The 113,438-nt window shown below is 70.3% G+C and carries 98 protein-coding genes, 1 other RNA gene and 2 pseudogenes (1 of these 101 running past the window's edge); 45 read left to right on the top strand and 56 right to left on the bottom strand.

From position 1 onward, the window contains the following. The 3 genes in view from ACIBVN_RS04420 to ACIBVN_RS04410 are tightly spaced (at most 41 nt apart) and all read right to left on the bottom strand, a layout consistent with a single transcriptional unit that may run on beyond the window. Positions 1-1,886: the 5' portion of a polynucleotide kinase-phosphatase gene (locus tag ACIBVN_RS04420; RefSeq protein WP_397132571.1), read on the bottom strand. It extends 574 nt beyond the left edge of the window; only the first 1,886 of its 2,460 coding nucleotides appear in the window; the start codon lies at positions 1,884-1,886; the stop codon falls past the left edge of the window. Next, on the bottom strand, positions 1,870-3,357 hold the full coding sequence (locus tag ACIBVN_RS04415) for a 3' terminal RNA ribose 2'-O-methyltransferase Hen1 (protein WP_397132569.1): 1,488 nt from the start codon (positions 3,355-3,357) through the stop codon (positions 1,870-1,872). The genes ACIBVN_RS04420 and ACIBVN_RS04415 overlap by 17 nt, the downstream gene beginning before the upstream one ends. A 41-nt stretch (positions 3,358-3,398) precedes the next feature. After that, a complete protein-coding gene (locus ACIBVN_RS04410; RefSeq protein ID WP_397132567.1) occupies positions 3,399-4,316 on the bottom strand; it encodes an LLM class F420-dependent oxidoreductase in 918 nt (305 codons plus the stop codon). A 117-nt stretch (positions 4,317-4,433) separates the two neighbouring features. Between ACIBVN_RS04410 and ACIBVN_RS04405 the strand changes: the two genes are divergently transcribed. Genes ACIBVN_RS04405 through ACIBVN_RS04390 form a run of 4 tightly spaced genes read left to right on the top strand, consistent with a single transcriptional unit; the run spans position 4,434 to position 8,307 of the window. Continuing rightward, positions 4,434-5,450 (top strand): hypothetical protein, encoded by a 1,017-nt coding sequence (locus tag ACIBVN_RS04405; RefSeq protein WP_397132565.1) that lies wholly within the window; start codon positions 4,434-4,436, stop codon positions 5,448-5,450. A gap of 51 nt (positions 5,451-5,501) precedes the next feature. After that, positions 5,502-6,623, top strand: a complete 1,122-nt coding sequence (locus tag ACIBVN_RS04400) for a sensor histidine kinase (RefSeq protein ID WP_397132563.1) — start codon at positions 5,502-5,504, stop codon at positions 6,621-6,623. Next, positions 6,620-7,711 (top strand): sensor histidine kinase, encoded by a 1,092-nt coding sequence (locus ACIBVN_RS04395; protein WP_397132561.1) that lies wholly within the window; start codon positions 6,620-6,622, stop codon positions 7,709-7,711. The genes ACIBVN_RS04400 and ACIBVN_RS04395 overlap by 4 nt, the downstream gene beginning before the upstream one ends. Beyond that, a complete protein-coding gene (locus ACIBVN_RS04390; RefSeq protein ID WP_349451538.1) occupies positions 7,708-8,307 on the top strand; it encodes a response regulator transcription factor in 600 nt (199 codons plus the stop codon). The genes ACIBVN_RS04395 and ACIBVN_RS04390 overlap by 4 nt, the downstream gene beginning before the upstream one ends. 20 nt (positions 8,308-8,327) lie before the next feature. On the opposite strand, the gene ACIBVN_RS04385 is transcribed toward ACIBVN_RS04390, so the two are convergent. Both ACIBVN_RS04385 and ACIBVN_RS04380 read right to left on the bottom strand, forming a co-directional pair. Beyond that, positions 8,328-9,539, bottom strand: coding sequence for an RNA polymerase sigma factor (locus ACIBVN_RS04385; protein ID WP_397132558.1), 1,212 nt, complete (start codon positions 9,537-9,539; stop codon positions 8,328-8,330). After that, a complete protein-coding gene (locus ACIBVN_RS04380) occupies positions 9,536-9,907 on the bottom strand; it encodes a YciI family protein (RefSeq protein WP_397132556.1) in 372 nt (123 codons plus the stop codon). Before ACIBVN_RS04380 ends, ACIBVN_RS04385 begins: the two co-directional genes overlap by 4 nt. A 187-nt stretch (positions 9,908-10,094) precedes the next feature. Here ACIBVN_RS04380 and ACIBVN_RS04375 point away from each other — a divergent pair, with 187 nt between their 5' ends. Continuing rightward, positions 10,095-11,588 (top strand): MFS transporter, encoded by a 1,494-nt coding sequence (locus ACIBVN_RS04375; RefSeq protein ID WP_397132554.1) that lies wholly within the window; start codon positions 10,095-10,097, stop codon positions 11,586-11,588. On the opposite strand, the gene ACIBVN_RS04370 is transcribed toward ACIBVN_RS04375, so the two are convergent. Genes ACIBVN_RS04370 through ACIBVN_RS04360 form a run of 3 tightly spaced genes read right to left on the bottom strand, consistent with a single transcriptional unit; the run spans position 11,583 to position 15,828 of the window. Continuing rightward, on the bottom strand, positions 11,583-12,491 hold the full coding sequence (locus tag ACIBVN_RS04370; protein ID WP_397132552.1) for an LLM class flavin-dependent oxidoreductase: 909 nt from the start codon (positions 12,489-12,491) through the stop codon (positions 11,583-11,585). The two genes, ACIBVN_RS04375 and ACIBVN_RS04370, sit on opposite strands and share 6 nt — an antisense overlap. A gap of 34 nt (positions 12,492-12,525) precedes the next feature. Continuing rightward, a complete protein-coding gene (locus ACIBVN_RS04365; RefSeq protein WP_397132550.1) occupies positions 12,526-13,776 on the bottom strand; it encodes a class I SAM-dependent RNA methyltransferase in 1,251 nt (416 codons plus the stop codon). 9 nt (positions 13,777-13,785) lie between these two features. Then, positions 13,786-15,828: an APC family permease gene (locus ACIBVN_RS04360; protein ID WP_397132548.1), complete on the bottom strand. Its 2,043-nt coding sequence runs from the start codon at positions 15,826-15,828 to the stop codon at positions 13,786-13,788. Between the two features lie 103 nt (positions 15,829-15,931). On the opposite strand from ACIBVN_RS04360, the gene ACIBVN_RS04355 reads away from it, so the two are divergent. Both ACIBVN_RS04355 and ACIBVN_RS04350 read left to right on the top strand, forming a co-directional pair. Further along, positions 15,932-16,597, top strand: a complete 666-nt coding sequence (locus ACIBVN_RS04355) for a potassium channel family protein (protein ID WP_397132546.1) — start codon at positions 15,932-15,934, stop codon at positions 16,595-16,597. Then, on the top strand, positions 16,597-17,256 hold the full coding sequence (locus ACIBVN_RS04350; protein WP_345002424.1) for a TrkA family potassium uptake protein: 660 nt from the start codon (positions 16,597-16,599) through the stop codon (positions 17,254-17,256). Before ACIBVN_RS04355 ends, ACIBVN_RS04350 begins: the two co-directional genes overlap by 1 nt. A gap of 307 nt (positions 17,257-17,563) precedes the next feature. On the opposite strand, the gene ACIBVN_RS04345 is transcribed toward ACIBVN_RS04350, so the two are convergent. The 11 genes from ACIBVN_RS04345 to valS all read right to left on the bottom strand — a co-directional run bounded on the left by ACIBVN_RS04345 (position 17,564) and on the right by valS (position 27,548). Further along, positions 17,564-17,986, bottom strand: coding sequence for a nuclear transport factor 2 family protein (locus tag ACIBVN_RS04345; RefSeq protein ID WP_397132544.1), 423 nt, complete (start codon positions 17,984-17,986; stop codon positions 17,564-17,566). 114 nt (positions 17,987-18,100) lie between these two features. Then, positions 18,101-19,369, bottom strand: coding sequence for an ATP-binding protein (locus tag ACIBVN_RS04340; RefSeq protein ID WP_397132542.1), 1,269 nt, complete (start codon positions 19,367-19,369; stop codon positions 18,101-18,103). Positions 19,370-19,560: 191 nt separating this feature from the next. Then, positions 19,561-19,785: a hypothetical protein gene (locus tag ACIBVN_RS04335; RefSeq protein ID WP_397132540.1), complete on the bottom strand. Its 225-nt coding sequence runs from the start codon at positions 19,783-19,785 to the stop codon at positions 19,561-19,563. Positions 19,786-19,912: 127 nt separating this feature from the next. Further along, on the bottom strand, positions 19,913-21,142 hold the full coding sequence (gene aroA, locus ACIBVN_RS04330) for a 3-phosphoshikimate 1-carboxyvinyltransferase (RefSeq protein ID WP_397133162.1): 1,230 nt from the start codon (positions 21,140-21,142) through the stop codon (positions 19,913-19,915). Positions 21,143-21,190: 48 nt separating this feature from the next. Further along, positions 21,191-21,859 (bottom strand): DUF3159 domain-containing protein, encoded by a 669-nt coding sequence (locus ACIBVN_RS04325; protein ID WP_397132538.1) that lies wholly within the window; start codon positions 21,857-21,859, stop codon positions 21,191-21,193. A 3-nt stretch (positions 21,860-21,862) separates the two neighbouring features. Then, entirely contained in the window at positions 21,863-22,249 is a 387-nt protein-coding gene (locus tag ACIBVN_RS04320; protein ID WP_345002411.1) for an OB-fold nucleic acid binding domain-containing protein, read from the bottom strand. A gap of 39 nt (positions 22,250-22,288) precedes the next feature. Next, the gene (locus tag ACIBVN_RS04315; RefSeq protein ID WP_397132536.1) at positions 22,289-22,927 is read right to left on the bottom strand and encodes a DUF3710 domain-containing protein; all 639 of its coding nucleotides are present in this window, start codon (positions 22,925-22,927) and stop codon (positions 22,289-22,291) included. Between the two features lie 46 nt (positions 22,928-22,973). Further along, positions 22,974-23,414 (bottom strand): dUTP diphosphatase, encoded by a 441-nt coding sequence (dut, locus tag ACIBVN_RS04310; RefSeq protein WP_397132534.1) that lies wholly within the window; start codon positions 23,412-23,414, stop codon positions 22,974-22,976. Then, the gene (locus ACIBVN_RS04305) at positions 23,411-23,605 is read right to left on the bottom strand and encodes a hypothetical protein (RefSeq protein WP_397132532.1); all 195 of its coding nucleotides are present in this window, start codon (positions 23,603-23,605) and stop codon (positions 23,411-23,413) included. The genes dut and ACIBVN_RS04305 overlap by 4 nt, the downstream gene beginning before the upstream one ends. An 11-nt stretch (positions 23,606-23,616) precedes the next feature. Further along, a complete protein-coding gene (locus tag ACIBVN_RS04300) occupies positions 23,617-24,858 on the bottom strand; it encodes an AI-2E family transporter (protein ID WP_397132530.1) in 1,242 nt (413 codons plus the stop codon). Positions 24,859-25,040: 182 nt separating this feature from the next. Further along, complete coding sequence (gene valS / locus ACIBVN_RS04295) at positions 25,041-27,548, bottom strand: valine--tRNA ligase (RefSeq protein ID WP_397132528.1); 2,508 nt, start codon at positions 27,546-27,548, stop codon at positions 25,041-25,043. 78 nt (positions 27,549-27,626) lie between these two features. Here valS and ACIBVN_RS04290 point away from each other — a divergent pair, with 78 nt between their 5' ends. Continuing rightward, positions 27,627-27,911 carry a DUF4235 domain-containing protein gene (locus ACIBVN_RS04290; protein WP_397132526.1) on the top strand — a complete coding sequence of 95 codons (285 nt, stop codon included), beginning with the start codon at positions 27,627-27,629 and terminating at the stop codon, positions 27,909-27,911. Here ACIBVN_RS04290 and ACIBVN_RS04285 read toward each other — a convergent pair. From ACIBVN_RS04285 to paaN, 4 genes are all read right to left on the bottom strand, one after another. Continuing rightward, on the bottom strand, positions 27,844-29,277 hold the full coding sequence (locus ACIBVN_RS04285; protein WP_397132524.1) for a trehalose-6-phosphate synthase: 1,434 nt from the start codon (positions 29,275-29,277) through the stop codon (positions 27,844-27,846). The two genes, ACIBVN_RS04290 and ACIBVN_RS04285, sit on opposite strands and share 68 nt — an antisense overlap. After that, entirely contained in the window at positions 29,274-30,800 is a 1,527-nt protein-coding gene (locus ACIBVN_RS04280) for an FAD-dependent monooxygenase (RefSeq protein ID WP_397132522.1), read from the bottom strand. Before ACIBVN_RS04280 ends, ACIBVN_RS04285 begins: the two co-directional genes overlap by 4 nt. Then, positions 30,797-31,744, bottom strand: coding sequence for an MBL fold metallo-hydrolase (locus ACIBVN_RS04275; RefSeq protein WP_397132520.1), 948 nt, complete (start codon positions 31,742-31,744; stop codon positions 30,797-30,799). Before ACIBVN_RS04275 ends, ACIBVN_RS04280 begins: the two co-directional genes overlap by 4 nt. A gap of 329 nt (positions 31,745-32,073) precedes the next feature. Then, the gene (gene paaN / locus ACIBVN_RS04270; RefSeq protein ID WP_397132518.1) at positions 32,074-33,720 is read right to left on the bottom strand and encodes a phenylacetic acid degradation protein PaaN; all 1,647 of its coding nucleotides are present in this window, start codon (positions 33,718-33,720) and stop codon (positions 32,074-32,076) included. A 142-nt stretch (positions 33,721-33,862) separates the two neighbouring features. Here paaN and paaK point away from each other — a divergent pair, with 142 nt between their 5' ends. Together paaK and ACIBVN_RS04260 are read left to right on the top strand one after the other, a co-directional pair. Continuing rightward, the gene (gene paaK / locus ACIBVN_RS04265) at positions 33,863-35,158 is read left to right on the top strand and encodes a phenylacetate--CoA ligase PaaK (protein ID WP_397132516.1); all 1,296 of its coding nucleotides are present in this window, start codon (positions 33,863-33,865) and stop codon (positions 35,156-35,158) included. Positions 35,159-35,161: 3 nt separating this feature from the next. After that, positions 35,162-35,758 carry a TetR/AcrR family transcriptional regulator gene (locus ACIBVN_RS04260; RefSeq protein ID WP_397132514.1) on the top strand — a complete coding sequence of 199 codons (597 nt, stop codon included), beginning with the start codon at positions 35,162-35,164 and terminating at the stop codon, positions 35,756-35,758. Here ACIBVN_RS04260 and ACIBVN_RS04255 read toward each other — a convergent pair. From ACIBVN_RS04255 to ACIBVN_RS04240, 4 genes are all read right to left on the bottom strand, one after another. Further along, on the bottom strand, positions 35,747-36,559 hold the full coding sequence (locus ACIBVN_RS04255; RefSeq protein WP_397132512.1) for a hypothetical protein: 813 nt from the start codon (positions 36,557-36,559) through the stop codon (positions 35,747-35,749). The two genes, ACIBVN_RS04260 and ACIBVN_RS04255, sit on opposite strands and share 12 nt — an antisense overlap. A gap of 77 nt (positions 36,560-36,636) precedes the next feature. Then, a complete protein-coding gene (locus ACIBVN_RS04250; RefSeq protein WP_020542847.1) occupies positions 36,637-36,936 on the bottom strand; it encodes a DUF4193 domain-containing protein in 300 nt (99 codons plus the stop codon). 309 nt (positions 36,937-37,245) lie between these two features. Next, complete coding sequence (locus ACIBVN_RS04245; RefSeq protein ID WP_397133160.1) at positions 37,246-38,514, bottom strand: sensor histidine kinase; 1,269 nt, start codon at positions 38,512-38,514, stop codon at positions 37,246-37,248. A 38-nt stretch (positions 38,515-38,552) separates the two neighbouring features. Further along, on the bottom strand, positions 38,553-39,206 hold the full coding sequence (locus ACIBVN_RS04240) for a response regulator transcription factor (protein WP_349451511.1): 654 nt from the start codon (positions 39,204-39,206) through the stop codon (positions 38,553-38,555). A gap of 223 nt (positions 39,207-39,429) precedes the next feature. Here ACIBVN_RS04240 and ACIBVN_RS04235 point away from each other — a divergent pair, with 223 nt between their 5' ends. After that, positions 39,430-39,594, top strand: coding sequence for a hypothetical protein (locus tag ACIBVN_RS04235; RefSeq protein WP_397132510.1), 165 nt, complete (start codon positions 39,430-39,432; stop codon positions 39,592-39,594). Between the two features lie 66 nt (positions 39,595-39,660). Here ACIBVN_RS04235 and ACIBVN_RS04230 read toward each other — a convergent pair whose 3' ends face one another. Together ACIBVN_RS04230 and ACIBVN_RS04225 are read right to left on the bottom strand one after the other, a co-directional pair. Next, positions 39,661-40,449 carry an inositol monophosphatase family protein gene (locus ACIBVN_RS04230; RefSeq protein WP_397132508.1) on the bottom strand — a complete coding sequence of 263 codons (789 nt, stop codon included), beginning with the start codon at positions 40,447-40,449 and terminating at the stop codon, positions 39,661-39,663. After that, positions 40,449-42,428: a prolyl oligopeptidase family serine peptidase gene (locus tag ACIBVN_RS04225; protein WP_397132506.1), complete on the bottom strand. Its 1,980-nt coding sequence runs from the start codon at positions 42,426-42,428 to the stop codon at positions 40,449-40,451. Before ACIBVN_RS04225 ends, ACIBVN_RS04230 begins: the two co-directional genes overlap by 1 nt. A gap of 89 nt (positions 42,429-42,517) precedes the next feature. Between ACIBVN_RS04225 and ACIBVN_RS04220 the strand changes: the two genes are divergently transcribed. Next, positions 42,518-43,468 carry a ferrochelatase gene (locus ACIBVN_RS04220; protein ID WP_397132504.1) on the top strand — a complete coding sequence of 317 codons (951 nt, stop codon included), beginning with the start codon at positions 42,518-42,520 and terminating at the stop codon, positions 43,466-43,468. Here the strand turns inward: ACIBVN_RS04220 and ACIBVN_RS04215 are convergent. Then, positions 43,459-44,649 carry a lytic murein transglycosylase gene (locus ACIBVN_RS04215; RefSeq protein ID WP_397132502.1) on the bottom strand — a complete coding sequence of 397 codons (1,191 nt, stop codon included), beginning with the start codon at positions 44,647-44,649 and terminating at the stop codon, positions 43,459-43,461. The genes ACIBVN_RS04220 and ACIBVN_RS04215 overlap by 10 nt on opposite strands. Positions 44,650-44,747: 98 nt before the next feature. On the opposite strand from ACIBVN_RS04215, the gene ACIBVN_RS04210 reads away from it, so the two are divergent. The 5 genes from ACIBVN_RS04210 to sepH all read left to right on the top strand — a co-directional run bounded on the left by ACIBVN_RS04210 (position 44,748) and on the right by sepH (position 51,836). Beyond that, entirely contained in the window at positions 44,748-45,950 is a 1,203-nt protein-coding gene (locus ACIBVN_RS04210; RefSeq protein WP_397132500.1) for an MFS transporter, read from the top strand. Between the two features lie 55 nt (positions 45,951-46,005). After that, positions 46,006-46,728 (top strand): polysaccharide deacetylase family protein, encoded by a 723-nt coding sequence (locus ACIBVN_RS04205; RefSeq protein ID WP_397132498.1) that lies wholly within the window; start codon positions 46,006-46,008, stop codon positions 46,726-46,728. A 43-nt stretch (positions 46,729-46,771) separates the two neighbouring features. Beyond that, complete coding sequence (locus tag ACIBVN_RS04200; RefSeq protein WP_397132496.1) at positions 46,772-48,049, top strand: D-arabinono-1,4-lactone oxidase; 1,278 nt, start codon at positions 46,772-46,774, stop codon at positions 48,047-48,049. A 123-nt stretch (positions 48,050-48,172) separates the two neighbouring features. Further along, positions 48,173-48,955: a S8 family serine peptidase gene (locus tag ACIBVN_RS04195; RefSeq protein WP_397132494.1), complete on the top strand. Its 783-nt coding sequence runs from the start codon at positions 48,173-48,175 to the stop codon at positions 48,953-48,955. 160 nt (positions 48,956-49,115) lie between these two features. Then, positions 49,116-51,836: a septation protein SepH gene (gene sepH / locus ACIBVN_RS04190; protein WP_397132492.1), complete on the top strand. Its 2,721-nt coding sequence runs from the start codon at positions 49,116-49,118 to the stop codon at positions 51,834-51,836. 233 nt (positions 51,837-52,069) lie between these two features. Here sepH and ACIBVN_RS04185 read toward each other — a convergent pair whose 3' ends face one another. Together ACIBVN_RS04185 and ACIBVN_RS04180 are read right to left on the bottom strand one after the other, a co-directional pair. Then, positions 52,070-53,509: a PH domain-containing protein gene (locus tag ACIBVN_RS04185; protein WP_397132490.1), complete on the bottom strand. Its 1,440-nt coding sequence runs from the start codon at positions 53,507-53,509 to the stop codon at positions 52,070-52,072. Between the two features lie 221 nt (positions 53,510-53,730). Further along, positions 53,731-54,252, bottom strand: a complete 522-nt coding sequence (locus ACIBVN_RS04180) for a PH domain-containing protein (RefSeq protein ID WP_397132488.1) — start codon at positions 54,250-54,252, stop codon at positions 53,731-53,733. A gap of 684 nt (positions 54,253-54,936) precedes the next feature. Between ACIBVN_RS04180 and ACIBVN_RS04175 the strand changes: the two genes are divergently transcribed. The 4 genes from ACIBVN_RS04175 (at position 54,937) to ACIBVN_RS04160 (ending at position 60,482) form a co-directional block, all read left to right on the top strand. Then, positions 54,937-55,476, top strand: a complete 540-nt coding sequence (locus ACIBVN_RS04175; protein WP_397132486.1) for a YbhB/YbcL family Raf kinase inhibitor-like protein — start codon at positions 54,937-54,939, stop codon at positions 55,474-55,476. A 183-nt stretch (positions 55,477-55,659) separates the two neighbouring features. Further along, on the top strand, positions 55,660-57,147 hold the full coding sequence (locus ACIBVN_RS04170; protein WP_397132484.1) for a hypothetical protein: 1,488 nt from the start codon (positions 55,660-55,662) through the stop codon (positions 57,145-57,147). A gap of 78 nt (positions 57,148-57,225) precedes the next feature. Next, positions 57,226-59,469: a SulP family inorganic anion transporter gene (locus ACIBVN_RS04165; RefSeq protein WP_397132482.1), complete on the top strand. Its 2,244-nt coding sequence runs from the start codon at positions 57,226-57,228 to the stop codon at positions 59,467-59,469. Next, on the top strand, positions 59,466-60,482 hold the full coding sequence (locus ACIBVN_RS04160; RefSeq protein ID WP_397132480.1) for an NAD-dependent epimerase/dehydratase family protein: 1,017 nt from the start codon (positions 59,466-59,468) through the stop codon (positions 60,480-60,482). Before ACIBVN_RS04165 ends, ACIBVN_RS04160 begins: the two co-directional genes overlap by 4 nt. A 195-nt stretch (positions 60,483-60,677) precedes the next feature. Here ACIBVN_RS04160 and ACIBVN_RS04155 read toward each other — a convergent pair whose 3' ends face one another. Beyond that, positions 60,678-61,250 (bottom strand): TetR/AcrR family transcriptional regulator, encoded by a 573-nt coding sequence (locus ACIBVN_RS04155; RefSeq protein WP_397132478.1) that lies wholly within the window; start codon positions 61,248-61,250, stop codon positions 60,678-60,680. A 111-nt stretch (positions 61,251-61,361) separates the two neighbouring features. On the opposite strand from ACIBVN_RS04155, the gene ACIBVN_RS04150 reads away from it, so the two are divergent. Genes ACIBVN_RS04150 through ACIBVN_RS04140 form a run of 3 tightly spaced genes read left to right on the top strand, consistent with a single transcriptional unit; the run spans position 61,362 to position 64,725 of the window. Continuing rightward, positions 61,362-61,523, top strand: coding sequence for a hypothetical protein (locus ACIBVN_RS04150; RefSeq protein ID WP_397132476.1), 162 nt, complete (start codon positions 61,362-61,364; stop codon positions 61,521-61,523). Between the two features lie 31 nt (positions 61,524-61,554). Further along, the gene (locus ACIBVN_RS04145) at positions 61,555-62,661 is read left to right on the top strand and encodes a serine hydrolase domain-containing protein (protein ID WP_397132474.1); all 1,107 of its coding nucleotides are present in this window, start codon (positions 61,555-61,557) and stop codon (positions 62,659-62,661) included. Between the two features lie 42 nt (positions 62,662-62,703). Beyond that, positions 62,704-64,725 (top strand): protein kinase, encoded by a 2,022-nt coding sequence (locus ACIBVN_RS04140; RefSeq protein WP_397132472.1) that lies wholly within the window; start codon positions 62,704-62,706, stop codon positions 64,723-64,725. Between the two features lie 605 nt (positions 64,726-65,330). Here ACIBVN_RS04140 and ACIBVN_RS04135 read toward each other — a convergent pair. The 6 genes and pseudogenes from ACIBVN_RS04135 to ACIBVN_RS04110 form a co-directional block, all read right to left on the bottom strand. Beyond that, positions 65,331-66,407, bottom strand: a complete 1,077-nt coding sequence (locus ACIBVN_RS04135; protein ID WP_397132470.1) for a hypothetical protein — start codon at positions 66,405-66,407, stop codon at positions 65,331-65,333. 47 nt (positions 66,408-66,454) lie between these two features. Further along, positions 66,455-66,613 (bottom strand): annotated as a pseudogene (locus ACIBVN_RS04130) (DDE-type integrase/transposase/recombinase); the annotation flags it as partial. Between the two features lie 510 nt (positions 66,614-67,123). Further along, an RNA gene (gene rnpB / locus ACIBVN_RS04125) (RNase P RNA component class A) lies at positions 67,124-67,511 on the bottom strand. Between the two features lie 25 nt (positions 67,512-67,536). Further along, on the bottom strand, positions 67,537-68,895 hold the full coding sequence (locus tag ACIBVN_RS04120; RefSeq protein WP_397132467.1) for a bifunctional RNase H/acid phosphatase: 1,359 nt from the start codon (positions 68,893-68,895) through the stop codon (positions 67,537-67,539). Beyond that, positions 68,892-69,632, bottom strand: a complete 741-nt coding sequence (locus tag ACIBVN_RS04115) for a zinc ribbon domain-containing protein (RefSeq protein ID WP_397132465.1) — start codon at positions 69,630-69,632, stop codon at positions 68,892-68,894. The genes ACIBVN_RS04120 and ACIBVN_RS04115 overlap by 4 nt, the downstream gene beginning before the upstream one ends. Before the next feature lie 2 nt (positions 69,633-69,634). Next, positions 69,635-70,435, bottom strand: a complete 801-nt coding sequence (locus ACIBVN_RS04110) for a Nif3-like dinuclear metal center hexameric protein (protein WP_397132463.1) — start codon at positions 70,433-70,435, stop codon at positions 69,635-69,637. 94 nt (positions 70,436-70,529) lie between these two features. Between ACIBVN_RS04110 and ACIBVN_RS04105 the strand changes: the two genes are divergently transcribed. Continuing rightward, positions 70,530-71,960: a flavin-containing monooxygenase gene (locus ACIBVN_RS04105; protein ID WP_397132461.1), complete on the top strand. Its 1,431-nt coding sequence runs from the start codon at positions 70,530-70,532 to the stop codon at positions 71,958-71,960. Positions 71,961-72,039: 79 nt separating this feature from the next. Continuing rightward, entirely contained in the window at positions 72,040-73,068 is a 1,029-nt protein-coding gene (locus ACIBVN_RS04100; protein WP_397132459.1) for a dipeptidase, read from the top strand. A 173-nt stretch (positions 73,069-73,241) separates the two neighbouring features. On the opposite strand, the gene ACIBVN_RS04095 is transcribed toward ACIBVN_RS04100, so the two are convergent. Further along, entirely contained in the window at positions 73,242-73,634 is a 393-nt protein-coding gene (locus ACIBVN_RS04095) for an SSI family serine proteinase inhibitor (protein WP_397132457.1), read from the bottom strand. Positions 73,635-73,757: 123 nt separating this feature from the next. On the opposite strand from ACIBVN_RS04095, the gene ACIBVN_RS04090 reads away from it, so the two are divergent. The 6 genes and pseudogenes from ACIBVN_RS04090 (at position 73,758) to ACIBVN_RS04065 (ending at position 80,000) form a co-directional block, all read left to right on the top strand. Next, positions 73,758-74,501 (top strand): GNAT family N-acetyltransferase, encoded by a 744-nt coding sequence (locus ACIBVN_RS04090; protein ID WP_397132455.1) that lies wholly within the window; start codon positions 73,758-73,760, stop codon positions 74,499-74,501. Positions 74,502-74,572: 71 nt separating this feature from the next. Further along, on the top strand, positions 74,573-76,009 hold the full coding sequence (locus ACIBVN_RS04085; RefSeq protein ID WP_349451481.1) for an Nramp family divalent metal transporter: 1,437 nt from the start codon (positions 74,573-74,575) through the stop codon (positions 76,007-76,009). Between the two features lie 60 nt (positions 76,010-76,069). Beyond that, positions 76,070-76,963, top strand: a pseudogene (locus ACIBVN_RS04080) (zinc-binding dehydrogenase); the annotation flags it as partial. 9 nt (positions 76,964-76,972) lie between these two features. Beyond that, a complete protein-coding gene (locus tag ACIBVN_RS04075; RefSeq protein ID WP_397133158.1) occupies positions 76,973-77,869 on the top strand; it encodes an NADP-dependent oxidoreductase in 897 nt (298 codons plus the stop codon). A gap of 17 nt (positions 77,870-77,886) precedes the next feature. Continuing rightward, positions 77,887-78,843 carry a helix-turn-helix transcriptional regulator gene (locus tag ACIBVN_RS04070; RefSeq protein WP_397132452.1) on the top strand — a complete coding sequence of 319 codons (957 nt, stop codon included), beginning with the start codon at positions 77,887-77,889 and terminating at the stop codon, positions 78,841-78,843. Between the two features lie 35 nt (positions 78,844-78,878). Beyond that, positions 78,879-80,000 carry a C45 family autoproteolytic acyltransferase/hydolase gene (locus ACIBVN_RS04065; RefSeq protein WP_397132450.1) on the top strand — a complete coding sequence of 374 codons (1,122 nt, stop codon included), beginning with the start codon at positions 78,879-78,881 and terminating at the stop codon, positions 79,998-80,000. Here ACIBVN_RS04065 and ACIBVN_RS04060 read toward each other — a convergent pair. From ACIBVN_RS04060 to ACIBVN_RS04050, 3 genes are read right to left on the bottom strand one after another with little or no spacing between them, the layout of a single operon-like run. Beyond that, entirely contained in the window at positions 79,982-81,469 is a 1,488-nt protein-coding gene (locus tag ACIBVN_RS04060; RefSeq protein ID WP_397132448.1) for an AMP-binding protein, read from the bottom strand. The genes ACIBVN_RS04065 and ACIBVN_RS04060 overlap by 19 nt on opposite strands. Then, the gene (locus tag ACIBVN_RS04055) at positions 81,469-82,485 is read right to left on the bottom strand and encodes an acyl-CoA dehydrogenase family protein (RefSeq protein WP_397132446.1); all 1,017 of its coding nucleotides are present in this window, start codon (positions 82,483-82,485) and stop codon (positions 81,469-81,471) included. Before ACIBVN_RS04055 ends, ACIBVN_RS04060 begins: the two co-directional genes overlap by 1 nt. After that, positions 82,482-83,648 carry an acyl-CoA dehydrogenase family protein gene (locus tag ACIBVN_RS04050; protein ID WP_397132444.1) on the bottom strand — a complete coding sequence of 389 codons (1,167 nt, stop codon included), beginning with the start codon at positions 83,646-83,648 and terminating at the stop codon, positions 82,482-82,484. Before ACIBVN_RS04050 ends, ACIBVN_RS04055 begins: the two co-directional genes overlap by 4 nt. Before the next feature lie 159 nt (positions 83,649-83,807). Here ACIBVN_RS04050 and ACIBVN_RS04045 point away from each other — a divergent pair, with 159 nt between their 5' ends. From ACIBVN_RS04045 to ACIBVN_RS04035, 3 genes are all read left to right on the top strand, one after another. Beyond that, positions 83,808-85,145, top strand: coding sequence for a sensor histidine kinase (locus ACIBVN_RS04045; protein WP_397132442.1), 1,338 nt, complete (start codon positions 83,808-83,810; stop codon positions 85,143-85,145). A 57-nt stretch (positions 85,146-85,202) separates the two neighbouring features. After that, the gene (locus ACIBVN_RS04040) at positions 85,203-85,802 is read left to right on the top strand and encodes a TetR/AcrR family transcriptional regulator (protein ID WP_397132440.1); all 600 of its coding nucleotides are present in this window, start codon (positions 85,203-85,205) and stop codon (positions 85,800-85,802) included. Positions 85,803-85,865: 63 nt separating this feature from the next. Further along, positions 85,866-86,825, top strand: coding sequence for a diiron oxygenase (locus ACIBVN_RS04035; RefSeq protein ID WP_397132438.1), 960 nt, complete (start codon positions 85,866-85,868; stop codon positions 86,823-86,825). 10 nt (positions 86,826-86,835) lie between these two features. Here ACIBVN_RS04035 and ACIBVN_RS04030 read toward each other — a convergent pair whose 3' ends face one another. Beyond that, complete coding sequence (locus tag ACIBVN_RS04030) at positions 86,836-87,600, bottom strand: class I SAM-dependent methyltransferase (RefSeq protein WP_397132436.1); 765 nt, start codon at positions 87,598-87,600, stop codon at positions 86,836-86,838. 49 nt (positions 87,601-87,649) lie between these two features. Here ACIBVN_RS04030 and ACIBVN_RS04025 point away from each other — a divergent pair, with 49 nt between their 5' ends. Together ACIBVN_RS04025 and ACIBVN_RS04020 are read left to right on the top strand one after the other, a co-directional pair. Then, positions 87,650-88,261 (top strand): copper resistance protein CopC, encoded by a 612-nt coding sequence (locus tag ACIBVN_RS04025; RefSeq protein WP_397132434.1) that lies wholly within the window; start codon positions 87,650-87,652, stop codon positions 88,259-88,261. After that, the gene (locus ACIBVN_RS04020; RefSeq protein ID WP_397132432.1) at positions 88,258-89,289 is read left to right on the top strand and encodes a copper resistance D family protein; all 1,032 of its coding nucleotides are present in this window, start codon (positions 88,258-88,260) and stop codon (positions 89,287-89,289) included. The genes ACIBVN_RS04025 and ACIBVN_RS04020 overlap by 4 nt, the downstream gene beginning before the upstream one ends. Here the strand turns inward: ACIBVN_RS04020 and ACIBVN_RS04015 are convergent. Together ACIBVN_RS04015 and ACIBVN_RS04010 are read right to left on the bottom strand one after the other, a co-directional pair. Further along, positions 89,247-90,425, bottom strand: a complete 1,179-nt coding sequence (locus ACIBVN_RS04015; protein ID WP_397132430.1) for a hypothetical protein — start codon at positions 90,423-90,425, stop codon at positions 89,247-89,249. The two genes, ACIBVN_RS04020 and ACIBVN_RS04015, sit on opposite strands and share 43 nt — an antisense overlap. A 53-nt stretch (positions 90,426-90,478) precedes the next feature. Then, a complete protein-coding gene (locus ACIBVN_RS04010; RefSeq protein WP_397132428.1) occupies positions 90,479-91,288 on the bottom strand; it encodes a class I SAM-dependent methyltransferase in 810 nt (269 codons plus the stop codon). A 100-nt stretch (positions 91,289-91,388) separates the two neighbouring features. Between ACIBVN_RS04010 and ACIBVN_RS04005 the strand changes: the two genes are divergently transcribed. Together ACIBVN_RS04005 and ACIBVN_RS04000 are read left to right on the top strand one after the other, a co-directional pair. Beyond that, a complete protein-coding gene (locus tag ACIBVN_RS04005; RefSeq protein ID WP_397132426.1) occupies positions 91,389-94,019 on the top strand; it encodes an alpha/beta fold hydrolase in 2,631 nt (876 codons plus the stop codon). After that, on the top strand, positions 94,016-94,864 hold the full coding sequence (locus ACIBVN_RS04000) for an ABC transporter permease subunit (RefSeq protein ID WP_349451465.1): 849 nt from the start codon (positions 94,016-94,018) through the stop codon (positions 94,862-94,864). The genes ACIBVN_RS04005 and ACIBVN_RS04000 overlap by 4 nt, the downstream gene beginning before the upstream one ends. On the opposite strand, the gene glpK is transcribed toward ACIBVN_RS04000, so the two are convergent. From glpK to ACIBVN_RS03980, 4 genes are all read right to left on the bottom strand, one after another. After that, positions 94,861-96,369, bottom strand: a complete 1,509-nt coding sequence (gene glpK / locus ACIBVN_RS03995; protein ID WP_397132424.1) for a glycerol kinase GlpK — start codon at positions 96,367-96,369, stop codon at positions 94,861-94,863. The genes ACIBVN_RS04000 and glpK overlap by 4 nt on opposite strands. 13 nt (positions 96,370-96,382) lie before the next feature. Continuing rightward, on the bottom strand, positions 96,383-97,192 hold the full coding sequence (locus ACIBVN_RS03990; protein ID WP_397132422.1) for an MIP/aquaporin family protein: 810 nt from the start codon (positions 97,190-97,192) through the stop codon (positions 96,383-96,385). Positions 97,193-97,267: 75 nt separating this feature from the next. Then, on the bottom strand, positions 97,268-97,729 hold the full coding sequence (locus ACIBVN_RS03985; protein ID WP_397132420.1) for a GNAT family N-acetyltransferase: 462 nt from the start codon (positions 97,727-97,729) through the stop codon (positions 97,268-97,270). 44 nt (positions 97,730-97,773) lie between these two features. Then, positions 97,774-98,601, bottom strand: a complete 828-nt coding sequence (locus ACIBVN_RS03980; protein WP_397132418.1) for a DUF6597 domain-containing transcriptional factor — start codon at positions 98,599-98,601, stop codon at positions 97,774-97,776. Between ACIBVN_RS03980 and ACIBVN_RS03975 the strand changes: the two genes are divergently transcribed. Together ACIBVN_RS03975 and ACIBVN_RS03970 are read left to right on the top strand one after the other, a co-directional pair. After that, positions 98,600-99,142, top strand: coding sequence for a TIGR03086 family metal-binding protein (locus ACIBVN_RS03975; protein WP_397132416.1), 543 nt, complete (start codon positions 98,600-98,602; stop codon positions 99,140-99,142). The two genes, ACIBVN_RS03980 and ACIBVN_RS03975, sit on opposite strands and share 2 nt — an antisense overlap. A gap of 250 nt (positions 99,143-99,392) precedes the next feature. Then, on the top strand, positions 99,393-101,501 hold the full coding sequence (locus tag ACIBVN_RS03970; protein ID WP_397132414.1) for an ATP-binding protein: 2,109 nt from the start codon (positions 99,393-99,395) through the stop codon (positions 101,499-101,501). 11 nt (positions 101,502-101,512) lie between these two features. On the opposite strand, the gene ACIBVN_RS03965 is transcribed toward ACIBVN_RS03970, so the two are convergent. Together ACIBVN_RS03965 and ACIBVN_RS03960 are read right to left on the bottom strand one after the other, a co-directional pair. Next, positions 101,513-102,394, bottom strand: a complete 882-nt coding sequence (locus ACIBVN_RS03965; RefSeq protein ID WP_349451458.1) for a terpene synthase family protein — start codon at positions 102,392-102,394, stop codon at positions 101,513-101,515. 200 nt (positions 102,395-102,594) lie between these two features. Continuing rightward, entirely contained in the window at positions 102,595-102,990 is a 396-nt protein-coding gene (locus tag ACIBVN_RS03960) for an ankyrin repeat domain-containing protein (RefSeq protein WP_397132411.1), read from the bottom strand. Between the two features lie 111 nt (positions 102,991-103,101). Between ACIBVN_RS03960 and ACIBVN_RS03955 the strand changes: the two genes are divergently transcribed. Beyond that, positions 103,102-104,001, top strand: coding sequence for a proteasome assembly chaperone family protein (locus ACIBVN_RS03955; RefSeq protein WP_397132409.1), 900 nt, complete (start codon positions 103,102-103,104; stop codon positions 103,999-104,001). A 29-nt stretch (positions 104,002-104,030) separates the two neighbouring features. Beyond that, positions 104,031-105,071, top strand: a complete 1,041-nt coding sequence (locus tag ACIBVN_RS03950) for a Gfo/Idh/MocA family oxidoreductase (protein WP_397132407.1) — start codon at positions 104,031-104,033, stop codon at positions 105,069-105,071. A gap of 13 nt (positions 105,072-105,084) precedes the next feature. Here the strand turns inward: ACIBVN_RS03950 and ACIBVN_RS03945 are convergent, their stop codons facing one another. Further along, positions 105,085-105,867, bottom strand: a complete 783-nt coding sequence (locus tag ACIBVN_RS03945; protein ID WP_397132405.1) for a tyrosine-protein phosphatase — start codon at positions 105,865-105,867, stop codon at positions 105,085-105,087. A 73-nt stretch (positions 105,868-105,940) separates the two neighbouring features. Here ACIBVN_RS03945 and ACIBVN_RS03940 point away from each other — a divergent pair, with 73 nt between their 5' ends. Beyond that, positions 105,941-106,813, top strand: a complete 873-nt coding sequence (locus tag ACIBVN_RS03940; protein ID WP_397132403.1) for a hypothetical protein — start codon at positions 105,941-105,943, stop codon at positions 106,811-106,813. 3 nt (positions 106,814-106,816) lie between these two features. On the opposite strand, the gene ACIBVN_RS03935 is transcribed toward ACIBVN_RS03940, so the two are convergent. Further along, positions 106,817-109,297, bottom strand: a complete 2,481-nt coding sequence (locus ACIBVN_RS03935; RefSeq protein ID WP_397132401.1) for an ATP-binding protein — start codon at positions 109,295-109,297, stop codon at positions 106,817-106,819. Positions 109,298-109,414: 117 nt separating this feature from the next. Beyond that, positions 109,415-111,514, bottom strand: a complete 2,100-nt coding sequence (locus tag ACIBVN_RS03930) for a M6 family metalloprotease domain-containing protein (RefSeq protein WP_397132399.1) — start codon at positions 111,512-111,514, stop codon at positions 109,415-109,417. Between the two features lie 162 nt (positions 111,515-111,676). Here ACIBVN_RS03930 and ACIBVN_RS03925 point away from each other — a divergent pair, with 162 nt between their 5' ends. Beyond that, positions 111,677-112,771, top strand: a complete 1,095-nt coding sequence (locus ACIBVN_RS03925) for an amidohydrolase family protein (RefSeq protein WP_397132397.1) — start codon at positions 111,677-111,679, stop codon at positions 112,769-112,771. 99 nt (positions 112,772-112,870) lie between these two features. Here ACIBVN_RS03925 and ACIBVN_RS03920 read toward each other — a convergent pair whose 3' ends face one another. Continuing rightward, positions 112,871-113,290: a MarR family winged helix-turn-helix transcriptional regulator gene (locus ACIBVN_RS03920; RefSeq protein WP_397132395.1), complete on the bottom strand. Its 420-nt coding sequence runs from the start codon at positions 113,288-113,290 to the stop codon at positions 112,871-112,873. Positions 113,291-113,438: the final 148 nt, after the last annotated feature.

Genomic DNA, 113,438 nt, shown 5'->3' with positions numbered 1-113,438 from the left:
CGATGCAGCAGATCGCCCACATCCAGCCCGCGCCCTGCCGCCGCCTCCAAGGCCGAGACCGCCTCGGGCAGCGCGGCGCGGGCGGCCGCCCCGACGGAGGCGTACTGCGACCTGATCAGCTCGCCGGCCTTCGCCGACCAGGGCAGCAGCTCGCAGTCGAGCACCACCCAGTCAGAGCCGAGCTCGGCCCACAGCGGCTCGCACGCCTCGCGCAGCCGCGTGACCAGCGGCGCCATGTCGTTGAAGAACGGCCGCCCGGTGCGCGTGTAGACGGCGCCGGCGCTGCCGTCCGTCACCCCGAACCTGGCCGCCGCCACCTCCGGCGTCCTGGCCAGCACGGCGACCGCCCGGGAGCCCATGTGCTTCTCCTCGCACACGACCTCGCGCACCCCGGCGGCGGCGAACTCCTCGAACGCCTCGTGCGGGTGCTCCAGGTAGCCGTCCAGCTGGGACGTCTCCGGCGGCGCCATGGTGGGCGGCAGGTAGACCAGCCAGCGCGGGTCCACCGCGAACCGGCTCATGACCTCGAGGGCGGCGGCCGCGTTCTCCTCCATGACCTTGACCCGGGTGCCGAACCCGGTCTCGACGTGCCGGGTGCCGATCACGTCGTTGATGTCCAGCATGCCGGGATCGCGGGCCGCGCAGCCGAGTGGCTTGGCCGGCTCGTACCAGACCTTCTCCGCGGGGACCTGGACGATCTGGCGTTCGGGGTAGCGCAGCGCGGTCAGGTGACCGCCGAAGACGCAGCCAGTGTCGAGGCAGATCGTGTTGTTGACCCACTCGGGGCGGAGCGTGGGGGTGTGGCCGTAGACGACCATGGCCCTGCCGCGGTACTCCTCCGCCCACGGGTAGCGGACCGGCAGGCCGTACTCGTCGGTCTCGCCGGTCGTGTCGCCGTACAGGGCGAACGCGCGCACCCGCCCGGAGGCGCGGCCGTGGTAGGCCTCCTTCAGGCCCGCGTGCGCGACGACCAGGCGGCCGCCGTCGAGCCGGTAGTGGCTGAGCAGGCCGTCCATGAACGTCCTGGCCCGCTCCACGAACTCGGGCGGCTGCTCGGCGAGCTGGTCGAGCGACTCCTGCAGGCCGTGCGCGACCTTGACCTTGCGGCCGTTGAGCGCGCGCACCAGCTTCTGCTCGTGGTTGCCGGCCACGCAGATCGCGGTGCCCGCCTCGACCATGTCCATCACCAGGCGCAGCACGCCGGGCATGTCCGGCCCGCGGTCCACCAGGTCGCCGACGAACACGGCGGTGCGGCCCTCAGGATGCGCGAGCCCCTCCCAGCCGAGCCTGCGCAGCAGCGCCTCCAGCTCGGAGCGACAGCCGTGGATGTCGCCGATGATGTCGAAGGGGCCGGTCAGCTCGGTCTTGTCGGACCACGCCTTCTCGTACGTGATCACCGCGTCGTCGATCTCGTCGGGGCCGCGCAGCACGTGCACCCGCCTGAAGCCGTCGTTGGAGATCCTGCTCAGCGAGCGCCGCAGGTCCTTGCGCTGGCGGATCACCACGCCGCGGCCGAAATCGCGGTCGGGGCGGGCGGCGTTGCGCTCGACGGCCACCTCCTCCGGCACGTCGAGCACGATCGCGTCGCACAGCACGTCGTGCTGCCTGGCCAGCTCGATCAGGCTCTTGCGGGCGGCGTACTGGACGTTGGTGGCGTCGACCACGGTGAACAGGCCCCTGGCCAGCCGCACGCCGACGATGTGGTGCAGCAGGTCGAAGGCCGCCGGGGTGGCCGCCTGGTCGTTCTCGTCGTCGGCGACCAGGCCGCGGCAGAAGTCGGAGGAGATGACCTGCGTGGGCTTGAAGTGCTTCCTGGCGAACGTCGACTTGCCGCTGCCCGAGACGCCGACGAGCACCACCAGGGACAGCTCAGGAACGCTGATCATGGGTGAAGACTCCCATCTGGGTGGGCGGGCCGACCTCGGGGTCGTCGTCGCCGACCGGTTCGAACGTGACGTGGTAGCCGTACTCGCCGGCCACGCGGGTGGCCCAGGCGGCGAACTCGGCGCGGGTCCACTCGAAGCGGTGGTCGGGGTGGCGCAGCCCGGTCAGGAACTCGTAACGGACGTTGTGCTCGATGTTGGGGGTGGTGACGAGCACGTGCTGGGGGCGGGCGTGGCCGAACACGACGTGCTCGAGCGCGGCCAGCCGGGGCGGGTCGACGTGCTCGATCACCTCCATGAGCACGGCGGCGTCGTAGCCGGACAGGCGCTTGTCGGTGTATGTGAGCGCGCCCTGGAACAACGTGAGCCTGGCGCGCTTGCTGTCGGGCATGCGGTCGAGGCGCAGCTTGCGGGCGGCGATGGTGAGCGCCATCGACGACACGTCCATGCCGCTCACCCGGGCGAACCTGGGCCTGGCCAGCAGCGCGCCGACCAGCTCGCCCTGGCCGCAGCCGAGGTCGACCACGCTGACCGCGCCCAGCTCCTCCAGCTTGGCCAGCACCGCCTCGCGTCTGCGGACGTTCAGCGGCTTCGCCTTGGGGGCCTCCTCCTGGGCGGCCTCCTCCTGGGGCGCGTCGCCCTGGGCCTCGGCCTCCGCGGCGGCCGCCTCGTCGGCGGCGGTCTCCCCGGCGGGCGCGTCCTCCTCGACCGCGGGCTCCAGCTCCTCCTCGGTCTCGTCGCCCAGCTCCGCCAGCCGTGCCAGCGCGGTGCGGGCCAGCGCCCAGCGCCGCCCCAGGTAGCGCCGGGTGATCAGGCCGCGCTCGGGGTGACCGTGCAGCCATCCCTCACCGGCCCTGATCAGCTTGTCGACCTCGTCGGGCGCGATCCAGTAGTGCTTGCCGTCGTCGAGCACGGGCAGCAGCACGTACAGGTGGTTGAGCGCGTCGGCGAGGCGCGCCGTCCCGCGCAGGGTGAGCCGGACGTAACGCGACTGGCCCCACTCGGGGAAGCCCTCGTCGAGCGGCAAGGCCTGCGCGTCCACCGCCCAGCCGAGCGGCTCGAACAGCCGCGCCGCCAGCTCCGGGCCGCCCCGGCAGGGCAGCGCGGGCAGCCGCAGCTCCAGCGGCAGCGGCGTGCCCGGCAGCTCAGGCCTGGCCTTGCACCGGCCGGACCGCGCGGTGCGGAACACGTCCGCCAGCGCCACGGCCAGCAGCGAGGAGGCCGCGTACGGGCGGTCGTTGACGTACTGCGACAGGCTGAAGTCGGGCGAGCTCTTGCCGCGCGACCTGACCAGCGCGATCGGGTCCACCTCGAGCATGAGCGCCACCGTGCAGCGCTCGTCGCCCGCTTCGGGGTAGAACACCGTGGCCGTGCCGAACGACTGACCGAACTCCTGCACCCGCTCGGGATGCTTGTGCAGGAGGAAGCCCAGATCGGTGGCGGGCCTCGCGGTGGTGGTGATCGTCAGCAGCACGCCCCAAGTCTGCCGTACCCCCGCGAAGCGCCGCCAATCGATTACCGGACGTGCGGGAGCACCTCGGCGGCGATCAGCTCCAGGTGCTCCAGATCCTGCAGATCCAGGATCTGGAGATAGAGGTGCTCGGCGCCCAGGTCCGCGAACTTCCCGATCTTCTCCAGCACCTCGGCCGGGGTGCCGGCCAGGCCGTTCTCCCGCAGGGTGTCGGGGTTCTCCCCGACGGCGGCGGCGCGCCGCTCGATCTCGGCCCGGTCGCGGCCCACGATCGTGGTCTGCGCCACCGAATAGACCAGGCTGCGCCCGGTCGTCTCGCAGGCATCACGCACCCGGCCGAAGCCCTCTGCCGTGTCGGACAGCGTGCGGAACGGCAGGTTGTACTCGTCCGCGTACGCCGCAGCCAGCCGCGGTGTGCGCTTGGCGCCGAAACCGCCGATGATGACCGGCGGCCTCGGGCTCTGCACCGGCTTGGGCAGCGCGGGCGAGTCCACGACCCGGTAGTAGCGGCCCTCGAAGGAGTAGCTCTTCTCCGCGGTCCACAGGCCCGTGATGATCTCCAGCTGCTCCTCGAACCGCCCGAACCGCTCGTTCTGCGGCGGGAACGGGATGCCGTACGCCGAGTGCTCACCATCGAACCAGCCGGTGCCGAAACCCAGCTCGACCCGGCCGCCGCTCATCTGGTCGACCTGCGCCACACTGATGGCCAGCGGTCCGGGCAGCCGGAACGTGGCCGGCGTCACCAAGGTGCCCAGCCGGATCCTCGAGGTCTCCCTGGCCAGGCCGGCAAGGGTGATCCACGCGTCGGTGGAGCCGGGGCCCGGGTCGCCGGGGCCGATGCGCATGTAGTGGTCGGAACGGAAGAAAGCGTCAAAGCCCAGCCGTTCGGTGGCCTGGGCGACGGTGAGCAGGTCGTCATATGTCGCGCCCTGCTGGGGCTCGGTGAAGATCCGCAGCTTCATGACGACATTATGCGTACACAACGGACGCGTGCCGGAAAAGCCCCGCGCGGAGGTCCGCGTGCTTGCTAGCGTTCGCGACAGCGCCCGTACGTAGCCGACTGATCACACGGGGTTGCCATGCCACGGCACAAGAGGGAGCCAGGCACGCTCCCGCGACCGCTAGCGATCCTCGGCGCGCTCGCGCTCACCGGCGCCACCGGCATGGCGGTGCGCATGCTCCCCGCGGGCGCCAGCCCCGCGCCGAAGCCGCCGCCGGCGGTGATGAGGCACACCCCTGCCGTCTCGCCACCGGTGGCGGACGAGCCGCCCTCCGGGTTCGTCGAGTTCGTCGACACCGCCCGCGAGCCCGGCTTCGACCTGTACAAGGAGTCCCGCCGCACCGGGGTGCGCCGCTACGCGCTCGGCCACCTCGTGGCGGGCGACGACGGCTGCGCCCCCAAATGGAATGGCCCGTCCGAGTCCGACCCGCTCGACCCCGGCACGAACCCCGTGGCCAACCGGATCGGCCGCCTCAGGGCCCTGGGCGGCGACGCAGCGCCCGTGTTCGGCGGCCCGGGCGGGCATGAGCTGGCCGGCACGTGCACGAGGCCCGGCGGGCTCGCGGCCGCCTACCGCAGGGTGGTCGGGGCGTTCGACGCCGCCGCCGTCGACTTCGAGGTCCGCGACAGCGACGACCGGGCCGCCGTGCTGCGCAGGGCGCGGGCCATCTACGCCATGCAGCGCGAGCGGCCGCTCCACGTCAGCTTCACGGTGCCGTTGAGACAGGACGGGCTGGACGCGGGCGTCGTCGCGATGCTGCGCGCCACCCGCCAGGCGGGCGCCGAGATCGGCACCGTCAACCTGCTGGCCGAGATCGAGCCGCGCGGCTCCGCCGACGGCCGCCTGCACCGGATGGCGCAGGCCGTGCTGGCGGCCAGGAGCCAGATCGCGCAGGCTCAGGGCCTGACCGACCCCGACGAGGCATGGCGGCGCATCGCGCTGACCCCCGTGCTGACCGGCTCTGGCGATCTCAACGAGATCGACGCACGCACGCTGATCTCGTACGCCACCCGCCACGGGCTGGCCTGGCTGTCGCTCCGCGGAGTCGCCCCGAGACCCGACGTGTCACGGATTCTTTGGGAGGGCTCTGCCTGAATATAGGATTTCCAAGACCGACAAGGGTTCCGGCAGCAGGGGGTGGGCGTGATGGCGGCGCGTCCGGAGACGGCGCGGAAGCTCCTGCTCCACTGGATGGACGCCGTGGTCGGCCTGCTGGGCGTGATGATGGTGACCCTCACCGTGCTGCATGCCACGGCCGGCCGGGTCACCTCGCTCCACGCGACGATCACCGTCGCCTGCATGCTCGGGTTCTTCGGGCTCTTCCCCTTCGTGCTCAGGGACGCCTACGACGCCAGGCCGGACCGCCCCACGGCCAAGCTGGTGCTCGCGACGCTGTTCGCGGCGGTCTCGGTCGCGATGCTGCCGCACCAGCCGCTGGAGGACACGCCCAGCTGGCTGGAGCTCGGCGTCCTGTGGCTGTCGACCGCGGCACTCTACGTCCGGCTGACCGTGACGCTCTGTCTGGGGGTGGCCGTGGTCGGCCTGGTCACCGGCTATGTCGTGCTCATCACCGATCGGCCCTGGCTGGACGTGCTGATCCCCGAGACGCTCAGCGCCATCCTGATGACCGCGTCCATGCTGCTCTGGCGCTGGCTCTGGTGGACGATCAGGGACGCCCACGACAGCAAGGAGGCCAAGGCCCGGCTGGCGGTGTCGGAAGAGCGGCTGCGCTTCGCCCGCGACCTGCACGACCTGCTCGGGCACAGCCTGTCGGTCATCACGTTGAAGAGCGAGCTGGCCGCCAAGCTGGCGACCAAGGACGCCGGGCGGGCGGCCGACGAGATGGCCCAGGTGCGCCGGCTGGCCGGCGACTCGTTGGCCGAGGTGCAGCAGGCGGTGCACGGATACCGGACGCTCGACCTGGACGAGGAGCTGGCCGGCGCCCGTGCCGCGCTGGAGGCGGCGGGCGCCCGCTGCCTGATCGACGCCAGGGCGGACGGCCTGTCGCCGTCCGCCAGGACGCTGCTGGCGTGGGCGGTCCGCGAAGGGGCCACCAACGTGCTGAAGCACAGCACCGCCACGCGCTGCGCGATCACCATCGACGGCGGAGTGCTCGAGATGCTCAACGACGGAGTGCCCGCGCGGCCGCCCGCCCCCGGCAACGGCCTGCGGGGATTATCGGAGCGCCTCGCCACGGCGGGCGGCTCCTTCTCGGCCGCGCCCACCCCGGCGGGGGAGTTCCTGCTGCGGGCGGCGGTGCCGACATGATGTGGCGCGCGACGAAGCTGGACAAGCTCCGCTGGTTGATCGTCTATTCCACCGACGCCATCCTGCTGGTCTCCCTCATCGGCTACTACGACTGGTATGTCCGCTGGGAGGCGGGGGTGCCCCTGCCGGCGGTCGTGACCGGCGCCGTCCTGCTGCTGGTCTTCAACGTGCTGGCGACGCGGCCGTTCCGGGTCGCCATGCGGGGCGGCTCGCGGCCGATGGCGATCCTGGCGGTGACGGGCGCGATCAGCCTGGTCCTGGCCGGTTTCGGGCTCGTGTGGGCCATGCCGGCGTGGCTGGCGACGCTGGCCCCGTTCGTGCGCAGGCGCACCGCCGTGGTCCTGTCGGTGCTGTCCGTCGTGGCCTTCAACCTCTACGTGGGGTTGCTGGGCGCGTCCGTGCTGCCGCTGATCGTGACGCAGGGGCTGCTCACCGCCATCAGCGTCGGCGGCGTGCTGGCCAACCTGTGGCTGTGGGAGGTGGCCAAGGAGGCCTACGAAGGGCAGGAGGCGCGCTCCAGGCTGGCGGTGTCGGAGGAGCGGCTGCGCTTCGCCCGCGACCTGAACGCGCTGCTCGGGCAGAGCCTCACCGACATCGCGGCCCGCACGGAGAACGCCTCCCGCACGCTGCCCGCCGACGCGGGCGCGGCCGCCGAGGAGATGTTCGCGGTACGTGACCTGGCCAGGCAGTCGTTGCGCGAGGTGCGCTCGGTCGTGCAGAGCTACCGGGCCGTCGACCTGGACGAGATGCTGGCCAGCGTGCGCGCGGTGCTGGAGGCGGCGGACGTACGGTGTACCGTGCACGCGGAGACGGGCACCCTGGCGCCGGAGGCCCGCACGCTGCTGGCCGCGGTCGTCCGCGAGGGCGCGACGAACGTGCTCAAGCACAGCAAGGCCGAGCGCTGCACGATCACGATCGAGGACGGAGTGCTGGAGATGTCCAACGACGGGCTGAGCGGGCCGGCGGGTGAGCACATGCCGAACGGCCTGGCAGGGCTGGCCCAGCGCGTGCGAGCGGCGGGCGGCATCCTGGAGGCCTCGCCGACGCACGAGGGCCGCTACCTGCTGCGGGCGGCGGTGCCGGCATGACGACCAGGGTGTTGCTGGCGGACGACGAGCACCTGATCAGGGGCGCCATCGCGGCCCTGCTCGACCTCGAGGAAGGCATCGAGGTCGTCGCCCAGGTGGGCCGGGGCGACGAGGTCGTGGCCGCCGTGGCCGAGCACCACCCTGACGTGGCGGTGCTCGACATCGAGATGCCCGGCATGGACGGCCTCAGCGCGGCCGAGCAGATCAGCTCCCGGTGCAAGATCATCATTCTGACGAGCCTGGGCCGCCCCGGCTACCTGCGCAGGGCCATGGAGGCGGGCGTGAGCGGCTTCCTCGGCAAGGACGCCTCGGCAGAGGAGCTGGCCATGGCGATCCGCAAGGTCCAGGCCGGCGGCCGCTACCTCGACGCCGAGCTGGCCGCGGCGGCGATGGCCGCCGGGGACAGCCCGCTGACCGACCGCGAGCGCGACGCGCTCCGGCTGGCCGGCGACGGGGCCACGATCTCGCGGATCGCGGCCGAGCTGCACCTGACCGAGGGCACCGTACGCAACTACCTGTCGAGCGCGATGACCAAGCTCAACGCCCAGAACCGCCTGGAGGCGATCCGCACGGCCCAGCGCATGGGCTGGCTCTGACTCCGCCCTCAGGGCGGGAGCTACGGTCTCACCCGGCCGGCCCGGGACTCCAGGTAGCGTTGCTCGGCGATGCTGGCGGTGGCCTTCGCTGCGCGCCGGTAGTGCTCGTACGCCCCCGCCGTGTCGCCGGTCTCCTCCAGCAGATGCGCCCGTACGGACAGCAGCCGGTGATGCCCGGCCATCCGCTCGTCGCCGTCCAGCGTGGCCAGCAGGGCCAGCCCGGCCTGCGGGCCCTCGGTCTTGGCGAGCGCGATCGCCCGGTTGAGGGTGACCATCGGGTTGGGCGCGATCCGTTCCAGGATCAGGTAGAGCGCGTGCACCTGTGACCAGTCGGTCTCCTCGGCCGTGGCCGCGTCGGCGTGCGTGGCGGCGATGGCGGCCTGCAACTGGTACGGCCCCAGCGCCGGGCCGGCCAGCGACGCCTTGACCAGCTCCATGCCCTCGTCGATCAGCCTGCGGTCCCACTTCTTGCGGTCCTGCTCGTCCAGCGGCACCAGGTCGCCTGCCGCCGTCGTACGTGCCTCCCGGCGGGCGTCGGTCAGCAGCATCAGCGCGAGCAGCCCGGTCACCTCGCCGTCCTCGGGCAGTTGCGCATGCACCATCCTGGCCAGCCGGATCGCCTCGTGCGCGAGGTCGGCGCGGTGCAACTCGCTGCCCGATGAGGCGGTGTAGCCCTCGTTGAAGATCAAGTAGAGCACGTGCAGGACGACCCGGAGCCGCTCCTCGCGCTCCGCGCCCTCCGGCAGGCTGAACGAGCTGCCGGCGGCCTTGATGCGCTGCTTGGCCCGGCTGATCCTGGCCGCCATCGTGGCCTCCGGCACCAGGAACGCGCGGGCGATCTCAGCGGTGGTCAGGCCGCCGACCGCCCGCAACGTCAGGGCGGTCTGCGAGGCCGCGGTCAGCGTCGGATGGCAGCACAGGAAGAGCAGGACGAGGGTGTCGTCGGTGTCCGGCACGTCCTCGGGCGTCACCTCGGTGGCCACCGCCGACTCCCGCTCGCGGCGCGCGTGGTCGCTGCGCATCTGGTCGATGAGCCGCCGGGACGCGACAGTCACCAGCCAGCCGCGCGGGTTGTCCGGCACTCCCTCGGCCGGCCACTGCACGGTGGCGGCGAGCACGGCCTCCTGCACGGCGTCCTCGCACCCTTCGAACTGGCCGTGCCGGCGTACCAACGTGCCGAGGACCTGCGGCGTGAGCTCACGCAGCAGGTCCCCGATGGGTGGTGCGGTCATGCCTCCAATTGTCCGTCAGAGAACATCACCTGTCGCACCTCGATCCCCAGGCCCTCGATCGCGGCGTCCGGGATCTGCGCCGCCAGCTCGATCGCCCGCTCCTTGTTCTCGCAGTCGATCAGGTAGAAGCCGCCCAGAAACTCCTTCGCCTCCAGGAAAGGGCCGTCGGTCACCACAGGCTGGCCGTTGCGTACGGACACCACAGCGGCCTGCGACGGGTCGACCAGCGCCTGCGTGAGGATCAGCTCTCCGGACCTCTTCAGCTCCTCCATGAACCTGCCGTGGCCCTCGCCGATCGCCGCCTTCTCCTCGTCGGTCAGCGCGTCCAGCACGGCCGGGTTGATATGCATGCTGATCAGGAACTTCATCTCGTACTCCTCGTGCTTCGCGGGGCCCCGGCTGGGCCCTTCGACCCGTTGGTCGGAGCCGCCGCCGTCGTCTTGACATACCCTCGCCAGATTTCTTCGCACGAGTTTTCCTTCCGTGCCGATGTCAAGAAGCCCTCGACCGTTCCGACCAACCGGCGAAACGTCGAGAGAACAGGAAATTTCGGATATGCGAGTCAACCGGGCATGGCTGGGACTGGGCGTCCTCATGCTGCCGACCTTGCTCGTCGCGATAGACACGACGGCTTTGCTCCTCGCGCTCCCCCAGCTGAGCGCCGACCTGGGCGCCACCAACGTCCAGCAGCTGTGGATCAGTGACAGCTACGGGTTCATGGTGGCCGGCCTGGTCATCACGATGGGCACGCTCGGCGACCGGATCGGCCGCCGGCGGCTGCTGATGATCGGCGGGGCGGCGTTCGCGGTGTTGTCGGTCGTGGCCGCCTTCGCGGCCGATCCGCTGACGCTGATCGTCGCGCGTGCGCTGCTGGGCATCGCCGGCGCGACCCTGGCGCCGTCCACGCTTGCCTTGATCACCAACATGTTCCGCGACGACCGGCAGCGCGGGCTGGCCATCGCGATCTGGGCGACCTGCCAGTTCACCGGCGGCGCGCTCGGACCCGTGCTCGCCGGGTTCCTGCTCCAGCACTTCTGGTGGGGATCGGTGTTCCTGGTCGCCGTGCCGGCGATGGCGGTGCTGGTGCTCGCCGGGCCGGTCCTGCTGCCGGAGTTCCGCAGCGACCAGGCCGGCCGGCTCGACCTGGCCAGCGTCGGGCTGTCACTCGCGGCGGTGCTCCTGATGGTCTACGGCATCAAGCAGCTGACCGTCGAGAGCGTGCGGGTCGTGCCGGCGGTGGCCCTCGTCGCCGGCGCGGCCATCGGATTCCTGTTCGTACGCCGGCAACTGCGGCTGGAGACGCCGCTGCTGGACCTGCGGCTGTTCCGCAACCGCCCGTTCACGGCCGTGCTCGTCGGGCTGGTCTTCGCCGGAGTCGCCATGGCCGGCACGGGCCTGCTGGTGACCCAGTACCTGCAGGGCGTGCTGGGCTTCTCGCCGGTCGCCTCGGCGGTGCTGTTCGCACCCATGGGTCTGGGCGTGGCGGTCGGCACCATGGCCGCGCCGGCGCTGGCCCGGCGGGTGAAGCAGACGACCGCGATCGCCGGCGGGCTGGTGGCGTCGGCGCTGGGCAGCCTGCTGCTGGTGGCCGTCGACGGTCCGAGCGCCCTGCCGCTGGTGATGATCGGCATCACCGTGCTCGCGCTGGGCACCGGCCCGCTGTTCGCGCTGGGCACCGGGCTGGTCATGGGTTCCGTACCGCCGGAGCGCGCCGGCTCGGCGGCGTCGATGTCGGAGACCGGCAACTACTTCGGCGGTTCGCTCGGCTTCGCGCTGCTCGGCGTGGTGGCGGCGGTGGTCTACCGCAGCCGGATGGACGGCACGTCCGACTCGCTGGCCGGCGCGATCGCCGCCGGCGAGCGCCTTCCCGCCGGCCAGGGCGCGGAACTGCTGCACGCCGCGCGGGAAGCGTTCACCGCCGGCCTGCACGTCACCGGCGTCGTCGCCGCGGTCATCTTCGCCGGCCTGGCCGTACTGGTGCTGACCATGCGCCAGGCGACCCGGACCGCCCCGGCCCCAACCCCCGGCTACGAGGCGACCCGCTCATAGGCGCAGGTAGCTCCGGGCCTCGGCCAGCAGGTCCACCTGGGTCCGCCAGTCGCCCCCCGAGATGCCGATGATCGCGTGGCTCGCCCCCGCCTCGCGGTAGGCGGCGAGCTGCTCCGCGGCCTCCTTCGGATGGCCGGTGAGCGGGATCGGGACGGCCTCCTCCAGGGGCCGCCCGTAGGCCGCGCTGATGCCCGACGCGATCTCCTCACGGGACGGAAGGCCGGGCCCGGTTCCCAGGGCGCCCGCGCCGCCGATCGCGATGACCGGCGTGGGGCGGCCGTGCTGGGCGGCCAGTTCGGCGAGGCGGACCCGGCCCTCGGCCACCTCCGCGGGCGAGATCAGGGACGGGAACCAGCCGTCGCCCAGCCGCGCGGCCCGCCGGATCGCCACCGCGGAGGCGTTGCCGACCCACACGGGCGGCATCGCCGCGGCAGGGGCCAGCCGGACCGGCGGCTCGCCGGGCGCGTCGGGCAGCCGTACCTCCTCGCCCACCAGCAGGCGGGGCAGCAGTTCCAGGGCCGTGTCGGTACGGCGGCCACGTGAGCCGTAGGGCACCCCGGCCGCCGCCCACTGCCCGGGCCCGCCACCCGAACCCACGCCCAGCACGACGCGGCCGCCGGAAACGTGCTGCAAGGTCGCGATCTGCTTGGCGGCCCAGGCGAGGGGCCGGATCGCGGGGATGAACACGCTCGTGCCGACCGTGATCTCGGCGGTGGCCGCCGCCGCGGTGGCCAGGGCGATCGGGCCGTCCAGCGTCGGCCCTCCGAGGGCCAGGTGGTCGCCGTGCCACACGCCGTCCAGCCCGGCGTCCTCGGCGTGCCGGGCCGCCGTTCGCAGGTCGATGCCGTCCCGGCGCATGACGTCGACCCCGGGCAGGATGACGCCGATCTTGAAGCTCTCCATGCGCCCCACTGTGCAACCTCAAGTGAGGTCGAGGTCAACTTCGGGACAGCAGCGCCACGCACTCCACGTGGTGGGTCATGGGAAATGCATCAAAGGCCCGCATATCAGACAGGGTGTAGCCGCGCTCAGCCAGCCAGGCGAGATCCCGCGCCAGCGTGGCCGGGTCGCACGACACGTACACGATGCGCAGGGCCTCCAGCGCGGCGATCCGCTCCACCACCTCGCGCCCCAGCCCGGAACGTGGCGGGTCCACCACCACGAGGTCCGCGCGCTCGATCTGGAAGCGGTCCAGCGCCTCCTCGACCCGGCCCCGCTCCACCCGGGCCTGCGGCAGGTCGCGGAGGTTGGCCCGGGCGTCGCGTACGGCGGCCGCCTCCGACTCCAGGCCGAACACCGCGCCGGACGGCCCCACGGCCTCGGCCAGCCCGGCCGCGAACAGCCCCACCCCGCAGTAGAGGTCGAGCGCCCACTCCCCCGGCTCCGGCGCCGCGTACGCCAGCACCGCGTCCAGCAGCGTCTCGGCCGCACCCGGGTGCACCTGCCAGAAGCCGCTCCCCGCCACCCGGAACTCCCGCTCGCCCACCTGCTCGCGCAGCACCCCGGAGCCGCGCCGCGGCACCGTACGGCCCTTGCCCTGGTCGAGCAGGATCGAGGCGGGCGCGTCGAGCTCGGGCACCGCGACACTGCGCCGCGGCTTGGGCGTGACCACCACGGCCCGGTCGCCGGCCGAGGACACGATGACCTCGACGCCGGCCGCCCCCGCCCAGGAGCGCTGCTCGGCCCCGACCGCCTCCACCTCGGGATGGGCGATCAGGCAGGCGTCCACGACCTCGATCTCGTGCGAGCGGTGCCGCCGGAAGCCCAGCTCGCCGCTGGGCCGGGCGGCGAACTGCACCCGCGTGCGCCAGCCGAGCCCGTCCTTGGCCCCCGGCACCTCCTCCACCACGACCTCGCGCGAGATGCCCGCGAGCCGCTGCAGCTGCTCGGCCACGACCTGCGCCTTGAGCCGCCGCTGCGCCTCCACCGTGGCGTGCTGCCAGTCGCAGCCGCCGCACCGCCCCGGGCCCGCGTACGGGCAGGGCGGCACCACCCGGTCGGGCGAGGCCTCCAGGATCTCCACGGCGTCGGCGCGCAGGAACCGGGTGGTCTCCTCGGTGACGCGGGCGATCACGCGCTCGCCGGGCAACGCATGCCGGACGAACACCACGCGCCCTTCATGGCGCGCCACACACCAGCCGCCGTGGGCGACCGGACCTACCGTCAGCTCGAGAGATGCCTGTTCCACAGGAACACCCTATGCCCGGAGGTGCTCCTCATCTTTGACGGTCTCGTGCCACGGGCGGCGCACGGCCCCGGGAGCGAACGGCTCGGGCCTGCCCTTGAGCCGGTCGGAGGAGTGCAGCTGCCAGGGCACGCTCGTCACCATGACCCCCGGCTTGAACAGCAGCCGCGCCTTCAGCCTGAGCGCGCTCTGGTTGTGCAGCAGGTGCTCCCACCAGCGGCCGACCACGTACTCGGGGATGAACACGGTCACCACGTCGCGCGGCGAGCGCCGCCGCAGGCTCTTGACGTAGTCGAGGATGGGCTGGGTGATCTCGCGGTACGGCGAGTCGAGCATCTTGAGCGGCACCGGGATGCCCCGCCGCTCCCACTCCTCCTGCAGCTTGCGCGCCTCCTCGCCCTCGACGCCCACCGTGACGGCCTCCAGCGTGGACGGCCTGGTGGCGCGGGCGTAGGCGAGGGCGCGCATGGTCGGCTTGTGGAGCTTGGAGACGAGCACGATCGAGTGGTTGCGCGCGGGCAGCATGGCCGGCTCGTACTCGTCGGTCAGCTCCAGCTCGGCGGCCACCTTGTCGTAGTGGCCCCTGATGCCCTTCATCATGAGGAACAGGATCGGCATCGCGATGCACACGATCCACGCCCCGACCAGGAACTTCGTCAGCAGCACGACCACCAGGACCAGTCCGGTCATGATCCCGCCGAAGAAGTTGATCACGCGGGAGCGGTGCATCTGGTGGCGCACCTTGGGGTCGGTCTCGGTCTTCAGGTGGCGGGTCCAGTGGATGACCATGCCGGTCTGGCTGAGCGTGAACGAGACGAAGACGCCGACGATGTAGAGGTTCAGCAGGCGGCTGACGTCGGCCTGGAAGCCCCACAGCAGCAGGCACGCGCCGGCCGCCAGGATGACGATGCCGTTGGAGAAGGCCAGCCGGTCGCCGCGGGTGTGGAGCTGGCGCGGCAGGTAACGGTCCTGCGCCAGGATGGAGCCGAGCACCGGGAAGCCGTTGAAGGCGGTGTTGGCCGCCAGGAAGAGGATCAGCGCCGTCACCGCCGAGATCACGATGAACGGCAGCGACCCGCCGCCGAACACCGCGTCGGCCACCTGGGAGATGATCGGCTGCTGGTAGTAGTCGGGGCCGACGGGCGTGCCGTCGGGCTTGAGCAGGTGATCCGCGACCACCGCCGGCTCGGCCACCTTCACTCCGGAGGCCAGACCGAGCGCGATGATGCCGCCGAACATGGTGATCGCGACCAGGCCCATCATGAGCAGCGTGGTGGCGGCGTTCTTGCTCTTGGGCTTCCTGAACGCGGGCACGCCGTTGCTGATGGCCTCGACGCCCGTCAGGGCGGCGCAGCCGGACGAGAACGCGCGCAGGATCAGGAACGCGGCCGCGAAGGTGGCCAGGTTGGTCTGCTCGGGCTCGATGGTGAACTGGGCGCTCGGCGCCTGGAGCTCCTCACCCAGCACCAGCAGCCGGAACCCGCCCCAGGCGATCAGGAGCAGCACGGCGATCATGAATCCGTACGTCGGGATGGCGAAGGCGACGCCGGACTCGCGGATGCCGCGCAGGTTGACCACGGTGAGCAGGATGACGATGACGATGGCGACGGCGGGCTTGTGCTCGGCCACGAACGGGATCGTGGCGCCGACGTAGTCGACGCCGTTGGCGACGGACACCGCGACGGTCAGCACGTAGTCGACCAGCAGCGCGCTGGCGACGGTGAGCCCGGCGTTCTTGCCGAGGTTGGTGGTCGCCACCTCGTAGTCGCCGCCGCCGCTGGGATAGGCGTGCACGTTCTGCCGGTACGACGCCACGACGGTGAGCATCACCACCACGACGGCGATCGCGACCCAGGGGCTGTATGCATAGAAGGAGACGCCGGCCAGTGACAGGATGACCAGAATCTCCTGCGGCGCGTACGCCACAGAGGAGAGCGCGTCGCTCGCGAAAACCGGTAGTGCGATCCGTTTGGGGAGTAGCTGCTCGTGCAGCTGGCCGCTTCGTAGGGCCCGCCCCACGAGCAAGCGTTTGACCAGATCTGTTACCTTCGCCACGTAACGAGATGCTAGCCCCATGCCGAGGCCCTAAAACGAGGCGCTCCCCCCTCGGGCCATACTGGAGACCAGCAACCGGCCGACCGCGAACATGCGGGGGGAAATGCATATAGTGATCATGGGGTGTGGCCGGGTCGGCTCGACTCTCGCCCACATCCTCGAAGACAGCGGCCATTCCGTCGCCATCATCGACCGCGACCCGCAGGCGTTCCGGCGGCTGCGCGCCGGGTTCCGGGGACGGCGGGTGACGGGCATCGGCTTCGATCGCGACGTGCTCACCGAGGCCGGCATCGAATCCGCCGCCGCGTACATCGCGGTCTCCAGCGGCGACAACTCCAACATCATCTCCGCTCGTGTGGCCCGCGAGACGTTCGGCGTGGACAACGTGGTGGCCCGCATCTACGACCCTCGACGGGCCGAGGTCTACCAGCGGCTGGGCATCCCCACAGTGGCGACCGTCCGCTGGACGGCCGACCAGATCATGCGCCGCATCCTCCCCGAGGGCGCCGAGCCGCTCTGGCGCGACCCCACGGGCACCATCGTGCTGGCCGAGGTCACCGCGCACGCTGAGTGGATCGGCACCCGCGTCGTCGACCTCGAAGCCCGCGTACGCACCCGCGCCGCCTTCATCAACCGCATGGGTGAGGCCCTGACCATCACGGAGGACACCGTGGTGCAGGAGGGCGACGTGCTGCACGTCATCGCCGCGGAGAACGACATGGACCGCATCAACAAGGTGCTCGCCGCGGCACCGGAAGAGGAGGAGTGATGCGCGTCGCCATCGCCGGAGCAGGCGCCGTCGGCCGCTCCATCGCGGCCGAACTCCTGGAGAACGGCCACGAGGTCCTGCTCATCGACATCGACCCCCGGGCCATCAAGATCGACAGCGTGCCGCGCGCCGAGTGGCTCCTCGCCGACGCCTGCGAGATCGCCTCCCTGGACGAGGCCGGCCTCAACAACTGCCACGTCGTGGTCGCGTCCTCCGGCGACGACAAGGTCAACCTGGTCGTCTCACTGCTGGCCAAGACCGAGTACGGCGTGCCGCGCGTGGTGGCCCGCATCAACCACCCCAACAACGAGTGGCTCTTCAACGAGTCGTGGGGCGTGGACGTCGCCGTCTCCACCCCGCGCCTGCTGAGCGCCCTTGTGGAGGAGGCGGTCAGCGTCGGAGACCTCGTCCGCCTGATGACCTTCCGCCAGGGCCAGGCCAACCTGGTGGAGCTCACACTGGCGGAGGACGCCCCGGTGGTGGGCCAGCGCGCGGGCTCGGTCCCCTGGCCGGTAGACGCGGCCCTGGTGGCGATCCTCCGGGAGGGCAGGGTCCTGGTGCCGACGGCGGACGATCCGCTGGAGGCGGGGGACGAGCTGCTGTTCGTGGCCAACCAGGAGGTCGAGCAGGAGCTGGCCCACCTCCTCTCCCAGCACTAGCCACTACGGGCCCTGAGCGGCTCCAGGGGGGCTCGGGGGCTCCGGGGCGCGAGAAGCATGGTCCTCGCATCAGGGGGCGCTACGCGCCATGGGAGCACTCGGGCCCTGCCTCCCAGGGGCTCCGCCCCTTCGACCCCGCAAAGGCGCGGTCCTCGCTTGAAGGCGCGCTTCGCGCGGCAAGAGCTCGGGCTGCGTTATGTGGGGGCAAGCCCCCACACCCCCAGGCGGGGACCTGCCGGTCCCCGCACCCCTCGGACGCGACCCCGATTACACAACGCGAGAAAGCCTGATTGGCGGCTTCTCTGCCTCACACCCCACCGAACACCATGCGATGCCCATTGGCGGTGTCCATGTACTCGCGCACCCGATGGATCAGCCCGTCCCGCAGTTCGAAGACGAAGCAGTAGTCGTTGCGGTAGGCGTTGCCGTTGGCCAGCGTGGCCTGCATGGTCTCCTCCACAACGACCACGTCGCCGTCGGCGTAGAACCCGCGGAAGTCCACCGCCACGTCGGAGACGAACATGCGGGGAAACTCAATGGTGAGGAAGCGGACGATGGCGTCCCTGCTCACCATGTGGTGCGTACCCCCGAGCGCCACAGCGGTCGCGTTTCCGAGCGGAGCCAGCCACTCCGCGTCCTCGGTGAAAAACGTCGCGATCAAATCCTCGTCCCGGGTCGAGAACGAGCGCCATGCCCGCTTTACCACCTCGCGGTTCCGCTCAGATGTCATGCCGCGCAGTGTAGGCATCCTCCAGGCACGAAGACTGGCCGCATTCGGTCATGATCACCATTAGAAGGCCTGGTGCCGGGCAGATCATCACGGGACGGCGCCCTGGCGCGCAATTCATGAACCAGGGGTGCTGCCAAGCTTCCACAAGGAGGCCATGGGCAGTGCCTTGAGCTTGTCGCCGAAAGGCAGCGTCTGGTCCCCGGTATAGAGGACGAAGCCTGCGCGGAATCTTGCTTCCAGCCGGTCCGCCAAGTGGCGCAAGCCGCGGAAGTCGTCGCCGCGGACGGTTTCCGCAGCTTTGATCTCGATGCCGACCACTTCACCGGACGCATGTTCCAGGACCATGTCGACCTCGACTTTGTCCCGATCCCGGTAGTGGAACAGTTGGACGGGCTCGTTGGCCCAGGTGAGCTGGCGAGCCACTTCGCCGATCGCGAAGTTTTCGAGTAGCGGCCCGATGGGGGCCGTGACGTCCCTGGCGCGATCAGGTGACATGCCGATGAGCCTGCCGCCGAGCCCACTGTCCGTAATGATCAGTTTGGGCGTGGAGATAGCGCGACGGGTCAGATTCGAGGACCACGACGGTATGCGCTTGATGACAAAGACAAGCTCCAGGAGGTCCAGATAGCGAGAGAGCGTCATCCTAGGGAGTCCCACGTCGCCTGCCATCGATTGCACCACGGCCAGCCCTCCCATCCGGGCCGCGACGACGCTCAGCAGCCTCCGCATCTCCGCTGGACGCTCGATGTCTGAAATCTGGCGTACATCTCGAGTGATCAGATCGGTGATGTAGGAGTCGAAGAATCTGTTGCGCCTGCGTCCCGGGTCCCGTCGGATCGCCTCTGGGTAGCCGCCACGCAGCGCCCTATCCACATAATCACGCTTGCGAAGCGAGCAAGGTGGCATGTTGACATCCGCACCCTGCGCGAAAATGCGGTCCACGAATCCGTCCGGAGCAGACTCGATCTCTCCTTGAGACAGTGGCCACATCTCGATTGTTTCCGTCCGGCCGGGTAGCGCATCAGGAAGATCACGTAGGCCTAGCAGTCGGGCGGAGCCGGTGAGGAGGAAACGGCCCGGAAGTGGATCCCGGTCAACCTTATGTTTGATCGGTAGCAGTAGTTGTGGAGCTCGTTGGATCTCATCGATCATAAGGAGACCGTCATGCTGGACGAACGCGACGGGATCCTCCTCCGCTGCAGCCAGGACCGCGGGATCATCAAGGTAGAGCTTGCGGGCATTGCCCGTCCGGGTGACGATCAAGTCGGCCAACGTGCTCTTTCCCACTTGCCGAGCACCGTTCACGACCACGACCCGCGTATCCGCCAGGGCTTCAAGTGTCATCGCTTCGGCGCGCCTCGCGAACAGCGGCGACTTCGTCATATCACGCACATTACCGCAGCTGAACGCGCTGCGTGGGCGTTCTGCCGCACCACCCGTGGGCGTTCTGCCGCACCATCCGTGGGCGTTCTGCCGCACCATCCGTGGGCGTTCTGCCGCACCATCCGTGGGCGTTCTGCCGAACCATCCGTGGGCGTTCTGCCGCACCACCCGTGCGCGTTTTGTCCGACTACTCAGTCCATCGACAGAGAGTCGTGCGGGTCGTTCGTGTCAGCGCAGGGCGTGGCACCCCTCTCCGGCACGAAGAAAACCCCCTCCGACGTAAAGAACACATCGAAGCCCCGCGTCACCTCCGCGCTCCCTCCGCACAGAGCACGATCCGGCCCGACCCAGTCGTCGTCCGCGATCGCGGGCCCGGCTGACAGGATCAGAGCGGCGGCGGCCACAGTCACGGTCATGATCGCGCTTCCATACATGGCGGTCCCCAATAAGGCGTGAGTTGATCGTTCGCCCGCCTTCGTACCCACACAAGTGGATCACGTCTTTAAGGGATCGCCCCAGAGACCTTTACCGAAGATCGGAGCGCTACGAGGGCGACCAGCCCGCCCGCAGGTCGGCCAGGGCCTGGTGGAAGCCGGGGAACGTCTTCTTCACGCACCCGGGCTCGTCCAGCGTGATGCCCGGCGTACGCAGGCCGGTCACGCTGAAGGACATGGCGATCCGGTGGTCCCCATGGCAGGCGATCTCGGCGGCACGCGGCTCGGCCGGGTGGATCTCGATCCAGTCCCGTCCGGTGCTCACGGGGACACCCAGGCGGCGCAGGTTCTCGGCGCAGGCGTCCAGGCGGTCGCACTCCTTGATCCTGGTGTTGTAGACGTCCTCGATGCGCACCAGCCCGTCCGCGAACGGCGCGATGGCGGCGAGCGTGGGGACGGTGTCGGAGATGTCGCGCATGTTCACGGTAAGGCCGCGCAACCGGCCGTTGCCGGTCACGGTCACCCCGTCGGGCTTGAGGTCCACCGTCGCCCCCATCCGGCCGAGCACCTCGGCGAAGCGCACGTCGCCCTGGAGCGAGGCCGAGCCCAGGCCCGGGATGGTGACGCTGTGGCCGGTGAGCGCGGCGGCGGCCAGCGGGTAGCTTGCCGTGGAGGCGTCCGGCTCGATGGTGTAGTCGGCGGCCACGTACGGCTGGGGCGGCACGCGGAAGGTGTCACCCGCGCGCTCGACCTCGACGCCGAAGCGGCGCATCATCGCCAGGGTGATCTCCACGTACGGCGCCGAGACGAGGTCCGTCACGGTGATGTGCAGTCCTTCGGCCGTCAGCGGGCCGACGAGCAGCAGCGCGGTGAGGAACTGCGAGGAGAGCCCCGCGTCCAGCGTGATCCGCCCGCCCTTGATGCCCTGGGCGCGTACGGTCAGCGGGTGGTGCCCTTCCTGTCTCTCATGGGTCAGGTCGACGCCGAGTTCGCGCAGCGCCCGGGTGAGCGGGCCGAGGGGGCGGCGGCGCATCTGGGCGGAGGCGTCGAAGCGGAAGATCCCCTGCCCGGCCGCCACGAGCGCGGGCAGGAAGCGCGCTGTCGTGGCGCCGTCGCGGCAGAACACCTCGGCCTCGGCGACGGGCGGCCCCTCGGGACGGCCCTCGATCGTCCACGCCTCGGGATCGCGTCCCACCCGGTAGCCGAGGGTCTCCAGACCCTCGGCGAACCCTTCGGTGTCATCCGAGACCAGCGGCTGCCGCAGCACCGTGGTGCCGCGTGCGGCAGCGGCGAGGAACAGGGCGCGGGCGGTGATGGACTTCGATCCTGGAACCTGCATGATGCTCACCCGCAGCAGCCTAGAGCCACGGGCGAAGCATGACCGAGGTCAGGCCGGAGCCACCGGTTTGATCGGGGTGCGGCCGCGGCCCAGGACCCAGAGCATGGCGGCGAGGGCCGCCACCTGCAGCGGCCAGCCCATGGCGATCTTGGCAAGACCGAGGGCGGCGACCGCTTGGTCGCCGCCCCCGAACAGGTACACCGGTGCCTGCACGGCCACCCGGACCGCGCAGGGCAACATGAGCAGCCAGGTCAGCCGGATGCACAGCTTCACGATGCCCGGGTCCTTGTGCCAGGCGGTCGGGTCGCCCGTGACCGAGCCGATCAGGAAGCCCACCACCGGCCAGCGGGTGACGATCGACACCAGCATCGCCACCATGTAGCCGGCGTTCCACAGAATGCCGGGCAGGAAGTAGTCTTTCGCGTCACCGCTGCGGCTGGCGAAGAACGCGCCGATCGCGATCCCGATCAGGCTGTTGATCACGAACTGCGGCGTGGACCGCTGCACGATCCTGACCAGCAGCAGCAGGACCGACAGCGAGACGCTGACGATGAGCGACAGCTTCAGGTCCTCGGTGATGACCCAGCTGAGCGTGAACGCGATCGTCGGGATCGCCGCCTCGATGATGCCGCGCACACCGCCGAACGCCTTGGCGAGCTGGGCTCGCACCGCCGCTTCAACGGTGTCGTGGGCGACCTCTTCCGCCTCAGCACTCACGTGTCAACTCCCTGGGCGCAGCTCGTAACGCGGATTGAACATCACCTTGCGCCCGTCCTGGACGCTGACCAGACCTTCGGCCTTGACCGTGCGGCCGGGCTCGATGCCCGCGATCTTGCGGCGGCCGAGCCAGACGAGGTCGATCACGTCGGACCCGTCGTAGAGCTCGGCCTCAAGGGCCGGAGCGCCGCCTCTCGGTCGCAATGTCACTGTACGTAGCGTACCTGCTACGCAGAAGCGCCGGCGTCCGCCGCACGAGACGATGGGGGTCGCGCCCACCTCGTCGGCGTCTTCTCGCAGTTCCTGGGCCTCGATTTCGGACTGGGGTGAAGCCAGCCGACTGAAGAACCCGCGCAATCCCCCGCGTTTCGGAGGCTCTGCCGTACTCATGATGAATCAGCCTATGTGATATCGGCCCGATGTCAGCCCTCAGCGAATCTCGCTAATTTCAGGCCCTCGTCTGAACGGGTTGAGCCCGGGCCGCTCGTCCGGCTTCTCGCCCGCCTGTTCGTTGGGACGGCGCAGCGGAATCGGCTCCTCACGGGCCATGGGCTCGTCGCCGCGCACCACCACGATGTCCTTCAGGAACTCCAGGTACGCCGCCGCGACCGTCTCGTCGAGCGCCGCCTTGCCGGAGATCACCGCGAGCAGGAACCAGCGGGGCCCGTCGATGCCGAGGTAACGAGCGGGGCGGCTGGTGTCGTCGACCTTCATCTCGCCGGTCAGCTCGCTGCCGAACGGGCCTTCCCGCTCCTCCAGGTCTTTGGCCTGCGCGACGATCTTGGTCTTGACCTCGTCCCACAGGCCCGAGCTCCGTGGCGCGGCCAGGGCCTGAAGCTGCAGCGAGCTCTCCTCGTAGAGGACGACGACGCCGACGTGCTGGTCACCGACGGAGGCCAGGCGTACGTCGAAGTCGGGGTTGTGCGGCAGCCGCAGGCCACCGAGGTCGATCCTGTCGCTCTCCGGGTGGGGCTCGTCGGCGTCCCACGGGCCGGACTCTCGCATGGGGGCGGCAGGCTCCTGCTCGGCCGCCTGTTCCGGCTGCTCACGACGACGACGTCGGAACACGTTCCTCACTCTCCTTGCTCGCGGGGCCGTCAGCGCGGCCCATTGATCATCGTCCTGTCGATCCGAACCCGTTGGCGCCGCGCACCGAACCCGGCAGCCGCTCGACCTCGTAGAAGGCCGCGCGCTCGACCCGCTGGACCACGAGCTGCGCCACGCGGTCGCCCCGCTGGAGGCGGAACGGCTCCTTGGCGTCGGTGTTGATCAGTGTCACCTTGATCTCGCCGCGGTATCCGGCGTCGACGGTGCCGGGCGCGTTGACCAGCGTGACGCCGTGCCTGGCCGCCAGCCCCGAACGCGGGTGCACGAACGCGGCGTAGCCGTCGGGCAGGGCGATCGCCATCCCCGTGCCGACGACGGCCCGCTCACCGGGCAGCAGCTCGACGTCCTCGGCCGCGTAGAGGTCGGCGCCCGCGTCTCCCGGGTGGGCGTAGGACGGCATCGGCAGCTCGGCGTCGAGCCGCTGGATGAGGACCTCGACGTTGCTCAAGGGTTCACCTCGTAGTCCTGGTGTTCGGTGGCGATGGCGACCGGTCCGCCGGGAGCGCCGCTGCGCCCCTCAGCCTCAAGGTACGCCCTCCTGCCCGTGATGCCGTTGCACCAGTCGCGCAGGTGGAGTGTCGTGCTCACTGGAACGGGGGTGCCGGACGGCGGCCCGGTGGTGAGGGAGGAACGAGTCACGGGTGACGAGGTTACTCCGTGTCCACCCCTCGGCCATCCTCACGGCGCGGACCGGCATTCTCACCGCCCCGCTCCCCGGTTTCCCCCTGCGGCCCGGCCTCGCCCGCGTCACCCTGCGGCGGGGCCTCGCGGGGCCCGCCGCCCTCCTCGCCAGAGCCCTCGTCAGGAGGGACCTCGTGATGGGACGGCGGCGGCAGGGCGGGGGGCTTGTGCCTGAGCTCGGGCAGCGCCCGGTAGATCACCGCGGCCACCGGCACCGCCACCGCGGCCCCCGCGATGCCCGCCAGGATGCCTCCGATGGCCAGCACCAGGATGATCGCCAGCGGGTGGAAGTTCAGTGCCCGCCCCACGATCAGCGGCTGGAGCACGTGGTTTTCCAGCTGCTGCTCGACGATGAGGATGCCCAGGAAGATCAGCGCGTAGACGAGCCCCTTGGCGCCCAGCGTGACGAGGGTGGCGACCGTGCCGGCGAAGAAGATGCCGACGATGGGGATGAAGCTGGCGAAGAAGATCAGCACGGCCAGCGGCGCCCACAGCGGCACACCCATGCCCGCCAGCACGATGCCCATGATCAGCCCGTGCACGGCGGCGACGGCGACGGTGCCCTGCACGTAGTGGGAGAGCGTCGCCCAGGCGGCCCGCCCGGCACGGTCCACGCGCGGCGCGACCTCGCCGAACCCCCGCAGCACCCACGCCCAGATCCGGTCGCCGTCCTTGAGCAGGAAGAACGTCACGAACAGCAGCAGCACGATGGAGGCGAGCACCTCGAAGGCGACCGCCCCGGCCGACAGCACGGTGCCGGTGATGGCCGTGCGCTGCTGGTTGACCAGCTTGGCGATCTCGTCGACGTAACCGGTGATCTGCGCCTCTTTGAGGTGCAGCGGGCCGGTGATCAGCCAGTCCTGGACCGATCTGGCGGTCGCCTGCACCTGCTGGACCAGGTTGGGGAACTCGTCGCTGGCCCGCGCCCCCACCAGCCACCCCGTGCCCACGAGCACGGCCAGGGCCACCAGCATGGTGATCCAGGTGGCGTAGATGGGCCGCATGCCCGCCTGGCGGAGGCTGTTGGTCAGCGGGAACAGCAGCGCGGTCAGCAGCAGCGCGATCGCCACGGGCAGCGCCACGAACGTGAGCCGGGCGATGATCAGGGCGAAGAAGTAGACGACCACGCCGACGAGGATCAGGCACACGCACCACGCGGCCATCTTGGCCAGCGCGGGCGGCACGAGCTTGGTTGGGCGGTCGGGCAACACGTGTTCAAGACTGGCACGTCCGCGCCCAGGATGCGCGCCGATAAAGCCAGGAGCAGACCTTCCCTACACGAGGGTGTGACCACTGACGGGCAGTTCGCGCATCGTGCGCAGGGGCGAGGTGACCAGCCACAGGAACGCCGGGCGCTGCCTATACAAGCGCCCGGCGTCCTGCCATCCGGACGTCAGCCCAGGTGGACCTCGACTTTCAGCTCGTCACCATACTCCAGGACGAACTCCTCCACATTGCCTGCGGCACAAACGTCGTCCTGAGCCTGGCGGACAAGCCTGACTTCCGGCCCGATAACGGTCAGCCTGGAGATCTCGGCCCGCATGGACAGCTTGGCTTCGGACTTGGCCTTGCGCACCTGGCCGAGCACCTCGGAGGCCACGGCCAGCACGGCCGGGTCCCCGGCCCCAGGCGGAAGCACGGGCCACGGGGCCCGGTGCACCGACCCCTCGCGCCACCACGACCACACCTCTTCTGTGACGAAGGGCAGGAACGGCGCGAACAGCCGCAGCAGCACGTCGAGGGCCTGCCGCAGCGCCGCGTGGGCTGAGGCGGCGGCCGGGCCGGACTCGTAGGCCCGGGCCTTGACCAGCTCCAGGTAGTCGTCGCAGAACGCCCAGAAGAAGCGCTCCACGGCCTCCAGTGCCCTGGTGTGGTCGTAGCCCTCGAACGCCTCCGTGGCCTCGCGCACGACGTCGGACAGGGCCGCGAGCATGGACAGGTCGAGCGGCTCGACGATCTCGCCCTCGCTCTCGGCCAGCCCGAGCACGAACTTGGACGCGTTCAGGATCTTGATGGCCAGGCGCCGCCCGATCTTGAGCTGCCCGGCGTCGAACGCGGTGTCCACGCCGTAGCGGCCGTTGGCCGCCCAGTAGCGCACCGAGTCGGAGCCGTGCTGTTCCAGCAGGTCGAGCGGGGTGACGACGTTGCCCTTGGACTTGGACATCTTCTTGCGGTCAGGGTCGAGGATCCACCCGGAGATCGCGACGTCGCTCCACGGCAACTGGCCGAACTCGTAATGCGACCTGACCACGGTCGAGAACAGCCAGGTGCGGATGATCTCGTGGGCCTGCGGCCGCAGGTCGGCGGGGTAGACCCGCTTGAACAGGTCGTCGTCGCTCTCCCAGCGGCCCGCGATCTGCGGCGTCAGCGACGAGGTGGCCCAGGTGTCCATCACGTCGGGGTCGGCCATGAACCCGCCGGGCACGCCGCGCTGGTCCTCGGTGTAGCCGGGCGGCACGTCGGAGGACGGGTCGATCGGCAGCATGTCCTCCGACGGCACGATCGGCGCGTCGTGGACGGGCTGCCCCGACTCGTCGATCGGATACCACACCGGGAACGGCACGCCGAAGAACCGCTGGCGGGAGATCAGCCAGTCGCTGGTGAGCCCCTCGACCCAGTTGTCGTAGCGCACCCGCATGTGCGGCGGGTGCCACCTCAGCTCGCGCCCGCGCTCCAGCAGCCGCGCGCGCAGCTCCTCGTCGCGACCGCCGTTGCGGACGTACCACTGGCGGGTGGTGACGATCTCGAGCGGCCTGTCGCCCTTCTCGTAGAACTTCACCGTGCGGGAGACGGGCCTCGGGTCGCCCTCGAGGTCGCCGGACTCGCGCAGCAGCTCCACGATCCGCTCGCGCGCGCTGTGGACCGTCTTCCCGGCCAGCTCCTTGTACGGCTCCGCCTCCACGCCCTCGGGCGGCTCGGGCAGCAGCCGGCCGTCCCAGCCGATGACCGGCCGGGTCGGCAGGTGCAGCTCACGCCACCAGGTGACGTCGGTGATGTCGCCGAACGTACAGATCATGGCGATGCCGGTGCCCTTGTCGGGCTCGGCCAGCCGGTGGGCCAGCACCGGCACCTCGACCCCGAACAGCGGCGTCAGCACAGACGTGCCGAACAGCGGCTGGTAGCGCTCGTCGTCGGGGTGCGCGACCAGCGCCACGCACGCCGGGATGAGCTCGGGCCTGGTGGTCTCGATCCAGACCGGGCCCGTCTCGCCGTAGAAGGAGATCTTGTGGAACGCGCCGGGCCACTCGCGGTCCTCCAGCTCGGCCTGGGCGACGGCGGTGCGGTAGGTCACGTCCCACAGCGTCGGCGCCTCGGCGAGGTAGGCCTCACCGCGCAGCAGGTTACGCAGGAACGCCCGCTGCGAGACCGCCCGCGCCGCGTCGCTGATCGTGGTGTAGAGCAGCGACCAGTCGACCGACAGGCCGACCCGCCGCCAGACCTCCTCGAACGCCTGCTCGTCGAGGGCGGTCAGCTTGTGGCACAGCTCCACGAAATTGCGCCGCGAGATGGAGATCTCGCGTTTGCCGGGCTTGTCCGGTGGAACGAAGTCGGGGTCGTAGGGCAGCGAAGGGTCGCAGCGCACGCCGTAGACGTTCTGCACGCGGCGCTCGGTGGGCAGCCCGTTGTCGTCCCAGCCGATCGGGTAGAACACCGACTTGCCGATCATCCGCTGGTAGCGGGCCACGATGTCGGTGTGGGTGTAGGAGAAGATGTGACCGATGTGCAGGGAGCCGGAGACGGTCGGCGGCGGCGTGTCGATGGAGTAGACCTGCTCGCGCGACTTGGACCGGTCGAAGCGGTAGGTGCCCTGCTCCTCCCAGCGGGCTACCCATACCTGCTCCAAGCCGTCGAGAGTCGGCTTTTCCGGCATAGAGGCATGGCGTAGTCGCTGTTGAGTCATGCCTCCTTATGGTACGGCTTCGCAGGCGCGACAAGCGGTACAGACTAGTGTTCGTTACAAAGGGGAAGGGAGATCGGCATGGCGGAGGACAAGCCCGATATCGCCTGGCGTGTGATCGGCGGTCTGACGGGGCTGGTGACCGCCTGGGCAGCGAGGAAGCTCCTCGGGTTCGTCTGGGTGAAGGCGACCGGCAAGGAGCCGCCCATCGACACGGACGCACCCGAGGTCAGCATGGGAGAGGCCATCGGCTACGCCGTGCTCATGGGCGTCGGCATGTCCGTGGCGCAGATCGTGGTCAACCGGACCGCCAAGAAGCGCTACGACGCGTGGAAGTCTCTGAAGCAGGTGACTCCAGGGCAGTGAGAAACTCGCTGGCCCAGCGGTCCACGTCGTAGGTGGCTACCCGGCGGCGCATCGTGCGCATCCGCCGGGCCAGCTCGTGCGGCGTGGCCCGCATCGCGGCCAGCATCTGCCGCTTGACGTCCTCCACGTCGTACGGGTTGACCAGGTAGGCCTGGCGCAGCTCGTCGGCGGCCCCGGCGAACTCACTGAGCACCAGCGCGCCGTGCAGGTCGTGGTGGCAGGAGACGTACTCCTTGGCCACCAGGTTCATCCCGTCGCGCAGCGGGGTCACGATCATGACGTCGGCGGCGAGGTAGAGGGCGGCCAGCTCGGCGTGGTCGTACGACTGGTGGAAATACTGCACCGGCTGGTAGCCGAGCTGCGCGTGCTCGCCGTTGATTCGCCCGACCTGCAGCTCGATGTCGTCGCGCAGCCGCTTGTACTCCTCCACCCGCTCCCTGCTGGGCGTGGCGATCTGCACGAACACGGCCTCGTTGGCCTTCAGCTGCCCGTCCTTCAGCAGCTCGCCGAACGCCTCCAGCCGCTGCCCGATCCCCTTGGTGTAGTCGAGCCTGTCGACGCCGAGCAGCACGTGCTCGGGGTCGCCCAGCTCCACCCTGATCTCCTTGGCCCGCGCCATGATCTGCGGATCGCGCACCAGCGAGTCGAGCTGCCCGAAGTCCACGGAAATGGGAAAGGCCTGCGTGGTCACGACCCGGTCGTCGAGGAAGATCTCGTTCCCCTTGTACGGCAGCCCGAGCAGCCTCCGGCACAGCCGGCGGAAGTTGGAGGCCCCGCCGGGCAGCTGGAAGCCCACCAGGTCGGCCCCGAGCAGCCCCTCGACGAGGTCCTTGCGCCACGGCAGCCGCCAGAACAGCTCGGTCGGCGGGAACGGGATGTGCAGGAAGAACCCGATCCGCAGGTCGGGCCTGAGCCTGCGCAGCATGGCCGGGACGAGCTGGAGCTGGTAGTCCTGCACCCAGACCACCGCGCCCTTCTCGGCGGCCTCGGCGGCGGCGTTGGCGAAGCGCTCGTTGACGGCGCGGTAGGTGTCCCACATCGCCCGGTCGAACACCGGCGGCGCCACCACGTCGTGGTAGAGCGGCCACAGGGTGGCGTTGGAGAAGCCCTCGTAGTAGAGCTCCACCTCGCCGGCCGACAGCGGGATCGGGATGAGGTTCATGCCATCCTGCTCGAACGGCTCGAGCTTCTCGTCGGCGGCTCCGTGCCAGCCGAGCCAGGCTCCGTGGCGGCGCTGCATCACCGGTGCGATCGCGGTGACGAGCCCGCCTGGGCTCCTGCGCCACGAGGCCGTTCCGTCAGGTTCGATCGTCCGATCCACCGGCAACCGGTTCGCGACGATCAGAAACGAGCTACGGCCAGTCACGCAGTTTCCTCCTCCTCACCGAGAGCGCGGCGGACGGCGTCCGCCACCGGCTCCGGACCCGCATGGGGGATGATCGCAGCGATGTGGGAGTCGGGCCTGATGAGCCATGCCTCATCCGGCCCGGCGCCGAGCCTCTCAGCGAGCCCGTCGATCTCCGCGAACCCGCGCACGGCGTACGGCACCGTAATGACCTTGCCCAGGACCTGCGCAAACAAACGCGAATCGCACATTTCACCCAGGAGGAGCAGGAAACCGTCACGGCAGAGCTCCCGCAATCTCCCACCGGGGAGCCGCATGTCAGGCAGGATCACGCCGGGCGCGGGCGCGCACAGCGCCCCCTTCGGCGGCCTGCCCCCGAACGGCCGCGTCGGCTCCGGCGTCGTCAGCGGCGAGTCCACGTACCAGTACGGCTCCGCGAACCGCCCCGAGTCCACTTCCGCCGCACGGCCGCCCTCCAGCGCGGCCCGCCTGCGCATGCGCTCCTCCACGGTCCTGGGCGCGAGGAAGCGCATGGTCGCGGCGGTGATCTCGAGGTTCTCCAGCGCGGCCGCGTGCCGCTCGACGTGGTACGACTCCAGCAGCCCGGGACCGGCCCAGCCGTTGAGCGCGAAGGCCAGCTTCCAGGCCGCGTTCTCGGCGTCGGGCACGCCGGAGTTGAGCCCCCGGGCGCCGAACGGGGCCACCAGATGGGCGCAGTCGCCGGCCAGCAGGACCCGGCCGACGCGCATGCGGGAGGCGATGCGGGAGTGGAAGCGGTACGTGCTGTGCCAGAGCAGCTCGTACGGCCGGTCGCCGATGATCTGCCTGACTTTTCGCGAAATATCGACCTTTGTTGGGATGAAGTCGGGCGCGATCTGCCAGTCGATCCTGAACGTGCCTCCCGGGCAGGGGTGGATCAGCACCTGGCGGCCCGGGTTCCAGACGGGGTCGAAGTAGAAGCGGCGCTCGTTCTCCCAGCCGGGCAGGTCGGCCTTGATGTCGCAGATCAGGAACTGGTCGTCGAACGTCTCCCCGTCGAACGTGACGCCGAGCGCCTGGCGTACCCGCTGGGCCCTGGCACCCGCGCAGACCAGCACGTAGGGCGCGCGCAGCAGCCGCTGCCCGCACTGGACCGTCACGCCGGAGTCGTCCTGGGTGAGCCCGGTGACCTCGTGGTTCCAGCGCACCTCGATGAGCGGCTGCGCCGCGATGGCGTCGTCCAGGATCTGCTCGGTGCGGGTCTGGGAGATGTTCACGCAAGGTGGCAGCGGCCCCTCACGCTCGAACTCCCAGGAGAACAGCTCGCGGTCGCGGTAGTAGGTGCGGGCGGTGGTCCAGGCCAGGCCCTCGTCCGCGATCTTGCCCGCCCCGGCGGCGGCCCAGATGTCGAGCACGTCGCGCTGCTGGCAGATGGACTTCGACCCGGTGGAGTCGCGCTTGGCGCGCGCGTCGAGCACGAGCACGTGGATGCCCCAGCGGGCCAGCAGCAGCGCGGCGCTCTGCCCGACCGGGCCCGCCCCGACGACGATGACCTGGGCGTTCATGACTGCAGCTGGTCCCAGACCTCGCGGTCGCGCTCGGCGGTCCAGATGCGCGGCCGCTCGACGCCGTGCAGCTCGTCCCAGAGCCTGGAGACGTTGAACGGCAGGCAGTGCTCGAAGATCGGCCAGGACCCGTACCGGGGCTCCAGGGCCGCGTGTGTGCGCTCGAACGCCTCCTTCAGCGTGCCCGCCGCGCCCGCCTCGCGCAGCATCACCGTGAGGAAGTCACGTGTCTGCGCGATGGCCGCGTCCACGCCCTCCTTGCCGCGCGCCACCGCTCCCCTGCCGCCGACCAGCGTCTCCGCCCCGAACGACGCCACCTTGTCGAGGGTCCCCGCAGACCACTCGCGGTGGAAGGCGTCGCCGGTGTAGAGGGCGGCCTGGGACTCGACGAGGTCGCCGGCGAACATGACGCGCTGCTTCGGCAGCCAGGCCACCAGGTCGCCCTCGGTGTGCCCCCGGCCGCAGTAGGCCAGCACCAGGTCGCCCCTGTCGCCGCCCAGGTCGATGGTGAACGTTTCGCTGAACGTCGCCGTCGGCCACGTCAGCCCCGGGATCGACTCGGGCTCCTTGAACAGGCGGGGCATCCTGGCGTACTCGCTGGCCCAGTCCTGCTCGCCGCGCTCGGCGATCAGCTCGCGCGTCTTGTCGTGCGTCACGATCACGTCCGCGCCGAACGCCGACGCGCCCAGCACCCGGACCGCGTGGTAGTGCGACAGCACCAGGTATTTGATCGGCTTGTCGGTGTGCTCGCGCAGCCTGGCCAGCCACTGGCGGGCGGCCACGGGCGTCGCCAGCGCCTCGAAGCAGACGAGGAAGTCCTCGGCCTCGATGGCGCCCACGTTCGGGTCGCCTTCCGCCGTCAGCGCATACATGCCCTCGGCCAGCACTTCCAGGGTCTGCTCCTTGTCAGCCAGATCGGCCGACGAAGCGAACGGCTTGGCCATCACCCCTCCTCCAGGAAAGCGGTCGCCACTCGTAGCACACCTTCCCGCCCTCACGGCCCGGCCTCCGGCCTCCTAACGGCGTCACGCGCTCATCACCGGCACCGGTCCCGGGCGACACACTGCCCCACGCGCCCCGGCGCACTCCACACGGCGCCGGGGACGAGGGCACCGCACCGGCCCGTCGGGCCTTCGCCGGCACCTCACCCGACGCCGCGCGCGGACGGCGATGGGCTCCGCAGGCGGCCCCGGCGCCCTGTGCGAGACCCGAGCCGCGTCGCGCCGCGGGCCGGCGTCGGCTTGGCGGCGAGCACGGGCGCACGCGGATGGGGTCATGCCGGGCGGCGGGACTGAACGATGTGGAAGCGGCCCGCCACGTAGCCGGGGTCGGTGAGGGAGGCGGTGGCGGCCGGGTTGGCGCCGGTGCCGTGGTAGTCGCTGAAGGCGGCCGACTGGTTGACGAAGACCCCGCCCGTGAGGTTGCACGACAGGTTGACGCCCGCGTCGACGGCGGCGTGTTCGGCCTGGTCGAGCACGTCGGAGGAGGTCGAGTATGCGGCGGCGGTGAGCGCCCCGCGGGCCTTGATCGTGCGGCGCAGCACATCCAGGCTCTCCTGGGTCGATCCCGTCGGGATGACGAACGAGATCGGCCCGAAGTGCTCGCGCCCGTAGACATCGGCCTGGTCCGGCGCGACCTTCACGATCACCGGGGTCCGCACCACCGCGTCCGGGAACGACGGGGGCTTCAGTGCGCGCGACTCCAGCACCACGTCTCCCAGGGATGGCGCGGCCTCGACCCGCGCCAGCACGTCGGGGTTGACGATGGCCCCCGTCAGCTCCACCGCCCGGGCCTCGTCCCCGAGCAGCTTGCCGACGGCGCCCGCCAGCCCGGCGCAGACGTCGTCGAAGCTCTTGTGCCCCTCGTCGGTCTCGATCCCGCCCGCCGGCACCAGGATGTTCTGGGGCGCCGTGCACATCTGGCCGCTGTAGAGCGACAGCGAGAACGCCAGGTTCCCCAGCATGCCGCGCCACGAGTCGGTGGAGTCGACGACGATCGTGTTGACCCCCGCCTTCTCGGTGTGCACGAGCGCCTGGCGGGCGTTCTCCTCCAGCCAGTCGCCGAACTCCGTCGAGCCGGTGAAGTCGACGATGCGAATGTCGGGATGGGTGGCGAGGGTCTTGGCCAGCCCCCGGCCCTCCTCCGCCGCCAGCGAGACCAGCCCCGGGTCGAAGCCCGCCTCGGCCAGCACCTCGCGGGCGATCTGGACGGTGATCGCGAGCGGCAGCACCGCGCGCGGATGCGGCTTGACGATCACCGGGTTGCCGGTGACGAGCGAGGCGAACAGCCCCGGGTACGCGTTCCAGGTCGGGAACGTGTTGCAGCCGATCAGCAGCGCGACGCCCCTCGGCACGACCGTGAAGCGCTTGTCCATGACCAGCGGTTCGCCCTTGGCGGGCTTCTCCCAGCGGGCCGCCGCGGCGGAGGACGTCATGGCGGCGTAGCCGTACGCGACGGCCTCGAGCGCGCGGTCCTGCGCGTGCGGCCCGCCCGCCTGGAAGGCCATCACGAACGCCTGCCCGGTCGTGTGCTGCACCGCGTTGGCCAGCTCGAAGCTGCGCTGGTTGATCCGGTGGACGATCTCGACGCAGGCCAGCGCGCGGGCCTGCGGCCCCGCGTCCCGCCAGGCAGGCAGCGCCGCCTTGGCCGCCTCGATCAGGTCGTCCACGAGCGGCTCGGGGTAGGTGACGCCGAGGTCGATCCCGTACGGCGAGCGCTCGGCCCCGATCCAGGACCCGGTGCCCGGCTGGTCGAGGGGGAACGGCTTGCCGAGGTAGGACTCGAACGCCTCCTTGCCCCGCTCGGCCGCCCCCTCGCCGTAGACGCGGGGACTCGGCGACTCCGGGTAGGCGCTCCAGTATCCCCGCTCGGCGATGGCGGACAGCGCCTTCTCCAGAGTCTCGCGGTGCTGCTCGAACATGGTGTTCACCCTCTTGACAGGATGGTCCGGACGGTGATGTGTTTACCGAACATTCGGTCAGTTGACAAGGGAGACTTGCGTTGGTGAGCGCGCGTCGCGGAGTTCCGTGGCCGCGGCAGAGAGCTCAGATAGGTGGAAATCCATGAGGCTCGGCGATCCCCCCGCGCCGGACCAGCTCGACCCCATCGAGCGGGCCTCCCGCGACGAGCTCATGGCTCTTCAGCTCGCCCGGCTCCAGCGGACACTTAGCCACGCTTACCAAAATGTCCCGATTTATCGGCAAAAATTCGATAATACGGGTGTTCATCCGAGCGACTGCAAAGAGCTCGGCGATCTGGCGAAATTCCCTTTCACCACGAAGCAGGATCTCCGCGACTGCTACCCGTTCGGCATGTTCGCCGTCCCACGCGAGCAGGTGGCCAGGATCCACGCCTCCAGCGGCACCACGGGCAAGCCGACCGTCGTGGGCTACACCAGACACGACCTGGACGTCTGGGCGGAGGTCGTGGCGCGCTCGATCCGCGCCTCCGGCGGCCGTCCCGGCGACATCGTGCACGTGGCCTACGGGTACGGCCTGTTCACCGGCGGTCTGGGCGCCCATTACGGGGCCGAGCGGCTGGGCTGCACGGTGGTGCCGGTCTCGGGCGGCATGACGCCCCGTCAGGTCCAGCTCATCACGGACCTGCGGCCCGACATCGTCATGGTGACGCCGTCGTACATGCTGGCCCTGCTGGACGAGTTCGAGCGGCAGGGCCTGGACCCCCGCGCGTCGTCACCGCGGATCGGGATCTTCGGCGCCGAGCCGTGGACCGAGCGGATGCGCGCGGAGCTCGAGGACCGCTTCGACCTGCACGCCGTGGACATCTACGGGCTGTCGGAGGTGATCGGCCCCGGCGTGGCGAACGAGTGCGTCGAGAGCAAGGACGGCCTGCACGTCTGGGAGGACCACTTCTACCCGGAAACGGTCGATCCCTTCACCGGCGAGCCGTCGGAGGCGGGCGAACTGGTCTTCACCAGCCTCACCAAGGAGGCCATGCCGGTCATCCGCTACCGCACGGGCGACCTGACCAGGCTGCTGCCCGGCACCGCCCGGCCCGCGTTCCGGCGCATGGAGAAGGTGACGGGCCGTACCGACGACATGATCATCCTGCGCGGCGTGAACGTGTTCCCCACCCAGATCGAGGAGCTCGTGCTGCGTACCGAGGGCCTGTCGCCGCACTTCCAGCTCCACCTGACCCGTCCTCGGCGGCTCGACGTGATGACGGTGCGGGTCGAGGCACGGCCGGGCTTCGCGCGGCGCGCCGAGGCCGGCGAGAGGCTGCGCGAGGCCGTCAAGGACACCGTCGGCGTGAGCGTGGAGGTCGAGGTCGTGGACCCGGAGACGCTGGAGCGCTCGGTCGGCAAGCTCAAACGAGTCATCGACAAGCGGGATAATTAGCACATGGCCCCTCCGACCCCCACCCGTCACCGCAAACGCGGACACGACCCGGAGTCCGTGCTGGCCATCGCCGTCGGCGTCTTCAACGAGCGCGGCTACGACGGGACGAGCATGGAGGATCTCGCGAGGGCGCTCGGCGTGACCAAGTCGGCCATCTACTACCACGTGCCGGGCAAGGAGCAACTGCTGGCGCGGGCGCTCGACCGGGCGCTCGACGGGCTGTTCGCGGTGGTGGGCGACGAGCGCGCCGCCTCGGGCCCGGCGATCGACCGCCTGGAGTGGGCGGTACGGCAGAGCGTGCGCATCCTCGTGGACCGGCTCCCGTACGTGACGCTGCTGCTGCGGGTGCGCGGCAACAGCAGCACCGAGCAGGCGGCGCTGGAGCGGCGGCGGGAGTTCGACGGGTTCATCAGCCACCTGGTCAAGGAGGCGGCGGCGGAGGGGAGCATCCGGCCGGACATGGAGCCGGCCCTGGTGACCCGGCTGCTGTTCGGCACGGTGAACTCGATCACCGAGTGGTATCAGCCGGCGCGCGGGGCCTCGGCGGACGACCTGGCCGACGCGCTGCTCAAGATGACCTTCAGCGGCCTACGCGTCTAACTCGGGGCGCGGCGGACCGGAGGCGGGGGGCACGGCAGGCCGCTTGACGCGCAGGTCGTTGCGTACGGCGTCGCCGAGCTTCTTGGTGGCCATCCGGTTGAGCGCGCCGCCCGCGATCGCCCCCGTGAGGAAGGGGCCGAGCGTGGTCAGGTGGCGCCCGAGCGTCCGGAGGAGGCGGTTGCGCAGGGCGGTCTTGGTGGCCGCGCCGAGCGCCAGCGAGACGGACGTGGGCGTGAGGGGGTCGATGCCACGTTGTTTCGCCCAGGCGGCTGTGAAGGCGACCGCGCGCTGGGCGCCGGAGCCCTCGACGCGGACGCCGTAGACCTCGTGCAGCTCGGCCAGGAGCTTGACCTCGATGGCGGCGACGACGATGGTCTCGGCGACGAGCTGCGCGGGGGCGGAGAGCAGAAGGGGTGGCGCGGCGAACTCCGCCGCCGCGAGCGCTCCGCCGATGGCCCCGACCGTCATCGTGGCCTTCTGGGCGGTGCGTACAAGGTCATCGGCGAGTTGCTCGCCGGTCAGTCCGTGGTGGTGCTCGGAAAGGGTGTGCAGGTCCCTGATCGGGATGCGGGGCGCGATGCTGAGGAAGACGTCGGCCAGCCAGCGTCCCCGGCCCGCGCCGTTGGCGCGTGCTTTCTTCGCTCCGTTGGACAGGGCCTGAGCTAGTCGGCCGAGCAGCCTGCGCCGCTCGGCCGGCTCCAGCTCGCCGGGCGCGGTGAGCTTGCCTACGAGTTCGCCGACCTCGTGTTCGGGGCCGGCGACCTCGTTGCCTGGTTGCTTGTCCTTCTCAGGTTGAGCCACGCGATGCCTCCCTCCTCATGGTCGCGACTGCTCAGGGTCAGTATTCAGTCCTACCCCGAGCCCTTCGCTCCAGTCGATCAGGCGGCGCACTCCCGGCAGACCTGCTGGCCGTTCTTCTCGGAGGCCAGCTGGCTGCGGTGGTGCACCAGGAAGCAGCGCGAGCAGGTGAACTCGTCGGCCTGACGGGGAATGACCCGCAGGGAGAGCTCTTCGTTCGACAGGTCCGCACCGGGCAGCTCCAGCGACTCGGCCAGGTCGGTCTCATCGATGTCGATGCTGCCCGACGACTTGTCCGTGCGGCGCGCCTGCAGCTCCTGGAGGCTGTCCTCACCCAGGTCGTCGTCTGTCTTGCGCGGGCTGTCGTAGTCGGTAGCCATTGTGCTTACTCCATCCCCCTCATCTATATGTCTTCGCGCTCGTCGCGCGTCTTCTAACGTCCAGGAAGCCCATCTTGTGCCCGTTCCGTCGAGGAGATTTCCCATCGGTACCCCGCGGGAACGGACAACGAACCTCCCAACACGTCAGGGCCTGCTGCCGCTGGCAATGGTTAGCCAAATATGGCGAAACCCACAGCCTTGGCGTCATGCACCACCGTGTTCGACGGCACATCCAACCACATGTGTGGCCAGAACGAGACGCCCCCCGTACATCAACACGCGGACGAACGCACCGGAGCAACACGAGCCTCAGCGTCTTGGCAGCCGAATGGTCACGACCAGCCCGCCACCATCGCGCGGCACCGCAGTCACATTTCCACCGTGCGCCTGCACCACCGCACGAACGATGGACAGCCCCAGACCCGCCCCCTTGGCCGATTCCACGCGGTCCGCGTGCAGCCTCCTGAACGGCTCGAACAGGCTGTTCACCTCGTACGCCGGGACGTGCTGTCCCGTGTTGGCCACCTGAACAACCAAGGCACCGTCCGCCATTCCCGTCCGGATCCAGACTTTTCCGCTCTCGGGAATGTTGTACTTGACGGCGTTCTCCAGCAGGTTGCTGACGGACCGCTCCAGCAGCACGGGATCGCCGACGGCAGGCGCGCCGGCCAGCTCGGTCGTCAAGGTCACCCCGTGTTCCTGGGCGAACGGCTGGACCTGTTCCACGGCCGTCTGGGCGACTTCCTGAACGTCGAGCGGCTTGCGCACCGCGAGCTCGCGCTCGCTCCTCGCCAGCAGCAGCAGTCCCTCGATGAGCTTCTCGTTTCGCGCGTTGACCTCGAGGAGGGTACGGCCGAGCGCTTTGAGATCCTCGGACGCCTCGGGGTCCGACAGAGCGATCTCGAGGACCGTCCGGTTGATCGTGAGCGGGGTGCGCAGCTCGTGTGAGGCGTTGGCCACGAATCTGCGCTGGGTGTCGAAGGCGACGTTGAGCCGGGTGAGCATGGCGTCGAACGTGTCGGCCAGCTCCTTCAGCTCGTCATTGGGTCCTTCGAGGCCGATGCGCTGGTGGGCGAGAGTGCTCTCGGACAGCTTGCGCGCCGTCGCGGTCATCTGGGCCACCGGCCGCATCGCCCGGTCGGCCACGAAATAGCCGATGATCAGCGCCAGAATGCCGACGCCCAGCAACGCGAGGATGACGTTGCCGAACAGCGCGTCACGCGCGTTCTGGACCGCCTGCCTCTGCCAGGTGCGCCAAGCGGTCTGCAGCTGCTCGTCCTGAGCGGGGGGCAGTCCGAGGTCGATGCTGGGCCACGCCGAGCTGATCGCCGTGCCGACGATCGCGTAGACCGATCCCAGGAGCACCGCGGCGGCGGCGAAGACCAGCACGCCATAGGTGAGCGTGAGCCGCCACCGGATGCTGACCTTGCCGGGCAGCTCCTTCATCCGCTCCATCGCCGTGCGCTGGACCGGCGGCGCCTGCCCGGGCGGCGGCGGGCCGTCCCAGGCGGGCGGCCCGGTGGGCGGCGGCGCCTCCTGCACGCGCGTCGCCTTCCTCGCCGAATGCGGGCTGATCATCGGATGCGTCGGCCCGGCTTCGCGCTCTGGCCTTTCACTCACAGTTTGTACCCAACCCCGGGCACAGTCTCGATCACCTGAGGCTCGCCCAGCTTCTTCCGCAGCGTCATCATGGTCACGCGGACCACGTTCGTGAACGGGTCGATGTTCTCGTCCCACGCCTTGTCCAGCAGGTCCTCCTGGCTGACCACGGCGCCTTCGGCCCGCATCAGCTCCTCGAGCACCGCGAACTCCTTCTTGGTCAGCACGATCTCCTTGCCGTCGCGCTCCACCAGCCGCTTGCCCGGGTCGAGCCGGATGCCGGCGCGCTCCAGGACGGGCGGCAGGGCGGGAGCGGAGCGGCGGCCGAGCGCGCGCACCCTGGCGACCAGCTCGATGAACACGAACGGCTTGGCCAGGTAGTCGTCGGCGCCGAGGCCGAGACCCTCCACCTTGTCGTCCACGTCGCCCGAAGCGGTCAGCATCAGGATCCGCGAGGCGCTGCGCTGCTCCACCAGGCGCCGGCACACCTCGTCGCCGTGGACGACCGGCAGGTCGCGGTCGAGCACGATCACGTCGTAGTCGATGTAGGAGGTCCGCTCGAGGGCGCCGCCCCCGTCATAGGCGACGTCGACCGCCATGGCCTCGCGGCGCAGCCCGGTCGCGATCGCGTCGGCGAGCACCCGCTCATCCTCAACCACCAGCACTCGCACGCCTGATGCACCTCTCTCCCGTTGTAGTCACTCATTCTGCGCACAGTGTCGATAAGCGCACGGTAAGCCATGTTCAGGGGTGGGTGACGCCGTGGTCAGGCACGAGAGAGAGAAATTCATGTTTCGGGACGCGACCACCCGGGGTATGCCTGCGGGACACCCATTACCCGGCAATGGGCGTACTGCATCCAAACCACGGATCGGACCCTAGAGAGTAGGTGAGATGGGCGAGTTCACGACCACGATCGAACACCGCCTCGACCAGGCTTATGAGGGCCTGCGGGAGGCCCGCAGCGTCGGCGACGACTACCTCGCCGACACACTCACCGCCGAGATAGAGGACCTGCGGCGGCTGGCTGACGATCACGGCATCCCGTTGCCCCGCTAACCACGCGAAAACGGCCGGAGCCCCAGGGCTCCGGCCGTTTCGCGTCTCACCAGGCGATGCGGCGGGTCAGGCGTCCCGTTCCGGGTCGAGCGGCGCCAGCAGATCGTGCAGCTCCTCGAAGAGGCCCGGGGCCGCGCACAGCGCGAACTCCGGGCTGACCGGCCTGCCGTGCAGGCCTTCGAGCCTGGCCCCCGACTCGGTCGCCACCAGGCCGGCCGCGCCGAAGTCCCACGGGTTGATGCCGCGCTCGTAGTAGGCGTCCACGCGGCCGGCCGCGAGCGAGCACAGGTCGATCGCGCACGAGCCGCCGCGCCTGATGTCGCGCACCCGGGGCAGCACCTCCGCCACCACCTGGCCCTGGACCGCGCGCCTGGCCACCGAGTAGCCGAACCCGGTCGCCACCAGCGCCTGCGCGAGCGGCACGCCCGCGTTGCAGCGCAGCCGCTCACCGCCGAGCCAGGCGCCCTCGCCGAGCGCGGCGGTGTAGACCTCGCCGCGCATGGGCACGTTGACGACCCCGGCCACGACCCGGCCGTCGACCTCGACGGCTATCGACACCGCCCAGTCGGGCAGGCCGTACAGGAAGTTGACGGTGCCGTCGATCGGGTCGACGACCCAGCGCACGTCCGACTCGCCGGGCTCCTCTCCCCCTTCCTCGCCGAGGATCCTGTCACCGGGCCTGGCGGCCAGGATGCGCTCGCGGATGAGCTCCTCCGAGGCCGTGTCGAGCGCGGTGACCACGTCGGTGGGGCTGGACTTGGTCTCGACCTCCTCGGACATCGTGGGCCGCTTGGCGAGCAGCATGTCGCCCGCCTCGCGCGCGATGTCCTCGGCCAGTCTCAGGAAATCCGTCATCAGGCCACCGAGTCCGGGCGCTTCCACTCCTCGCCCAGCACGTGCTGGGCCAGGAACGCGAACACAGTCTCGTACCAGGCGAGGATGTTGCCCGGCTTGAGTATCCAGTGGTTCTCGTCGGGGAAGTACAGGAACTTCGACTCGACCTCGGTGCGCCGCAGGTCCCACCAGAGCCGCAGGGCCTCGCCTATCGGCACGCGGTAGTCCTTGTCGCCGTGGATGACGAGGAGCGGCGTGGTGATCTTGTCGAGGGAGTGGTGCGGCGACAGGAGCGAGTACCGCTCGGAGCCGGGCTCGCCGAACTCGCGCTGCCAGTACATGGAGGCGTCGGTGGTGCCGGCGAACTGGTCGAGGTTCCACAGGGAGGCGTGGGTGACGATGGCCTTGTAGCGGTCGCTGTGGCCGGCGAGCCAGTTGGCCATGTAGCCGCCGAACGAGCCGCCCATCGCGCCGATGCGCTCGCTGTCGATGTCGTCCCTGGCCAGGGCCACGTCGACGATCGCGTCGAGGTCGGCCTGGGTGCGCGGGCCCCAGTTGCCCCAGCCGCGGTCGATCATCTCCTGCCCGTAGCCGGTGGACAGGCACGGGTCCGGCATGAGTACGGCGTACCCGCGCTGGGTCATGAGCCACACCTGCCAGCGCCACTGCCAGTCGTTCCACGAGGCGACGGGGCCACCGTGGATCCACAGCAGGAACGGCGCGGGCTGGTCGGCGGAGGCGCCCTCGGGCAGCGCGAGCCAGCCGCGGACCGTGGCGCCGTCGTCGGCGGTGGCGGAGATCTCGGTCAACGTGCCGGGCACCTCGGGGCGCGGCGCCGGCGAGGGCAGGTCGGTGATCTCGCGGGTGGCGACGTCGATCCTGGCCGGGCCGGGTGCGAGGTCGACGCCGCTGCGCAGGGCGTAGACGAAGGCGCCGTCGGAGGTCGCGTTGAGGCCGACGTAGGCGGCGTCGTCCTCAGTGAGCCTGGAAGCCTCGCCCTCCAGCGGGACGCGGAAGACCGGGCGGCGGCCCTGGTGGTCGGCCACGACGTAGACGGCCGAGGAGTCCGGCGCCCATTCGATGTCGGCGGGGAACAGGGCCTCGGGCGCGTACGCGCGGCCCTCGCCGGTGGCCAGGTCGGCGATCCACAGCTCGCTGCGCGCCGAGACGTCCAGCCCGGTGAAGCGCTCGTGCGAGCAGGCGACCTTGGCGCCGTCGGGCGAGATCGCGATGGGGCTCGTGTAGTTGTGACGGTCCTCGGTGAGCACGGTGCGCCGCTCGCCCGTGGCCACGTCGACGGCCACCAGGTCGGTGCGGTACTCGCCCTTCGGCAGATACGTGCGCCAGGTCGTGACGACCGTGGCGCCGTCCGGGGTCAGCTCGAACGCGGCGTCACGCAGCGCCTCGCCCGCGTCGGGGGTGAGGTCGCGCACGTCCTCCAGCCGGTCGGCGCCGAGCCTGGCGGCGAACAGCCTGGTGCGGGCGGGGCCGAGGTCGTGGTCCCAGTAGCGGATCGGGTAGCCCTCGTGCAGGACGGCGCTGATCCCGGCGTCCTTGCGGGCCTTGCGCTTGGCCTCCTCTGCCGCCTCCTCGCCGTCGAGCACCTCGGCGGAGAACACCACGACGTCACCGGCCGTACGGACCGCGCCGATCCCGCCCGGGCGCGTGGCCACCTGACGGGCCTCACCGCCCGCACGGGGCAGCAGCCAGAGCGAGGGCACCTCGTCGGTGGAGTCCTTGACCGTGGGGTCGGGACGGGCGGAGGTGAACAGCACGTCGCCCGCGTCCGTGAAGACGGCGGCGGACTCGCCCTTCGCCGAGCGGGTCAGCCGGTACGGCTCGCCGTCGACCGGGATCGCCCAGAGCGCGGTGCCGAAGGACTTGCCGTCGGGGTTGAGTGACTGGACCGTCGAGATCAGCCTGGAGCCGTCGGGTGAGAGCCTCAGCGAGAGAACCCGGGGGATGGCCACATAGTCGCGTATGTCATTGAATGCGCTCACTCAATCGAACCTACCTGTTCGTGAGGCGGTTCGGTCGCCCGCCTTCCCTCGCGGACAGGACCGCCGATGCTCCCGAATAGGGTGGTCGCGTGGGAGATTACGACGCGTTGCTCGTTCTTTCGTTCGGCGGCCCGGAGGGGCCCGACGACGTGATCCCGTTCCTGGAGAACGTCGTGCGCGGCCGGGGCGTGCCGCGCGAGCGGCTGCTCGAGGTGGCCGAGCACTACCAGAGCTTCGGCGGGGTCAGCCCGATCAACCAGCAGAACCGCGAGCTGGTCGAGGCGTTGCGCCCGGTGGCGGGCGTGCCGGTCTACTGGGGCAACCGCAACTGGCACCCGTTCGGCGAGGACACCGTGCGCCAGATGAAGGCCGACGGGATCAGGAAGGCGGCCGTGTTCGCGACGTCGGCGTTCGCGGGCTACTCGAGCTGCCGGCAGTACTACGAGGACATCGCCAGGATCTCCGTCGAGGGCGGCCCCGAGCTGGTCAAGATGCGGCACTTCGGCGACCACCCGGGGTTCGTGGCGGCGATGGCCGACCACACGCGGGCGGCGCTGGAGCGGCTCGGCCGCGACGACGCCCGGCTGGTGTTCACCGCCCACAGCATCCCCGTCTCCATGGCCGAGACCGCCGGGCCGTCGGGCGGGCTGTACGAGGCGCAGCTCCGCAGGAGCGCCGAACTGGTCAGCCGGGCGCTCGGCCGCACCCAGCCGTGGGACCTGGTCTGGCAGTCGCGCAGCGGCCCGCCGCAGGTGCCGTGGCTGGAGCCGGACGTCTGCGACTTCCTGCGCAAGACGGAGGCCCGCTCGGTCGTGCTGGTGCCGATCGGGTTCGTCTCCGACCACATGGAGGTCGTCTACGACCTCGACACCGAGGCCAGGCAGGTGGCCGCCGAGCTGGGGCTGCCCATGGAGCGGGCGGCGACGGCGGGCACGCACCCGCGTTTCGTCCAGATGGTGCGCGAGCTGATGGACGAGCCGGAGCCCGTCCCGTGCGCGCTGACCTGCTGCCCCGCGCCCCGCAGGCGTCCTCAGGCGTAGGTGCGGGCGTACGCTTGCGCGATCCCCATGACCTTGTTCACGTAGTCCCACGAGTGGTTGTAGAACCAGATCGCCTTGCGTAACTTCTCGCCGCCCCGGCCCGCGCCGTTGGCGCACAGGTAGTTGGCCGCGCCCGGCACCGCGTCGTACGGGCTCCAGATGTCCCTCTTGCCATCGCCGTCGCCGTCCACGCCGTAGTGCTTCCACGTCGCGGGCATGAACTGCATGGGCCCGAGCGCGCCCGCGCTGGACGGGCCGTTGTTGCGCCCGTGACTGCTCTCCACCTGCCCGATCGCCGCCAGCACCGTCCACGACAGCCCCGGGCAGCGGGTGGCCGCCGCCTTGTACAGCTCCAGGTAGCTGCCGGGGCGGCCCACGTTCACCGTGGTCTGCGGCTTCTGCTGCTGCTTGGGGGTCTTCTGCTGCTTGGGGGTACGGTGCGCCACGTCCAGCACGACGACCTGCGAGCCCTTGCCGAGCAGCTTGCGCACCCCCGCCTCGCTGATCGTGCCGGCCTTGCCGTGCAGCAGCACCGCGACCCCCGGCGCGAACCCCAGCGACTTGCCCAGCTCCGCGCTGACGAGCCCGTCCACGCCCGTGAGCCCGAGCGTGGCCGAGGCCGCGACGCGCAGCCTGGGCCCGCCGTCCACCTGGTACATGGCGCCCAGGATCATGCCGAACTTGCGCATCGAGCCCGCGTCGGCCACGAGCTCTCCCCTGGCCAGCGCGCTCCACACGGCGGGCTGGTCGGCGACCGGCTGCGGCGTCCAGGAGCGGAAGTCCGCGGGATCGACGGCCAGCAGGTTGAGCGCGGTGCCCGAGACCTTGACCGCGCCCGCGTCCACCACGATCACCTTCTGCACGTGCTTGAGCGCGCCCAGGGCGAACCTGGTCTGCTTGGGCACAGACGCCGCGGCGATGGCCAGCACGCGCGGCGGGGTCGCGGTGACGCCGGGGCCGCCCTTGCCGAACTCCTTGACCGGTTCTGCCGTGGGCACGAGCTGGTCGAGGCGGGGCGCCGGTTGCTGCTGTCGCGGTGTGGTCTGCCTGCGTACGGGTTCCTGTACGGTTCTGACCAGCCCGTCACCCATGATCACGACGATTCCGCCGGCCGCGGCCGTGACCGCGAGCACGGCGATGACCATGAGCATGACCGCACGAAACGAGGGAAGACCGGACACTCGGCACACGTTAACCCACGCGGCCGATAAATCAGTTGCCCTCCGGACATACGGTGCGAAATGGTTAGCTCGCTCAAGTTCAGTAAGGAGAAAATGGCGTGGTCGGGCCTTACCGGGGGTTGTTCGACGGGTCCGGCGTCAAGGGGTTCGTGCTGGCGGGTTTCGTCGGCCGCATGCCGATGTCCATGCAGGGCATCGGGGTCGTCCTGCTGATCTCCACGCTCACCACGTCATACGCCACCGCGGGCGGGGTCGCCGCCATGACCAGCGTGGCCTTCGCCGTCGCCGCTCCCCTGTCGGGCCGGCTCGTGGACAGGTTCGGGCAGAGCAAGGTCATCCCGCCGTTCTCCGTCGTCAACGCGCTCGCGCTGCTCGCGCTGATGCTCTGCGCCGGGCTCAGGCTGCCCGACTGGACGCTGTACGCCTCCGGCCTGCTCGTCGGCGCCACGTCGATGTCCATCGGCTCGATGGTGCGGGCCCGCTGGTCGGTCATCCACGGCGGATCGGGCAAGCTGCACACCGCGTTCGCCTTCGAGTCAGTGGTGGACGAGGTGATCTTCGTGGCCGGGCCCGCGCTGGTCACGGTGCTGGCCACCGCCGTGAACCCGTACGCGGGACTGGTCGTGGCCCTGCTCTGCATGCTCTTCGGCTCCCTGGCGCTGGCGGCGCAGCGACGTACTCAGCCACCCGTGGCGCCGGTCAAGTCGGCGTCCAGCACGCCCATCCTGATCCCCGGCATCGCCCTGCTGGCCTGTGTCGACCTGGCGCTGGGCGCGGTGTTCGGCTCCGTGGACCTGATCACGGTGGCGTTCGCGGAGGAGCACGGCGCGAAGGGGAGCGCCGGGTTCCTGCTGGCCGCGTTCGCGGGCGGGTCCATGGTCTCGGGGCTGTGGTTCGGGTCGAGGCACTGGAAGATCTCGCTGCGCGGGCGGTTCATCCGCGCGCTCGGGCTGTTCGTGGTGGGGCTGGTGCCGATCATGTTCATCGGCGACACGCTGATCATGGCGGTGGCGCTGTTCCTGGCCGGCTTCGCGATCTCGCCGACGCTCATCACGGGCTTCTCGCTGACCGAGCGGCTGGTGCCGCCGTCCCTGCTCACCGAGGGCATGGCGTGGATCTCGACGTCGCTCGGGTTCGGCGTGGCGATCGGCGCGTGGGCGGGCGGGCGGCTCACCGAGGCGTTCGGCGCGTCCAACGCGTACGTCTTCTCCTGGGGCTGCGCACTGCTCGCCGCGGTCGTGGGAGTCGCAGGTTCGGGTTTGCTGAGACTTCCCGAGGCTCCTTCACCCGCGAAGAGCTGATCCGCTACCGTCGGGGACATCCCTCGCAACACCCATCACACTGGAAGCTTTACTTATGTCCCGACAAATCAGTTCACTTCTAGCTATCGCGGCTGTCTGCGTCACGCTGGCTCCTGCGCCCGCCCTCGCGCAGACGCCCAAGAAGGCGCCCGTCGACTGCGAGCAGGTCAAGTGCATCGCCCTGACCTTCGACGACGGGCCGAGCAAGTACGCGGGAACGCTGCTCGACACGCTGAAGAAGTACGACGCGAAGGCGACGTTCTTCCTCGAGGGCCAGTACGTCAAGAGCCGTCCCGCCTTCGTCAAGCGCATGGTCGCCGAGGGCCACGAGCTCGGCAACCACAGCTACAGCCACCCCGACTTCACCAAGGCCGAGGCCGGGGAGATCAGGAACGAGATCAAGAAGACCCAGGACGCGGTGAAGAAGGCCGCGGGCGTCGAGCCCAAGCTGCTGCGCCCGCCGTACGGGCTCGCCGACCTGCAGGTCTCGGACATCGCCACCGAGTTCGGCATGCCGATGATCCTCTGGACCGGCGGCTCGGAGGACTGGAAGACCAGGAACGTCGAGGCCATCAAGAAGAAGACCATGGAGGTCGCCCAGCCCGGCGGCATCATCCTGATGCACGACTGGGTGAAGCAGACCGAGGACGCGATGCCGGCCATCATCAAGTCCCTGCAGAAGAAGGGCTACCACCTGGTCACGGTCTCCGAGGTGATCAAGGGGCAGAACCTCCAGCCCGGCGACATCTTCCCGGTTCCCGCCGGCTGGCAGAAGTGAGTATCGTTCGCGTCTAACCGAATGATGCTCTTGAGGGGTGCGCATGGCGTTCGCGAACTGGGCGCGTAACCAGTCATGCAGCCCCGCCGAGGTGCGTACACCCGCCTCGGTCGAGGACGTCGTACGCGCCGTGCGGGACGCCGCCGCCTCCGGGCGGCGCGTCCGCATGGTCGGAACGGGCCACTCCTTCACCGGGGTGGCCCTCACCGACGGCATCATGCTGCGCCCCGGCGCGCTCACCGGCATCAGGTCGTGGGCAGGCGACCGCGTGACCGTGCTGGCGGGCACTTCGCTCCGCGTGCTGAACGAGCTCCTCGACGAGCGCGGTCTGGCCCTGGCGAACATGGGCGACATCACCGAGCAGACCGTCGCGGGCGCGATCCAGACCGGCACGCACGGCACCGGGCGGGACAGCGGCGGCCTCGCCGACCAGGTCGCCGAGCTGGAGCTGGTGCTGGCCGACGGCTCCGTGGCGACCGCCGGGCCGGGCGAGGACCTGTTCGACGCGGCCAGGGTCGGGCTGGGGGCGCTCGGCGTGCTGACGGCCGTCACGTTCCGGGTGGAGCCCGCGTTCCTGCTGCACAACCGGCGGCGCAAGCTGCCGCTGGGCGAGATCCTCGGCTCTCTCGACGCGCTGACCTCGGAGAACGAGCACCTCGACTTCTTCTGGCTGCCGCACACCGACGCCTGCCTGGTCAAGACCAACAACCGCAGCGCGGGCCCCGCCCGGCCGCCGAGCGCGTTCAGGCACTGGCTGGACAACGTGTTCCTGGAGAACACCGTCTTCGGCGCGGCCTGCGCACTCGGCGCCCGCTTCCCCGATCTGATCCCCGGGATCAACGCCGTCAGCGCGGCGGCGCTCGGGGACTCGGAGTCGGCCGACACGTCGTACAAGATCTTCACGGCGCGCCGGGACGTGCGTTTCCTCGAGATGGAGTACGCCGTGCCGCGCGAGCGCCTCGCCCAGGCGCTGCGCGAGACGCGCGACCTGATCGAGCGGATGGACTGGAAGATCACCTTTCCGGTGGAGGTGCGGATCACGCCGCCCAGCGACGCCTGGCTGTCCACCGCGTACGGGCGGCCGTCGGCGTACGTCGCGTGCCACATCTACCGGCCGACGCCCAACCCCGCGTACTTCGAGGGCGTGGAAGAGATCATGACGCGGCTGGACGGGCGGCCGCACTGGGGCAAGCTGCACACCAGGGACGCCTCCTACCTGAGCAAGGTCTATCCCCGCTTCGCGGACTTCACGGCGCTGCGCGACCGGCTCGACCCGAGGCGGCTGTTCGGCAACGACTACCTGGATCGAGTGCTGGGCTGACGCGCGGGTTCCCCTCCTGCCTTCGGCGGGAACCCCGTCCCGCGCTCGCCTTCGGTAAAGAAGCTTCCTCGGAAACGTGTCCCGGCATCCCTGCGAGCCGTGTGACGGGCATTCTCGTAACTCGTGCCCCGACGACTCGGCCTGCCCTCCGTGTACCTCGCCGCGGCCGTGGCCACGGCCGCCACGACCGCCGTACCTCTCGCCATGACGCCCGCCTCAGGACTCGCCCTGCGCCCCGGCCCCATGGAGCCCACGCGCCCCTACATCGTCACCGCGCGCAGCCGGGTGGCCGCCCGCGACCTCGTCGGCGAGGTGAGATGGCGGGTACGGCGCTTCTACACCGCGGCGCTGCCCGGATTCGCCACCTTCCTCACCGCCGCCGAGCTGGCCGAGCTCCGGGCCGACCCGCGGGTGCGCGCGATCGAACCCGACCGCCAGCTCCGCCCCGCGCCCGCCGGGAAGTCCCGCCCGCTCCCCCGCTCGGCCGCCACCACCTTCTACGTCGTGGACAGCGGCGTGGACGCGGGCAGGGCCGAGTTCGGCGACCGGGCCTGGCGCGCCTTCGACGCCACCGGCGGCACCGGGCACGACTGCCTCGGCCACGGCACGGAGGTCGCCCGGCGCGTCCACACCGCGGCGCCCAGGGCCAGGATCGCGTCGGTACGGGTGTTCGGCTGCGGCGGCTCGGGCGCCCTGGCCGACGTCCTGGCCGGACTGGACTGGATCCACAGACACGCCCGCGGCCCCTCCATCGCCAGCCTGTCCCTCGAGGGCGCCGCCTCCCCCGCGCTCGACGCGGCCGTACGGTCGCTGGTGCGCTCCGGCGTGTCCGTCATGCGGGGCGGCGCGATTCGCCAGAACCCGTCGGCGGCCTCTAGCCTCCAGATACGCAACGGCGGGCTCTAGAGTGATGGACCTCACAAATGTGACCGGCGTCACACCGTCCCGGGAGTATCCCAGGAAGGCGATGTTCGGACATGCCGGGTACGGTGCTGGCAGGCAACCGGCACACGCGAGAGACTCAAGGGTCCGGGGGAAGAATGGCGACGCTGACGAAGGGACTCGCATGCAGGAGCTCCGACTCGTCGCGGTGAGTGAGGACGGCACCTACCTCGTGCTGGCTACTGCCGGGCGAGGTACGCGCTTCACGCTTCCCGTGGACGACCGGCTCCGTGCTGCCGTCCGCGGCAACTTCTCCCGTCTCGGCCAGTACGAGATCGAAGTGGAGAGTCCGTTGCGCCCCAAGGAGATCCAGGCACGCATCCGCGCCGGAGAGACGGCGGAGGAGATAGCCGCGACCGCCGGGATCCCGGTCGAGCGTGTCCGCTGGTTCGAGGGTCCGGTGCTGCAGGAGCGGGAGTACGTCGCCCAGCAGGCGCAGCGCGTCGCCGTACGGATGCCTGGGGAGTCGGCGCCCGGGCCCACCCTAGGCGATCTCGTCGCGGAGCGGCTGACCAGGCGTGGCGTGCCCACGGACGAGATCGACTGGGACTCCGCCAAGCGCGACGACGGGCTGTGGCGGGTCAAGCTCGGCTACGTGTGGAACGGTCACACGCGCCACGCCGAGTGGCTCTTCGACCCGCGCAAGCGGCACGTGACGCCCCACGACGACGAGGCCATGCGGCTGTCGTCTGCCGACTTCGACCCCGAGCCGCCGGTGGTGGAGGACACCACGGTGACGCCGTTCACGCCGCGGGTGGCCAAGCTGCAGCCGGTGCCGCCGCTCACCTCCGTCCCTTCGGTGGTGCGGCGCGAGGCCGCCGAAGAGCCTGCCGTCGCCTACAACTCGCCGCCCAGGTCGCAGGAGCCTTCCTACGGCCGCGCCCAGGACACGTCGCCTCCCTTCGACCGCGCCGCTCCCCCGCGCGACCCTGACGACGCCAGAGAGGCCTCCTTCGACGTGCCCGACTCCGGCTTCCGCGAGGACGCGGGCGCGCGCCAGGACTCCACGCCCCTGCGGCACGACCCCTCCAGGGAGGCGGGGCCGCGGCATGAGCCGCCATCGCGCGAGCCCTTCCGCCCGGAGTCTCCTGCGCGTGAGACCGGCTATGCCCGCCCCGGCGACACCTCGTCCCGCCGCGGCGGGTCTTCGCCATGGCTGCCCGACTTCGGCCCCGGCCGTCCCGCCGAGCGCGACACGGACCCGATCTACGCCCCCGCCACCGACCCGGCGCCCACGTCTCCGTCCCCGTCTCCGTCCTCGCTCCCGGACTCCCGCACGGCTCCGCCGCCCACCGCCGAGGAACCGCCGTTCCGGGAGCCTGCCGCCGCCCACGACGAGGGTCCGGCCCGGGACCAGGCTCTGGCGCAGGCGCAGGGTGCCGCGTCCACGCAGCCTCCTGCCCAGAACCAGCCCGCCACCCAGGCGCAGCCCACCCCGGAGACGCAGCCCACCGCTGCCCAGCCCATCCCTGGGGTTCAGCCCGCCGCGCAGGGCCAGCCCACCGCGCAGGCTCAGCCCGCCACGCAGGTGCAGCCGACCTCACAGACGCAGGACCAGGCCGTCGCCCAGGGGCAGGCCGTCGCCCAAGGGCAGCCGACCGCCACGGCCGCGTCGCCCGCTGGGCCCGAAGCCACGGCGCAGGCACCCACTGAGGTGGAACCCCCCGCCCAACCGGAGGCCGCCACCGAGGCGCCCGCTCAGCCGGAGGTTGCCGCCCAGGCACCCGCTCAGCAGGAGCCGGTGGCGCAGGCGCCGGTTACGGTGGACTCGCCTTCCCCGGGGGAGTCGCCCTCCACACCGGAGCCGATCATCGAGCCCGCCGCCACGCCCATCGCCGTGTCCGGTGACGCCATGGGGCCCGACACCACGACAGCGTCCAACACCGCGACGCCCGCATCGGTGGAAACGAGCACACCGACAACGGCCGCCGCGGAAGCCGGCACGCCCGACGCCTCGGACACCAAGGCGCCTGCCGGCGCGGACGCCGCGTCGCCCGCTGCCGTGGACACGCAACCGCCCGGTGCCGTGGACGCTCAGAAGGTGGACGCCACCGACACCCAGCCAGCCGATGCCACAGACGCCCAGACGGCCGGTCCCGCAGGCGCTCAGACTGCCGGTGTCGCGGGCGCGCAGACGGCCGGGACCCCGGGCGCTCAGGCGTCCGGAGTCGTGGAGGCCGAAACGGCCAAGGCAGCGGAGGTCGTGGTGGAAGCGGTTTCTCCTGCGTCGGCGGTGACCGCGACGGAGGAGAAGGCGGCGGCCCAGGCCGTACCGGACGGTGACCCTCAGCAGGAAAGCGCCGCACAGCCCGCATCGCCGCAGGCCGAGAGCGCCGCACAGCAAGCCGCGCCGGAGCCGGAGAGCAGCACTGCCCAGCCCGCCGCGGCCAAGGCCGAGAGCGCCCAGCAGCCCGCGCCCGAGTCCGAGAGCGCCACCCGGCCCGCCGCGCCGGAGGCCCCGCGGGCCGAGGCCGAGCAGTCCGCTCCGGAAGCCGAGCCTCCGCACAAGGCCGAACCTGCGCACAAGGCCGAGGCAGCCCAGGAGGCCGAGCCTGCGCAGGACGCCAAGTCCACACAGGACGCCGAGCCTGAGCAGGAGGCCGAGGCAGCCGAGGAGGCCAAGCCCGCTCAGGAGGCCAAGCCTCCGGCGCCCGCTCCCAAGCCCAAGCCCGCGGTCCCGGCGGCGCGTTCGGGCAAGACGGACGCCAAGGAGGAGCCGCCTGTGCCCGTGCCGTCGCCGCCGCCCGCCCCGGCCGCCCGCCAGGCGCGCAAGGGCTCGAGGGGACGCAGGGCTTCGGTCCCGACCTGGGACGAGATCATGTTCGGCGCCCGCCGCCAGGACTGACCGCATCCGCGCACGACGATCGCCAGGACCCGCCGCCGGAACTGGACCACGCTGGCCCTCGGCGATCGTCAGAACGCGCCGCCAGAGGGATCAGCTCACCGGCGCCCAGTGCCCGAGCCGAGGGTCAAGCCCGCGGATGGCATTTGGGATTCGGGGAGGGGTCAGCCTGTCGGCGGCGTTCGTGACACGAAGGCTCGTCGGCCTGCGGGGCGGCGTTGATGGACTCGGGGTGCTCAGCCGGCGGGTGGCGTCGGAGGTTCGAGGAAAGGGGCGAGCCACTCCGGTGTCACCTCGGCCGGAAATCCCGCCCCCTGAGCCTCCGACACGTCGATCGCCGAGTAGCCGCCCTTGCCCGCTCCGACGCCGGCGATCAGCGTGAGCACCCCGGCTCGCCGCTGGAACCACGTCTGGCGCAGCCGCCATCCCACCACGGCCCGGCGTTCGATCACTGCCAGGGAACGCCGCAACGACCCCGAGCGCACCGCCAGCCGTACCCCGTCGTAGCCGTGCCCCAGCGACGCGTACCGGTCGAGCCCGAGCGGAACCCCGGCACCGGCCAGCAGCAGCGTCACCACCAGCAGGACCCACCACAGCGTCAGCCCAGTGGCCCAGAGCGCCGCGGCGCTCGCCACCGCCAGGGCGGTCCAGGGGACGACGGCGCGGAACAGGCGGCGGTTGCGCGCCACGGGCGGGTGGGGGCGGAGAGGCGCCCGGTAGGGGCCGATGGCGTCCGTGGTCACCTGGTGCGCCACGGGCCGGGGCACATCGGGCAGGAGCTGCCCGCGCGTCTCGGAGTCCCCCAGTCCCGTCACGATGGCCCAGACACGTACGACCCCCGCCCACCGTTCGGCGAGCCCGTCCACGATCTCGTAGCCGCGCACCCGGGCGGACTCCAGCGACACGCTGCGCCGGTTGATCAGCCCACGCTCCGCCACCAGGTAGCCGTCGCGGCGCTTGAGCTGGAAGTCCCAGTTGAAGACCGCGTACATCAGCCCGCCCACGAACGGCATCGCCACCACGAGCAGCAGCACCGCGACCAGCAGCAGATAGGGATGGGCCCAAAGCCACTCCCCGGCGCTCCAGGCGGCGTCCTGGTCGAGCCCCAGCTCGTCGCCCCACTGGAACACCAGCCCCACGGCGCCGCCGGCGAGCGCGAAGGGCGTGAGCAGGTACGCGCCCGACAGCGGCCCGTACAGCAGCCACCTCCGCGGCACGCCGATGATCACCCGCTCCTGGGGCCCCGCCATGTCGGGCACGTGCACCTCGGGACGCGCCGAGCGCCGCAGGAGCACCGATTTGAGCCGTTCGGCCTCCTCCAGCGTGACGCCGTCGAGCTCGGCCTCCTCGTCGTCGCCGCTCGCCCCTGTGTCGATCTTGAGTACGGCCAGGCCGAGCAGGCGGTGCATGGGCGGCGTGGACACGTCGACGCCGCGGATCCGCTCCAGCGGGATGGTGCGGACGGAGCGGCTGATCAGCGACCGCTTGGTCTCCAGCCGGTCGCCGGCGATCTCGTAGGTGAAGGTGGCCCACCTGACGACGGCGAACACCACGGTGCCTGCCACGCCGAGCGCCGCCCATGCGTACGACCTGGCCGAGAACCCGCCCACGAAGAGCACGCCGACGAGGGGGAGCAGGAGCGAGGGCAGCATGCGTACGGGATCGATGAGCAGCACTTTCGGGTGCAGCCGCTGCGGAGGACCGCCCTGAGCCGGGGCGTCGCCCCGCGGCCCGGGACCGGCTTGGGGGGCACCGTCGCCTCCGGGTGGGACGGGGCCGGATTGGGGGGCACCGTCACTCTGGGACGGGACCGGGCCCGTTTGGGGGGCACCGTCACCCTGGAGCGGAACCGGGCCTGACTGCGGATCACCGTCACCCTGGGGCGGGACGGGGCCGGTCATGTGGCGTCGTCCCTGAGTGATTCCGCGCGGTGCGCGAGCTGCTCGGCCAGGCCTGCGGCGACGCGGTAGTCGAGGCCCTTGATCGTCGAGGACCCGGCGTGGGACGCGGTGCGGATCTCCAGCGTGGCCAGCCCGAGCATCCGTTCGAACCACCCTTGCGCCTTGTCGACCGTCTGGATGCGGCTCACAGGCACGAACACCCATTCCCTGGTCAGGAACCCCGACCTGGCGTAGACGACGTCCCCAGAGAGCTCCCAGCGATGCACGGCGTACCGTACGAAGGGCTCGGCGGCCAGGAACGGCCCCATCAGGACCACGACCGCGGCAGGCAGCGCCCAGGAGTGGTCCGCGAACCAGCCGGGCACCCACGACCACCCGCTCCCGCCGACCCACCGCGCCACCAGGAGCGAGCCGCCCAGGAAGAGCACGAACGCGACCAGTGACTCGAGCAACCACAGGCGGACGGCCTTGGGCGAGACGCGATTCGCCGGATCGCGCAGCGGGCCAGTTGACGTCACAAGGCCAGCTTAGGACGCGAACCGCCGAAGCGATCTGTCACCGCCACCGCCACCGCCGAGATCCTCCCCACGACGCTCGGCGTGTCTGCCGCCGCCCTGCTCGGCCTCGGTGCGATGCTCGATGGCGGCCGGCCGTAGGCTGTCGAGCTTGGCCATGTCGGCGGCGCCACGTACGTGCCAGCCAGGCCCGGCCAGCGCAGGACCGCACCGGAGCGCAAGCGCCTCACGCGACGTGGCAGCCGCCGTCCCCTCACGGGACGCGGCAGCCGCCGTCACCCTCATGCGACGTGGCAGCCGCCGCGCCCCTCCCGGAGCGCCGTCGGAGCGCCGAAATCGCCGCCTGTGCCTACATTCCGGGACCGATCCGGCGCACCTGATTTTTGCGGGCGCCGCCGGAAGGGCGCGACCGACACCAAGGTCCGTCTTGTCGGATCACCGTACGAGATCCCGCCAGAAGACCGGCCCCGGGGAATCAGCAGGCCAGAAAGGGTCCCGGCGTACGAGGCCGGGCCGCTCCCCGGCATCGGCAAGCGGCGCGCCTGTGTCGAAGGTCACTACTCGGATCCCGCGATTCTGCCTCGTTTCGGATCCTTTACCGAGCACCGACCATCGAGAAACGGTCTGCGCACCGCCGGGAGCCGCGTAGCATCATCCGGCATGGGGCTGTGTAACGCGGCATCACGCATGCGACGCATCGCCGTCAGTGTGACGGTGGTGGCCGCCGCGCTCGCCTTGTCGGGTTGCGGCAGCCTCATCGGTAGATCTCAGGCCATGGACATCGCGGAGATCAACGTCTCGAGCCCGGAGTTGCGCGAGGGCAAGCCGCTGCCCGCCGGATACTCCTGCCGGGGCGACCAGGGCAGCCCTCCGCTGCGCTGGTCGAGTCAGCCGCTGTCCGAGGCCAAGTCGATCGCCATCGTGGTCGATTCACAAGCGGCGTCGGATTCGGCCGTGCACTGGGTGCTCTACAACATCCCGGCGACCACGACCGAGCTGGGACCCAACGCCGCGGCCGACCCCCCTCCGGGATCCGGCCAGGCGAGGGTGACGAGCGGCAAGGTGGGCTACGACCCTCCGTGCAAGAGCGGCATCTACCGCTTCACCGTCTACACGCTGAAGGACAAGGTCGTCGTCCCGAAGGATGGCGGGCTCCCCGACATCCTCAAGGACATCGCCGACAAGACCATCGCCCGGGGCAGACTCACGGCGATCGACATCCAGTGAGAGCCCGAACACAGCAGGTAATACGGTGTACCAATTCTTCACGTAGGGTGTGACAACGCTCATAGTGGTCCGACACAATCAGATCCAATTGTTAGGCACTGGTGATCAAAGGGGGCAGGTCGCGTCGATGGCCGCGCGATCTCACCGGCGCCGAAGGGAGGCCATGGCTTTGAGGGTGGTGCAATGACTGCGGTTGTAGTGAGCTTGGTCGCCGTCGTGCTCCTCGTGCTCGTCGTCGTGGCACTGGGCATGCGTTCGATGAGCCGCCGGGAGAGCTCTCTCCCTCCGGAACGGCTGAAGGAGATGGCCGAGAAGGAGGAGAGGACCCAGACGCGGTCCACTGACGAGTTCGCCTCGCATGAGCCGCGCATGGCCAACTTCAGCCCCGACTTCAGCCCTATCGACCAGCCCAAGCAGCCCAAACCGGTGCGCACCGGTCAGCGTGGCAGGCGTGGCGTCGACGAGTGGGGCAACCCGACCTCCGACGACGAGGACGAGGAGTTCTGGGCCAACATCCGCAGCGATGCGGAAGAGGGCGGTTTCGGTGCGGGTGGCACCGTGGCGGTCAGGAAGGGCGCCTCCCGCCCCGTCGAGCGCGAACGGCCCGCCGAGCAGCCCGCCGCCGAGCAGCCCGCTGCCGAGCGTCCCGCCCCCAAGCGCCGGGCACGCACCGCACAGCCGCAGCCCGCGGCCGCCTCCGCCGACCCCAACGCGACCACCGTCCAGTCCCCCCTGCCGCAGCGCCAGCCGGCCGCCGCGGCGGCCAACCTCGCCGACCTGGTCGAGCCGGCCAAGCGCCCCGCTCCGGCCCAGGCCGAGCTGGCGGACCAGCGTACGATGACGTTCGCGGCGCCGACGGGCGACGTGATGAGCATCCTCGGCGCGGGCGCCCAGCCGGTGCCCTCCCCCCGCCCCGACTCCCTGTCCTCCAACGGGACCGGCAACGGCACGGGCTCCTTCCCGGCCACTCCCGCCGCGAGCGGCTCCTACCCCGCGACCCCCGCGACCCAGCCCAACCCCCTGAGCACGCCGAGCGGGAGCGGCTCGTACGGCAGCGGCTCCTATCCCGCGACCCCCGCGGCGAACACCAGCGGCTCCTTCCCCGCCCAGCCCGCCCCCATCCACGGCGCGCCCACGAGCGACCCGTTCCCCGCCTACACCAACGCGGCCGAGACCACCTGGACCAACCAGCCCGCGACGCCGTCGTCGTCCGGCTCCTGGCCCGCCCAGCCCGACATCCTCGACGACCCCTCCCCCGGCTCGGGAAGCTCCTGGCCCGCCTTCGAGGAGCCCGCCGCGCGCTCGTCGTACCCGGCCTCGTACGAAGTGCGCTCCGGCTGGGCGGTCGCCGACGACACCGACCCGCTCACCGGCCCCTCCCCCGCCACCGGCGCCCCGACCGCGCCCAGCAGGGCGGTCTCGTCCTACGACGACGCACTGTCGGCCCCCGCGCCGAAGCCGTCCTCGTTCGCATACGAGACCGGCGACATCACCACCTTCGCGTACGAGACCGGCGACATCACCACCAGCCCCGCCGCCGCCTGGCCGGAACCGCCGTCGAGCGCGACCCAGTGGCCGACGTACGGCTCCCAGAACGGCAACGGCAACGGCAACCGCGGCAGCCACCGCCGCTCGTCCGACCAGGACCAGCCCCACGACTACTACCGGTGATCTCAGGCGCCCATTAATGGGTAAAACCCGCGTGACACACCCTTAAAGCGGGGTCGACGGAGCAATAGGGTTTGCTCCATGATCCCCGACACGAAGAGTAACTGGCGGGACACGCTCAGGCATGACGTGCCCGCCTCGCTCGTGGTTTTCCTCGTCGCGGTGCCCCTCTCGCTCGGCATCGCGCTGGCCTCGGGCGCCCCGCTGGCCGCGGGGCTGATCGCCGCCGTGGTGGGCGGGATCGTGGCGGGCTCGCTGGGCGGCTCCGCCGTGCAGGTGAGCGGGCCCGCCGCCGGTTTGTCGCTGGTGGTCGTGGATATCGTGCAGACGTACGGGTGGCGCGCCACCTGCATGATCACGCTGATGGCGGGAGCCGTGCAGCTGCTGCTCGGCGTCGTCAAGGCGGCCAGGGCGGCGCTCGCGGTCTCGCCGGCGGTCATCCACGGGATGCTGGCGGCCGTCGGCGTGATCATCGCGCTCGCCCAGCTCCACGTGGTGCTCGGCGGCAGCTCGCAGCGCTCGGCCGTGGCGAACCTGATCGAGCTCCCCGGCCAGATCGCCGACCTCCACGGGCACAAGGTCGCCGTCGGCGTGCTCACGATCACCGTGCTGGCGTTGTGGACGCGGGTGCCCAAGCAGATCAAGGCCGTGCCCGCGCCGCTGGTGGCGCTGCTCGTGGCAGCGGTCACGGCGTGGGTGTTCAACTGGGACGTCACGCGCGTGGACCTGTCGGAAAGCGTCGTGGCGTGGGCGTTCCCCGTGCTGCCGAACGGCGACTGGCACCTGGTCGTGGCGGCGGTGCTGCTGGTGGCGCTGCTGGCCGGGTGCGAGTCGCTGCTGTGCTGCGTGGCGGTCGAGGGGCAGCACGCCGGCCGCCGCGCCGATCTCGACCAGGAGCTGACCGGTCAGGGCGTCGCGAACATGGTCAGCGGCGCGCTCGGCGGCCTGCCGGTGGCCGGCGTGATCGTGCGCAGCACCACGAACGTGCAGGCGGGCGCGCGTACCCGCTGGTCGACGATCCTGCACGGGGTGTGGGTGCTGGTGTTCGCGATCGGGTTCGGCTGGACGATCAAGCTGATCCCGCTGGAGGCGCTGGCGGGGTTGCTGGTGTTCATCGGCGTCCAGATGGTGAACCTGGGTCACATCAGGAAGGTGCACGGCCACGGCGAGGTGCCCGTGTACGTGGTGACGATGCTCGCCGTGATCCTGCTCGGGCTCGCCGAGGGTGTGCTGGCCGGGCTGGCGCTGGCCGCGCTCCTCGCGCTGCGCCGCCTGACCTGGGTCACCGTGCTGAAGCGGGAGGACCGCGACGGACGGCTGCACGTGACGATCTCCGGCTCGCTCACGTTCCTGGGTGTGCCCAGGCTGACGCACGAGCTGCGCACCATCGCCCACGGCGCCGCCGTGGACCTCGACCTGAACATCGACTTCATGGACAACGCCGCCTTCGAGGCCATCCACTCCTGGCGGCTCGACCACGAGCGCATGGGCGGCACGGTCGACATCGACGAGCTGCACGACGAGTGGTACTCGCTGGCGGCCAGCGGGGCGCGCATGTTTCCCGTCAAGTCACCGCCCAAGGCGCCGGACCGCTGGTGGCTGCCGTGGGCGCACCGGCGCCGCCGTCCCCCTGCCACGCCGGGCTCCACCGGGGCGGAGTGCCAGCTGACGGCGGGGGCGCGGGAGTTCCACCGGCGTACGGCGCCGCTGGTCCGGCCCATCTTCACCGAGCTGGCCCGCAAGCAGCAGCCGTCGCACCTGTTCATCACCTGCGCGGACTCCAGGATCGTGCCCAGCCTGATCACCGCGAGCGGCCCCGGTGACCTGTTCACCGTGCGCAACATCGGCAACCTGGTGCCGCGCAGGGGCTCCGAGCCGCACGACGACTCGGTGGTGGCGGCGATCGAGTACGCCACGCAGGTCCTGGGCGTGCACACGATCACGGTGTGCGGCCATTCGGGGTGCGGCGCGATGGCGGGGGTGCTCAGCGGAGGCGTGCAGGCAGGCAGCCTGCCGGGGCTGAGACGGTGGCTGCGGCACGGAAACCACAGTCTGGCCAGGTTCATCGAGACCGAGGGCGATCGCCTGCACAGCGGCGCTCTGGACGTGCTGTGCCGGGTCAACGTGCAGCAGCAGCTGGAGAACCTGCGCACCTACCGCAAGGTCGACGAGCAGGTGCGGGCCGGGAAGCTGGAGCTGGTGGGGCTCTTCTTCGACATCGGCTCGGCGAGAGTGCACATCGTGCCGCCGCTGCGCCCCACGCACTCAGCTCTGCGTGAAGACGGCCGATCGCAGGCCGACGATGGGCGAACAATGAGTGCATGAAGCTTCTCATCATTGGTGGTTCGGGGTTCCTGGGTCGTGCCGTCGTCGTCGAGGCGCTGGCCCGGGGGCATGAGGTGACGACGTTCAACAGGGGGCGGAGCGGGGCCGACGTGCCCGGCGCCGAGGTCGTGCGCGGCGACCGGGAGGTGCGCGCGGACCTCGATCGGCTGATCGCAGGCCGGTCGTGGGACGCCGTGGTCGACACGTCCGGCTACGTGCCGCGCGTCGTGGGCGAGTCGGCGCGGGCACTGTCCGGGCACGCCGGTACGTACGCCTTCGTCTCCAGCGTCTCGGCCATCGACGGCTTTCCCGGCAATCCGGCCACCGAGGACACCCCCGGTTGGCCGTGCGCGCCCGACGCCGGGCCTGACGACGGCGGCTACGGCGTGCTGAAGGCGGGGTGCGAGCGGGCGGTCCAGCAGGGGTTCGAGGGAAACGCGCTGATCGTCCGGCCCGGCCTGATCCTGGGGCCGCACGAAAACGTGGCCAGGCTGCCGTGGTGGCTGAGCAGGATCGCGCGCGGCGGCCAGGTCCTCGCCCCCGGCGACCCGGACACGCCGATGCAGCTAGTGGACGCGCGTGACGTGGCGATCTTCACCCTTGACCAGGCGGAGCGCGGCACGTCCGACACCTTCCTCGTGACGGGGCCAGCGGGCAACACCACCTATGGCGAGTGGCTCGGCCTGTGCAAGGAGGTGACGGGGTCGGACGCGGAATTCGTGTGGATGGACAGCCGGTTCCTGGCGGAGCAGGGGGCGGGGACGTTCGTGGAGCTGCCGCTGTGGGGTGGGCCGCCGTCCGCGGAGATCGACAACTTCTGGAGCGTGCCGACGGCCAGGGCGCGGGCGGCGGGGCTGCGCACCCGTCCGGTTGCTGAGATCGTGCGCGACACGTGGGCGTGGCTCCGCGAGATCCCGGAGGAGCAGCGCGTCTACGGCGTCAAGACCCAGCACGGGATGGCACCGGAGAAGGAGGCCGCGATCCTCGCGGCATGGGCGGCCCGTTCTGCGTAATCCTCCGCGGACACGGCGCCCGGGGGCGGGTTAGTTTCGCGGGCGCCGTGCCCTGCGAGAAGGCGACGCGGGTCCAAGGCCGGGACTTGCTCGATGATGGATCCAGATCGCGGACAAGCCGAGGCGCATCCATCGGCGGTGGCAGAACACCGAGCGCCCCGCGTCCAGCCGAGCCGGCATGGGTTTCCTTACACGTCAGGCGTTCAGCGATCGTCGCACGGCGGCGTCCACCAGCTCGTGGATCTCCTGCTCGGTGAAGATGTCGGGCAGTGTCAGCCGCTCCACGATGAGCCAGTTCAGCGTGAGGTAGAGGAGCACCACCGAGGTCGAGTCGCCGGGCAGGCCCGACGTGGCGTGGTAGCCGATGTTGGCGTCGATGTCCTGGCGGATGCGCTTGGTCAGCACGGCGCGCAGCTCGGGGCGCCGGGTGGACTCCAGCCGGAGCTCGAGCAGGGCCAGGTAGCCGGAGTTGAAGGCGGAGACCCGGTCCACCAGTTCGTGCATGAGCTCGGCATAGCGGATCTCGTCCTGCACGCCCTCCCGATTACGGGCGATCGTGGCCTCATCGGGCAGCAACCGCTCATAGATGCGTCCGCCGACCTGGGTGAACAGGTCGTCGCGGTTGGCGAAGTAGTTGGAGGCCGTGCCGGGGGGCACAGCCGCCTCCGCGTCGACGGCCCGGAAGGTCAGCCCTCGCGCTCCTTCCCTGGCCAGCACCTCGATGGCCGCGTCGATCAGTGCCTGCCGCCGCTCGGGATTTCTCCGCACCTTGACACCACTCCACTTGTAGTACTACGGTCTAACCACTCCACACAGAGTACTACACCGGGAGTTGACCGACATGCGGAAACTCGACGGCTACATCGGCACCATGCGCCGGTGATCATGGAGCCGGCCGGCTTGACAGAGCGGCCGCTGCGGCCGATCGTCAGCAGCGCCTCCTACGACATGATCCAGCAGACCGGCCAGGCCCGCGCCGAGGAGCGCCGAGCCTGGGAGCATCCCAGCCGGCAGGCGCCAGGCCCGCCCTGCACCCGCTAAGGAAATGATCAAAGCGACTGAAGGAGACGCCATGGCAACGACACGCGACGCCGGAACCAACCACGAGGCGGTGCAGCGCGTACTGGAGGACGCAGTGTCTTCGGGCGCGACGCCGGGCATCGTGACCGAGATCTGGAAGGGCGACTCCCACTGGTTCGCGTCTGCGGGCAAAGCCGACATCAGCACCGGCCGCGAGCGCGCCCCGGAAGAGTTGTTCCGTATCGGCAGCGCCGCTAAGGCATTCACCGCCACCACCGCGCTGAAATTGGTCGGTGAAGGCGTGCTCAGCCTCGACGACACGGTGGCGAAGTGGCTGCCCGGCTTACTCGATGACAGTCACTATGACGGCGACAAGATCACATTGCGGCGGTTGCTGAACCAGACCAGCGGCATCTTCAACTTCTCCATGGACCCGGAGTTCTACGCCAGCGGCCAGGGCGAGGCATGGTACGAACGCCGGTTCAAGGTCTTCACGCCCGAAGAACTGGTGAGGATCGCCCTACGGCATCCGCCCTACAACGCGCCCGGCGAGGCGTTCCGGTACTCCAACACGCAGTACTACCTGGCCGCGATGATGGTGGAGAAGGCCACCGGCGAATCGTACGGCGATGTGCTCGATCAGCTCGTTCTGCGGCCGCTCGACCTGGCCGGGACTTCGCTGCCCACCACGCAGACGGTCATCCCCGGACCGCATCCGGTGCACTACTCCAGGCTGGAATTGCACGACCCAGCGGCACCGCTGCACGACGCGACCGAGTCGAACGAGACCACCGCCTGGAGCGCGGGCGGGATGATCTCCTCGACCGGAGATCTGCTCACGTTCTTCTCGGCGCTGCTCTCAGGTCGGATCCTCAAGCCGGCGCAGATGGAGGAGATGTTCACGACCGTGTCGACCGACGGCTCCGGGTGGCTGCCCAACACCCGCTACGGGCTCGGTGTGTGGGTCGAGCAGAAGCTCGAGAGCGGCGTGCACGTGTGGGGCAACGGCGGCGCGGACTACGGCACGTTCACCCTCGTCATGGGCAGCCGCGACGGCACGCACCTGGTCGCCGGCCACGTGAACACCGACTGGTCCCCGCAAGCCTATGCGGCGTTCCTGGCCATTCTCGACATCGAGTTCGGCGGTGACGGGGGATGAATAAGATTCCGTAGATCCACGGTATTAGTCCAATATTTTCTCATGCCATCGTTCACGCCGCTTATGCCCGGCGATCCCGCGGAGCTCGCCGGTCTGGAACTGCTCGGCAAGCTGGGTGAGGGCGGACAAGGCGTCGTCTATCTGGCCCAGACCCCCATGGGCATATACGCGGCCATCAAGTGGCTGCGTATCGACCGGTCCGACGACGGAAAGAGCGTCGAGCGTTTCCTGCGCGAGGCGGAGGTCGCCCAGCGGGTGGCCCCGTTCTGCACCGCGGCCGTGCTCAGCACGGGCGTCGAGCACGGCCGCCCGTACATCATGAGCGAGTTCGTCGAGGGCCCCTCTCTGGGGCAGGCCGTGCGCGATGAGGGCCCGCGCACCGGCACCGAGCTGGATCGGCTGGCCATCGGCACCGCCACCGCGCTGGCGGCGATCCACCGGGCCAACGTCGTGCACCGGGATTTCAAGCCGGGCAACGTCATCATCGCCGCCGGCGGGCCGCGCGTGATCGACTTCGGCATCGCACGTGAGCTCGATCCGGCCACGATGACCAGCAGCACGCAGATCGGGACGCCCGCGTACATGTCTCCCGAGCAGATCCTGGGGCATGCGGTCGGGCCCGCGACCGACATGTTCTCCTGGGCCGCCACGATCGTCTTCGCGTCCTGCGGGCGGGCGCCGTTCGGCAGCGACGGGACGCATGCCGTGATGAGCCGGGTGCTCAGGCACCAGCCTGATCTGGGCTCGCTCGGCGGGCCGCTCCGTGACGTGGTGCTGCAGTGCCTGGCCAAGGATCCGGCGCAGCGGCCGACGGCCGAGCAGGTGATCATGCGGCTGCTGACGCAGCCGGTACCCAGCTCACACATCCTCCAAGCGGGAACCGAGGCAGCCACCACGGGTTTCGCTCCGGACGTGATGCATGCCGTTCCTGACGTTCGGCAGCAGCAGCTGCAGCGGCCTCAGGAACCGCAGAAGCCGCGGAAGAAAATCCGCAGACCGGTCATCATCATCGCCGCCGCGGCTGCGGTCCTCGTGCTGGCCGGAGTGCCGGTGGTCGTGGCGTTACGGAACAACCTGAACACCACTGCCCACCCGGCAACCACGACTCCGGCGCCGAAGGAGACGACTCAGGCGCCGAAGACCACGGCACCGACCGTCCCCGAGAAGAAACAGCTGCCCGGCGGCTCGATCACGCTCTACGAGCTTCCGTCCGACCCGATCACGCTCACGGCGTACCAGCTTTTCAACAAGAACAAGGACAATTACGCCAGGCAATCGCTGCGGGGCGCGTTCGACAAGTACGCCGGCAACTTGGACACGATGGTCTCCCCCGACGGACGTTATGTCGCGGGACGGCACGAGGAGTACACCTCTGACGACTACGATTCCGTCCTGATCACCGACAGACAGGCGGGCTCCAGTTTCCGGGTGAAGACGGTACGTGCGCCGCTGACCAGCACCATTCGCTCCTGGTCAAAGGACGGTTCGAGGATTCTGCTCAACATCGACAAGCAGGTCAAGGACGGCCAGGGCAAGGAGAAATGGCTCTCTTTGGGCTTCGCCATCGTCGACGTGGCCCAGGCCAAGGTCAAAGTGGTCAACGTGGCCGACGAATCAATACGTGGTTCGGATTTCGGCTGGGACGGCGAGCAGAAAGGCGTGGTCTCCTTCTACGGCAAGGACAAGGGTCTGCGCTTTTTCGACGCCTCCGGCAAGCTCACCCGCGACATGCCAGGTGTCGGATCGCTGTCGGTCGGCGAGCTGAACCTGTTCTCGCCCTCGGGCAAGATGTTCGTGACCGACTGCCCGGATGGCGACGACGGGGACACCTGCATCTGGAACAGCGCCACCGGCAAGCAGGTCCGCACGTTCACCTCTGACTGCGACACGGTGCTGGGCTGGTACGACGAAACGCACCTGTACTGCTGGGAGTTGGACAACGGGACCAACGACGAGATCCAGGTCGTGGGATTCAACGGCAAACTGGTGCGCAAGCTGATGGAAGTGCCGGATGAGCTGGACCTGAGCACCTACTTCACGATCAATCCCGCCAGGGGCTCCTGATCCACCCGTCCTGGCGGCTGTTCGCACGGCAGCCATCAGGGGATGACGAGTCGGCCTGTAGGCCGGGTTCTGATTTCGACAGGTCACGGGTAGGGCTCTTACCGCTGCTGGAGCGGCCTCGGGAGGCGGTGGAGAAGCAAGCTCGGCAGGAGCTTGGTCCTGGTGATCCAGACTTGGCTGAGGCTCTGCACGCGATTATCGAGTGTGCGCTGGTAGGGCGGTCCAAGATTCAAGCCACGCAGCACGCCGCGAAGCGGCTCTTACAGCAGAACGGTCTCTGGCCGACCGTTCGGCACCAACGTCGTAGGTAGCCCTTAAGTGGACTTCTTGCTCCCAAACGAAGTTCCGTGATCGATTGAACTGGGTCTTTGCCCTGATAGACGAGCGTTGAACGTGCAGGGTTGTGCACTGCTGAGCGGGGTAATGCGCTCCTGATGTCCCGCAGTTCGCCACTCAGCGCTCTCCGCCGCACTGCATCTCCCGTTCTCCGCTCGGGGTCATGACCGTGGAGCTGGCGCGCACCGATGCAATATGCGTTAGCAGGCCCTCACCAGGCAGCATCCACGGCACCCGTGGATGCCCGTTGCCATGCCGAGGAAAGATGCCTAGAAGGGGGAGGCGGGAAAGCGCGGCCATCCCTCAACGGTGTGCACGTCGCCGTCATGGTCAGTGATCGTGACCGGCGCATTGACGTCCGCGAACGCGCTCGGGGACAGGTAGCGGAGGTAAACCGCGCTGACGATCGCCGCCGCGACGCTGATCATCAAGGTTGCCTTATGCCCCGCGATCTTGGCTGCCACCTGAGCCGGGGTGTTGAAGCTCATCGTCGCGAGTACAATCCCGATGGCAGTGATCAGGACGATGGCCCCCGCCACCCTGGCGTGAATCTCCTCGGCTCCCTTCATCGCCTTGGCCAGCGTGTCCGCCATGCGCTGGGCGAGCATTGCCTGCCGTACCCCTGCTGCAATGAACTCGGCGACCCGGCGGTCGGCGGTGCTCAAGGCTTCTGAGGACGACCAGACATCCGCCAGCGCATCGCGAACCGCACGAAAGTCGTGACCGAAGATGGCGCGCAGTTGCTGCGCGGTGTGCCCCCACTGATTTACCGCCCTGATGAGATCTTCATCGGAGGGCACCATCATGAGCAGCCAGACCCCCGTTCCGAGAGCGAAGGCCGCGCAGATGTTCCGGGCGGCATACAGTCGCAGTAAGACGGCCTCGTCCATAGTCGCGATGTTCAGCACGACGAACTGAGTGACGGAAGCCGACACGGCAGTGGGGATCATTCCCGCAAACCCGTAGGTGGCTCTCGCGACCTCGTCCACTCGTCCTTCTTCGGGCAGAGGGGTCCATCTCGGGATGTCCCCGTTCGTGCCCGGCGGAGCCTGGATCACCTTGATTAGCCGTCGCACGGCCGCGTTGTCGGCGGCGTAGTACTGCTCGCTGGTCCTACCGAACTTCTCCCCGATCTGCTTGGCCTCCCAGTCTCCGCGGTTCAACTCCTGCATGAACTCGTGGAGAAACTTGTCGTGCTCCTTTCGCTGCCCCTCGCCGAGAATGCTTAGGGCGTTCTCCGGAAGCGCGTACGGTGTCGCGACACCCCGTATCTTCTCCGCCGTGAACAGGAGGGACAGGTGTTCCAGACCACGATGATCGACGTCGAATCCTTCATGCCTTGGCATGTTCGCCTTCCCGCTCCCACTGGAGTTGCTTCCGTTTGATGGACACATCAGGGCTTGCAGTCGCGCAGCAGCATAGTTGGATCTTGGGGGCGCTGGTGGACGGCCATTGCCAACACGTCGGTCATCAGCTCAGTACGCATGTGGTCAGCCATCGCCCAGCCGACGATGCGGTGAGAGAAGACGTCCAAGACGACCGCGAGGTAGATAAGCGGGTTTGAAGACGACGAGCCGCTCTCTGATCGCTCCCCTCTAGCCTGCCCGTCTGCCGTCGTCCCACCCCCGGGGTAGCGGGCCGGCTGCGGGGCTGCCCCGGCCGCGCGTCCGGTGTCAGGGCCGTGATGGAGCGTAGGCGGCCCCGCACCCGGAGCCGGAGCGCCCTCGCCGGAGGCATGCAGTAAGGCCAGCCCTGTGACCGCGCACGCGTGCGCTGATGGGCTTCGCCCCGTGAACCGGGAAGTGCGCCCCCTACGATCAGATCTGTACCGCCGCACGGCGGCCCCTTCCCCTCGTTCGCGCCAGCCGTCCGGCGGTGCTTTTAGCCGTCCGCCGGGAGCGCCAGCGGGAGGCGGCGGCGTGCCGAGACGGCGGCGCGTGCGGCCCCCTCGGGGCAGCTTCAAGAAGCGCTCGGCAGGGCGTTTGGATCATCACCAGATGTGCCCTGAGCGTGCCCTGATCTTGGAGACTTCCCACTCCCTCCCAGATCAGAGGGGGAATTGGTGACGAGTCGGCCTGTAGGCCGGGTTCTGTCCTTCGTGAGAAGGGGCGACCATCCATCTAGGGCCGCCGTTGCCGGCGGCCTCGAGCGGTCTACCCGCGCGGCTCGGGCGGGCAGCCCTCGAACGTCGCGCGCGGAACGCTCCGGAGAGCGTTCCTTCTTGACCTTGCTCCGGGTGGGGTTTACCTAGCCGCCCACGTCACCGTGGGCGCTGGTGGTCTCTTACACCACCCTTTCACCCTTACCTCCCGCCAAGCGGGAGGCGGTCTGCTTTCTGTGGCACTGTCCCGCGGGTCACCCCGGGTCGGCGTTACCGACCACCCTGCCCTGTGGAGCCCGGACCTTCCTCGGCGGGCCGCAAGGCCCGACGCGGTCGCCCGGCCGACTCGTCTGCAAAACTGTACCAAGTCCACGTTAGTCCCGGCGCAGGTGCGAGGTGTCGTTGAACGACTTCACCACAGCCGGGCCATCCGCGTAGTACTCGACCAGCGACAGGCACGCCAGGTCGAGGTGCATGCGGTAGAGGGACTCCAGAGGGGCCATGAGGGCCAGTCTCAGCAGCATCTTGATGGGTGTCACGTGCGAGACCGCGAGGATGGTCTTGCCCTCGTACCGCTCGACCAGCCGTTCTCCCGCCGCCTGGACGCGGCGCGCGGTGAAGGCGAAGCTCTCGCCGCCCGGCGGGGCGGTCTCGGGGTCGGCGAGCCAGGCGGCGAGCTCGGCCGGCCAGTGGCGCTGCACCTCCGTGAACGTGTGGCCCTCCCAGGCGCCGAAGTCGAGCTCCCTGAGGTCTTCGTCCACCTCGATGTCGAGCCCGGTCCGCTGGGCGACCGCCTCCGCGGTCTGTCTGGCGCGCTTGAGGGGCGAGGAGATGATCACATCCGGTCGGTACGGCTCGCGCGACAGCCTCTCCGCGGCCGCCGCCGCCTGGGCCAGGCCGTTGGCCGTGAGTTCGGCGTCGCCCCGGCCCGAGAACCTGCGTTCCAGGGACAGCTCGGTCTCGCCGTGCCTGAGCAGCAGCAGCGAGGTGGCCACGCGGGTGGGAGGGCGCCAGCCGGTGCCCTTGGCGGTGCGTTGCTGGGCCGTGGCGATGGAGGCGGTGGGGGCGGATATTTCGGAAATGTCGCCCGCGTCGAGGAGGTCAGTCTGCTGGGCGACGGGCGGGACCGCGGCGGTGCGGGCCTTCGCCCCGGTGACAGGCGGGGACGCGGCGGTGCGGGCCGTCGCCCCGGCGGCGGTCGGCCGTCCCTGCGCGTCCGCAGCCGTCCCCTCGGCCGCGGACGGTCGTCCCTGTGTGGCCGGTCCGTGGCCGGTTGGGGTGCCGGGCTCGGCTGTGCCGCCGGCCCTCCAGGTCAGGCCCTTGGCGGCGGCGTCCATGGCCTCGTTGGCCAGGCGGTCGGCGTGCTTGTTGCGTTCGCGGGGGATCCAGGTCCACTCCGTCACCCGCAGCCGCCTGACCAGCGCCCCGGCCTCCATGGCGAGCGGGCGCAGGCCTTCGTTCTTGATCTTCCAGCGGCCCGCCATCTGCTCGATGACCAGCTTCGAGTCCATCCGGACGGCCACCGGGGCCCCCTCGCCGGCCAGCCGGAGGGCGGCCTGGAGGCCGGCGATCAGGCCGCGGTATTCGGCGACGTTGTTGGTCGTGACGCCGATGGCCTCGGCCGCCTCCGCCAGCACCTGACCGTCGGAGGCGTCCTTCACGACCGCGCCGTATCCGGCCGGCCCCGGGTTGCCGCGCGAGCCACCGTCCGCCTCGATGATGTAGGAGGTCACAGCCCTGACTCTGCCGTACGTACGAGGATGCGGCGGCACTCGTCGCAACGCAGCACCTCGTCGTGGGGCGCCGCCTTGATGCGGTTCATCTCGGCGATGGACAGGGCCACCTTGCAGCCCTGGCACCGGCCGCCACGCAGCATCGCGGCGCCCACGCCGTACTGGTCCTTGAGCTTCTGGTAGAGCCCGAGGAGGTCGGCGGGGATGTCTCCGGAGACGCCGGAGCGGCGGCCCTGGACCTCGCCCGCCTCCTTGTCGATCTCCTTCAGCGCCTCGTCGCGGCGGGCCTCCGCGGCGGCGAGGGCGGCGGCGAGCTCGTCACGCTGGGCGATCAGGTCGGTGACCTTGGTGTCGGCCGCCTCCCTGCGCTCCATGATCTCCAGAACGACCTCCTCCAGGTCTCCCTGGCGCTTGTGCAGCGAGGCGATCTCCGACTGCAGGCTGGCGAGGTCACGCGGCGAGGTCACGGCGCCGGAGTCGAGGCGCTTCTGGTCGCGGTCGGCACGGGTGCGCACGGCGTCGACGTCGCTCTCCGCCTTGGCCTGCTCGCGAGCCAGGTCGCCGGCCTCGGTCTCGGCCTCGATCACCTGCGTGGCGAGCCTGGCGAACAGCTTCGACCGCTCGTCGATCTCGGCCAGCTCGGGCAGGGTGCGGCGGCGGTGCGCCAGCCGATCAATCACGGAGTCGAGCTCTGCCAGGTCGAGCAGTCTCTTCTGGGCCTCAGGGGCTGCTTTCATGATCAATATCCTCTTGTCCAAGCATCGGTGACCGTGGCGGAGACACGCGTTTCAACGGTAACGCCACTCGAGCGCAGGATGGACGCCGCGCTCTCCAGCCAGGGCCACTCGGTCGCCCAGTGCGCGGCGTCGATCAGCGCGGGCCCGCCCGACTCCACGAACTCACTCGCCGGATGATGCCGTAGGTCCGCCGTGAGGAACACATCGACCCCCGCGGCTTTCGCCGTGCCGAGGAGCGAATCGCCCGCGCCCCCGCTGACGGCCACACGTGTGACGGGGCGGGTCAGATCGCCCGCCACGCGGATGCCCCCGTGCGTGCGGGGCAGGCCCTTGGCCGCCTGCGCCGCGAACTCCCCCAGCGTCATCCCCGAGGGCAGCTCGCCGATGCGGCCCAGCCCGCGCCACGGGTCGTCGGCGAACGGCTGGAGCGGCACCAGGTCGTCGACCAGGCCGACGGCTCGGGCCAGGGCGTCGGACACGCCCGGGTTGGCCACGTCGGCGTTCGTGTGGGCGGTGTAGAGGGCTATGTCGTTCTTTATCAGGGTGTGGATGAGGCGGCCCTTGGGCGTGGTCGCGGCCACGCTGGTGGTGCCGCGCAGGTAGAGCGGGTGGTGGGTGACGATCAGGTCGGCCTCCCACTCCAGGGCCTCATCCGCCACGGCCGCGACCGGGTCGACCGCGAACAGCACCCGCCGCACCTCCTGCGCCGGGTCCCCGCTGACCAGCCCCACGGCGTCCCAGGACTCGGCCCGGGCGGGCGGGTAGGCCGCCTCGAGCACCTCGATCACATTCGTCAACGACACAGCAGCCACCTGCGCAGACTATCGGCCTGGGGGAGGGTGTCGTCGGAACGGCGTTCGGCGTAATGTAAGTGGATCCTGACCTGCGGAGGGCGGCATGTCACCAAGCGTCGCGATCATCGGAGCGGGGTTCGGCGGACTTTGCATGGCGATCCAGCTCGAACGGGCCGGGATCCGCTCGTACACGGTCTTCGAGAAGGCCGATGGACTCGGCGGCACGTGGCGGGACAACAGCTATCCGGGGGCGGGGTGTGACATTCCCTCGCACCTTTACTCGTACTCGTTCGAGAAGTACGCGAGCTGGACGCGCCGTTACCCAGAGCAGCCCGAAATTCTTGGATATCTTGAACATTGCGCCGATAAATACGACGTCAGGCGAAAAATCCGCTTCGGCGCGGAAGTGCGGCAAGCCGTCTTCGACGGCACGCGGTGGCAGCTTACGATCGGGGATCGTACCGAGGCGTTCGACGTGGTCGTCATGGCAGTGGGCCAGCTGAACCGCCCACGCCTGCCCGACATTCCCGGAATATCGGATTTCGAGGGCGCCTCCTTTCACTCCGCGCGCTGGAACCACGATCACGCCCTCACCGGCCGGCGCGTCGCGGTGATCGGGAACGGGTCGTCGGCGGCCCAGTTCATTCCACGCATCGCCGAGCAGGCCGGACACCTGTACGTCTTCCAGCGCACACCCAACTGGGTGATCCCGAAACCGGACGCCGCGTTCGGGCCGCTGACCAGGCTCGCGTTCCGCTTCGTCCCCGGCCTCCAGCGGGCCTACCGCGAGTGGATCTACCGGTACGCCGAAGCCACCCTCTATCCCGCCCTCGCCCAGGGCTGGAGCGCCGATCTGCTCAGGAAGCGCGCCTTGCGGCACCTGCGCGACCAGGTGCCCGACCCGGCGCTGCGGGCCAAGCTCACCCCCGGCTACCCGCCGGGCTGCAAGCGGGTCGTCATCGACAGCACCTTCTATCCGGCGCTGACCAGGAGCAACGTCGATGTGGTGACGGACAGGATCGCACGGATCACGCCGAAGGGCGTCGAGACCGCCGAGGGCCCGTACGAGGTCGACACGATCGTGTACGCCACCGGCTTCAAGAGCACCGAGTTCTTGGCGCCGATGGAGCTCCTCGGGCGCGACGGACGGACGCTGGAGGAACAGTGGAAGGGCGGGGCCGAGGCGTACCTGGGCATCTCCATGCCGAGCTTCCCCAACCTCTTCCTGCTGTACGGCCCCAACACGAACCTCGGGCACAACTCCATCGTCTTCATGATCGAGTGCCAGGTCCGGCACATCATGTCCTGCCTGCCGCACCTGTCGGCCGGCGGGCCGATCGAGGTGCGGCCTGAGGTCATGGCGGCCTGGCGCAGGCAACTGGACGCGGCGATGACGCGGATGGTGTGGGGTGGCGGGTGCCAGAGCTGGTACAAAACGCCGGAGGGCCGGGTGACGAACAACTGGCCCGGCACCACCACGCTCTACCGCAGGCTCACCGCCAAGCCCCCCGCCCCCGCCTACCGCCCCGTCTGAGCCGCCTCTCCAGCCCCAGGGGTCCCGGCTCTGATCGACGCGTTGGAGCAGGCCGGGGCCACGAGATAACGTCCAACGCATGACCCCTTCCCTGCACCAGCGCGCGGTCGTGGCCGACACGCACAACGACCTGCTCATGGCCGTCTCGGCGCGGCCGCCCCAGCAGTGGGCCTCGTTCTTCCGCGAGAGGTGGCTGCCCCAGCTGATCGACGGCGGGGTCGATCTGCAGGTGCTGCCGGTCTTCATCGACGACCAGTACCGGCCCGAGGGCGCGCTGCGGCAGACGCTGCGCATGATCGAGTGCGCACACGTGCTGGCCGAGGGAAATCCCGATCACGTCCGCATATGCCTGGACGCCGCCGACATCGACCGGGCACTCGACGAGGGCAAGATCGCACTGGTGATCGCGCTGGAGAGCATGCCGGGCATCGACGCGAACGTCGAGCTGATCTCGACCGTCCACCGGCTGGGCGTGCGGGTGGCGTCCATCGCGCACTTCGGCCGCACGCCGCTGGCCGACGGCAGCGGCGAGGACGCCACGGGCAGCGGCCTGACGTCCCACGGTGTGGCGGCGCTGCAGGAGATGGAGCGGCTCGGCATCGTCTTCGACATCTCCCATCTGGGTGCCTCCAGCGTGGCCCATGTCCTGGAGCTGGCCACCAAACCCGTCATGGCCACCCACTCCTCCGCCCGGGCACTGCGCGACCACCATCGCAACCTCACCGACGACCAGCTCCGCGCGGTGGCCGCCACGGGCGGCCTGATCTGCGTCAACTTCCTGGCCCCCTTCCTCGCCGAGCGCGAGGAGGACATGACGCTGGACCGCCTGCTCGACCACATCGAGCACATCGTGTCCGTGGCCGGGATCGACCACGTCGGCCTGGGCCCCGACTTCATCCGCGAGGTCATGGACGACCTGACGCCGCCGTGCTGCGAGGGCGTCCACGCGAGGGGAGTCAACCCGAAGTCGGCCGTCGCCGGACTGGAGGGGCCGTCGGGGCTGCCCATGGTCACCGAGGGCCTGCTCGCCCGCGGCCTCCCGGAGAAGGACATCATGAAGATCATCGGCGGCAACGTGCACCGCTTCCTCGGCGAACGACTGATCTGACCGACGTTCGCACGCCCCGCCCAGCTGGCGAGGAATCGGGGCTCACCACGTCCTGTTCGTCATCGAACCCCGAAACGGCGAGTTGCTCACCGCGCAGCACGTGGCGCCATGCCGAGGCTCTCGCAAGGCGTGCCGGAAGCCCCCGCCGGTCGCGGCGGGGGCCCGTGCCAGGCCTATACGAGAGGGCCCAGCTTGCGCTCCATGACGCAGTTGTTGGAGAACTCCTGGTGGAACGAGACGTCCTCGCCGTGCCAGTGTCCGGCCACGTCGGCGGTCACCGGGTCGTAGATCATCGGGCAGGGCCCGGGATCCACGTCGAGGTCCTCGACGCGGCCGTCCACCTCGCGCAGCGCGTCGCACGCCGCCACCGGCCGCGGATGGAGGCCCCCGTCCGGGTCGCAGGTGAGCGTCCTCGCGTACCCGCCGCCTGACGAGGGTCTGACGGCGATGAGCAGCTCCGCGCCCGGCGCGTCGTCGCCGGCGGCGGCGGGGAGCGGGGCGAGGAACGGCGTCGCGCACAGTCCGAGTACGGCCAGCCCGCGAGCGGCAGTCAGCACGAGCGTCATGGGAACCTCCCAGGTCAACGGCCGCCCCGGCACAGGACGGATCTCCGATTGACTACAGAGAGTAGTCTTTCGAGGACTCTTGGCGAAGTAACGCCTTGCGCTCCGCCGTGCGTAAATGGAGAGGTGGGCGGCGGCGTGGTGATCAGGGAGCTGCGGGAGATCGACGAGTTCCAGGAGGTCTTCCGGCTCTTCGACGACATCTGGCAGCCCGAGCCGCACAACCCGCCCGTGACCGTGGAGCTGATGATCGGGTTCGCGCACACGGGCAACTACGTGGCGGGCGCGTACGAGGGCGGCACGCTGGTGGGCGCCTCCGTCGGGTTCAGGGCCGCCGGTGGGGCGCTGCACTCGCACGTGACCGGCGCCGTCGCCGGGCGGGGCATCGGGTACGCGTTGAAGTCACACCAACGGGCCTGGTGCCTGGCGCGCGGGCTGAAGCGGATCACCTGGACGTTCGATCCGCTCGTACGCAGAAACGCGCGGTTCAACCTGGTCAAGCTGGGCGCCATGCCGGAGGAGTACCTGGAGGACTTCTACGGGGACATGGCCGACGCGATCAACGAGGGGGACGCGTCCGACCGGTTGCTGGCGGTGTGGCGGCTGACCGCCCCCGAGCGGCGCGACGAGCCGCCTCCCGCCGAGGTGCTGCTCGCGGACGAGCACGGGTGGCCGGTCGTGAAGGACGCGCGGGGCAACGCGGTGCTGGTGGGGACGCCGGCGGATGTCGAGCGGCTGCGGCGGGAGGACCCGGCGGCGGCCAAGGCGTGGCGGCTGGCCGTGCGCGACGCCCTCGGCGGGCTGATGAAGGCGGGCGGGCAGGTCGTGGGGTTTACAGACCGGGGCGAATACGTCGTGATTGCAGGTTAACTGGCTATTCCACGAGCGTTTCAAGTATCTGTAATGTGGCGGTCAGGCAACACTGAGTCAAGGAGATCCGCATGGCGGAGTACACCCCGACCGTTCCTGCGCGAGTCCTACCATCCGTCACCATCCGCGATCTACCCGAACCTCCCCGATCGAAATGGCGCATCATCGGCCCGGGGCTGGTGGGCGCAGGTGTGGGGCTGGCGTCGGGCGAGTTCATCCTCTGGCCGTACATCGCCTCCCAGGTCGGGCTCATCTTCATCTGGGGAGCCGCGATCGGGATCATCACGCAGTGGTTCCTGAACATGGAGATCGAGCGCTACACGCTGGCCACCGGCGAGACCGCGCTCACCGGGTTCAGCCGGATGTGGAAACACTGGGGCCTGGTCTTCGTCGCGATGACGCTCTGCTCGAACCTCTGGCCGGGCTGGGTCACCACGTCGGCGACCATGGTGACGTACCTGACCGGGTCTGGCGCGGGCAGCGTGCGGTGGATCGCCATCGGCATGCTCCTGGTGATCGCGCTCGGCCTGACACTGGCGCCGGTGATCTACACCGCCCTCGAACGCGTCATCTTCGTGAAGATCGCCCTGGTGGTGACGCTGATCGTGGTCGCGGCCCTGTTCGCGATCAATGCCGACAGCTGGGTCGAGCTGGGCAAGGGCATGACGGTCGGGGCCAAGTTCCCCGTGCCGCCGCTGGAGTTCTCGGTGCTGATGGGCGCCATCGCCTACGCCGGCGCGGGCGGCGGCCAGAACCTCTGCCAGAGCAACTGGATCCGCGACAAGGGCTTCGGCATGGGCCAGTACGTGCCGCGCCTGGTCAGCCCGGTGACCGGGCAGGAGGAGGCGGCCGCTTCGACCGGCTTCCAGTTCCCGCCCACCAAGGAGAACCTGGCCCGGTGGAAGCAGTGGTGGCGCTTCGCCAACGTCGAGCAGGCCTGGACGTTCGGCGTGGTGTCGTTCCTGACCATCGCGTTCATGTCGATGCTGGCCTACTCCACCGTGTTCGGCCGGGAAGGGCTGGCCAACAGCATCCAGTTCCTGCAGGTCGAGGGCAAGGTGCTGCAGGACGTCGTCGCCCCGTGGTTCGGCGTGCTGTTCTGGCTGATCGGGGCGCTGGCCCTGTTCGCCTCGGCCATGGGCATCGTCGACTACACCTCGCGGCTGGCCTCCGACACGATCAAGACGGTCTACCTGCGTGACAAGCCCGTCTCGGTGAACCGGGTCTACTTCTACACGGTCTGGGCCATGGCGCTGATCGGGATCGCGGTCCTGCTGGCGGGCTTCGACCAGCCGCTCATCCTGCTGGTGTTCTCCGCGTGCTTCGCGGCCGTGATGATGTTCGTGTACTCGATCCTGCTGATCATCCTCAACCGGCGGTCGCTGCCCGAGGCCATCAGGGTGCGCTCGTACCGGCTGGGCGCGCTGGTGTGGTCGGTGGCCTTCTTCGGCGCGCTGACCGTGATGGTCCTCATCACGCAGGCACAGAAGCTGTTCGGCGGTTCGTGAGCGAGGCACCGGCGCCCCGAAATTGACCTCAACCGAACTTGAGGTTACAGACTCGGTCGCATGAACGTGATCGAGGTGACGAGGTTCGGCGGTCCCGAGGTGCTGGAGCTCCGGCAGGCGCCGGAGCCGGAGGCCGGCCCGGGGCAGGTGCTCATCGGCGTGTCGGTGGTGGACGTGATGTCGCTCGACGCCCAGTTGCGGGCCGGGTGGGGACGGGAGTGGTTCCCTGGCGAGCCGCCGTTCGTGCCCGGCACCGGCGTGGCCGGGCGGGTGCTGTCGGTGGGCGACGGGGTGGACGACGCGTGGGCGGGGCGGCGGGTGGCCGCGTTCCTGCCCGGCGGCGGCGCGTACGCCGAGCGGGTCGTCGCCGACGTCGAGACGGTCGTCGCGGTGCCCGACGAGGTGCCCCTGTGGCGGGCGGCCGCGCTGATCCAGGTCGGGCCCGCGGCCCTGAGCCTGGTGGATGCGGCCGAGCTGAAGCCCGGGACGCGGGTGCTGGTCACGGGGGCCGGCGGCGCCCTGGGGCTGCCGATCGTGGGGCTGGCGAGTGCGGCGGGGGCGCATGTGACGGCCGCCGCCCGCGGCGCGGCGAAGCGGGCGGCGGCCCTGGACATGGGCGCGGCCGAGGCCGTCGACTACGACGGGCTCGGCGGTCCCTTCGACGTGGTGTTCGACGGGGTGGGCGGTGCGGTCGGCGGCGCCGCGTACGAGCTGGTCGAGCCCGGCGGCACGTTCTTCGCCTACGGCGTGCCCAGCGGCTCGACCGCCCAGATCAAGCCTGGGGCCGCGCGGGTGGTGGGCATGGAGCAGGTCCAGTTCGCCCCGGAGGAGTTCCGGCGGCTGGCCAGGCGGGCACTGGAGGACGACAGGCTCACGACCGTCGTGGGGCTGGCCGTACCGCTGGAACGGGCGCGCGAGGCCCACGCCGCCCTGGGCAGCCGCGAACTGGTCGGCAAGGCGATCCTGCTCGTCACCGCCCAGGCCGCCCGCTACCGCGCCCACGGCGGTCCGGAGGTGCTGGCGCTGGAGGAGATCCCGCTCCCCCAGCCCGGCCCGGGACAGGTGCGGATCGCGGTCAGGGCGGCCGGGGTGAACCCCATCGACTGGAAGCTCCGCAGCGGCCTCATGGGCACGACCCTCGGCGAGCCTCAGGGCACCGGGCTGGAACTGGCCGGGACGATCGACGCCATCGGTCCAGGGGTGACCGGGTGGCGACTGGGGGATCCGGTGTTCGGGCAGGTCGAGGGAGGGGCCGCCGCCACGCACGCGATCGCGGACGCGAGCCTGCTGACGGCCAAGCCGGACGATCTGACGTACGAGGAGGCCGCCGCCCTGCCCGTCGCCGTCGAGACGGCCCGGCGGGCGCTGGCCGGGCTGGGCCTGGAGGACGGCCAGACGCTGCTGATCCACGCGGTCGCGGGCGGTGTCGGGCTGGCCGCCGCGCAGCTCGCCCTCGCCGCGGGCGCCCGGGTCGTCGGGACGGCCGGCGAGCACAACCACGCCTTCCTCCGCGGTCTCGGCGTCCACCCGGTCACGTACGGCGAGGGCCTGGAGGAGCGCCTTCCCGGCCCCGTCGACCGGGTGCTGGACGCCTCGGGCAGAGGCGAGCTGGAGCTGTCGGTGAAGCTGGCCGGCGACCCCGCCAACGTGATCACCATCGCCGACCGGGCCGGCGCGGCCAGGCTCGGCGTGCGGTTCTCGTCCGGTCGCGCGAAAGGGCCTGTACAGCACCAGAACGTACGGATCCCCATCGCGGCAGCCTTCCCCCTGGAGCGGATCGCCGACGCGCACCGGCACAGCGAGGACGGCCACTTCCTCGGCAAGATCGTGGTGAACGCGGAAGCCACCTTGCCGCGATAGCGGGCACACTGGTCTCCATGCTGGAAACCTCGGCCCGCCTGCTGAAGCTCCTCTCGCTGCTCCAAGCGCACAAGGAATGGACCGGCCCCGAGCTGTCCGCCCGGCTCGGGGTGTCCACCAGGACCATCCGCAACGACGTCGAGCGCCTGCGCTCGCTCGGCTACCCCGTGCACGCCACGCCGGGGGTCGCGGGCGGCTACCGGTTGGGCGCGGGGGCCGCGCTGCCGCCGTTGCTGCTCGACGACGAGGAGGCCGTCGCGGTCGCGGTCGGGCTCGGCCGGGCGGCGGGCGGCGGCGTGGAGGGCATCGAGGAGACCTCCGTACGCGCCCTGGCCAAGCTGGAGCAGGTGCTCCCGTCCCGGCTGCGCCGCCGGGTCAACGCGCTCAACACCTACACCGTGCAGATCCCCGGCGGCGGCCCCTCGGTGGCGCCCGAGGTGCTGACCACGATCGCGAACGCGGCCCGCGACCACGAGCGGCTCCGCTTCGACTACACCGGCCACGAGGGCGATACGACCGTGCGCAACGTGGAGCCGCACCGCCTGGTGCACCGGCACGGCCGCTGGTACCTCGTGGCCTACGACGTCGAGCGGCAGGACTGGCGCACGTTCAGGGTGGACAGGGTGCGCCCGCGCACGCCGTCCGGGCCCCGGTTCACGCCGCGCGAGCTGCCTGAGGACGGCGACGTGGCGGCGTTCGTGGAGAGGGGCGTCAACACGGCGATGTGGCGCTACCGGGCCACGGTGCTGCTGCACGCCCCGGCCGACCAGATGAAGCAGCTGCCGCTGGGGCTGGAGGTGGAGCCCGTGGATGAGGCCACCTGCCTGCTCCGGCTGGGCGGCGACGACCTGCACGGGATGGCCGTGTGGATCGGGTTCACCGGCGTGGACTTCGAGGTGCTCGACCCGCCCGAGCTGGCCGAGCACGTGCTGCGGCTGTCCGAGCGCTACCGGCGGGCCGTCAGCGGGCGGTAAGGCCCCGGTCAGCGGGCGGCCGCAGGCTCGGTGGCATGAAGAACATGACGCGGGTCGCCGGCGGCAAGGACGACTTCCAGCTCGTGCACCACCTCACGCTCAAGGGCAGCCAGTTCGAGATCGGCAGGGCGCTCACCGAGGAGGCACGCAGGCTGGGCTGGTCCCCCACCCCGGCGGACCCCACGGTGAACCGGGCCCGCAGGACGTGGTTCGAGCGGCACTGGCCCCAGCACCACGCCCGCATGGACGGCGCCGCCGCGGCACTCGGCCTCGACCCGGACCAGGACGAGCTGGCCCTCGACGGCCTGGGCTTCGTGCCCGAGGGCTCCGGCTGCTCGGCCCTGTGGGTGCCGCCGTCGGCGGCCACGGACGGCCACGGCAGGGTGGGCCGCAACTACGACTTCTTCCCCATGACCACCAGCGAGATCATGGGCGGCGAGCCCCGGCCTGACGAGCTGCCCATGGCCTCGCGCCCCTACGTGATCACGACGGTGCCCGACGAGGGACTTTCCTCGACCGTGATCACCATGTCGGACCTCGACGGCTGCATGGACGGCATCAACTCGGCCGGCCTGGCGGTCACGCTGCTGGTGGCCGACTTCGAGAACGCCGCGCCGCCCGAGAACGTCTCGCCGCAGGTCGGGGTGTCGAACGTGCAGCTGCCCAGGTTCCTGGTCGACACCTGCGAGAACGTGGAGCAGGCCAAGCAGGCGCTGCTCGGCGCCAAGCAGTACGACCACGGCACGTCCCTGCACTACCTGGTGGCCGACGCGAACGGGCAGGCGTTCGTGTGGGAGCGGGGCAGGGACGGCAGCGAGCACATCGTCGAGCTCGGCGACGGCCCGCTCTGCGTCACCAACCACCTGCTGCACCGCCATCCCGACCCGATGAACCTGCCCGAGGACACCGCGGACAGCTTCCGGACGTTCGAACGGCTGCGCACGCTGCACGAGCGCAGCAAGGGAGCCACCATGTCACCGCAGGACCTGCGTGACAGCCTGCGCGCGGTCCGGCAGCACGAGGATCCGGCGCTGCCGTTCCGCACGCTGTGGACCACGGTCCTCGACACCGCCGACCGTACCCTGTCTACCCGCTTCTACCTGGGCGACGGCCGGGGCTACAGCGACGAGCTGGTGTTTCACAGCTCCGACAGGTAGTCGTCGCGCACCTTGGTGCGCGACAGCTTGCCCGTGGGCGTGCGCGGCAGCGGTGAGCGGTATTCGATCACCTTCGGATGCTTGAACCTGGCGATGCGCGGCCCGCAGTGCTCCAGCAGCTCGGCGGTGAGCCGGGGGCCGGGCGTGACCCCTTCGGCGGGCTGGACGAGGGCGACCACGTTGTGGCCCCATTCCTCGTCGGGCACGCCGATGACGGCCACGTCCGCCACCGCCGGGTGGTCCAGCAGTGCGGCCTCGATCTCGGCGGGGTAGATGTTCACCCCGCCGGAGACGATCAGGTCGGTCCGCCGGTCGCACAGGAACAGGTAGCCGTCCTCGTCCAGGAAGCCGATGTCACCCGGTGAATACCACTCCCCCAGCATGCTGGCGGCGGTCTTCTCCGGGTCCTTGTGGTATTCGAACGTGCCCATGCCGGACTTGACGTAGATCATGCCGGGCTCGCGGGGCGGCAGCTCCATGCCCGCCTCGTCGACGATCTTGGCCTCGAACATCGGCACGGGCCTGCCCACGGTGCCCGGCCTGGCCAGCCACTCGTGCGGCTTGACCGCGAACGCGATGGCCGACTCGGTCGAGCCGTAGTACTCGTACAGCACCGGCCCCCACCAGTCCATGATCTGCTGCTTGACCGAGACCGGGCAGGCGGCGGCGGTGTGGATGACCTGGCGCAGGCTCGACACGTCGTACTTGCTCCTGACCTCCTCCGGCAGCTGCAGCATGCGGTGGAACATGGTCGGCACCATCATCGCGTTGCTCACCCGATATCGCTCGATGAGCTCCAGGACGGTCACCGGGTCGAACTTGGGCGCGACGACCACGGTGTGCCCGAGGTGCAGCGCGAACTGGGTGTGCGCGCACGGCGACGAGTGGTACATCGGCGAGGTCACGAGATGCACGTCGTCGCCCGGCCGCAGGTCAAGGACCTCGCCGAGGAACCACCTGTACGCCGGCAGCAGCTGCTCGGGCTCGGCGCCGGGCAGCGGCCGCTGCACGCCCTTGGGGAAGCCGGTGGTGCCGGAGGTGTACCACATGACCGCCCCGGACGTCCGCTCGCCGGGCGCGCCGGTGGGCTGCCCTTCGGCGAGCCCCGCCGTCCCGATCTCCGCCCCCGGCACGGCGAAGTCGGGGCCGGTGACCACGAGCTTGGCGTCGCAGTCGTCCAGGATGTACGCCACCTCGGGCGCCGTCAGATGCCAGTTGATCGGCACGTAGTAGAGCCCGATCTGGCCGGTCGCCATCATCATGACGACGGCGTCGACGCCGTTGGGCAGCACGCCCGCCACCGCGTCGCCGGTGCCGAGCCCGCGGGCCCTGAGGCCGTGCGACACCTGGTTGGCCCGGGCGAGCAGCTCGCCGTAGGACGTCTCCGTGCCGTCGGAGTCGATCACCGCGCGGCGGTCGGGGTCGGCGGCGGCGATGGCGTAGAAGCTGGGCAGCTGGCTGAGGTCCATTAGAGCTCCAGCAGATTTGCGAGGCGTGCGCGGTGGATGCGGGGCGGGCCGAGCAGCACCTCGTCCGCCTTCGCCCTCTTGTAGTAGAGATGCGCGTCGTGCTCCCAGGTGAAACCGATGCCGCCGTGCAGCAGCAGATGGTCGCGGGCGACCTCGAAGCAGGCGCGGCCGACGTACGCCTGGGCGAGGGCGGCGGCCTCGGGCAGCTCGTCCGGCGACTCGTCGGCGGCCCAGGCGGCGTATCTGACGATGGACTCGGCCTGCTCGAGCTTGCCGTGCATGTCGGCCAGCTTGTGCTTGACCCCCTGGTAGGAGCCGATGTAGCGGCCGAACGTGACGCGGATCTTGGCGTAGGCCACGATGGCGTCCAGCGCCGCCCGCATCACGCCGAGCTGCTCGGCCGCCAGCGCCACGCACAGCCGGTCGCCGGCCTCCGGCGCCGGGCCCAGCACGCGGGCGGGCGCCCCCTCCAGGGCCACCCGTGCCTGGCCGCGCGTCAGGTCGAGCGTCTCCAGCGCGGTCCTGGTGACGCCCGGCCCGGCCAGCTCGACGGCCACCAGGAGCGTGCCGTCGGCGCCGCGCGCGGGCGCCACCAGCACGTCCGCCTCCATGCCGCTGAGCACCTGCGTCAGCGTGCCGCTCACGGCCGCGCCGTCGTGGTCGAGGGTGTCCCGGCCCAGCGTGGCCGCGATCCGGCCCTCCGCGATCGCGCCGAGCAGCTCCTTGTCGGGCGTGCTCACCAGGGCGATCGTGGCGAAGGCGGTGGCCAGGAACGGCCCAGGCAGCAGGGCCGCGCCCGTCTCCTCGAGCGCGACCGCCAGCTCGGCCATGCCCGCGCCCGCGCCGCCGTACTCCTCGGGGACGATCAGCCCGGACAGGCCGAGCTCGCCGTTGAGCCTGGCGTACACCTGCGGGTCGTAGCCCTGACGCGCCTTGGGCAGCGGCGAGGCGGTGCGCAGGAAGTCGCGCACGGCCTCGCGGAGCTGCCGCTGCTCCTCATCGAGTACGAGTCTCACCCCTGCGTCCCCACCTTCAGCTCCTTGAACGGCACGTTCTTGTCCGCCCTGGGCTCCGGCGGCAGGTTGAGCACGCGGTCGCCCACGATGTTACGCATGATCTCGTTGGTGCCGCCGCCCAGCGACATGGCCGGGGCCAGCGAGATCGCGTAGGCCAGCGGGTGGTCGGCCAGCACGGCCTCCGGCCCCACGAGCCGCGTGGCGAGGTCGGCCCGGAACATGGTCAGCTCGGCCAGCAGCAGCTTGGCGGCGCTGCCCCGGGCGCCGGGGAAGATCCCCGCCTCGGTCTCCTGAGCCAGCCGCTGGTTGAACAGCGCCAGGGCGCGGCTGCGGATGTGCAGCTCCACGAGGTCGTCGCGGACCAGCGGGTCTTCGGTGTCGACCACCTGGCGCAGCGCCTCGAGCGAGGTCGGGTCGTCCTTCAGCCCGCCCATGCCGACGCCCGCCGAGATCGACAGCCGTTCGTGCAGCAGCGTCGTGACGGCCACGCTCCAGCCGTCGTTGACCTCGCCGACGCGGTGCTCGTCGGGGATGGGGACGTTGTCGAAGAAGATCTCGTTGAAGCTGGACCTGCCGGTCATGTCCTTCAGCGGCCTGACCGTCACCCCCGGGTGGCGCATGTCCACCACGAACATGGTCAGCCCTTTGTGCTTGGGCGCCTCCACGTCCGTGCGGGCCAGCAGCAGGCCCCAGTCGGCGTGGTGGGCGACCGAGGTCCACACCTTCTGCCCGTTGACGATCCAGTGGTCGCCGTCGCGCTCGGCCTTCGTCTGCAGGCTGGCCACGTCACTGCCCGCGCCCGGCTCGGAGAACAGCTGGCACCAGATCTCCTCGCCGCGCAGCAGCGGCCTGAGGAACCGCTCGCGCTGCGCGTCGGTGCCTCGGTCGACCAGTGTCGGCCCGGTCATGCCGAGGCCGATCGAGAAGACGTACGTGGGGAGCGTGTAGCCGCGGGCCTCGGCGGCGAACGCGCGCTCCTCCGCCTGCGTCAGCCCCTGCCCGCCCCACTGCCTGGGCCAGGTGATGCCGGAGTAGCCGGCGTCGTGGAGCTTGGCCATGAACTCCTTGGCCCTGGCGATCGCGTCCGCCTCGGGGGCGTCGTCCGTCGGAGCGTTCTCCTGCAACCAGGCCCTGGCGGCGCGCCGGTAGTCAGCAAGGTTCACATCGACTCCTTGACATCAGTGCCCACTTACTCTAACCAGACCGCCGGACGGCGCATAGGGAACCGTTCCAGGGGGTCCTTAACGTGATTTGTCATCGGATCTCCCATAATTGGAGGTAGAGGGACGTACTGTGATCACCTGATTACGGGGGGATGGAGGGTGATCGCACGGCTGGGTAGGTCCATTCGCGCGCGGCTGGCTCTGTGGGCCAGCGTCGCGATGGCCCTGCTGTGCCTGACGGCCGGCACCGTCCTGATGTGGACGGGGTACCACGCGGCGGTCGACCTCCGCACGCGAGACATGATCAGCGACTCCCGTCGCCCGATCCACCTGATCAAGGCGCACGAGCTGCCCCCCGCCATCGACGGCCCCCTGAAGGGCATCCAGGTCGTGGACCCGTCCGGCCGGGTGGCGTCCTCGACACCCAACCTGGCGGGCGCGCCGCGCCTGTCCCAGGTGATGCCGGACCCGATCAGGAGCGACCGGGTCACAGAGGCGTGCGGCCTGCCGCAGTTCCGCGGCGAGTGCCAGATCATGGTCGTCTCCCGCGTCCACCGGACGGACGGCGACTGGCTCGTCTACGCCTTCGACCCCTCGGTGCCGTGGTACATCCACCCGGCGGCGATCGGTCTCATGGCCGGCATGTCCGGGCTGCTGATCGCGATCAGCTGGTTCGGCGTGTCCAGGGTGGTGGCCAAGACGCTCGCGCCGGTGGACGAGATCACTGAGCGGCTGAACGAGATCTCCCGCGCCGAAGAGGCCATGCGCGTGCCGGTTCCGGAGAACGCCGACGAGGTCAAGGCGCTCGCGGAGGCCGCCAACCGGATGCTGGCGCGGATGGAGGCCGCGGTGGAGCAGCAGCGGAGGTTCGCCTCCGACGCCTCCCATGACCTGCGCAGCCCGATCACGGCCATGCGGGCCGAGGTCGAGGCGGCCATGCTCGCTCCCCAGGAGACCGATTGGCGCGAGACGGGCCGCAAGCTGATGGACAGCCTCAACCGGCTGCAGAACATCGTCAGCGACCTGCTGACGCTGGCCAAGCTCGACGCGGGCGCCCCTGGGGCGTTCGAACCCGTCGACCTGGCCGAGCTGGTCGCCGCCGAGACCACCAGGCCGCGCGCGAAGAAGGTCATCACCAGCCTGCAGCCAGGCGTGGTGGTCACGGGCGACCGGCTCAGACTCGCCCGCCTGCTGACGAATCTGCTGGACAACGCCGAGCGGCACGCCGACAGCACGATCCTCGTGACCGTGCGGCGCAACGGCAAGGCCGTGCTGGAGGTGCTCGACGACGGGGCGGGCATCGCGCCCGAGCAGCGCGAGGTCGTCTTCAGGCGCTTCACCAGGCTGGACGCCTCACGCAGCCGCGACGCCGGCGGCACCGGGCTGGGCCTGTCCATCGCCCGCGAGATCGCGCAGCTCCACCAGGGCACTCTCAAGATCGAGGATTCGGACGTCGGAGCCCGCTTCGTTCTGCGGATACCGATACGACAGGACTGATGTTGGGTATGACAGGCTTTCGACTTTGCTCGAGGTACCGGAGGTGAGCTACGCGCTGTGTCATCAGGGTTCAGCCGATTAAGGCGCGAGGATTTACTCAAGACGGCCTGCGAGGTCATCGCGGAGCAGGGATTCGGGCATACCCGGACAATTGACATCGCCAGGGCTGCCGGCGTCAGCCAGGCGCTGCTGTTCTACCACTTCGAGACGAAGGAACGCCTGTTCGCCCAGGCCTTCACCTACGCCGCCCGCCAGCATCTCAACACGCTCGCCGACGTAGAGCAGTCCGCGGGCACGCCGCTCGACCGGCTGCGCACGCTGCTCAGGCTCTGCTCGCCGGCGATCCCCACCGAGGGATGGCGGCTGTGGATCGACGCGTGGTCCGAGGCGATGCGCAACCCGGAACTCGAGGAGATCTCGCGGCGCATCGACTACCAGGGCCGCGTGCTGTTACGCGGGATCATCGAGGCAGGGGTGGCGTGCGGCGAGTTCAAGTGCGACGACCCCGACGACGCCACGTGGCGGATCCTCGCGCTCGTGGACGGGCTCGCGATCCAGACGCACGTGCACGCCAAGGTGCTGTCCAGGCGCCGGGTGAACGCGCTGATCCGGACGACCGCCGCGACCGAGCTCGGGATACCCGCCGAAAAGCTGTGACTCTCCCCCTTCCGGCGCTATTGGATGCTCCGTACAATTAGAGGGCGAGGAGAGGAGCATGCGATGGCATCGGCACCGCGCTCTACCGTCGCCCGTGAACGCGACCGACAGGTCGCCGGCAGGGGCGCCTACCACGCGGTCATCGAACGCCTCTCGAAGGCGTCGGTCGACAAGCACTGGGAACCGTACCGGGACATCCCGTGGGACGACCCCGAGTTCCTCGTGGACCCGGCAGACCCGCGCTGGGAGCTGCCCGAGGTCGACAAGCTGGGCGGCCACCCGTGGTACCGCAGCCGCCCGCCCGAGGTGCGCGCGGCGATCGGACTGTGGCGGGTGGCCACGGCCATGAAGATCGGGCTGCAGTTCGAGAACCTGCTCAAGCGCGGGCTGCTCAACTACGCCTACCGGTTGCCGAACGGGTCACCTGAGTTCCGGTACGTCTACCACGAGACCATCGAAGAGGGACATCACGGGATGATGTTCCAGGAGTTCGTGAACCGCACCCGCATGCCGATCCGCGGGATGCCGGGGCCGCTGTCCGTGATCGCGCAGGTGGCGCCGTGGATACCGCTGGTCTCGACCGAGCTGTTCTTCGTGTTCGTGCTGGGCGGCGAGGACCCGATCGATCACGTGCAGCGGAAGGTGCTGAAGGACGGGCGGGCACACCATCCGCTGGAAGAGACGATCATGCGGATCCACATCGCGGAGGAGGCCAGGCACATCTCCTTCGCCCGCCACTACCTGCGTAACCGGGTGCCTCGGATGCCCGCGTACCGGCGGCTCCTGCTGGGCGTGATCGCCCCGGTCATCCTGGGCGTGATGGCGCGGATCATGCTGGCCCCTCCCGGGCCGATGATCAGGCGTTTCCGGATCCCGGTCCACGTGGTCTCGGAGGTCTACCTGCGTAATCCCGCCGCCAAGCGGGAGATCCGGGACTCGGTGGCCAAGACGCGGGAGCTGTGCGAGGAGATCGGGCTGATCAACGCGTTCACCCGGCGGATCTGGCGGGCCATGGGCATTTAGCCCGCGCGGGTCAGTCGCGTGGCCGCCGGGCGAGCAGCACCTCGGTGACCACCACCTGCTCCCACCTGCACGGGGGATTGGCCGCGAGCAGCGCCTTCCTGGCCGCCTCCTTGAACGGCTCCACCCGGTCGCCGAGGCGGGCGGGGGCGGTGTAGGAGTAGGAGAGTTGCAGGCCGATCACGGCGTCCAGGTCGTACGCCACGCGGTGCTCGTACATGGTGGAGTCCAGGTCGCTGAACGGCGAGGTGGCCAGGACGTCGTGAGGGTGCTCGCCGGTGGCCTGGTAGGAGTTGGCGGCGGTGAACGTGTTCACGTCGAACTCGTCGCGCACCCGCCGCATCGCGGGCTCCCAGGGCTCCTCCTGGGGGTTGCGGGTCGGGCCGACGATCGCCACGACGCCGCCGGGCGGCAGCAACTCGTCCAGCTCGGCCAGCACCGCACGGCGGTCCATCCAGTGGAACGACCGGCCCATGACGATGTGGCCGAACGCCGGCAGCTCGCGCAGCCTCGTGGAGTCGCTCAGGATCCAGCGGATGTTCGGGACGGCCGCGGCCAGCCGCCGGCCCTCCGCCAGCATCTCCTCGTCCGGATCGACCGCGAGGACCTCGCGCACGCTCCGCGCGAGCGGGATCGCGATCGTGCCGGGGCCGCAGCCGAGGTCGAGCACGGTGCTGTCGCGGCCGAACGTCATGGCCAGGTGCTCAATCGCCGGGTCGCCGTGGGTGGTGCGGTATTTCGCGTAATAGGGGGCCGCGCCGCCGAACAGGTCCCTCATGAATGGGACCATATACGGGTTCGTTGTCTTCGTTGGAAGGTTCTGATCCTTGAGGCGGCTACTCACGGTCCTGCTGCTCGCCTTCGCCGCCGCCGGGGTGGCGCAGCCCGCGGCTCAGGCGCACAACGTGCTGGTCAGCAGCGATCCCAAGGACGGGGCCACGTTGTCGGCCGCGCCCTCTCAGGTGACGCTGGTGTTCGACCAGGCGGTGCGCCAGGGCTACGCCCAGGTGGGCGTGACGGGCGCGGACGGGTCCTCCTGGGCGGACGGATCCGCCGTGGTGGCGGCCGAGCGGGTCTCGGTGCGGGTCAAGCCGCTGCCGGCCGGGGGCTCCTACGTCGTGGGCTACCGGATCCTGTCGGCCGACGGCCACCCGGTCACCGGAAGGATCACCTTCACCCTGTCCCCCGGCGCCGCGGGCGCCCCGGCAGGCGCCGCCACCGGGCAGGCGGCCCGGGACGCCGGCGCGCAGGCCGCCGAGGCGGCCGCCAACGGCGGGGCGGGCATGGCGGTGGTGTGGATCGTGGGCGCGCTGCTGGTGCTGGCGGCGGGCACGGGCGTGGCCCTGCGCCGCTCGCGCCCGGCCACCCAGCCCGCCTCCGGCCCTGAAGAGTCCCAGCCGGATGCGGCGGAGGGCACAGCCGAAGGGGTGCGGAGGTGAGTGTCACCGCGCCTGCCATCCCCCGGCAGCGGATCGGCGGGCGGCTGGTGGCCGGAGCGTTCGGCGTGTGCGCCGTCGTCTCCGCCGTGGCGGCGAGCTCGTTCACCGCGCAGCAGGCCGTCCCCGGCATCCCCATGCCGGGCCCGCTGGTGTCCGTCGGGCTGCCCCTCGTCCGCGTGCTGCTCGACGTGTCCGCCGTCGCCGTGGTCGGGCTGAGCCTGGTGTCCAAGCTGCTCGGGTTCGACAACCCGGAGCGTACCGAGCCCGTCATGCTCAGGGTGCGGCCGCTGGCGGTGATCGCCGCCTGGGCGTGGGCGATCTGCGCGCTGCTCACCATCGTGCTCCAGACGGCCGAGCTGAATCCCGGCAGCGTGCCGACGTTCGGGATGATCGCCGCGTACGTCGAGGACGTGGGCACCGGTCAGGGCCTGCTGTTCAGCGCGGCGTGCGCGCTGGCGGCGGCGGGCATCGGGCTGATGGCGGTGCGGTTCGGCGAGAAGGTGCCCGCCGAGCTGCGGGTGATCGTGGGGCTGTTCGGGCTGCTGCCCATCCCCGTCACCGGGCACGCCGTGAACTCGATCTGGCACGACCCCATCATGATCTCGATGGAGATCCACGTGATGGGCGCGGCGGCGTGGGCGGGCGGTCTGGTGGCGACGGCCGTGTTCGTGGCGCCGCACAGGGACCTGCTGGCCGTGGTGCTGCCGAGGTTCTCCAGGATCGCCACCGTGTGCCTGCTCATGGTGGGCCTGTCCGGGCTGATCAACGGGCTCGGCACGATGGCGCTCACGCCCGGCGTGAGGCTTCCCGACGCGATCCTGACCAGCCACTACGGCGTGCTGGTGCTGGTCAAGACGGTGCTGGTGGCGCTGCTGGTGCCGCTGGCCGCGCACATCCGCTTCCGCCTGATGCCGGCCGTGCGCCGGGGGCAGGCCACCGCCCTGGTGGGATGGGCGGCGGCCGAGGTGGGAGTGATGGGGCTGGCCTACGGTGTGGCGGTCGCGATCACCCGGGCCTCCATCGCCTGAGGTCTGCGCCTCTCCGCGACCCACTCCACGGCCAGCCAGACCACCAGCAGGCCGAGTCCCGCCCAGAGGGCCGACGACGTGGCCAGAGGGGGCGCGCCCAGCAGCCCCTCCTGGCCCTTGAGCGCGCCGTACACGCCGCCCATGATCGCGCTCTGCGCCACCAGCGCGCCGTAGGCGGCGGCCGTCGCGCCCGCCGACCCCAGCACGGCCCGTACGACAGGCATCCGCACCAGGAACGCGAGGTCCACCAGGAGCCCCGCGACGACCAGGAAGAACGGCACCGCCGACGGCGGGAAGCCGGTGAACGTCAACAGCGGCCAGATCAGCGTGCGGAACCCCACGTAGGTGGCCGCCACCAAGGTCGCGGCCCCGAACCTGCCGATCATCAGCCTGGCCACCACCAGGACCGACAGCCCGGCGACCACCGCGTAGACGGGATAGAGGTAGTCGGGCACCGGCAGCGCGAACCCCGTCATCATCGTCCGGTCCACCGGCCGCCCCATCTGGTCGGCCGCGAACTGGAGCAGGATCGGCTCGGCGTAGGTCGCGCGGTTGTCCCAGGCCCCGATCGACAGGATGCCGTACTCCTGGTGCTGCTCGGGGAAGTGCACGTTCTCCAGGAAGAACGCGAAGAACGCGCCGAGCACCACGGTCCGCTCCCTGCCCGGCGGCGCGCCCATGAACCAGCCGCGGATCACGCCCGCGATCATGAAGAACGTTCCGAGGTAGAGGAGGATGTGCGACGGGCTCCACGACGTGATGTCGAGCCCGTTGACGCGGTGGTTGATCAGGTCCAGGGGCACGGCGACGAGGAAGATCCCAGTGCCCCACTGGATCAGCCGGAGCGCCGCCTTGTCCACGCCGTACCCCGTGTAGCCGTGGATCACGGTCAGCGCGACGACGATGGCCGTGCCGGCCGAGTTGAGCAGGTGGGGCGGGGCGAGGTCGTCACGCAGCCACTTGAAGTGCCACGAGACGTCCCACGCCGAGCCGAGCAGCTTGAGCGTGAGCGCCACCAGCCAGCCGAAATAGAGCACCCTGAACAGGTCTTGCGGCGTCTCGCGCCCCGCCTGACCCCTGGTCCAGTACGGCAGCGCCCAGGCGGCGGCCTTCTTGAACGATGCTGGAGACTTCACGGGAGTGAATCTTACGGTTCCGCGCGTTGTGCCGTTGCTGGGGCAATGCCGGGCTATGTCATCGGAGATCCGGTCCAAGCCGACGCTCGCAGGGAGTAGACGAGCGGGATCCTGGGTGCGCCATCCGGGAACCGGTAGTGCCCTTCGCTCGCGACCAGGGTGCTGAAGCGCCGGAAGAAGGTGTGGTCGTGCTCATGCAGGAACTCCACCCGCAGTCCGGCCGCCGTCACCGCGCTGACCACCTCACCCAGGCCGTGCTGGAACTGCACGGAGGTCTGGTGCTCGAGGACTTCGCTGCCGGTGTAGGTGTGCGGGTACTCCCAGACGTGAGGGCCCTTCGTGAAGTAGTCATGGGTGACGGTGGTGCCCGTCTTGTCGTCCAGGATGTCGGCATACGGGTGAAGCTCTGCGATATAGAGAAATCCGCCCGGCTTGAGCAGGCCGGCCACGGTCTCGGCCCAGCGGGTGAGGTCGGGCAGCCACACCAGCGCGCCGATACCGGTGTAGACGATGTCGTATGTGGCTCCGCCGAGCGCCTCGACCGCGTCGTAGACATCGGCCGTGACGAACCTCGCCTGGATGCCGCAGTCGGCGGCGATGGTTCTGGCCTGCTCGATGGCGGCGTCCGAGAAGTCGAGGCCGGTCACCTCGGCGCCGAGCCTGGCCCAGGACAGGGTGTCCAGGCCGAAGTGGCACTGCAGGTGCACCAGGCTGCGGCCGGACACGTCGCCGACCTCGTCCCGCTCGAACGACCTGATGGCGATCCCGCCCGCCTTGAAGCCTTCGACGTCGTAGAAGTCACTGGCGACGTGGATGGGGACTCGCGCGTTCCAATTGGCTCTGTTGACGTCCAGGTAGTCCATGGCAGGAGCGTAGGCGGGTCCCCGATCTCGCCGCCGCTGGTTTTCCGCCGGATCGCGGGATCTCAGGGTTCTCTCAGGTGCGGAAAGTAGGCTCACCGCCATGAAGCGTGTGGCCGCGCTGGTGGCGGCACTCGTCCTCATCGGGGTGACGACGTGGCTGGTGTGGCCGTCGGCTCCTGAGGTGCGGGGCCAGGACCAGACAATAACCGTCGTCGACGGACCCGCCGGCGATCAACGGGTCGAGATCGATACGACCTTCTTCCCGCCGCCGGATGGCGGGAAGGCCCCGGCCGTGCTGATCGCCCACGGTTTCGGCGGCAGCAAGCAGAGCGTCCGGGATCAGGCGATCCGCATGGCCCAGCAGGGCTACGCCGTGCTGACCTGGTCGGCGCGCGGCTTCGGCCGCTCGACCGGCGAGATCGCGCTCAACTCGCCCGACTACGAGGTCAAGGACGTCAAGCAGCTGATCGACTGGCTGGCCAAGCGGCCGGAGGTCCAGCTCGACGCCTCGGGTGACCCGCGCGTCGGCATCGCGGGCGGCTCGTACGGCGGCGCCATCGCGCTGATGACTGCGGCCCTCGACCACCGGGTCGACGCGATCGTGCCCCAGATCACCTGGTCCGACCTGGCCGACGCGCTCTTCCCCAACGCGGCCACCCCCACCGGCGCCACGACCGCCGAGAGCGGCGTCTTCAAGCGCATGTGGGCGGGCATCTTCTTCGGCCAGGGCGTCTCCCTGGACTCCTTCGCGCTGCAGGGCCGGCGGCAGGCGGCCGCCGCGCCGTTGACCGCCGAGCAGGCGCGCTGCGGCAGGTTCCTGCCCGCCATCTGCGACATCTACCAGCAGGTCGCCAAGGACGGCAGGGCCACGCCCGAGGCCGTCGCCCTCCTGCGCAAGTCGAGCCCGATCACCGTGGCCGGCCAGATCAAGGCGCCGACCCTGCTCATCCAGGGCCAGCGCGACTCGCTGTTCCCGTTGAGCCACGCCGACGCCACCGCCAAGGCGATCGCCGCGACGGGCACCCCGGTGAGCCTGGCCTGGTTCGACGGCGGGCACGACGGCGGCAACGGCGAGGCGGACTGGGTGTCCGAGCAGTCCTCGGCCTGGTTCGCCCGCTACCTGAAGGGCGACGAATCGGCCCCGGCGGTGAGCGCGTTCACGGTCACCCGTGACGGCGGCCGCGACCCCGGCACCCGCCAGCGCATCCGCCTGCACCCGGAGGCCGGCTCCTATCCCGGCCTGGGGGGCACCGGCACCACCACCGTGCAGCTGAACGGCCTCGAGCAGAACATCGTCAACCCGCCGGGCGGCGCACCCGCGTCGATCTCGACGGTGCCCGGCATCGGCGGCCTGCTGAGCGGCGGCGGGCAGGGCAACACCGGCGTGTCGATCGACATGCCGGGCCAGAGCGCCGCGTTCGAGTCGCGGCCGCTCACCGCGCCGCTCCAGCTCACCGGCAGCTCCACGGTCAAGATCAGGGTGTCGGGCAAGGGCGAGGCGACGCTGTTCGCCAAGCTGTACGACGTGGCCGACAGCACCCAGTTGCCGACCCTGCCCGCCGGGCTGGTGGCGCCGATCAGGGTGACCATCCCCGACGGCGCGGGCAGCGCGGAAGCCACGGTCACCCTGCCCGCCGTCGACCACCGCTTCGCCGTGGGCCACCGGCTCCGCCTGGTCGTGACCACGACGGACATGGGGTTCGCGACTCCTGCCGCGCCGGCCACGTACCAGGTCTCGCTGGCCTCCCCCGCGCTCAGCGTCCCGACGGTGCGCACGCTCGCGGCTCCCCCGACCGGGGTGGTGTGGTGGGTGTGGGCCATGCCGCTGGCCGCCGTGATCATCGCCGGCGTCCTGCTGGCCACGGGCCGCCGGACCCCGTCCCGCGCCCCGGCCGCGCACGACGACCCCAGCCCCGCTCTCAACGGGCAGGCGCATGCCGACGCCGTTGCCGTCGTGGACGGGCAGCCGCTGCCGAGCCAGGCCGGCGGCAAGGGCGTCCCGCTGGAGATCACCGGGCTGACCAAGGCGTACCGGAACGGGGAGCTGGCCGTCGACGGGCTGTCGTTCCGGGTCGAGCAGGGCCAGGTCCTGGGCCTGCTCGGGCCGAACGGCGCGGGCAAGACGACCACGATGCGCATGATGATGGGCCTCATCCAGCCGGACGGCGGCGAGATCCGGATCTTCGGTGACCTGGTCACGCCCGGGGCTCCCGTGCTGTCCAGGCTGGGGTCGTTCGTCGAGGGGCCGGGGTTCCTGCCGCACCTGTCCGGGCGCGACAACCTGGAGCTGTACTGGGCCGCCACCGGACGACCGGCCGCCGACGCGCACTTCGACGAGGCGCTGGAGATCGCCGGTCTGGGCAAGGCCCTGGAGCGGGCGGTGCGCACGTACTCCCAGGGCATGCGCCAGCGGCTCGCCATCGCCCAGGCCATGCTCGGCCTGCCGGACCTGCTGGTGCTCGACGAGCCCACGAACGGGCTCGACCCGCCCCAGATCAGGGAGATGCGCGAGGTGCTCAAACGCTACGCGCGCGACGGCCGTACCGTGATCGTCTCCAGCCACATGTTGGCCGAGGTGGAGCAGACCTGCAGCCACGTCGTGGTCATGCACCGGGGGCGGCTGGTCTCCACCGGCCCGGTGTCGAGGCTGCTCACATCCGCCGTCGCCGGGAACGGGCACGGGCCGCGCCTGGAAGACGTGTTCCTCGACCTCATCGGAGACAAGTCATGACCGCAGCCACGGGCTATGCGGCCCACCGCACGCTGCCGCTGCGCGTGGAGATCGTCAGGCAGTTCAAGCGGCGGCGGACGATGGTCATGTTCGGGCTGCTGCTGGCGCTGCCGTGGATCCTGGTGATCGCGTTCCAGTTCGGGCCGCAGTCCAGCGGGCAGGGACAGTCGTCGCTGCGCATCTCCGACCTGGCGACCCAGAGCGGCCTGAACTTCGCCGCCTTCGCCCTGTCGGTGTCGGCCAGTTTCCTGCTGGTGGTGGCGGTCGCGCTGTTCTGCGGCGACACCGTGGCCAGCGAGGCCAACTGGTCGTCACTGCGCTACCTGCTGGCCGCGCCGGTCCCCCGCGACCGGTTGCTGCGGCAGAAGCTGATCGTGGCGCTGGGCTACTCGGCCGCCGCCGTGATCTGCCTGCCGCTGATGGCGCTGCTCGCGGGTACGCTGGCCTTCGGCTGGAACGACATCCAGGTGCCCGGCACGGGCGAGACGATCCCGGCGCTGGACGTGCTGCCCCGCTTCGGCATCGTCATCGGGTACGCCCTGGTCAGCCAGCTCGTGGTGGCCGCGCTCGCCTTCCTCGTCTCCACCATGACCGACTCCCCGCTGGGCGCGGTGGGCGGTGCGGTGGGCCTGTGGATCGTCTCCAACATCCTGCAGGCCGTGGAGGCGCTCGGGGGGCTGCGCGAGTTCCTGCCCACGTTCTGGAACAACGCCTGGCTCGACGCCCTGGCGCCGGAGCTGGACTGGAGCGGCATGGCCAAGGGGGCCTCGGTGTCGATCACGTACGCGGCCATCCTCATCGCGGTCGCGTTCCGGCGCTTCCGGCGCAAGGACGTGGTGAGCTAGGCCCAGTCGAACGCCCTGGTCACGGCCTTCTTCCAGCCCGCGTACGCCTGCTGCCGCCGCTCCTCGTCCCACGAGGGCTCCCAGCGGCGGTCCTCCGCCCAGTGCGCCCGCAGCTCCGAGACGTCCTTCCAGTAGCCGGCGGCGAGCCCGGCGGCGTACGCGGCCCCGAGCGCGGTGGTCTCGGCGACGACCGGGCGGCTGACCGGCACGCCGAGGATGTCGGACTGGAGCTGCATGCACAGGTCGCTCGCGGTGACCCCGCCGTCCACCTTGAGCACGTCCAGGACGACCCCCGAGTCCCGCTGCATCGCCTCCACGACGTCGCGGCTCTGGTAGCAGATGGCCTCCAGGGTGGCCCTGGCGAGGTGGGCGTCGTTGTTGTAGCGCGACAGGCCCACGATGGCGCCGCGGGCGTCGGCGCGCCAGTACGGGGCGAACAGGCCGGAGAACGCCGGCACGAAATACATCCCGCCGGAGTCCTCCACCTGCCGGGCGAGGGTCTCGATCTGGGCCGCGGAGGTGATCAAGTGGAGCTGGTCGCGCAGCCACTGCACCGCCGAGCCGGTCACCGCGATCGAGCCTTCGAGCGCGAACACGGCGGGCTGGTCGCCGAACTTGTAGGCCACCGTGGTCAGCAGGCCGCTCTGTGAGCGCACGCGACTGGTGCCGGTGTTGAGCAGCAGGAAGTTGCCGGTGCCGTAGGTGTTCTTGGCCTCGCCGGGCGAGAAGCACACCTGGCCGACGGTGGCCGCCTGCTGGTCGCCGAGGATCGCGTTGATCGGCACCTCGCCGCCGACCGGCCCGTACGGGATCGTGGTCCCGTACGCGGCGGGGTCGGACGACGGCCGGATCTCGGGCAACATCGGCCGCGGGATCCCGAAGAACGACAGCAGCTCGTCGTCCCAGTCCAGGGTCTCGAGGTCCATGAGCATCGTGCGGCTGGCGTTGGTCACGTCCGTGATGTGCACGCCGCCGTTGACGCCTCCGGTGAGGTGCCACAGGGTCCACGTGTCGGTGTTGCCGAAGACGGCCTCGCCGCGCTCCGCCGCCTCGCGGACGCCGTCCACGTTCTCCAGGATCCACTGGATCTTGCCGCCGGAGAAGTACGCCTCGGGCCGCAGCCCCGTCCTGTCGCGGATGACGTCCCCGCGGCCGTCCCGATCCAGCGCGGCGGCGATCGGGCCGGTGCGCGTGTCCTGCCACACGATCGCGTTGTAGTACGGGCGGCCGGTGCGCCGGTTCCAGACGACGGTGGTCTCACGCTGGTTCGTGAGGCCCAGCGCGGCGAGGTCCTTGGCGTGCAACCGGGCGCGGTGGAGCGCGGTCTGGATCACGGCGGTGGTACGGGTCCAGATCTCGATCGGGTTGTGCTCCACCCAGCCCGCCTCCGGCAGGATCTGCTGGTGCTCGAGCTGGAACTTGGCGACCTCGCCGCCGTCGTGATCGAAGATCATGAAGCGGGTGCTGGTGGTGCCCTGGTCGACGGCCCCCACGAACTCGGGCATGGTGTTCTTCCTCTCACTCGTCCATCGGGGTGACGACGCCAAGCTCTTCACTCGGCGGGAGGAACCGGGCAATGAGCAGCTGGTAGCAACCGGCCCCGATGACCCCGCCGATCAGCGGGCCCACGATCGGCACCCAGAAGTACAGGCCGCCGTACTGATCTCGCCATGCGCCGCCGTACCCGGTGATGAAGCTCGCCAGGCGCGGCCCGAAGTCGCGCGCCGGATTGATCGCGTAGCCCGCGTCGGCGCCGAAGGCCATGCCGATCCCGACGATGAGCAGCCCGATGACGACGGGCCCCAGGTTGGCGCTGGGCGCCATGTTGGCGGTGTCGGACACGGCGAAGATGACGAACAGCAGGATCGCGGTGCCGATGATCTGGTCGCGCAGCGCGCCCAGCTGGCTCACCGGCAGGCTGCCGTTGCCGGGCAGGGTCGAGAAGACGCCCTGGGTCTTGATCGTGTGCCCGGGGTCGGCCATGCTCAGGACCTCGGTGTAGTTCCACCGCACGATGAGCGCCGCGATGAACGCCCCTGCCGTCTGCGCGAGCGCGTACGGGACGACCTTGCGCCACGCGAACCCGCGGAAGATCGCGAACCCGAGCGTGACGGCGGGGTTGAGGTGCGCGCCCGTGGTCCGGCCCGCCACGTAGACGCCGAGCGCCACCCCGATCCCCCACGCCCAGGCGATGCTGTCGTGGTCACCGAGCTTGGCGGCGACCACCTGCGCGACCACGCCGACGCCGAACAGGATGAGCACCATCGTCCCGGCGAACTCAGCAATCAGCTCGCCGGCCAGCCCCATCCTGTTGTGACGTCCGGCCACCTGTCCTCCCTGCGCACGTGATCGTTGTGTGCCATTCCCGATTTCCGGGAACGCATACTGATCGTGCGCTATACGTCACGCAAAGTGACGAGTGAAGGTCACCAGGCTCGTTCCGGGGCCGTTGTAACCGGGGACGGGCTCGCCGGCCTCGAACCCCATGCTGCGGTGGAACGCGATGGACGTCCGGTTGACGGGTGCGGTGATGGCTTTCACGACGCGCCGGTCGTGCCGGCGGGCCAGCTCGAAGAAGCGCTCGTACATGGTGCGGGCGAGGCCGCCGTTCCTGGCCTCGGGCGAGACGCCGACGAAGTGGATGTACGCCTCGTCGGGCACGGACGGGGAGAGGAAGCCGATCAGGAAGCCCGCCATGCCCGCCGGACCTTCCGCGATCAGGCTGGTCTGGTGGAAGTGGTCGAGGAAGAGCCTGGGCAGGGCGGGCAGGACCGGACGGCCCCACCATTCGTCCACGACGGCGGCGATGGGGTCGTAGTCGGCGGGGGTGGCGGTGCGCAGCTCATATTCGTGCGGTTGTATCACGATCGTCGGAGTCTATTGGAGAGCGTCTCATCAGAACGCCGGGATCAGCCCTGGCCTCCGAGCCGGGCGTAGGCCGCGGGCGGCATGCCGACCGCGGCGGTGAAGTCGCGGGTCAGGTGCGCCTGGTCGGTGTAGCCGAGCTCGGCGGCCAGCGTGGCGAGGTCGAGGCCCTGGTAGACCCGCTCGGCGGCCTCGTGCAGCCGGAAGCGGCAGATCACCCACTTGGGGCCGATGCCGACATAGTCCCGGAACAGCCGCTGCAGCGAGCGCACCGACCGCCCCGATCTGGCGGCAAGCTCGTCGACCCTGGTCACGGACACGTCGCTCTCCGCCAGCGCCACCAGTGCCGCGACCTCTTCCGCCAGCGGGTCCCGATCCGGCCCCAGCCCCACCAGGAACCTCTCGACGAGCGCGATGGCGGCCCGGGCGTCGGGCTCGGCCAGGACCTGCTCGACCAGGGTCGCGCCCGCCGCGCCGAACATCTCGCCGATCTCCACGAAGCGGCCGGTCAGCTGGGACACCGGACCGCCGAGGAACGGCCGGAAGCCGCCGGGACGGAAGCGCGTGCCGAGCGCGCGGCCACTGCCCCGCATCGTGTAGGAGAACCCGCCCTTGATCACTCCAGCGATCTGGTGGAAGTCCTGGACGATCGTCATGTTGACGGTGGGGTGGGAGACGATGCGCTGTTCGTACGGCTCGGCGAGGTCGGTCCACGTGACGACCCAGAAGTGATCCACAAACGCCGAGAGCTCGGGCGACGGGGCCTGCCGCAGGAAATCGAAGGCCCTGAGCCCCGCGTACGGGTTGACCCAGCCGCGCTGTCGCGTTTCTACAAGCCGCCCCTCGGGCAGGCGGGGCACAATGGCTGCCATGGAAGACATGATGCCGGTGATGACACGTGCCACCGAACGGACCGCGGGACTGGTGCGCGCGGTGCGGCCAGAGCAGCTCGGGTTCGCGACGCCATGCGAGAAGTTCGACGTCAAGGACCTGATCAACCACCTCGAGTGGGTGGCGGAGATGTTCGAGCTTCTGGGCCGCAAGGAGCCACGGCCTGAGCAGGGGCCTTACGCGGGCGACTTCCCCGAGCGGGCGGAGCGCATGCTGGCCGCCTGGTCACGACCCGAGGCATGGGAGGGGACCAGCCCCGACATGGGCCTGCCGATGACCGCGCTGGCCCATATGTACCTCGTCGACATGGTCGTGCATGGCTGGGACCTGGCCAGGGCCACCGGTCAGGAGTACGGGCCGGACCCTGAGGCCCTCTCGCGGGCGTGGCACTTCACTGACCAGATGGTGGAGATGGGCAGGCAGTACGGCGCCTTCGGGCCACCGGTGGCGGTGCCGGACGACGCCCCGCAGTTCGACCGCCTGCTCGGCATCATGGGCCGGGATCCGGCCTGGACGCCCTGACCCGCCCCTTGCTCAGGCCCAGTGTGGGGGCTTGTTGTCGAGGTAGAAGGCGTCGGGGTCGCTCTCGCGCCAGTCGCCCCAGCCCTCGTCCGTGTCGTCCGCCGTCTGGTCCGGTAGAAAATCCTTCACGCCCAACATGCTACCCAGGCGTACAAACCTGCACCTAGCGTGTTCACAGGTCCAAAGACAGGCGAGACCTGCGGCGGTACGATGCGAAGGCAGGTGTCGCCTACCCCCCGTGAGGCTGCCCATGGCCACCCCGACAGGCTGGCGGCGAGAAGGCAATCTGCCGGCGGAGCTGACCAGCTTCATTGGCCGGACGCGCCTCCTCGCCACTCTCAAACGGCACCTCAGCGAGTCTCGCCTGGTGACCGTGACGGGCATCGGGGGTGTCGGCAAGTCGCGCACGGTGTTGCGGCTGGCGCATCAGGTGCGGTCACACTATCCCGACGGCGTGTGGTTCGCCGATCTCGGGCGGCTGCAGGACGCGGGCATGGTCAGGCAGACCATCGCCTCCGCGCTCGGCATCGCCGACCAGTCCTCGCGGGCCGAGTCCGAGTCGCTGGCGGAGTGGGTCGGCGAGCGCGACATGCTGCTGATCATCGACACCTGCGAGCACCTGGTGACCGGGTGCGCCGAGCTGGTGCACGAGTTGCTGGAGGCGGCGCCCAATCTGAAGGTGCTGGCCACCAGCCGGCAGTCGCTCAACCTGCCGTACGAGCACGTGGTGCCGGTGCCGCCACTCCACGTGCCCGGCGACGATCCGGTGGAGAACATCTTCACCAACGAGTCCGTCCAGTTGTTCGCTGCCCGGGCGGGGGCCAGCGTGGCCGACTTCATGCTCGACGAGGACAACATCGGCACCGTCGCCGAGTTGTGCCGACGCCTCGACGGCATCCCGCTCGCGATCGAGCTGGCCGCCGTGCGGCTGCGGGCGCTGTCCGTGGAGCAGATCCTCGGGCTGCTGACCGATCGCTTCAGCCTGCTGGCGGGCGCGAGCCGTACGGCCCTGCCCCGGCACCAGACGCTGCGCGCGGCCATCGGGTGGAGTCACGAGCTGTGCGAGCCCGCGGAGCGGCTGCTGTGGGCGCGGCTGTCGGTGTTCGCGGGCGACTTCGAGCTGGACGCTGCCCGGTTCGTCTGCTCCGACGGGCGCCTGTCCGCCGAGCGCATCACCGAGCTCGTCGGCAACCTGGTCGAGAAGTCCATCCTGCTGATCAGGAACAACGAGGCCGGCCTGCGCTACAAGCTGATCGACACCCTGGCCGAATACGGCGAGGAGTGGCTCGACAAGCTGGGCCAGGCCGAGCAGATGCGCAAGCGGCATCTGGAGTACTACCTCAACCTGGCCAAGCGCGGTGAGGACGCCTGGTCAGGGCCACGGCAGATCTACTGGTTCGTCCGCATGCGCCAGGAGCACCACAACGTCCGGATCGCGCTCGAATACGCACTGAAGACGCCAGGCAAGGAGCCGCTGGCGCTGACGTTGCTCTCGTCGCTCTGGTTCATGTGGGTCTGCTGCGGGTTCGCCCGCGAGGGGCGCCTCTACCTGGAGCGGGCGCTGGAGGCCAACCCCGGCCCGAGCAGGGAGCGGTGCAAGGCGCTCTGGGTGCTCGCCTACGTCCGCAACTCCCAGGGCGACAGCGTCGGAGGCCAGGCGGCGGCGGAGGCCTGCAGCTCCGAGGCCGTCCAGGTGGGCGACTCCCGGTCGGTGATCCTGGCCTCCAAGATGCAGGGCACCGCGGCCATGCTCCAGGGCGACATGCAGAAGGCGAGCGCGCTGCTGGGCGTGGCGATCGAGTTCAACACCGACAACAAGGAGCTCAACCCCGGCCTGCTGCCCGCCATCGTCGAGTTGTCCATCGTGCTGACCGCGCAGGGGGAGTTCTACGAGGCCGAGTCCCTGCTGCAGGACTGCCTGCTGGTGTGCAGGGAGCGCGGCGAGCTCTGGCTGAGCTCGCACGCGCAGTGGGCGCTGGCGGGCACCAAGCTCGCGACCAACCGGCCCGAGGAGGCACTGCAGAGCGTCAGGGAGGGATTGCGGATCAAGCTGCACTTCCACGACACCCTCGGCACTCTGCTCGCGCTGGAGTCCGCGGCACGGATCTTCGTGGCCCTGGACCGGCTACCGCTGGCCGCCCTGCTGCTGGGGGCGTTGCAGCAGAACTGGAGATCGGCCGGCCTGCCGCAGCTGGGCGCGCCGTTCCTGTCCGACGACCACAACGCGTGCATCAGAGAGTGCGTGCGGCGGATGGGTGAGCTCGCCTACAAGAGCGCCTTCGAAGAGGGCGCGCGGCTTGATCTCGAGGAGGCGTCCTCGCTCGCGCTGGGCGAGCTGGACGCCCTCGACAATGGCTGATCTCTGAACTTTCAGACGGCCTCCGGCCAGCAGGTGTCGTCTGGCCAGGCGTGCACGAAGCGTGCGCTGCCGAAGGAGAACTCGATGTGGCCGCGGACCCAGTGTTCGAGACCGCGTACGTAGTTGAGCACCGGCGGCGGAGCCCACCTCTCCACCGCCGCGCGCCGGTCGACGAACGCGGCGATCGCCTCGTCGTGCATCCGGGCGACCTCGAGCAGCGCGGCCTGCAGGGAGAGCGACTTGTGGGTCGCCAGCACAGTCACGAGGTTGTGCCGGGCCTTGTCGGTGCGGCGCTCCTTGGCGTACGAGAGCAGGTCGTTGTCCCAGCCGACGAGGTCGCACGCCAGATCGGAGAGCGTGCGCACGTCGGGGTGGTACCAGTCCCCGGTCTCGATCCGGTAGCCGCCGCCGATGTCGATGAGCGCGAAGCAGGTGTAGGTGGCGCCGGTGGTGCGGCGCATCAGCAGATAATCCTCAGGGGTCGGGATCAGGTCGGCCTCGCGGTTGGCCGCCTCCCAGATCTGGGCGAACAGGTACTCCTTCACCGCGCTCCGCCACCGGTCCAGCTGTTCGGGGGTGGCTATCGCGGAGATGCGGTCCAGGAGCTGCTTGAGTGCGAGGCCGAACGCGTCGCCGGGCTCTGGTTCCCTGTTGCCGTCGAGGCTCTCCAGAAGGGACGGCAGCGCGCGGGCGACCGCGGCGGCGCGATGCCCCATGAGCTCGCTCTCGCAGAACCCGTCGTCGAAGGCCCAGAGCCAGAAGTACCAGTCGGTGATCAGCCGGAGACTGTCGCGCGGCACGGTGGGGTTGGTCCGTGCGGGGAGTAGGCCGAGTTCCGAGCGACTGAAGTGCTCGATGGAGTCGGCGCCGGGGAGCATGTTTGAGGCGGCCACCCATGCCTGGCTCTCCGCAGTGACCTCCGCTGCATGGGCGTTGATCTCATTGGGGAACGGGCATGGCAGCGGAGGGATGTGGAGTGGTCGCCTACTGAAGGGATGCGCAGAATTAACCACATCCTCAGCATGACTACAGACTGCCCGTAAGGCCACACTCGACAACTTCTACGCCTTAAAAGCTTATTTCACATTATGAATCACGATGCCGTGAACCATTGGATAAACTGGTCATTCGCGAACATTCGCGCTGTGTCCAAAGCCGACGGCGTGCCCGCGTCAGGGTCGGCGCCCCCGCCCAGCAACGCTCTGACCACTGCGGATTCCTTCTTGAAGACCGCGCCCGCGAGCGGCGTCTGCCCGCGGTCGTTGACCCGATTGGGATCGGCGCCGCATGTGACAAGCATGCGTACAGTCTCGGCGTGACCGTAATAAGCCGCCGGCATCAGCAAAGTGTCACCTTTGCTGATGGCCAGGTTGACCGGCACCCCCGCCTCGACATGAGCGCGCAGCGTCTCGGTGTCGCCCGCCCTGGCCAGGTCGAACATCCTGGGCGCGGACTCTCCGAGTTCCGGGTCCCGGTCCATGCGTCCCATTGTGCCTCGATAGGGTGCCGTGCACGGAATCGTTCCCGCCCCTCTGACGCGGAATCGTTCCGACCCGCCGTAGGTTCTGGAGAAGAGTACCTAGGGAAAGGCTGTCCAACTGTGTTCGACCCGAAGGATCTCTACAAGCTCGCAGACGACGCGCCCGAGCTACCCGATCCGGTGTTGCTGTACCACTTCGACGGTTTTGTCGACGCGGGGAGCGCCGGGCGTCTCGCGCTGGGCCATGTGCTGGCCGAGCTGGAGCACCGGGTCGTGGCGACGTTCGACGTGGACCGACTGCTCGACTACCGGTCCCGCCGGCCCATCATGACCTTCGACACCGACCGGTGGGTCGAGTGCGAGAGCCCGGAGCTGGCCGTTTACGTCGCGAAGGACTCCACGGGGACGGAGTTCCTGGTGATGAACGGGCCCGAGCCCGACCGGGAGTGGGAGCTGTTCACCAAGGCTGTGTCGGACCTGGTGGCGCGGTTGCGCGTGAGCAAGCTGGTGACGCTGCACGGCATCCCCATGGCGGTCCCGCACACCCGGCCGCTCGGCATCACGATGCACGCCAGCCGGCCCGAGCTGATCAACTCCCAGACGAGCGCCTTCGGGCGCGTCCAGGTGCCGGGGAGCGTGGCGGCGCTGCTGGAGCTGCGGCTGGGGGCGCAGGGGCACGACGCGCTGGGATACGCGATCCACGTGCCGCACTACCTGTCGCAGGCCGAATACCCGACCGCCGCCGTGACCGGCCTTGAGGCGGTGACCAGGGGGACGGGCCTGGTGTTCCCGATGGACTCGCTGCGCGACGCGGCCCGCCGTACGACGACGGAGATCGAGGAGCAGATCACCGCCTCCACGGAGCTGTCCACGGCGATCAAGGGGCTGGAGCAGCAGTACGACGCGTTCGCGGCGGGCTCCGAGCGCGAGAACCTCATGGCCGAGACCACCCCGATGCCCACGGGCGACGAGCTCGCCGCCCAGTTCGAGCGCTTCCTCGCCGAGCGCGACGAGGACTGAACCCCGGCCAGGCTGGATAGCCTGAGGAAATGAGCGAACTCCGGGTCGGGCTGGTCGGCTATGGCACCGCCGGGGCGTACTTCCACGCCCCTCTCATCCACGCCACCCCAGGCCTGTCCCTGGCCGCCGTCGTGACCAGGAACCCCTCCAGGCAGGCCGAGGTGGCCGAGAAGTACGGTGCGGCCCCCGTGTCCGACGTGCAGGAGCTGTGGGACCGGTGCGATCTCGTCGTGGTCGCCTCCCCCAACAGGACGCATGTGGCCACGGCCGTCTCCGCGCTCACCCACGGCCTGCCCGTCGTCGTGGACAAGCCTCTGGCCAGGACCGCCGAGGAGGGCCGCGAGCTGGTGCGGCTGGCCAAGGAGCGCGGGCTCATGCTGACCGTGTTCCAGAACCGGCGGTGGGACGGCGACTTCCGCACCGTACGGAAGCTGGTCGAGGAGGGGCGGCTGGGTGAGGTGCTGCGGTTCGAGTCGAGGTTCGAGCGGTGGCGGCCGGTGCCCAAGGGCGGCTGGCGGGAGACCGGAGGCGTGGCGGAGATCGGCGGGCTGCTCTACGACCTGGGCAGCCACCTCGTCGACCAGGCCCTGCAGCTGCTCGGGCCCGCCCGGGAGGTCTACTGCGAGAGCGACGTGCGGCGTGCGGGAGTGGCCTCCGACGACGACACGTTCATCGCGCTGACGCACTCGGGTGGGGCTCGGTCCCACCTGTGGATGAGCTCGGTGGCCGCCTTCCGCGGGCCCCGGTTCCGGGTGCTCGGGTCGTCGACCGGGTTCGTGAAGTACGGGATGGACCTGCAGGAGGAGCGGCTGCGGGCGGGGATGTCGCCCGGCTCACCCGAGTTCGGGGAGGATGACGAGGGGAGCTGGGGCCTGCTCGGCACGGAGGACGCCCACCGCGCCGTGCAGACCGAGCCGGGGGCGTACCTGGACTTCTACCGCGGCGTGGTGGCGGCGCTGCGCGACGGCGCGCCGCCACCCGTGGACCCGGAGAGCGTGATCGACACACTGACCGTCATCGAGGCCGCCCACCTCTCGGCCACCCAGCGCATGGTCGCCCACCTGACCTGACGCCGGGCACCGGTCAGTCGCGCAGGCGGGCGCGCAACGCGGCCGTGTCGGCCTCGGTCCAGCCGTGCCGGGTCAGCCACCCCATCGGCCCGCCGAACCGGTCGTCGAGCACCCCGAGGAACTGCTCGATGTACCGCGCCCGAGGCATGTGGTCGTCGGCCGGCCGCGAGTCCAGGTCGCCCCGGTACGTCTCACTCCCCCGCAACCGCTTGAGGATCAGCTCCAGCCGCTCCCCCGTGGCCGCGTAGTCCTCGACGATCGCCTCCCGGGTCGCCCCGGCGACCTCCAGTGCCAGCGCCGACAGCACCCCGGTGCGGTCCTTGCCGGCCGCGCAGTGCACCAGCGCCGCCCCGTCGTCCAGCGACATCGCGCGCAGCGCCGCGACCACGGCGTCCGGACGGTCGCGCAGGTAGCCGAAGTAGAAGCCGGTCACCCGCAGTTCCTCGTCCAGAGCGCGCTCGGCCCAGGGCAGCACCCGGTCGCCGTCGATGGTGTCGGCCTCGACGTCGGTGTGCGTGCCACCCTCCGCGAACAACGTCAGATGGTGATGCCGCACCTCGGGCACATGGGTGAGCGGCCCAGGGCCCTCCAGTGAGACCTCGGCGTTCGAGCGGAGGTCCACGACGTGCCGTAGGTTCAGCTCGTTCACCAGCAGCGTCACGTCGGCGGGCGTGAGGCCCTGCAGATTGTCGGCGCGGAAGATCCGCCCGCGGACGGTGCGGCCGCCGTCGCGAGTGGGCAATCCGCCCAGGTCACGCGCGTTGACCGCGCCTTCCAGGTCTATCCACCTCGTCATCTCATCCATTATTGCGACCCTATATGTCCGCCAAATATGAGCAGATTCGAGGTTCATAACGCAGCATGAACGTATGGATCCACGAGCTTTGCCTCCACGGCTGGTGATCGATCCATCGCTGCCCCCGGAGACCTCGGTCGAGCTGCGCTCGAGCCCGCACATCCTCCGCAAGGCTCGATCGGGTGCGCGCATGGACACCACGAAGAACCCCGCCACGCTCTTCCTGCTCCCCGGCTTCCTGGTGATGCTCGCCGTGGTGACCGGCATGGAGGAACTGATGGTCGCAGGCGTGGGAGTCGGCTTGATCGTCCTGATCCGATGGATGGCGCTGGACAGCTCATATCGCTCGACCAGGCGGAAACTGCGCCTCGCCCGCGAGTACGCCAACTACTACATCCTTCCGGAAGACCTGGACTACCCCTGCCAGATGCTGCTGCGCAGGGCTCAGAACGCGGTCGACGCGATCATGGCCTCCCGCGTCCACAGGGACGGCCTGATCGACAGCATCGACAACCAGGTGTCGCTGCCCGAGGAGGTCTGGCAGATCGCCCAGCGGCTGCGGCGGCTGTCGTCCATGCATGCCGAGCACGGCAGGCTCATCCCCCGCGAGCTGCCGACCGGCCTTGAGGACGCGTTCAAGCCCTACTCCAACGCGCTGGACGCCGCCTGGACGTCGCTGTCGCGGCGCGTACGCCACCTGGAGAAGTACGCCAAGCAGGTGATCAAGGCGGACCGGGTCTACCACGCGCACCGGCGGCTCGAGGCGCTGGCCGCCAAGACCCCCGAATACCAGCAGCTGATCGCCGACACCGTGCGGGACGAGCTGGGCCGCCAGCACATCAGGGAGCTGTCCGACCAGGCGACGCACGTGCGCAAGCTGTTCGAGGAGAGCATCCTGCAGGCGAGGCAGGCGGCGGGCGAGTTGCTCAGGACTCCCCTCACCTGAGGGTCAGGGCGCGGCACGCCTGAGGAGCTCCAGGGTCCGGCGCATGCCGGCCTCGTTGCCGAGGCTGCGGTAGATCTCCCTGGCCTGTTCCAGCGGCTCCACCGCGGCCCCGCGTCCCCCTGCGTCGAGGTGCGCCTCTCCGAGGTAACGCAGGCTCCTGGCCATCCACCACCGGTCCTCGAGCTCCTCGAACCCCTGCACGGCCCGCCGCAGCTCCTGCTCCGACTCCTCGATCCGGTCCAGCCTGGCCAGCGCCCGCCCGGCCGACACGGCGGTCCTGGCCACCCCCCACGAGTCGCCCAGCGCCGCCAGGATCCGCTCGGCCCGCCGCACGTACTCCAGCTCGCGCAGCCCGTTGTCCGGGTCGCCCACCTCGCCGGCGGCACGAAGGCAGCGGGCCTCCTCCCACAGCTCGCCGCGCTGCCTGAACATCTCGGCGGCCCGGTCGAGGCTGAACCCGGCCCTGGTGAACAGGTTGACGGCCAGCCGGTGGTCGCCCGCCCGGTGCTCGGCGCGCGCCTGCGCGGCCAGCACCTCGCCGTAGACGCGCAGCGTCTGGGCCTCCGAGTAGCGGTTGCCCTCCCGCTTGAAGATCTCCAGGGCGTCCTCAAGCAGCTCCCTGGCCTCGTCGGGACGGCGTTCCGCCATGCGCATCTCGGCCAGGTTGCGCTGGGTGCGGGCCATCCACCACAGGTCGTCGTCGCCCTTGAACGCGGTGATGGCCCCGATGAGGTAGCCCTGCGCCCGGTCCAGGTGGCCGTCGCTGAACAGCGTCATCCCGATCGTGCGCATGGCCCTGGCCGCCCACCACGACTCCCCCAGCTCGGTGAACGTCTCCAGGGCCCGTTCCGCCTCCCCCAGCGCCCGCTCCCGCAGGCCCAGGCCTCCGTGCACGGAGGCGCTGTCGAGCAGCGCGATGGCCAGCGCGCGCCGGTCGCCGGTCTGCGCGGCGGCCTCGCAGCCGATCTCCGCCACGGCCACCCAGTCGGACCAGTACGCGCGCAGCGAGTGGCACAACGAGCAGAACGCCCTGGCCAGCCCCCACGTCAGCTCCCACAGCTGGAGCTGGCGGGCCAGATGGATCATGGCGATCAGCGACAGCCGCTCGGCGTTGAGCCAGTCGGCGGCGCGCACCTCCCCGTCGGGGCTGGAGCGGCGGCCACCCCGGCTCCAGTCCTGCGGCCAGCGGTTCTGGGCGGCATCCTCGGCGCGGCGGCGGTAGCCGTGGAGCACGCGCTCGATGGCGGCCCTGCGCCGCGCCGCCTCGTCCTGCTCGACCAGTTCCGCGGCGAACACCCTGACCAGGTCGTGCAGGCGGTAACGCATCGCGCCGGTCTGGTCGGTGCCCGAGCACTCGGCGAGCTGGGCGTCGATGAGGGCCTCGAGCTGGTCGGCGCCGTCGAGCCCGGAGATGTCGAGCAGCTCGCCGGCCACCCAGCCGGGCACGTCGGGCGCGGTGAGCGCGCTGAGCAGGCGCAGCAGGCGGCGCTGCATCCCCGTGCAGTCGTCGTAGCTCAGCTGTACGGAGGCGCGCACGCTCTTGTCGACCGTCGGGGCCACTTCGAGCTGGTCGAGGCGGCGGCGGGTGTCGGCCAGACGGCCGGCCATCTCGCGCATGGTCCACTGCTCGCGGGTGGCCAGCCGGGCGCCGCAGATGTTGATCGCCAGCGGCAGGTAGTCGCACATCCGCACGACCTCCCTGGCGGCGTCGAGGTCATCGACGACCCTGGCGCCGCCGGCCAGCCGGGCCAGCAGCTCCACGCCGTGCGCCTCGCTGAAGACGCCGAGCCGCGTGTCATGGGTGCCGTTCAGGAACAGCGGCGCGCGTGAGGTGACCAGCACCGCGCAGCCGGGCTCGGCCGGGATCAGCGGCTTGATCTGATCGGCGTCGTGGGCGTTGTCCAGGCCGATGAGGATCCTGCGGCCCTTCGTCCAGGTCAGCCAGAGTTTGCGTAACTCGTCCAGGCCGCCGGGGTCGGTGGTGAGGCGCACGTCCAGCGCGCGCAGGAACCCGATCAGCACCTCGTCGGGGCGTACCGGGGAGTCGACCCCGCCGCGCAGGTCGGCGTAGAGCCTGCCGTCGGGGAACCAGCCGGCCACCTCCTGCCCGAACCTGGTCATCAGCGCCGACTTGCCGACGCCGCCCCGGCCGTACACCGAGACCACGAGCGGCGGCGACAGGTCGGAGGACTTCCTGCGCTCGGCGAAGACCTCGCGTAACTCGGCCAGCGCCTCCGCACGACCGGTGAAGTGCTCGGGGACGGGCGGCCACTGGTCGGGCGAGAGCGGGGCGGGTTCGGGGAGCGCGCGGCGTTTGGGCCCGCGCGGCTCGGTGGTGGCCCAGGTGGTCAGCCCCACGAGCGCGGCCGCCGCCCCGGTCACCGCGATCTTGGCCGCGGGCGGGAGCTCCCAGTCCACGGACGCCGTCAGCACGCTCGCCGCGGCAGCCGCCAGACCGGCGGAGACCGGCGCGGCCCAAGGCACCCTTCTACGTCGTGGTCTCGGTTTGTCCGGCAACTCGCCTGTCAACGAACACCCCCTTGGGGGTGATTCAAACCGATGGGGTACGGCTTGCGCCAGCCGTACCCCATCGTTCATCCACTAGCCGATCACATGACAGGTGGCCGTCGCCGTCTTGGTGGGGTCGCTCTCCGAGATGGCGGTGAGCTTGACCGTGGCCAGCCGGTCACCGTCGGACTCGCGCACGGCGTTCACGGTGACCAGGTCCTGCTTGCCGAAGTCGACGGAGGCCAGCGCGTTCGGGAGCTGGGCGGTCCAGCCCTTGCCCTGGACCTCGGCCTTGAGGCGGTAGACGTCGGAGTTCAGGTAGGCGCTGACGTCCTCCGGGTGCTGGCCCTGTGCCGCAGCCTGCCTGCCCGTGTTGAACAGCGGGAACTTGCAGGTGGAGATGCTCTTGGCGGTCGGCAGGCCGGCCGTCGGGAGCACCTTGACGCCGCGCTTCTGCGGGCCCGCGCCGTCGAGCGAGCGGATGGCGACCGTGTAGGACAGGTGGCCGTCGCGGTCGCGCTTGATGTCGGTGATGTAGAAGTGCAGGCGGTTGGCCTGGTCGACGTACTCGTACTCGCTGCCGGAGTCGGTGCCGGCGTGGAAGAGCGCGTCGGAGAGCTGGCGGTAGTCGCCGATCGTGATCGGCACCTTGGTCCCGTCCGGCATGACGTAGTCGGTCATGTTGATGTCCTGCGGGTTGGCGTCGATCACCCACTCGAACGGAGGCCGGTCCTGGTTCTTGGTCTTGGCCAGCAGGACACCGGAGTCAGGGGTGAACGAGTCGGTGCCCATGCGGTCGACGACCTCGACCGTGTAGTTCTCGTAGCCGCCGCCGTCGCAGAACGGGTCGGCCTTGTCACACGAGCTCTTGTCGCCATCGGTGTCGAAGGAGATGTTGATCCCGGACAGCTCGTTCTTGCCCGGCTGGGCCACGCGGGCCAGGACCTTGGCCGTCACCAGGCCCGACTCGTCGAGCGCCGCGCGCGACAGGCGTAAGACGTTCTGCTCGTCCACCATCTCCAGCTTGATCTTGTTGCGGAGCATGTGCTGGGCGCCCATGGACGCGCCGCCCGTGGGCGGGATCAGCCAGCGGGAGTGCGGGCCGCCCGGGCCGTTGAAGCTGCCGCGGCTGAGCATCTCCCAGATGCCGGTGTACGCCCGCTTGGGCGGCACGGCGTACGGGTTGTTGTAGTTGTCGGCGATGCCCATGATGTGGCTCAGCTCGTGGGCGTAGACGGCCATGCCGGAGCTCTCGGCCTGCACCGAGTCGACGCCGAAGCGGGCGTTCGGCCAGAAGTTGGAGCCGGCCTGCCACGACGTCCAGTCGACGTAGCGGGTGGCCGCCCAGTTGGGCAGCGCCGGGTCCGGCGGGCCCCACTCGTCCGGCACGTCCTCCTTGGTCGGGAACTTCATCATCCCGAACTCCTGCCAGGTGGACGACTCGTCCTGACCGGCGCTCAGGTAGAAGACGAAGTCGAACTGCTTGGCCGCCTCCTCGCCGACGGCGGCGATCCAGGCGGCGTTGCCCTCGGTACGCAGGTTCTTGTTGCAGCTGTCGCCCGACGGGCAGCCGGTGCCCGCCTGGAACTCCATCGCGTACTCGTGGTCCTTGCCCGACAGCGTGTAGGGCCCGAACCCGGTCAGCTCCACCCCGTACCTGCCGCCCGAGTCCTCCATCCAGTACTCGTGGATGGTGTGACCCTTGTTGAGGGCGTTCGGGGTGTTGAGGAAGTCCTGGTAGAACTTGGCCACCTGGTCGCGCGGGACGTCGTGGGCCTCGGCGCTCGGGTTCGAGTAGATCGTCGAGCCCTTGGGCTGCGTGACCACGAATGGCTGGTTCGGGTAGTCGAGCAGCACGAGCGCGCCCTTGAACGTGCGCTTCGACCCCTTGACGGCGGGGTCGTTCCACTTGGTGCCGGGCGGCTGCTTGTAGTCCGCCCACGTCATGTTGTCGGGATTTTCCCAGTTCTGCGGGTCGATCGGCTTGATGCCGCCGGGCGGGCGGGTGCGCAGGGCCTGGGCGTCGGCGGGTGCGTCGCGCTGCCAGGGCTGCGTTTGCGGCCAGTGGTTCTGCCGCCATGGATGCTCAGGGTCGGTGGGGGGTGCTGCGGAAGCAGGGGTTGCCATCAGGCTCACCGGGAGCAGCACGATGGCCGCCAGCAATCCCTTCAGCAGCTTCTTCGGGGCTATCACGGATTGACGGTATAGACGTTATAGACAGAGATCAACGATCAGTTGTACGGAAATGATCGACGTGTAGCGATTTATCAGGACAATTGCCGAAATCGTGCCGTTTGCGCACCTGCCCCGGGTCACGTTTAATGCCCTGAAGGGAAGACCCCGACGGGAGATCACATGCCGTCTGCGATGCGTGCCGGTCCAGCTCTGGGCAGGCGCGCGCCCGCGCCCGTCGTGGTCCATTCCGCCCCGCTGGTGCTGCCCGTTTGCACCGATCCCATCCGTGACGGTGCGGTGGCGGTCAGGGGCGACCGGGTGGTCAAGGTGGACACGCGGGCTTCGGTGCTCTCGTCGTTTCCCGGCGCCGCCGAGGTGCGGTGGACCGGGATGATCGTGGCCGGGCTGGTGGACGCCTGCGCCGCCGTCCCCGCCGCCGGCCCCGGGGTGACCGCCCGAGCCGGCGTGATGTCCGACCTGGCCGATCCGCCCGGGGTTCTCGGCATCTCGTACGTAGAGGTGACCAGCCGGAGCGAGGAGGAGTGGGAGGCGCACGGGCGGGACGCGGTGATCACGGCGCTTCGCGAGGTCGAGCGGCCGTGCGCGGTGGGGGTCGCGGCGCACACGCGGGATCCCCAGGTGCTGGAGGACGTGGCGGTGCTGGCCAGGACGTTCGGGCTGCGGCTGCTGGTGGACCTGGACCGGCACTCGCCCGCGGCACTGGACGAGGCGGGGGCGCTGGGGCCGCTGTGCCACGTCGCCTGCGCCCGGCCCCTGGACCCCGGGGAACGCAAGCTGTTGCGGCTGCGCAATACCGTGGTGGCCGTCTGCCCGTCGCCCGCCCCTGACGTGCTGGCGCTGCTCGACGAGGGCAACCCCGTCGCCCTCGCCACCGGCCCGCCCCTGGGCGGCACCGCCCCTGACACCGCGAACGGCGTCACCGGGCCTGCGGGGTCAGCCGACGGCGGCGCGGGGCGCGCTGCGCCTGCCGGCGTGCTCGCTGTCGCCGGGGCCATCCGGCGGAACGCTCGTGAGCTCGGACTGCGTAGCCGAGGGCTGGACGGCAAGCTGGTGAGGGCGGCGACGCTGGGCGGGGCTCGTGCGCTGGGGATGGATCGGGGCGATGGGCGGATCGGGTCGCTGGCTCCCGGCACCCGGGCCGACTTCGCCGTATTCGACGCCCGTGGCCGCTACCCGTACGCGGCGCTCCTGTCCCAGCCGCCCTGGCTCGGCACGGTCGTCGGCGGCGCGCTGATCACCCCTCCCGCCGCCTGAACACCCGCCCCCACGACAGCACGCCACCCCTGCACCCACCCATGACGTCGCATCGGCCCGGCGCCCCAAGGAACCCGCCACGGAAGGCACGCGCGCGGGCTAGCCGAATTGCTCCTCCACCAGGCTCAGCAAGTCTCGCAGCTGGTCGCGCTGCTCCTCCGTCAGCACGGCGAAGAGTTCCTGGCCCGCCTCCCTGCGGGCGTGGCGGGCGCGGTCGGCGAGGCGGCGGCCCTCCGGGGTGATCAGCACCAGCGTGGAGCGGCGGCTGGCGGGATCGACCTCACGGCGCACCAGCCCCGCCGACTCCAGGGCGTCCACCACCGGCGTGAGCGAGCGGGGCACGATCCGCAGCTCGTCGGCCAGTCGCACCATGCGCAGCGGCTGCGCGGCGTCGGCGAGCACGCGGAGGGCGCGCGCCTGCCCGGGGTTGAGCCCGATCGGCTCCAGCCGACGCACGTATCCGTGCCGCAACCGCCGCCCGACCAGATGCAAGAGCTCGGCGAGCTCCTTTTCTGCCATGTCCTAAGTTTAGCCGGAACAAATATGAGTTAGCCTCTGTTTGAGTGGACATCTGAAAGACATCCCAGGAGTTTTAATGTCAAGCCGTGGCACTCTGGACGTGATGCGACCAAGCGGTCGCTTCGTCGTAGAGCGTGCCGGTTTTGAG

The sequence above is a fragment of the Nonomuraea sp. NPDC049400 genome (genome assembly GCF_044466425.1).
In the GTDB taxonomy this organism is placed as follows: Bacteria; Actinomycetota; Actinomycetes; order Streptosporangiales; family Streptosporangiaceae; genus Nonomuraea.
This window is presented reverse-complemented; position numbering and strand designations above follow the sequence as displayed.

Excerpts from the sequence above, each read along its gene's own strand:
- ACIBVN_RS04410 (WP_397132567.1), bottom strand. The coding sequence starts at position 4,316 with ATGAAGCTGCGGATCTTCACCGAGCCCCAGCAGGGCGCGACATATGAC.
- ACIBVN_RS04405 (WP_397132565.1), top strand. The coding sequence starts at position 4,434 with ATGCCACGGCACAAGAGGGAGCCAGGCACGCTCCCGCGACCGCTAGCG.
- ACIBVN_RS04400 (WP_397132563.1), top strand. The coding sequence starts at position 5,502 with ATGGCGGCGCGTCCGGAGACGGCGCGGAAGCTCCTGCTCCACTGGATG.
- ACIBVN_RS04395 (WP_397132561.1), top strand. The coding sequence starts at position 6,620 with ATGATGTGGCGCGCGACGAAGCTGGACAAGCTCCGCTGGTTGATCGTC.
- ACIBVN_RS04390 (WP_349451538.1), top strand. The coding sequence starts at position 7,708 with ATGACGACCAGGGTGTTGCTGGCGGACGACGAGCACCTGATCAGGGGC.
- ACIBVN_RS04385 (WP_397132558.1), bottom strand. The coding sequence starts at position 9,539 with ATGACCGCACCACCCATCGGGGACCTGCTGCGTGAGCTCACGCCGCAG.
- ACIBVN_RS04380 (WP_397132556.1), bottom strand. The coding sequence starts at position 9,907 with ATGAAGTTCCTGATCAGCATGCATATCAACCCGGCCGTGCTGGACGCG.
- ACIBVN_RS04375 (WP_397132554.1), top strand. The coding sequence starts at position 10,095 with ATGCGAGTCAACCGGGCATGGCTGGGACTGGGCGTCCTCATGCTGCCG.
- ACIBVN_RS04370 (WP_397132552.1), bottom strand. The coding sequence starts at position 12,491 with ATGGAGAGCTTCAAGATCGGCGTCATCCTGCCCGGGGTCGACGTCATG.
- ACIBVN_RS04355 (WP_397132546.1), top strand. The coding sequence starts at position 15,932 with ATGCATATAGTGATCATGGGGTGTGGCCGGGTCGGCTCGACTCTCGCC.
- ACIBVN_RS04350 (WP_345002424.1), top strand. The coding sequence starts at position 16,597 with ATGCGCGTCGCCATCGCCGGAGCAGGCGCCGTCGGCCGCTCCATCGCG.
- ACIBVN_RS04345 (WP_397132544.1), bottom strand. The coding sequence starts at position 17,986 with ATGACATCTGAGCGGAACCGCGAGGTGGTAAAGCGGGCATGGCGCTCG.
- ACIBVN_RS04340 (WP_397132542.1), bottom strand. The coding sequence starts at position 19,369 with ATGACGAAGTCGCCGCTGTTCGCGAGGCGCGCCGAAGCGATGACACTT.
- ACIBVN_RS04335 (WP_397132540.1), bottom strand. The coding sequence starts at position 19,785 with ATGACCGTGACTGTGGCCGCCGCCGCTCTGATCCTGTCAGCCGGGCCC.
- aroA (WP_397133162.1), bottom strand. The coding sequence starts at position 21,142 with ATGCAGGTTCCAGGATCGAAGTCCATCACCGCCCGCGCCCTGTTCCTC.
- ACIBVN_RS04320 (WP_345002411.1), bottom strand. The coding sequence starts at position 22,249 with ATGAGTACGGCAGAGCCTCCGAAACGCGGGGGATTGCGCGGGTTCTTC.
- valS (WP_397132528.1), bottom strand. The coding sequence starts at position 27,548 with ATGACTCAACAGCGACTACGCCATGCCTCTATGCCGGAAAAGCCGACT.
- ACIBVN_RS04290 (WP_397132526.1), top strand. The coding sequence starts at position 27,627 with ATGGCGGAGGACAAGCCCGATATCGCCTGGCGTGTGATCGGCGGTCTG.
- ACIBVN_RS04280 (WP_397132522.1), bottom strand. The coding sequence starts at position 30,800 with ATGAACGCCCAGGTCATCGTCGTCGGGGCGGGCCCGGTCGGGCAGAGC.
- ACIBVN_RS04275 (WP_397132520.1), bottom strand. The coding sequence starts at position 31,744 with ATGGCCAAGCCGTTCGCTTCGTCGGCCGATCTGGCTGACAAGGAGCAG.
- paaN (WP_397132518.1), bottom strand. The coding sequence starts at position 33,720 with ATGTTCGAGCAGCACCGCGAGACTCTGGAGAAGGCGCTGTCCGCCATC.
- paaK (WP_397132516.1), top strand. The coding sequence starts at position 33,863 with ATGAGGCTCGGCGATCCCCCCGCGCCGGACCAGCTCGACCCCATCGAG.
- ACIBVN_RS04260 (WP_397132514.1), top strand. The coding sequence starts at position 35,162 with ATGGCCCCTCCGACCCCCACCCGTCACCGCAAACGCGGACACGACCCG.
- ACIBVN_RS04250 (WP_020542847.1), bottom strand. The coding sequence starts at position 36,936 with ATGGCTACCGACTACGACAGCCCGCGCAAGACAGACGACGACCTGGGT.
- ACIBVN_RS04245 (WP_397133160.1), bottom strand. The coding sequence starts at position 38,514 with ATGATCAGCCCGCATTCGGCGAGGAAGGCGACGCGCGTGCAGGAGGCG.
- ACIBVN_RS04235 (WP_397132510.1), top strand. The coding sequence starts at position 39,430 with ATGGGCGAGTTCACGACCACGATCGAACACCGCCTCGACCAGGCTTAT.
- ACIBVN_RS04230 (WP_397132508.1), bottom strand. The coding sequence starts at position 40,449 with ATGACGGATTTCCTGAGACTGGCCGAGGACATCGCGCGCGAGGCGGGC.
- ACIBVN_RS04205 (WP_397132498.1), top strand. The coding sequence starts at position 46,006 with ATGTCCCGACAAATCAGTTCACTTCTAGCTATCGCGGCTGTCTGCGTC.
- ACIBVN_RS04200 (WP_397132496.1), top strand. The coding sequence starts at position 46,772 with ATGGCGTTCGCGAACTGGGCGCGTAACCAGTCATGCAGCCCCGCCGAG.
- sepH (WP_397132492.1), top strand. The coding sequence starts at position 49,116 with ATGCAGGAGCTCCGACTCGTCGCGGTGAGTGAGGACGGCACCTACCTC.
- ACIBVN_RS04175 (WP_397132486.1), top strand. The coding sequence starts at position 54,937 with ATGCGACGCATCGCCGTCAGTGTGACGGTGGTGGCCGCCGCGCTCGCC.
- ACIBVN_RS04170 (WP_397132484.1), top strand. The coding sequence starts at position 55,660 with ATGACTGCGGTTGTAGTGAGCTTGGTCGCCGTCGTGCTCCTCGTGCTC.
- ACIBVN_RS04165 (WP_397132482.1), top strand. The coding sequence starts at position 57,226 with ATGATCCCCGACACGAAGAGTAACTGGCGGGACACGCTCAGGCATGAC.
- ACIBVN_RS04160 (WP_397132480.1), top strand. The coding sequence starts at position 59,466 with ATGAAGCTTCTCATCATTGGTGGTTCGGGGTTCCTGGGTCGTGCCGTC.
- ACIBVN_RS04145 (WP_397132474.1), top strand. The coding sequence starts at position 61,555 with ATGGCAACGACACGCGACGCCGGAACCAACCACGAGGCGGTGCAGCGC.
- ACIBVN_RS04140 (WP_397132472.1), top strand. The coding sequence starts at position 62,704 with ATGCCATCGTTCACGCCGCTTATGCCCGGCGATCCCGCGGAGCTCGCC.
- ACIBVN_RS04135 (WP_397132470.1), bottom strand. The coding sequence starts at position 66,407 with ATGCCAAGGCATGAAGGATTCGACGTCGATCATCGTGGTCTGGAACAC.
- ACIBVN_RS04115 (WP_397132465.1), bottom strand. The coding sequence starts at position 69,632 with ATGAAAGCAGCCCCTGAGGCCCAGAAGAGACTGCTCGACCTGGCAGAG.
- ACIBVN_RS04105 (WP_397132461.1), top strand. The coding sequence starts at position 70,530 with ATGTCACCAAGCGTCGCGATCATCGGAGCGGGGTTCGGCGGACTTTGC.
- ACIBVN_RS04100 (WP_397132459.1), top strand. The coding sequence starts at position 72,040 with ATGACCCCTTCCCTGCACCAGCGCGCGGTCGTGGCCGACACGCACAAC.
- ACIBVN_RS04095 (WP_397132457.1), bottom strand. The coding sequence starts at position 73,634 with ATGACGCTCGTGCTGACTGCCGCTCGCGGGCTGGCCGTACTCGGACTG.
- ACIBVN_RS04085 (WP_349451481.1), top strand. The coding sequence starts at position 74,573 with ATGGCGGAGTACACCCCGACCGTTCCTGCGCGAGTCCTACCATCCGTC.
- ACIBVN_RS04070 (WP_397132452.1), top strand. The coding sequence starts at position 77,887 with ATGCTGGAAACCTCGGCCCGCCTGCTGAAGCTCCTCTCGCTGCTCCAA.
- ACIBVN_RS04065 (WP_397132450.1), top strand. The coding sequence starts at position 78,879 with ATGAAGAACATGACGCGGGTCGCCGGCGGCAAGGACGACTTCCAGCTC.
- ACIBVN_RS04060 (WP_397132448.1), bottom strand. The coding sequence starts at position 81,469 with ATGGACCTCAGCCAGCTGCCCAGCTTCTACGCCATCGCCGCCGCCGAC.
- ACIBVN_RS04035 (WP_397132438.1), top strand. The coding sequence starts at position 85,866 with ATGGCATCGGCACCGCGCTCTACCGTCGCCCGTGAACGCGACCGACAG.
- ACIBVN_RS04030 (WP_397132436.1), bottom strand. The coding sequence starts at position 87,600 with ATGAGGGACCTGTTCGGCGGCGCGGCCCCCTATTACGCGAAATACCGC.
- ACIBVN_RS04010 (WP_397132428.1), bottom strand. The coding sequence starts at position 91,288 with ATGGACTACCTGGACGTCAACAGAGCCAATTGGAACGCGCGAGTCCCC.
- ACIBVN_RS04005 (WP_397132426.1), top strand. The coding sequence starts at position 91,389 with ATGAAGCGTGTGGCCGCGCTGGTGGCGGCACTCGTCCTCATCGGGGTG.
- ACIBVN_RS04000 (WP_349451465.1), top strand. The coding sequence starts at position 94,016 with ATGACCGCAGCCACGGGCTATGCGGCCCACCGCACGCTGCCGCTGCGC.
- glpK (WP_397132424.1), bottom strand. The coding sequence starts at position 96,369 with ATGCCCGAGTTCGTGGGGGCCGTCGACCAGGGCACCACCAGCACCCGC.
- ACIBVN_RS03975 (WP_397132416.1), top strand. The coding sequence starts at position 98,600 with ATGGAAGACATGATGCCGGTGATGACACGTGCCACCGAACGGACCGCG.
- ACIBVN_RS03980 (WP_397132418.1), bottom strand. The coding sequence starts at position 98,601 with ATGGCAGCCATTGTGCCCCGCCTGCCCGAGGGGCGGCTTGTAGAAACG.
- ACIBVN_RS03970 (WP_397132414.1), top strand. The coding sequence starts at position 99,393 with ATGGCCACCCCGACAGGCTGGCGGCGAGAAGGCAATCTGCCGGCGGAG.
- ACIBVN_RS03960 (WP_397132411.1), bottom strand. The coding sequence starts at position 102,990 with ATGGGACGCATGGACCGGGACCCGGAACTCGGAGAGTCCGCGCCCAGG.
- ACIBVN_RS03950 (WP_397132407.1), top strand. The coding sequence starts at position 104,031 with ATGAGCGAACTCCGGGTCGGGCTGGTCGGCTATGGCACCGCCGGGGCG.
- ACIBVN_RS03945 (WP_397132405.1), bottom strand. The coding sequence starts at position 105,867 with ATGACGAGGTGGATAGACCTGGAAGGCGCGGTCAACGCGCGTGACCTG.
- ACIBVN_RS03940 (WP_397132403.1), top strand. The coding sequence starts at position 105,941 with ATGGATCCACGAGCTTTGCCTCCACGGCTGGTGATCGATCCATCGCTG.
- ACIBVN_RS03925 (WP_397132397.1), top strand. The coding sequence starts at position 111,677 with ATGCCGTCTGCGATGCGTGCCGGTCCAGCTCTGGGCAGGCGCGCGCCC.
- ACIBVN_RS03920 (WP_397132395.1), bottom strand. The coding sequence starts at position 113,290 with ATGGCAGAAAAGGAGCTCGCCGAGCTCTTGCATCTGGTCGGGCGGCGG.